Raw genomic sequence first — 115,343 nt, forward strand, 5'->3', positions numbered from 1 at the left:
GGCCTGTTGGGCGCGGGTGGTGCGGCGGCCGCCGCCGCCCCCACTTCCGCCGGCAGCGGCCGCCGCACCACCCGCGCCCAACAGGCCAAGCCCGGCAATCGCCCATGCCGGCGTCGCGCCATCCACCACTCCGACGCCAGCGATCAGCTCGTCCAGCGAATTGATTTCGTCAAAGGTAAAGCCATTGAACGGCTCGGCGCTGTAGCGCGCCTGCCACAGCGTCGCGTCGTCACCCTGAAAGACAATGTCATTGGGCACGCCGTCAGGGCTGGTGACGAAGAAATTGGAGATTTTGATTTGCTCGCCAGACTTCAGATTGACGATCAAATCCTGACCGCTGCGACTGGTCGACGCCAATTGATCGGGCCGAACCGGCATTTGTACAACTGAAGGCTGACTGAGCTGAACATTGCCCCAGTTCTGGGCAGTGAGCTGAGAATTGGCTTTGTCGGCAATGACGATGTTGTCCATTACTACTCCCTGTAAATGGGTGGGGCGGACGTCCACGGATGGTTTTAAAACCATAGATAGGGAGTGTCAGATGAGGCTGCCTGATTTTTGACGAGCGCATGGATGGGCGATTTGCCCGCGTTTATCTATTTGAAAATAGGGTCTATTTATGTCGTTACCATTTGTCGGGTCGTTGGATCCAAGCGGTTTTTGGGTGCAACAAAATGTGTCGTTTTCGACATTGTGCAACAGAACGCTGGAAAAGGTCCGGGCGGAATCGCCGAGGGTGATGGCTAAGCGATATTGAATTTCTCAAAGCGCAGGCCACACTCCGCAGTTGCCTGTCTGCGAAGGTATTAATCAATAAGCGTGGGAGGGGGGAAAGGCTTTGTATAAGAAATCCCGTTGTACCGTTTCAGCTGTTCTTTCTATCCCTCAGCAGTTAATGCGCTAGCTATCGATCGCCGAAGTGATCGGACGATATCCAGCGCAGACTGATCGCTAACACTGCCGGGGCACTGATCAAACATATGCGGCGCCCCAGGGTAGACATGCAGTTCGACGGCAACCCCGGCGCGGGACAGACGCAGGGCAAATGCCACGTCCTCTTCCAGAAACAGATCCAGCGCGCCGACGGCCAGAAACGTCGGTGGCAAGTCACGCAGATCGTCTTGCAGGGCCGGCGAAAACCAGCCAATTGGCAGATCATCCAGCGCTTGGTCAGCGCGCAGGCAATCCCAGCAGAACTGGTTGGCTTGCGCTGGCCAGCCAATCACGCCGGTCGTGCTGTTCTGCTGAGGCGAGGCTGCGCTGCCCGAACGGTGATCGAGCATCGGATAAACCAGCACCTGACTGGCGATGGAATACTCGCCGCGATCCCGCGCCACAATGGCCAGCGCTGCTGCCAGCCCGGCGCCGGCACTGTGGCCCATGACGATTACTTTGTCGGCGTCGATGTTGAGCGTTTGCCGGTGGGCGAAAACCCAGCCGAGGGCCGTGTAGCAGTCCTCCAGAGGGACAGGGAAGGGGTGCTCTGGCGCGAGACGGTAATCGACGGCGACGATGATCGCCTTGAGTGCTTCGGCGAGGTCAGCCAGATAGTCATCGGCCATTTCGGGGCAACCGAGGACGAAACCTCCACCGTGGATGTACAGGATCACCGCTAAATTACCGTCCGCTGCTGCGGCGGTGGGCCGGTAAAGACACAGGCGCAAATCCTCACCGTCGTGGGCCTTGGTCCATAGGTTTTCTCCGAGCGCTTGTTCTCGGGATTTGAATGTCGCGTGAACACGCTCCCTGATCGCGGGCAGCGTTTCCAACGTCCAGTCTTCAGCGCCGGGGGTTAAAAAGCTTTTGAAGTCGGGATCCAGCAGTTCATGTGCTTTCACGTTCTGCCTCCTGTTTTCGAATGAACGAGCGCCTCGGATGGAGGCGCCGCTCACGGTGGAGTTACAGCCAGGCTTTGATCTGCGCACACACAGCCGGCGTCGAGATGCCGTAGCGATCATGCAGCGTCGGCAGGGCGCCGGCGTCAAGGAACGCGTCGGGCAACGCGATCTGTCTGAAGGTGGGCGTCACGCCATTGCGCAACAACAACCCGGCAACCGCCTCACCCAAACCGCCGATGATCGAGCTGTTCTCGGCTGTGACCACCAGACGCCCGGATTTGCGTGCTTCGGCGAGAATGGTTTGCTCATCCAGCGGCTTGATGGTCGGCACGTGCAGCACGGCCACATCAATGCCGTCGGCCTGCAATTGCTTGGCCGCTTCCAGCGAGCGCATGGTCATCAGCCCGGTGGAGATGATCAGCACGTCGTTGCCCGTGCGCAGTGTCTTGGCCTTGCCGATCTCGAATTTATAACCGTACTCGTCCAGCACCAACGGCACATTGCCGCGCAGCAAACGCATGTAGACCGGGCCTTGGTGAGCGGCGATGGCGGGCACGGCCTGTTCGATTTCCAGCGCATCGCACGGGTCGACAATCATCAGATTGGGCATGGCGCGGAAAATAGCCAGATCATCGGTGGCCTGGTGGCTCGGCCCGTAACCCGTGGTGAGGCCGGGCAGGCCGCAGACGATTTTGACGTTGAGGTTTTCCTCGGCGATGGCCATGCAGATGAAGTCGTAAGCACGCCGCGAGGCGAACACCGCGTAGGTGGTGGCGAAGGGTACGAAACCCTCACGCGCCATTCCCGCCGCAGCGCTCATCAGCAACTGTTCGGCCATGCCCATCTGATAGAAACGCTCCGGATGCGCCTTGGCGAAAATGTGCAGGTCGGTGTACTTGGACAGGTCCGCAGAGAGACCGACGATGTCCGCGCGCTGATCTGCCAGCGCTGCGAGCGCATGGCCGAACGGTGCCGAGCGGGTCGCCTGGCCCTCGGAAGCAATCGAGGCAATCATCGCCGAGGTGGTCAGGCGCTTTTTCACCGGCGCGCCAGTAGCAGTCGAAGGCGCAGTGTTGGCGGCGTTGCTCATTGGTCTTTTCCTTCTTCAAGGTTGCTCAGTGCCAGGTCCCATTCGTGCTCTTCGACGCGAATGAAGTGGGTCTTTTCCCGGTTCTCCAGAAACGGCACGCCTTTGCCCATTTTCGTGTCGCAGATGATCACGCGCGGTTGCCCGCCGGGGTGATTGCGCGCGGCATCGAATGCAGCGACCAGGGCGTCGAGGTCATTGCCGTCGACGCGCTGGGTGAACCAGCCAAAGGCTTGCCAGCGATCAACGATGGGTTCGAACGAGAGAATCTCGCTGGAGTAACCGTCGGCCTGCTGGTTATTCACGTCGACGATGGCGATTAGATTGTCGAGCTGCCAGTGCGAAGCCGACATCACCGCTTCCCAGGTCGAGCCTTCATTGAGTTCGCCATCGGACAGCAGGTTGTAAACGAACGAGGTCGAGCCTTTGCGCTTGAGGCCCAGGCAGGCACCGACCGCGATACCCAGGCCCTGACCCAGCGAGCCGCCGGTGATTTCCATCCCCGGCGTGTAGGCGGCCATGCCCGACATCGGCAGGCGGCTGTCATCCGAACCGTAGGTTTCCAGCTCGTCGAGCGGAATGATCTCGGCTTCGATCAGCGCTGCGTACAGCGCGATGGCGTAGTGGCCGATGGAGAGATAGAAGCGATCGCGCTGCTCCCATTCGGGATCTGTCGGGCGATGGTTCAGCGCATGAAAGTAAGACACCGCCAGCAGGTCAGCCGCGCCGAGGGCCTGGCCCACATAGCCCTGGCCCTGAACCTGGCCCATGCGCAGTGCATGGCGGCGAATGTTGTGCGCGCGCTGGGTCAGGCTCAGCGATGCAGCGTGTGCAAGATTAGTCGTCATGATGAAACTCCGTTGACTCAACGATTGACCAAAGCGGCAGGAATACGCAGGACCAGGCTCGCGCCGAGGAACAGCACGCCGGTAATCAGGTACATGCCGATGGCACTGGAACCGGTCAGGGTGGTGATCCAGCCGATCAGATAAGGCGAGCAGAACCCGGCGAGGTTGGCGAAGCTGTTGACCGCGGCGATGCCGGCCGCCGCAGACACCCCGCCGAGCAGCGTGGTGGGCAGCATCCAGAACAACGAGGTGGCGGACAGAATGCCGGAGGCGGCCAGGCACAGGCTGAGGATCGACAAGGTCGGATTGCCGCCCATCATTGCTGCCAGGCTCAAGCCGATCGCACCGGCGATCATCGGCACGATCAGGTGCCAGCGGCGCTCGCGATGTTTGTCGCCACTGCGGCCGACCAAGAGCATGGCGGCGATGGCGCACAGATAGGGCAGGCTAGTCAGGAAACCGATGTGCAGCGGGTCGGAAACCCCTGCATTACGTACCAGTGTCGGCAGCCAGAAGGTGATCGCATATTGGCCCATGACCACACAGAAGTAGATCGCCGCCAGCAGCCACAAGCGCCGGTCGCGAATGAACTCGCCGACCGAGGCGTGGGTGACCTTTTGCTGGTCGTCTTCGGCCAGCTCACGAGTGATCAAGGCTTTTTCCTCGTCATTGAGCCAGGTCGCCTGATGCACGCCGTCCTTCAGATAACTCAGCACCAGCAGGCCGACGACCACGGTGGGCACCGCCTCGAGAACGAACATCCATTGCCAGCCGGCCCAGCCGTGCACACCGGCAAAGTGGTTCATGATCCAGCCCGACAGCGGGCCTCCGACCATGCCTGACAGCGGAATGGCGATAAACCACAACACGGTCATGCGCGCTCGCCGATAGGACGGAAACCAGTAGGTGAGGTAGAGCAGCAGGCCCGGCGCCAGGCCGGCTTCAGCAATCCCCAGCAGAAAGCGTAGGGCATAGAACTGCCAGGCGGTTTCGACGAAGGCGAACAGCGCCGAGACGATGCCCCAGGTGATCATGATCCGCGCAATCCACACTCGCGCGCCGACCTTGTGCAGGATAATGTTGCTGGGCACTTCGCAGAGGAAATAGCCGATGAAAAACACCCCCGCGCCCAGTCCGTAGACCGTTTCGCTGAGGGCCAGATCGTTCATCATTTGCAGCTTGGCGAAACCGACGTTGACCCGGTCCAGATAGGCGCACAGGTAGCACAGCATCAGGAACGGCATCAGCCGCCATGCCGTTTTGCGATAGGCAGAAGAACGCACGGTCGAAACCGCTTCGAGCGACAGGGTAGTCATGGTCTGATCTCTTGTTTTTATTGACCGCCAGGCCATCAGGCCCGGCTGCGTCATCGATCCAGAACCGCACGGGTCACGCAGGCCCGCCCAGAGTTACTCAGTGAATCAGCATGCCGCCGTTCACATCGAGGGTGATGCCGGTCAGATAAGCGGACAGGTCGCTGGCCAGAAACAGCGCGGCGTTGGCGACGTCCTGCGCTTGACCCAGGCGCCCGAGCGGAATGCCTTCGATGATGGCGTGGCGGCGTTCATCCTGCATCAGGCCGCCGGTGATGTCGGTGTGAATAAGGCCGGGAGCGATGGAGTTGACGCGGATATTGTCCGGCCCCAATTCCCGCGCCATGGCCTTGCCCAGCCCCAGCACACCGGCCTTGGCCGCGCTGTAATGCGGGCCGCCGAAGATGCCGCCGCCGCGCTGGGCCGACACCGACGACATGCAGACGATGCTGCCGGAAGACTGTTGGCGCATCAGCGGAATCACCGCCTGGGACATGAGCAAAGTGCCGCGCAGGCTGACGTCCAGCACCTTGTCGTAGTCCGAAGGGCGAATATCCAGAGTCTTCAGTGGCTGGGTGATGCCGGCGTTGTTGACGAGAATATCGATGCGCCCGAAGTGCTCGATGATGGTGGCGACGGCTTGCTGAACCTGCGCTTCGTCGGCCACGTTGGCCGCCAGGCCCAGATGACCTTCGCCCAGTGCTGCGGCGGCGTCACGTGCTGCGGATGCATCCAGATCGAGGATGACCACGCGAGCGCCGTGTTGCGCAAATGTGCTGGCGGTAGCGCGGCCAATGCCACGGGCAGATGCGGCACCGGTAATGATTGCGACTTTGCCTTGAAGAAGCATGGAGGATTCCCTCGAATTGTTTTTATTGGGTCGGTGTGTAAGTAACCGATGACTCAGCTTGTCCTCCGGGGCGAGCGTGAGCAATAACGCGGAAGTCACTCAATGCTGAAAAAAATTCAGCACTCGTCAGGCCGTTTCGCAAATGCTTGAATGAAACCGGTCCGTACATCACAAGAAATCACCACGGAGTCCCCATGCGCTCTGACACTGAGGCATCGATCATCCTGCCACCGCTGAAAGCAATTCAGGCCTTCGAACAAACCGCGCGCTTCGGCAACGTCGCCAGGGCAGCAGAAGTGCTGGACCTGACACCCTCGGCAGTCAGCCATCAACTGGCGAAACTGGAAGGGATGATCGGCCGGCAATTATTCGTTCGCGCTGCTCGGGGCGTCTCGCTGACGCCGGTCGGCGAGCAGTACCTCAAGGAAGTCTCCGGGATTCTGCACAGCCTCGCCGTTGCCACCGAGCGTGCGGCCAGCGATGTCAGCCTCGATTGCCTGCGCTTGCACTCATCGCCAAGCTTCGGCCTGCTCTGGCTGATGCCGCGCCTGGAAGCGTTTCGCGCCAGTCATCCGGACATTCAGATCAACCTGTCGTGCTCCTATGAATCGCTGCACTTCAGTCGCGACAAGATCGACGTCGATATCCGCCATGGTCTGCCGAACTGGCCAAGCTATGAGGTGCGCACGGTCAGGAACGAGACGTTCGCGGTGCTGACCTCACCGAAACTGCTCGCGCAACGCCCGGTACGCGGCGCGTCGGATCTGCTGGAGTGCGATCTGATTCTGTCGGAAGCCACTCTGCTCAAATGGCCGCAATGGTTTGCCCAGCATGGTCTGGCGCGTCCGGAACGGCCTTACGCATTGAGCTTCGATCGTTCATACATGTCGCTGGAAGCCGCGAGTCATGGCTTGGGTTTCGCACTGGAAAGCACATTGCTGGCGCAAAAGTATCTGGCCGCGGGCACGCTGGTTGAAGTAGCGCCTGAATCTCTGAGTGCTGCGGTGGCTGCGCACCATCTGGTATTCCCCAAAGCGCATTCGAGCTTTCCACGGGTCAGGCGCTTTCTGGCGTGGATGGAGAGCGAATTGGGGCACGAATTCGCGTATTGAGTCGGGCTCAATTCTTTCAAACTCTCTGAACCGGCCAAGGTCAATCCATTACCGGTCACATATTCACGTCAGAGGCGAAGGAATGGATAACTACCACATCAACAAAAACCAGCAGCGCTGGGAACTGGTCAAAGAGGGCGCGCAGCGTGCGTCGAAAACGGCTGCAACCAAAGCCGAGATCACCCAGATCGCCAGCGACTACCTCCAAGACAAAACCGCCTCGCTGAAAATCCATAAAGAAGACGGGACGATCCAGGAAGAACGCACCTTTCCGCGCGCAGCCGACCCGCGAAAAACCAAAGGCTGAGCAGGCTGTTCTTTTCTGTGTTCATCGTTTCTTCAGAAGGGTCTGATTTATGGTCATTGCATGTCTGGGATGGGGCTCGCTGATCTGGAAGTCGGACGGCTTGCCGCTGGCCAGCGAGTGGTTTGCCGACGGGCCGCAGGTACCGATCGACTTCGTTCGCGTCAGTGACACTGGCGAGTTGACTACAGCCATAAGCGCGAACGCGCCGCCGTGCAAAGTGCTGTGGTCGGTCCTCGACGTGACCGATCTCGATCAGGCCCGTGAACTCCTGCGTATTCGAGAAGGCGTGCCGGAGGGCAGGGAGGATGGCATCGGCAGCTTCACCGTCGGTCCCTCGGCGATGGGCGTGCTTGCTGAATGGGCAATTCCTCGGCAACTCGATGCGGTGATCTGGACGGCGCTGCCCGGCAGATTCAAGAACATCGAAGGCCTGGTGCCGAATGTCGACGACGCAGTTTCTTATCTGGCCGGGTTGAGCGGCGCAGCGCACGAACAAGCGCGCGACTATATCGAACAGGTGCCGGCGCAGATCGACACGCCGTATCGCCGTGAAATCATTGCCAGGCTTGGGTGGAAATGATGAGTACCCGCAGCCAGGCGCAGATTGTCGCGATCTTCGATCAGCTGTTGGCACTGCGAGAGAGTGTCGACATTCTCCAGCACGTGGAGAGCGCTAGCGTCGAGTCGCTGCGTGGCCATCAGACCGTGGACGCTCCCGAGTCGTTGGATCTGGTGTTTCAAAAGCTGCAAGAAGACATCGCCAGCATGGAGGAAACCTTGGCGACGATTGCCGAGGCGACCGGGGACGTGTCGAAGTTGTGAGGGGGGCGCGGGGCTGGCATGCAGAGATGATGTGCCTGGTCTGGCGCTTTCGCGAGCAGGCTCGCTCCCACAGGGATTTGCGTCACATCCCGGAAATCAATCGATTCACAAATCCCATGTGGGAGCGAGCCTGCTCGCGAAAGCGCTGGATCTGGCACTTACTCTGTTGGATGTGCCGACGCTATCGCGAGCAGGCCCGCTCCTACAATGGGGCTGGATCCACGCGCAACGCATCCACCACCAGAGAAAACGCCGGCGACGGTTGGCGGCGGCTGGGGTAGTAGAGGTGGAAGCCACCGAACGGTTCGCACCAGTCTTCCAGCACTCTGACCAAACGCCCTTCGGCCAGATGCGCACCGAACTCGTCTTCAGGCAGGTAGGCAATCCCTAACCCGTTCACAGCGGCGTCGGCGATGTGCACGGTGGAGTTGAACACCAGTTGGCCGTCGACCCGCACTTTCAGCTTTTTGCCCTGCCGCTCGAATTCCCAGGCATCGACACCGTCGTAGGTCGGGAAGCGAATGTCGATGCAGCGGTGCGCCGCCAGCTCGCGCGGATGTTGCGGGGCGGGGTGCCGGGCAAAGTAGTCGGGCGAGGCGACGACGGCCATGCGCAGCGGCGGGCCGATCGGTACGGCGATCATGTCCTGGGCGACGGTATCGCTGAAACGCACGCCGGCATCGAAGCGGTCGGCAACGATGTCGCGGAAACCGTAGTTGATATCGAACTCGACCTTGATGTCCGGGTATTGCAGCAATAGTGGCGTCAGCTTGGGCAGCAGAGTGGTCTTGATGATGTTGTCGCCGCAGGTGATGCGCACCGTACCGGCAGGCTTGTCGCGCAACTCGGTGAGAGCGTCCAGCTCGGCTTCGATCTCATCGAAACGATGACCCACGGTGTGCAGCAAACGTTCGCCGGCCGCCGTCAGTGACACGCTGCGCGTGGTGCGGGTCAACAGGCGAATTTTCAGACGCGCTTCCAGCGCCGAGACTACCTGGCTCACCGCCGATTGCGTCACGCCCAGTTGCACCGCCGCGCGGGTGAAGCTGCCGCTGCGGGCAACGGTGACGAAGGCGAGCAGGTCGTTGAAATTGGGTTTGGCCATGGCGCAATGCTCAGGTTTATTGATTAGCAGTGTTTATAACCGCATTAAGCACTCATTAGCTAATCAAAGCCTCGAGCCTGCGCAACAATACCTTCATCCCGGCCACGCCTGGCTTCTCGATCAAGGACGCCCCCATGAAACGACTGTTCATACTGCTCGGGTTTCTCCTGAGTTCATTTACTGCATTCGGAGCTGACATGTCCCACGGTGCCGACAATTTCTTCAAAAGCGATAAGGTGACCGTGCAGAAGGTCAGCTTCAAAAATCAATATCAACTCACCGTGGTCGGCAACCTGTTTGTCCCTAAAGGACTCGACCCGGCAGCGCGCAGCGCGGCGATTATCGTTGGCCATCCGATGGGCGCGGTGAAGGAGCAGAGCTCCAATCTGTACGCACAGAAACTGGCGGAGCAGGGTTTTGTCACCTTGTCGCTGGATCTGTCGTTCTGGGGCGAAAGCGAAGGCGCGCCGCGCAACGCGGTGCTGCCGGACATGTATGCCGAAGACTTCAGCGCGGCCGTCGATTACCTCGGCACACGGCCATTCATCGACCGCGAGCGCATCGGCGTGTTGGGCATCTGCGGTAGCGGCAGCTTCGTGATCAGCGCGGCGAAAATCGACCCACGCATGAAAGCCATCGCCACGGTCAGCATGTACGACATGGGCGCGGCCAACCGTGATGGCCTCAAGCACTCGCAAAGCCTTGCGCAGCGCAAGCAGATCATTGCGCAAGCGGCCGAGCAGCGTTACGCCGAGTTCACTGGCGGCAAGGTCGCATACACCGGCGGCACGGTGCTGGAACTGAAGGCCGACACCCATCCTATCCAGCGTGAATTCTTCGATTTCTACCGCACCCCGCGCGGCGAATTCACCCCGGCCAGCTCGACGCCGCAACAGACCACGCGGCCGACGCTGAGCAGCAACACCAAGTTCATGAACTTCTATCCATTCGTCGATATCGAGAGCATCTCGCCGCGCCCGATGTTGTTTATTGCCGGTGCCAACGCGCACTCCCGTGAGTTCAGCGAAGAGGCCTTTCGCTTGGCAGGGCAGCCTAAAGAACTGGTGATTGTGCCGAATGCCGGCCATGTCGATCTGTACGACCGGGTCGAGCTGATTCCTTTTGCCAAGCTGACGCAGTTCTTCAAGAGCAACCTTAAGTAACTTTCAACGCGACGGAGCAAAGCGATGCGGTTTTTTGCCAACGGCTGGAAGGGATTCGTACTGATGGCATGGCTGCCCGTTGCTCTGTCTGCACCGACCGCTATGGAGGCCAGCACGATGTGGATGACCGTCGGAGAACAGCGTTTTGCCATTGCTCTGGATGACAACCCGAGTACGCGGCAATTGCGCACGCGATTGCCGCTGAGCCTGGAGATGACCGACCTGCACGGCAATGAAAAATACGCCACCGTGCAGCCGCCATTGCCCACCCAACCCTACCGGCCGGGCACGATCCACAGCGGCGATTTCCTTCTGTATGGCGACGATACGTTGGTGGTCTTCTACAAAACCTTCGATTCGTCCTACCGCTATTCGCGTCTTGGCCGCATCGAACGCCCGCAGGACTCGGCCGAAGTCTTGGGGCGCGGCGATGTGCGGGTGACGTTCACTCTGGAGTAGTGAGGAGACACATTGATGAACCTGAAAGCCCTGCATCATCAGCGCCTTCTTCGCATCGTCGCCCTCGGCTGCGCGGTCCTCGCCAGTGCAGCCTGCGTGAATCCCCTCTGCGCCAATCCTTCCCGATCACCGGAGAAACCGATCATGAAAGAACAGCCTCTGACGCCTAAACAACTGGCGATCGCCCCGATTGCCGCCAACGCTGCAATCGGCGACATGCCGCGTTTGCACGACGCACTCAATCGTGGTCTTGATGCCGGGCTGAGCATCAGCGAGACCAAGGAAATTCTGGTGCAGCTGTACGCTTACGCCGGTTTTCCGCGCAGCCTCAACGCTTTGTCATTGCTGATGAAGGTTTTGCAGGAACGCGCCGCGCGGGGCATCGAAGACGTGCCGGGACGCGAGCCGGGTCCGGTTCCGTCGGGATATGCGCTCACCGAACTGGGCACCGACAATCAGACCCGCCTGGTCGGCGCGCCAGTGTCCGGCCCACTGTTCGAATTCGCCCCGGCGATCGATCAGTTCCTGAAAGTGCACTTGTTCGGCGACATCTTCGCCCGCGACAACCTGGCATGGACGGATCGGGAACTGGCGACGGTTGGCGCGCTGGCGGCAATGGCTGGGGTGGAGTCGCAACTGGAGTCGCATTTGAAGATCAGTCTGAATGTGGGATTGACGGTTGAGCAGTTGCTGCAAGTAGCGCAGGAGTTGGAGGCGCGTGGGGATTTGCAGGCTGCTGAGCGGGTGGGCGCGGGGCTGGACAAAATCCAGCGGTGAGGGCGGCTCGGATTCATTGCCGCTCTGTTAATGCAATTCTTATAGTGCGCGCTGGCGCCGACTCGCTCCCGGTGAGCTTCCTGTTATCCGCTTGAACGCACGACTGAACGCCGCTTGGGAGGTGTAGCCCAAGCGCTGCGCCACTTCTTCGATTGGCAGTCTTTCCAGCGTCAGCCACTGACTGGCCAGGCGCATGCGCAGTTCGGTGGCGTAGCGCAGCGGCGGGGTGCCGAGGGTGGTCTGGAAGCGTTCGGCGAAGACCGAGCGTGAGGTGTTGCACAGCGTTGCGAGTTCGGCGACGCTCCAGTCGCGCCCCGGTTGTTGGTGCAGGGCCAGCAAGGCCTGCGCCAAGCGTGGGTCGCGCAGGGCGGCGACGAGACCGGAGGCATTGCCGCAAGCGCATTCGACCCAGCCGCGAACAATCATTGCCGCCACTACGTCGGCAAGGCGCGCGAGAATGCCGGCGAAGCCAATGCGCGCTGCGCTGACTTCGCGTTCCATGGTCGCAAGGATTGGCATAAGTCCCGGATAACGCTGGCCGCCAGCGTCGATCAGCATAAGACCCGGCATCAGCCGACCGAGGCCTTGCAGGCTGCCGAGTTCGAACTCCATACAGCCACTAAAGAGCAGGGCGCTATCGGGCGAATCGGCGCTGTGACCGACCTGCAAAGCGCAGACCGTATCGCCGAGTGGCGCGGCGACGGCGTTGTCAATGTCCTGCACCTCGGCGTTTGGGTGTGACAGCAACTGGTGCGCGGCACCGTGGGCGATGAACACTGCATTGCCCGCCGACAATTCGTACAGGCTGCCGTCCTCCAGTCGCAATACCGTCGATCCAGCGGCGACGAAGTGGAAATACGCATGGCCGGACTTGTCGCTAAAACCCAGACCATACGGCGGACCAGCGTGGATCCGACGATATTGCACGCCACGCAAACGCATGCTGCGCAGCAATTCAGTGATCAGGTCTGATGACAGTGAAAAGGGATCGGTGCTGCTCATGTTCGGGGTTTCGATCAAAAGTTCAAGACTATGCATCATAGATCATCCGGTTTGCCGCCAATAGACTGCCCTCTCGAAATGTCCGAGGGAGTCTTGAAATGAATGAACGTGTAGGTGATGGGCGAACTGACGGGGAGCCGCTGGTGCCTGCGTGGATGGCGGTGTTTTCACTGGCGATGGGCGTGTTTGGTCTGCTCACGGCGGAGTATCTGCCGGCCAGCCTGCTGACGCCGATGGCGCTCGATCTCGGCGTCAGCGAAGCGCTGGCCGGGCAAGCGGTGACGGTGACTGCGGTGGTCGCGCTGTTTGCCGGATTACTGGTGCCCGGGTTGACGCGCAGCCTTGATCGGCGCCTGGTCTTGCTCGGTTTCTCGGCACTGATGATCGCATCGAATCTGCTGGTCGCGTTGTCGTCCAGCCTCGCAGTATTGCTGATCATGCGCATCCTTTTGGGCATAGCTCTGGGCGGATTCTGGAGCATGGCGGCGGCTGTGGCGATGCGCCTGGTGCCGGCGGCACTGCTGCCCCGCGCGTTGTCGATCATCTTCAGCGGGATCGCCGTGGGTACCGTGGTGGCGGTGCCATTGGGCAGTTATCTCGGCGGTCAGTTTGGCTGGCGCAGTGCGTTTTTCGCAGCTGCGGCGGTTGGCGTGGTGACGCTGGTCTTTCAAATGTTCACGCTACCCAGTCTGGCGCCGCATCGTCCGTCACGCCTGCGCACGGTGCTTGAGGTGTTGCTGCGACCGGGCATTGCTATTGGCATGTTTGGCTGTGTATTGGTGCACACCGGTCACTTTGCGTTGTTCACCTACATCAGGCCATTTCTGGAAAGCACCACCGGCGTCGGCCCGCAGACGCTGGCACTGATGCTCCTTGGTTTCGGCGTGGCGAACTTTGCCGGCACGCTGTTCGCCGGCTGGCTGTTGCAGCGCAATCCACGCGCAACACTGGTGCTGATGCCGGTGTTGGTGGGTGTTGCCGCTCTGGCGTTGGTCGGGTTACCGGCGTCGGTCACCGGGCAGGCGTTGCTCTTGGCGCTGTGGGGGATGGCCTTCGGTGGCGTGCCGGTCGCATGGTCGAACTGGGTGGCGCGCTCGATACCCGATCAGGCCGAAAGCGCAGGCGGCATGGTTGTGGCGTCCGTGCAGTCGGCGATTGCCGCAGGCGCCGCCGCCGGCGGTTCGGTGTTCAGTTTCAGCGGTATCCATGGTGTGTTTGTAGCGGCTGGAATTCTGATGTTGCTGGCCGCGCTGCTGATTGCACTGAAGGTCAATGTCGATGTGCCGGAGCCGGGTTCGGCGCCGGTGGCACCGGTGCATTTGTGATTTGATCAATCCGCCTTACGCGTGACGGCAATGTCCCAGGTTTGCATGACCTGAGTGATAGCAGCATCAATGTTATCCAGCGCGGTGTTGTCTCTGGCGAGGATGGATATGCCCTGCAGGAAACTGTCGAATACCGTCGCCATCGCCGCCGCACTTGTGCCGCTGGCCAGCTCGTCGGCATTCACAGCGCGTTCGACGCAGGCTTGAATGCCGGCACGGGTGCGCTGCCTTGAGTGGGTCAGGGCTTGCGCCACATGGGCGGTTTCCGGGCTCGGTGCGCTCATGACGCCGAGGGTAACCATGCAGCCCTTGGGGTGTGTGTCGTCGCACTGCATGCGTGCCGACTGGCGCAAAGCGGTCTCGATCGCCTGGCGTGGTGGCAGGCTGTCGTCCCACAGGCACTCGGTGACTTGCGCATAGGTGGTTAAATAACGCTGCACGCATTCATCGAACAACGCTTCCTTGGAACCGAACGCGGCGTAGAAGCTAGGTGCAGAGATACCGCCACCCAGGCCTGCCTTCAATTGGGCCAGCGATGTCGCGTCGTAGCCGTGTTGCCAGAACAGTTGCAAAGCCTGATCGACGGCGTCGTCGCGATCAAACTGACGGGGGCGACCGGTTCTCGCCATGACCTGACTCCTCATTGATTTAATATAAAGACTAGTCGATACAGAAATTGTTGACAACGCTGCGCATGCACCCTCAGGATCTAGATCGATCGGTATTTAAATCTGAGTCGGTTTTTCGAGGAGCTTCCAGTGACACCTTCAATCACGTTAACGGCTACGCCAAAAGGTCTGCCCATCGGCGCTTTGCTGGCGCTGGCCATGACTGGCTTCATCTGCATCGTCACCGAAACCCTGCCGGCGGGCCTGTTGCCGTTGATCAGTGAAGGCCTGGCGATTTCGCCGTCCATGGCCGGGCAAATGGTTACCGCGTACGCATTGGGTTCCGTACTGGCGGTGATCCCGATGACCATCGCCACCCGGGGCTGGCGGCGCCGCAACGTGCTGCTGCTGACGATTGTCGGTTTCCTGCTGTTCAATTCGATTACCGCGCTGTCGTCGCACTACGGCGTTACGCTGGTCGCGCGGTTCTTCGCCGGGGTTGCAGCGGGTTTGGCATGGAGTCTGTTGGCCGGCTATGCGCGACGCATGGTTGAGCCCGAACAGCAGGGCAAGGCGTTGGCACTGGCGATGGTCGGCACACCGATTGCGCTGTCGCTGGGCGTGCCTCTGGGTACGTGGCTCGGTGGGCTGGTCGGTTGGCGCACTACATTCGGCCTGATGTCGGCGCTGACCTTGGTACTGATCGTCTGGGTGCTGGTGAAAGTGCCCGACTACCCGCCGCAGCCGGCCCATCAACGCCTATCGCTGAGCAAAGTCTTGACTACCCCGGGCGTGCGTCCTGTGCTTGCAGTGGTGATCAGCTGGATGCTGGCGCACAACATTCTCTACACCTATATCGCTCCGTTCGTGGCGCCGGCGGGCATGGCCGAGCGGGTGGATGTGGTGTTGTTGATCTTCGGCATCGCCGCGCTGGTCGGGATATGGCTGACGGCGAAGCTGGTCGAGCCGCTGCTGCGCTCGACTGTTCTGCTGAGTTTGGCGACCTTTGCCGCGGTCTGCGTGGCGCTGGGTTTTGGCGGACGCAACCCAGAGGTGATTTATCTCGGCGTGGCGGTATGGGGTTTGACGTTCGGCGGCGCGGCGACGCTGTTGCAAACGGCGCTGGCTGACGCGGCGGGCAACGGAGCGGATGTCGCCTTGTCGTTGAATGTAGTGGCGTGGAACAGCGCGATCGCTGGCAGCGGTGTCGTCGGCGGCGTGCTGCTCGATCAGTGGGGCGTTGCCTCATTTCCGTGGGCCATGCTGGCACTGGTCGCTATCGCCTTCGCCATTGCCTGGGGTGCCCGGGCCCACGGTTTCAAGTCGGGCCCGCGCTCTGTAGAAGCTTCGGTGGTGGCGGGGCATTGAACCCCGCCAGCAGTTTCTTCAACCGCGCTTCGGCAGTTTCCAGTTAGGCCGGATGAAATGGCAAGTGTAGCCATTCGGAATCCGCTCCAGGTAATCCTGATGCTCGGGTTCCGCTTCCCAGAACGGCCCGGCCGGTTCGATTTCGGTTACCACACGGCCCGGCCACAGCTTCGAGGCGTCGACATCGGCAGCGGTGTCTTCGGCGACGGCACGCTGCTCGTCGTTGAGGTAGTAGATCGCCGACCGGTAGCTCGGGCCAAGATCGTTGCCTTGACGGTTGGGCGTGCTCGGGTCGTGGATCTGGAAGAAGAACTCGAGGATCTGCCGGTAGCTGATTACCGCCGGATCGAATTCAATCTCGATGGCTTCGGCGTGGTTGCCGTGGTTGCGATAGGTCGCATTCGGCACATCGCCGCCGGTATAGCCGACGCGGGTTTTCAGCACACCCGGATAGCGGCGCAACAGATCCTGCATGCCCCAGAAGCAGCCGCCGGCGAGAATGGCAGTTTCGGTTTGAGTGGTCATGGTGTGTGCTTCCTCTCGAGACGATGTGGGGATACCCACTGTTATGAGGGCGGGTTGAGAGAATCCAAGGTTACGCTCATCAGAATCGACCGCTGGCCTGCTGATCAAGCGGCATGCAGGCGTGTCAACCAAAGCCAAATAACGAACGCAGCCTGCTCGGTGACTTGCGTTCGTAGAACGGTTTGGTCTCCCTGAGGAAGTAATCACTCAGCCCGGCTTGTCTCGTCAGCACGCGGCAAAAATCAACTGGTCCGCCATCGGGGGCTGTGTCCGCAGCGACATTGCCGGCTTCGCGCATGACCTGTTCGATATCGCCATCCGCTTCGATGCCGACGATCAAGTGCGGTTTTTCATCAATCGAGGGGTCGTGCATCAGCGCCAGGAATGCGCGTTTCACATTGGCGTGTTTGGCCAGCAATTGCGAGAGCGAATGGACCATCGTCGATGGGTAGTCCGAAGGCTGTCCAAGCAAGACGTTGGTTTCTTTTTCGACGGTACGCTGCGTGGCGGGCCGGCCGATTTCGCCTGAGAGCAGGCGTTGCACTTCATCCGGAAGGAATTCCTTGCCGTACGGCGACTTAGGATTCAGAAAGAGCAGCGCGCCCAGCGTGATTTCGAACAATGATCGGGCAGGGATTTCTACATAGCTCTGCTCGCTGTCGATGGATTGTTGCAGCGTTGGCAGTGAGGAGAAGAACGGAATGACTGGCGTGCCATCGGGCTTCTGCCAATGGGCGATGCTGATGTTGCTGCCGGCTTCGAGATTGACATGACCTTGCGCCGCACCGGCGGTGCCGAGGATGTAGAGGGTCGAGTCCAGAAGGGTGCGATAGAACTCAGGGCGATGCGCGGGTTCGTCCGCGGCCAGCCGGAGCGATGTTTCCAGAGGGTTTTCTTGGGAAGTATCCATGAGGTCAGTCCGTTATTTTCAATGGAGAACGATGATTACCTGGTCGGTCCGAGGAGACGTGCTGTCACGATGATACTCGTCCAGAGATTCGAACCCTGCGTTGTTCTAACCAACACCACAAAGCCAACTGTGGGAGCGAGCCTGCTCGCGAAGGCGTCGTGTCAGTTGAAATAACTCACGGCTGATACACCGCTTTCGCGAGCAGGCTCGCTCCCACATTTGAATTTCGCGTTGGGTCTTATAGCAAACTCCACGAAACCCCAACATAAACCCCCATCCCTTCACCCGGGGTCGACCGCGCGGCATCCAGACCTTTGTCGTCATACCCCGGCGTGACCGTTGCCGCATAACGCTTGCCGGTCAGGTTGCGCATGTCGACCCAGCCTTGCCAGTCGCCCTTCGGCGCGTTGTAGCCCAGCGTGGCGCCGAACAGGGCGTACGGGTCGGCGTAGTAGCTGTTGGCGTAGTCCACGGCAACTTTGGACACCAGTTGCGTATTCACGGCGGCGAAGAAGCCCTGCGGCCAGTCGTAACGCAGTTCGCCCTGGTAATAATGCATCGGCAGGCCCGGCAGGCGGTTGTCGCCGAAGCGTTCGTCGTCGCGGTAGTGGAAGTCGCTGAAGGTGTAGGCCTGGCGCAAGCTCAACTGGCGGCCGTCGGCGGCGGTCCAGAGTTGGCTGTTGAGGCTGGCTTCGATGCCTTGGTGCACGGTCGGGCTGGCGTTGAGTTCGTATGGCGTGACGGCGTTGGCGTCCGGCAGTACCGAAAGCAGTTCGTGACGAACTTGCGCGTAGTACCAGGCCAGGCTCCATTCGCCCAAATGGCTGTCGCCCCGGCCACCGAGTTCCAGAGTGGTTGCAGTCTGGTTTTGCAGTTCGACCGGGTCGCGCTGGGTGCCGGTGGCGGCGCCATTGCCGGCAGGGAAGCGCACGTTGGAGCTGTAGATCAGCGACCACGGGTGCGGTGCTTCGACGGAGCGGCTGAGGTTGCCGAACACTTGCACGTCCGGGGTGATCTGGTAGCGCAGGCCGATGCGCGGTGCATAGTCCCAGTCGCTGAGACTGGTTTTGCCGCCGCCCTGCGGATAGGTCACGGCGCTTTCGCGGCGGGTGTAAATGGCGGCGAGGCCGGTGGTCAGCCAGAGGTCGTCGGCAATTTCCAGGTCATTGCCGAAATGCAGCACGGTGTCCGAACCCTGATAAGTGAAGTTGCGCATCCGCGTGCCCGGGGCATAGCTGGCGGTGTTGCCACTCGGGATGCGCACGAACTCGCTGGCGCCATCGTTGGGCAGGTGCTTGGTCACGCGCAGGCCGACATTGCTGCGGCTTTCCATGCCGAACAGCGTGTCGCGGCGCTTGTAGTCGAAGGTGCCGCTGACGTCGGTATAAGCCACTTTCAACCGGTTCGGGCCTTCGCGCAGATCCATCGGGTAGTCGTGGTAGGCGAGGCCGGTATGGATGCTCGAATCGTCGTCGAGGTAGAACGTGGTTTTGTTGCCGATGAAGGTACTGCCGGGCTGCTTGCGGCTGTCATCGCGGGCCACATACGCCGGATTGGCTGCCCGTGGGCTGTGTTCGATGGAATGCTTGGTCACGCGACCGGCGAGGTCGTTGTCGGTTTCGCGATAGCGAAAGTAGAAGCGGGTTTCCAGATTCGGGTTGAAGCGATAGCCGAAGTTGGCGATCATGCCTTTGCTCTCGCTGGCGGTGTGGTCCTGATAGCCGTCGGCGTTGGCATCGGTCAGGGACACGTAATAATCGAAATCGCCCAGCACTTGCCCGGAGCTGACCTGGCGCTGCTGATAGCCATGGCTGCCGGTGGCGTAACGCACTTGCAGTTTCGGCGCGGTGTAACCGGTGTGGCTGACGTAATCGATAGCGCCGCCCAGCGCCAGCGCACCGCGATCGAAGCCATTGGCGCCGCGCAGAACTTCGACATGCTCGACCCACAGTGGCTCGAGCAATTCATACGGTGTGCCGCCGGGGCCGGTGAGGGGCAAGCCATCCAGCATCGTGTACAGCCCCGAGGCGTGGGCGCCGGGCGCGCGGTTGATGCCTGAACCACGGATGGAAATTTTCACGCCTTCGTTGCCCGCCGACTGCGCATACACCCCCGGCTGATAGGCGAGCACATCCTGATTGCTGGCAACGCGGCCCTGCAACGGCTGGCGCATGTCGACCACGTTGGTGCCGCCGGGAACCTGCTCAAGGCGTTGCCGCGCTTCTTCGACCGCTGCATCGCTGCTACTGCGCTGATCCGCCGAAATCAGCACTTGCCCCAGCTCCAGACCTTGGGTCTCGGCCATCGCCGGGCAGGCCAGGGCCAGACCGAGCAGGGCAGTGGGCAATGATTTGGACGACGGCATCGAAAAAACTCCAGCAAACAGGGGATCGGGCAATGAACAGTGCGACGTCGGAACAATCTCAGGAAACACATGGCGACAAGGCTTTTTTGCCCGGCAATGGCAAACAACCGGGCGTGAACTAACCTCACGGATCAGGCCCTTCGGGTCAATAAACAAATTCAGCGGGCTGTTGAAGCGCGAGGACAGGTTCATGGCGAAAGACAAGAAGAAACCTGCAAAGGCAATCGAACGTCCACGCTTGAAAAACAAGGACTATCTGGAACAGCTGCGCAAGCTGCACATTGAACTGGTCAAGCTGCAGGAGTGGGTCATCGCCAAAGGTGTCAAGGTGTGTATTGTTTTCGAAGGGCGCGACGGTGCAGGCAAGGGCGGGGTGATCAAGGCGATCACCGAACGCGTCAGCCCACGGGTGTTCCGCGTGATGGCATTACCGGCGCCAACCGATCGCGAAAAGAGCCAGATGCATGTGCAGCGCTACCTGCCGCATCTGCCGGCGGGCGGCGAGGTGGTGATTTTCGACCGCAGTTGGTACAACCGCGCCGGTGTCGAACGGGTCATGGGCTTTTGCACCGAGGAGCAGGCCGACAAGTTTCTCAAGTCGATTCCTTGGGTGGAGAACGCCATCGTTGATTCGGGGGTGATCCTGCTCAAGTACTGGCTTGAGGTCAGTCCGGAGGAACAGACCCGCCGGCTCGAAGCGCGAATCAATGACGGGCGCAAGACCTGGAAATTGACACCAATGGATCTGAAATCCTACAGCCGCTGGTATGACTACTCACGGGCGCGGGACGAGATGTTCAAGCATACCGATACCGATTGGGCGCCGTGGAGGGTTGCCGATTCCAACGACAAACGTCGTGCACGGCTGAACATCATCACTGATCTGCTCAGTCGCATCCCCTATGAGGAGGTTGAGCGCGACAAGGTCGAGTTGCCGAAACGGCAGAAGCCGGGCAAGTATCGGGAGCCGGATTATCCGTACAAGCGGGTGGCGGAGCGGTTTTGACATTTGCGGTTTTTTTGGGGCTTGGCGGCCTTTGGGCCGACCAGGCTTTGGTTGGTTTGGGTGAATATCCGTTTTTTGCGGTGTGGCGGTTGGCGGTTTCGCCCTTACGGCGAGTCACCTTTTTCAGACGCCAAAAAGGTAACCGAAAAGGCTTGCTCCTACGTTCGGCCCTCGCAGGCTCGGGTTCCTTCGCTACGGGACTGATCCGGGCGCAGCGGCTACGGTTTGCTTCGCTGCACCTCCTTCCGCTGTGTTCGACTTCGTCGAACGGTCGCTGCGCTCCCACGCCCGGATCAATCCCTCCACTCAGCCTTCCGACGTCGCCGGTGGATCAAGATCAAGAGCACTCGAGCTTGCGCTCATTGTTGAGTGGGGCGGCTTCGCCGCGGGCAGCTGCGCTGCTTTGCTTTTGTGGGAGCGAGCCTGCTCGCGAAGGCGGCCTGACAGCCGACCTGTTCTTGAGGTGGTACGCGATCCAACAAGGAGCTGCCGAAGGCTGCGATCTTTGGATTTTGCTTTTCTGTGGGAGTGAGCCTGCTCGCGATGACGGAGGAGCATTCAAATTTAATTTGACCGATATACCGCTATCGCGAGCAGGCTCACTCCGACAAGGTTTTGCGTATCAACCGTCCATCCGTCGTCTGCCCTGAACCTCTGTCGCGCTGTTTTTTCTACCGGGTAAGTCCCTCAGGAGATACCCGTATGTTCGATCAGCAAAAGAAGGCATCACTGGCGGCATGGCGCAGGATGGCGGAGCAGGCCGAGGGCGATCTGGATCCGGAACAGCAATATGACGAGTTGCTCAAGGCTGCGGATCAGATGGAGGAGCAAGGCCTGATCACCAGTGCCGAATGGCGCCAATTGGTGCGTGACGCCGGCAATGTTTTTACCCTGAACGAGGAACAGCCACAGCGCTGACAGCTGCCATCGGAGGAGATCCCATGCTCAGTTATCTGTTTATCGGCGCCAACGATGTCGAGCGTTCGGCGGCTTTTTACAAGGCGATCCTGACGCCGCTTGGCTACCGGCATGACCGTGAAGAACACTACTGTTTCTACTTGCCCGATTGCGCCGACAAGTCCAACGGGCCCGGCAGTGTGCACATCTCGAAACCGTTCAATGGTGAGCCGGCGACCCCGGGCAACGGCATGATGCCGGCATTTCGCGCCGACTCGCGGCACCAGGTCGATCAGGTGCACAAGGCCGGGCTCGACAGTGGCGGCAGCAATGAAGGACCGCCGGGCACGCGCGAAGCCTATACGCCGGACTTTTACGTGGCCTATCTGCGCGATCCCGAAGGCAACAAGCTTGCTGTGTTCTACAGCGGCTGATGGATGGAGCCTGTTGATTCGGCCCTGATGGCCGCCCGCGCTCAGTTCGCGATCACGATCAGTTTCCACATCGTGCTGGCGGCGTTCAGCATCGGTCTGGCGAATTTCCTCATGGTGCTGGAAGCGTTGTGGTTGAGGACCGGGCGCCAGGTTTATCTGGATGTCTATCGCTACTGGCTCAAAGTGTTTGCGCTGAATGTCGCAGTGGGCACCGCGTCGGGATTGATTCTGGAATATCAGTTCGGCCTCAATTGGTCGCGGCTGTCGGTGCAGGCCGGCGATGTCCTCGGTCCGCTGATGTTCTATGAAGTGATGGCGGCATTTTTCATCGAAGCGGGATTTCTCGGCATCATGCTGTTCGGCCTGAAGAAGGTCGGTCCGCGTCTGCACTTTTTTGCCACGTGTGCGGTGGCGGTGGGCTCGCTGATCAGCGCGTTCTGGATTCTTTCCGCCAACTCATGGATGCAAACCCCTGCCGGCTATTCGATTGGCGCGGACGGGCGTTTCCTCGCCGAGGACTGGTGGGCAATCATCTTCAATCCTTCGTTTCCCTATCGCTTGGCGCACATGCTGCTCGCCGTGTTCATCGGCAGCGCGACGCTGATTGCCGGGATCAGCGCCTGGCAATTGCGCAAGGCCCCAGAAAATCCGCGTGCTCGCCTGCAATTCTCCATGGCGCTGTGGGTGATTGCGCTGCTGATGCCGGTGCAGATCGTTGTCGGGGACCTGCATGGCCGGCACAGTTTGCAAGCCCAGCCGCAGAAAGTGGCGGCGATAGAAGGTTCATGGACGCGCCCGGCTCAAGGGGCAGGGGAGCCACTGCGCCTGTTCGCATGGCCGGATATGCAAGAGCGCCGCAACCACTGGGAGGTGGCGATTCCGCGCATTGGTTCCCTGTACCTGCAGCATGACCTGACCAGCACCATCGCCGCGCTTGATGAGTTCCCGGCTGAGGACATCCCGCCCGTGGCGCCGGTGTTTTTCGCGTTCCGGCTGATGGTCGGGCTGGGGCTGTTGATGCTTGGGCAGGGTGTGGTCAGCCTGATCCTGCGTCGACGTAATCGCCTGTACACGGCGCGGCGCTGGCTGGGCGCGTGCGTGCTGCTGGCGCCGGCCGGATTTCTGGCGATGCTCAGCGGCTGGGTCGTCACCGAAGTGGGGCGACAGCCGTTTACCGTTTACGGATTAATGCGCACGGCGGACAGTCTGTCGTCGGTGTCGAGGGCTCAAGTCGTCGGGTCGACCTGGTTGATTCTGCTGTTTTATCTGCTGATCTTCGGCATCGGTCTGTGGGTGTTGCTGCGCCTGTTGCGCGAGCCGCCGCAGGAGGATCAACCCGGGCCGCAGCCCACGCTTGCCGACGAAACCGGGCACTGAGGAGTCGCAGACATGGACACCGACTGGCTGACGCTGTTGTGCGCTGCCGCATTGGCGTTCTCGGTGATGAACTACGTGCTGCTCGACGGCACCGATCTGGGCGTCGGCATGCTCATGGGGCTCACGGCTTGCAGCAAGCAGCGCAGGGTGATGGCGGTGTCGATTCTGCCGGTGTGGGACGCCAACGAAACCTGGCTAGTGCTCGGCGGCGGCGGGCTGCTGGCGCTGTTTCCGCTGGCGTACGCGATCTTGCTGCCGGCCTTGTACGTGCCGTTTATCGTGATGTTCCTCGCCTTGATCGCGCGGGCCATGGCGCTGGAGTTTCGCGATTACGCACCGAACGAGCGACGCAAGCGCATCGTCGACGGCGTATTGGCCCTGGCTTCGCTGCTGACCGGGTTTGTCCAGGGCATGGTGCTCGGCACCCTCGTGCAAGGCGTTGCCCATCAGGGCGGTCAGTACCACGGCGATGGCCGCGACTGGCTGAATCCATTCCCGGTGTTTTGCGGTTTGGTGCTGGTGCTCGGTTACGTCTGGCTGGGGACGTGCTGGCTGTACTGGCGCACCATGGATGAATTGCAGCAGCGCTCGGCCCGCCAGGCCCGCGTGCTGTCGCTGGTCGTTGTGGCGTTATTGCTGGTGCTGATCGCATGGACGGCGACATTGCAGCCGCAATATGCCCGGAGGCTCGCCGATATTCGGCTGTGGTTGCCGGCAGGGCTGATCGTCAGCGCTCTAGGATGGGTGTTCAGCAAAGGTTTTCACGAGCGCTTTGACTGTGTGCCGTTGTTCGCCGCATTGGGCGTTTTCGTGCTGGCTTTCGCGGTGATGCTGGTCGCGCTGTATCCCTTCATCATTCCGCCGGATCTGACTTTGAGCGAAGCAGCCTCAAGCCCCACCAGCCAGATCTTCATGTTGGTCGGATTCGCCGTGCTGATTCCCATCACCCTGGCCTACAACACCTTCGGTTTCCGCGTGTTCAGCGGCAAGGTGCGCGTTGCCAACGATGGTTGAGATTCACGTCACCCGACCTTTTTTGCTCACCAGCGACAGTCGCGAAGCTCGTAGCAGATCAGCAAAAGCCGCCTTGTCGATCGGCCGACTCATGAAATAACCCTGCACCTCGTTGCATTGATCCTTGCCGAGAATCGCCAGTTGCTCCTCGGTCTCGACGCCTTCGGCCGTCACCGTCAGCCCCATGGCTTTGCCCAGACCGATGATCGCTTGCACCACGGCACGGTCGTTGGTGCCGCTGCTGATCGAGGCGATAAAGCGTTTGTCGATCTTGATCCCGTCGAATGGATAGGCGCGTAGGTAACCGAGCGACGAATAACCGGTGCCGAAGTCGTCCATGTTCAGACGCACGCCGAGCTCCTTCAGCTGATTCATGGTGGTCAGCGCGCCGTCGGTGTCGTTGAGCATCACGTTTTCGGTGATCTCCAGCTCCAGACGGCTGGCCGGGAAACGCGTTTCCACCAGCACTTCACGAACATCTTCGACGACATCGCTGAGGGCGAACTGCGCAGGCGATAGGTTGACCGACAGCAGAATGTCATGGGGCCATTCCAGCGCGGTTTCGCAGGCTTCGCGCAACACCCAGCGGCCCAGCGGTACGATCAGGTCGGTCTGCTCGGCCAGCGGAATGAACACGTCCGGCCCGAGCAAGCCCTGGGTCGGATGCTGCCAGCGCACCAGCGCCTCCACCGAAACGATGTGCTTGCCGTCGACCTTGTAGCGCGGCTGGTAGTGCAGGACGAATTCGTTGTGCTTGAGCGCATGGCGCAGGTCATCTTCCATTTGCCGGCGCGTCTGGATCTGGTCGCTCATGTGCGCTTCGAAATAGCACCAGGTGTTCTTGCCGTCGGATTTGGCCTGATACAGCGCGATGTCGGCGTAGCGGATCAGATCGCTGGCGACGAAACCGTGCCGGCGACTCAGGGCGATGCCGACACTGGCGCCGATATGCAGCGGATGCTGTTCGTAGAGGATCGGCTGATGCAGGCTGCCGATCAGCCGTGTGCAGAATTTGTCGATCTCGTTATGGCTGTCCATGCCATTGAGCACCACGACGAATTCATCACCACCGAGGCGGGCGACGAGGTCGTGCTCGCGGGTGCATTCGCGCAGACGCGTGGCGACTTCCTGGAGTACCGCGTCACCGGCAGGATGGCCGAGGGAATCGTTGATCGGTTTGAAGTTGTCCAGATCGATCATCAGCAGCGACAGCGGTGGCGAGTGTTCTTTCAATATCAGCACTTCATCCAGATAACGCGCCAGTTTGTTGCGGTTGGGCAGACCGGTCAGGGCGTCATGCATCGACAGGTGCTGGATCTGCGCATGGGCGGCGACTTCGTCGGTGATATCGCTGGCAGTACCGCGATAGCCGACGACGCTGTCCTTGTCGAAAATCGGCCGCGCCGAGAGCCGGCAGTGGCGTGGCTGCCCGGAGTGATCGCGATAAGTGCAGCGCAAATCGCCGGCGCTGTTTTCTTCGCTGAGTTTGCGCAGCCACAGCTCCAGTGGCGTGGTGTCGCAAGTCAGTAATTCGCCGATGTCCTGGCCCAGCCACAGGGCTTGCGGGTAGCCGGTGACTTCGCTGAAGCGCGCCGACAGATAGGTCAGCGCCAACTGATCATCAACTTCCCAGATCCAGTCCGACGCCGCTTCGGCCACGGCGCGGAAGCGTTCTTCACTGGCTTCGAGCGCATGATTGGCGGCTTCCAGGGCCTGATTCGAGGCCTGCATGGCATGGATACTGTTGTCGACGTATTGCGATGAGCGCAGGGCGTGGCGGAAGAAGTATGCCGTCAGCAGCATCAGCACCAGAAACGTCGCGCCGAGCGGTGGCACCAGCGTCCATAGCAATTGCTGACCGGGTCGTTGCAGGTCGGCGACCAGGCTGTAGCCGGTGCTGTCGAGCGGCACGCTTGGATGGCCTTTTTCAATGGTGTCGTCCGGGACCAGGGTCAGGTTCGTCAGGCCATAACCGCTGCCGATCTTGCGCAGTTTGGTCGGGGTCAGCTTGTCGACGAACACCAGCACCGAGGTGTTTCTCAGTTCATCCAGCGGGCGCTCGTCGTTGGGAATGATCGCGGCAGCGGTGATCAACGCCGGCCAGCCTTCGAACAATGAATAGCGGCTGATCGGCTTGGTCAGATCAGGCTGGCTCAGCACCTGCTCGACCAACGCCGAGGCGGGCGCTTGCAGTACGCTGGATACGTCGGTTTCAACCATCTGCCCGCGAATCACCGCGTACTTGGTGCGATTGCGATCAAGGACGAACACGCCGTCGTAGCCGTCGCTGGTGAACAGGGTCTTGCCCATGTTCTGTTCGGTGTAGGCCCAGTTGACGTCGATCGGCCCGCTCAAGGCCTCATAGGCGCGGGTCCAGTAGGCATAACTGGTGATGTAGTTTTTCGACGCGGTGATGCGGTTTTCCACGGCGCGCACGGAATAGAACTGGTTCTGTTCCAGATCCTTCGCGTCAAGGGTATTGGCGATGCCAAGCAGGGTGCTGATCGCGGCGATGACACCCGCAACGAACAGTGCGCCAACGGCGATGGCCAGGCGCCGGGTCACGGCGCGTTGCGGGGTGGGGATTGGCTGCGCAGGGAGAGTAACGGCCATGTGCTCGTCCTTGATCCGGTGTCTTCTGAATCTAGAACAATGGCGAGCGCACAATGTTCAGATTGTTGTTATTGGTATCGCCTGGATTTTTTCAAAGTGTAGCGAATCCGTTGGAATTTCCAGCAGCGCCGGCCAGCGGCGAATCCCGAAAGGGCGAGACTTCCCGCACAAAAACCGGATAATGGCCGCCATTCGTTTAGCCGTATTCTGGTAATCCCGCATGGAAATCAAGGTCAACTTTCTCGACAACCTTCGACTTGAAGCCAAGTTCGACGACTTCACGGTGATCGCCGATCAGCCCATTCGCTACAAGGGCGATGGCTCGGCACCGGGGCCGTTCGACTACTTCCTGGCGTCGTCGGCCTTGTGCGCGGCTTACTTCGTCAAGCTGTACTGCGACACGCGCAACATCCCGACAGAGAACATTCGCCTGTCGCAGAACAACATCGTCGACCCGGAAAACCGCTACAACCAGATCTTCAAGATCCAGGTCGAATTGCCCGCCGACATCTCGGACAAGGATCGCCAGGGCATCCTCCGTTCCATCGACCGCTGCACCGTGAAGAAGGTGGTGCAGACCGGCCCCGAGTTCATCATCGAAGAAGTCGACAACCTCGACGCCGATGCCCAGGCCTTGTTGATGCCGCAGTCCGATTCCCAGGCAGGCACCTACATCGCCGGCAAGGACCTGCCGCTGGAACAGACCATCGCCAACATGTCGAAGATTCTTGCCGACCTCGGCATGAAGATCGAAATCGCCTCGTGGCGCAACATCGTGCCCAACGTCTGGTCGCTGCACATTCGCGATGCGCATTCGCCGATGTGCTTCACCAACGGCAAGGGCGCGACCAAGGAAGGCGCACTGGCGTCGGCGCTGGGCGAGTTCATCGAGCGCCTCAATTGCAACTTCTTCTATAACGACCAGTTCTGGGGCGAAGACATCGCCAACGCCGAATTCGTCCATTATCCGGACGAGAAATGGTTCAAGCCGGGTCCGAAAGACGAATTGCCCAGCGAAATTCTCGACGACTACACCCTCGGCATTTACAACCGCGACGGCGAACTGCGTGGCTCGCACCTGTACGACACCAACTCCGGCAACACCCAGCGCGGCATCTGCTCGCTGCCGTTCGTGCGCCAGTCGGACGGTGAAGTGGTGTACTTCCCGTCCAACCTGATCGAAAACCTCTACCTGAGCAACGGCATGAGCGCCGGCAACACCCTGGCCGAAGCGCAGGTGCAGTGCCTGTCGGAAATTTTCGAGCGCGCAGTCAAACGCGAAATCCTCGAAGGCGAAATGGCCCTGCCGGACGTACCGCAAGAGGTACTGGAGAAATACCCGAGCATCCTCGCCGGCATCAAAGGCCTGGAAGAGCAGGGCTTCCCGGTGCTGGTCAAGGACGCCTCGCTGGGCGGTGAATTCCCGGTGATGTGCGTGACCCTGATGAACCCGCGCACTGGCGGCGTCTTCGCTTCCTTCGGCGCGCACCCGAGCCTGGAAGTTGCGCTGGAACGCAGCCTGACCGAACTGCTTCAGGGCCGCAGCTTTGAAGGCCTCAACGACTTGCCGCAGCCGACGTTCTCGGGGCAGGCAGTCACCGAACCGAACAACTTCGTCGAGCACTTCATCGATTCCAGCGGTGTGGTGTCGTGGCGCTTCTTCAGTGCCAAGCCAGACTTCGAATTCGTCGAGTGGGACTTCTCAGGCCAAGGCGAAAACTCCAACGCCGAAGAAGCCGCGACCCTGTTCGGCATCCTCGAAGACATGGGCAAGGAAGTCTACATGGCGGTCTACGAGCACATCGGCGCCAAGGCCTGCCGCATCCTCGTGCCGGATTACTCGGAGATCTACCCGATCGAAGACCTGATCTGGGACAACACCAACAAAGCCCTGCAATTCCGCGCCGACATCCTCAACCTGCACAATCTCAGCAAAGTCGGCCTGCGCAACCTCGTTCAGGGGCTGGAGCGCAGCGAGCAGGACGATTACACCGATATCACCACACTGATCGGCATCGAGTTCGATGACAACACACCGTGGGGCAAGTTGACGATTCTGGAACTGCGCCTGCTGATCTACCTCGCGCTGCAGAAGTTTGACGAGGCCAAGGATCTGGTCGAGGCATTCCTGCAATACAACGACAACACCGTTGAGCGTGGCTTGTTCTATCAAGCGGTCAATGTGGTGCTGGAGATGGAGCTGGACGAGGATCTCGAGCTGGAAGACTACGAGGCCAACTTCCGCCGGATGTTTGGTGACGAGCGTATGGATGCGGCGATTGGTTCGGTCAATGGCAGCGTACGGTTCTATGGCCTGACACCGACGAGCATGAAGCTGGAAGGGTTGGATCGGCATTTGCGCTTGATCGAGAGCTATAAAAAGCTGCATGCGGCGCGGGCGGGTGTGGCGGCTTTGTCGCGTTGAAGAGCTGGCTCACGTTTCGCTTTCGGCTTGAGTGTGGCTGCGTGGCTTGAACCGCAGCCCCTCACCCCAGCCCTCTCCCGAGGGAGAGGGAGCCGATTTTCAAGCTTTTCAGAATTTGTGTTCGACTCGGTTTCCCAGGTCGGCCTATTTCCACCAGACACTGCGGTCAGTTCCCTCTCCCTTTGGGAGAGGGCTAGGGTGAGGGGCTTTGGCTTTAGCGGCCATGCGCTGCATCCGCCAACTGCCCCGTATCCACCCGCACAAACACCGAATCACCCACTGCCGTCAGCACTTCCCCTGCATACACCTCGCAAATCACCCGGGTCTTGCGCCCGACTTCACCTTCGACCCGTGCACGCAAGAGCAGCGGTACGCCCATCGGCGTTGGCTTGATGAACTTGATCCCGAGGTTGCCGGTGACGCAGTCGATGCGCGGCAGGCTGCCGGCTTCGCGGTTTTCTGCGCGGTAGTGCCAGGCCATGGCGGTCCAGTTGGAGTGACAGTCGACGAGCATGGCGATCAGCCCGCCGTAAACCAGATCCGGCCAGCCGCAGTATTGGGCGTCGGGCAGATGCTCGGCGATGACGTGGCTGCCGTCCTCATCCCAACGACTTTTCACGTGCAGGCCTTGGGGATTGCGGCCGCCGCAGCCGTAACAAACGCCTTCGGGGGCGGCGAGGTCTTGCAGCGGGGTGGCGTGGCTGGACATGGCTGGGGTCATCCTGGAGTGGCGAGGCCGGACAGGCGCAAGCGGTTGCGGCCGCCGCGTTTGGACTCATAGAGCGCGGCGTCGCCAAGTTCGATCAGCGCCGCGAGACTGGCCGGCGGTTTGTCGAACAGTGTGGCGCCGATGCTCAAAGTCACCGCAGCGGACGTGGGATAGGTGTGCGACGCCAAGGCCAGAAACTGTTCGCGCAAGGCGTTGCCCAGTTCAAGGATAGCTTCGGCTGAGGCATTGTTGAGCAGCATCAGAAACTCGTCGCCACCCAGCCGCGCCGTCAGCGCATGGGGCGGCAGCTGGGCGCGGATCATCTCGCTCAGGGCAATCAGCAAGCGATCACCGGCAATATGCCCGTACTGGTCGTTGACCAGTTTGAAGTTGTCGATATCGATCAACAGCAGCGCACCCGGTCTTTGCGCGGAGACACCAGCCAACAGGCGTGGCGTGCGTTTTTCCAGGGCGCGGCGGTTGTAGAGGGCCGTGAGTGGATCGCGCTCGGCGAGGCGGGCGATCTGCTTTTCCCGGCGATAACGCTCGGTGCCGGTCATCGACAGGGCGATCAACATGATCGCCATCGCGCCTTCGACCAGCGAGATCTGAATGATCTCGCCACGAAACGCCGCCAGATCGATCAGCGTGCCGGGGATCACCACGGTCAGGGCCTTGGCCACATAAAAGATGCCGTGGCCGAGCAGCACATAGCGCAGTTGCACCGCGCCAACGCTCAACGACTTGCCGTGTGGACGCAGCAGCGAACTGGCCTTGAGTGTCGGGATCGCCACCAGCAGCGAGTTGGCCACCAGCATGGCCTTGGACCACAGCGGGCCGTCCGGCAACATCAACATGATCAGCCACGTCGCGAAAATCAGGTACCACGCCGGCGACAGTCGGGTCTGGGTGAAGCGCGCCACGCCGAGGAGGAAGAAGAAGTGCGCGGTCACCAGCAGGCCGTTGGCGAACCAGATGCCCAGCAGCAGAAAACCGCTGCTGCGCAGCAGAGCGAGGGTGGAACCGATGGTGATGGTGGCGAAACCGGCGCTCCAGAACAGTAGCGAAGGCTCACGGATGCTGCGCCACTCGACCGCCAGGTACAGCGCGGCAGCGGCTGCGAGGGCGATCGTGATGGTCAGCATCGTTGGCGGGTCGAGCGGCATTTCCGGGCAGGCCTGTCTGTATGGCAATAGGCCTGCGATTGTAAGCGTTTGGTCAGGTTTTTCGCAGGGGGCGCGTTGCCGGGCAGACCACTGGCGCTCCAGCGGTCACTCTTGCGGGCTTAGCCAGGTGTCTACCACGCGGCGATCGAGCTCTTCCCAATAGGCCATGCCCAGCACCCGCGTGGTGTTGAGCCCGCGCAGATAACCGCGCAGTTGCTGGGCAGTGTCGCGGATCAATTGTGCATCGCGGGCGTTTTTGTCCAGCAGGACGCTTTCGTACTGCATCAGGTATTCGGCTACGCGATCGCGATATTCGGGCAGCACGGCGTCACGGATCAGATCAAACGTTCTCAAGGCGAGACCCTCATCATTTTTCTTGAATGTGCTCAGTGTGCATCAGTCTGCGCGACGCGCAACTATTGCTGGAAGTAATAGTGACCATCAAGAAACGCAAGTTCTGCTTTGCCGGCGATCGGCGGAAAATCGCCTCCATCGAAGACGCAGCTCAAGGAAATTGCGCGATGAACATTCTGACTCGACTGGCAATGATCGCCCTGCTGATGGGCGGGGTGGTTACTGCACCGGCTTACGCAGACGACGCCCGGTCGTGTCACCTGCAACCCATCGCCGCCAGCGCCTCGGCGTTGCAGCACACGCAGACCGTGGGTGTGTTGTTGAGCGAAAACACGTTGCAGAACCTGCAATACCTGGAGCGCTACCACGACATGGCGCTGAACGGTGCGAAAGACGCACTGGACTCGCGAATCCGCGACGCCTTTGTCGGCAGCTCCGACCCGGAACTGGCCCTCGACTGGCTGGTGAGTTCGCTGCAACAGCAGTTCGTCTCGGTGACCGTCTACGACAACCTCGATGCGCTGGTTCAGGCCCATCCGGACGTGGTGGTCAAGCTCGACACGTTCAACCGCTTGCTGACTCAGCGTAACAGTTTGGTCGAGGCGCGCTTCTCTGCACGGTTCTACGACGCCGATCTGCAGTACATCGGCAAGGCCGAGGGGGCGATCGAGCAAGAATTGCCTTCGGTCTGGGTGCACAACCAGGCGGCGCCGCAGATCGCCGCGCAGATCAATCAGCAGCGTGACCTGCAACTCAATGCGCTGAAGCAATTCGATGTGTCGCTCAAGGCCCTGGTGGCGTCGAGCTGATTCTTAAAACGTAAATGGCAACGGCGGCGCCGTGAAGTCGAACCGTTGCCGGTTGAACCGAACCTTTATTTTCAGGATTTACTCCATGCGTCCTTTATTCGTGCCAGCCATGGCTTTTGTTTCCCTGTTGCTCGCCGGTTGCGCTTCGGCGCCGAACGATCCGACCCTGACCTTGCAGACCAGCAAGACGCCGGCGCAGTACGCCGATTGCGTGGTGCCGAAATTGCAGGGCAGTGCCTTGAATCCGACGGTTTCGCAGAGTCAGCGCAGTTATCGGATTGTGGTGCCGAGCAAGGTGTCGGCGGATAACGTGCTGGAGGCGTACAAGGCGGGGAAGGGCGGCAAGGTGTTCATTTATGAGCGGCATTTGCTGGCGTCGAATTTGTTGCCTTCGAGTTTTGAGCGGGCGGCTCAGGAGTGTATTTGATCTGAGCGCTTGAATGGTTTTGACAGAGCTCCTTTGGTTGGCCGCAACCAACCAATTTTTTGGCCCCACACTGGTTTTCGGTTGTGGGGTTTTTTTTGGGGGACTTGGCGGCCTTTGGGCCGACCATGCTTCGGGGTTTTTGGGTGTATATCCTTTTTTGGTGGTGTTGCGGCTGGCGGTTTCGCCCTTACGGCGAGGCACTTTTTCCAGACGCCGAAAAAGTACCCAAAAAGGCTTCGCCCTGACGTTCGGCCCGCTCGCTGGGGCTCGGGGTTCCTTCGCTCCGGGATCGATCCGGGCGCAGCGGCTACGGTTTGCTTCGCTGCACCTCCTTCCGCTGTGTCTGGCTGCGCCAGACGGTCGCTGCGCTCCCACACCCGGATCAATCCCTCCACTCAGCCTGCCGACGGGCTCCAGGATCAAAAGCTACTCGAGCTTGCGCTCATCGTGTTGGGTGGCGGGACGGCCTGCTTGGTTTGCTTTTGCTTTTCTGTGGGAGCGAGCTTGCTCGCGAAGGCGGCCTGACAGCCGACCTGTTCTTGAGCGGAACGCGATCCAACTGTAGGAGCTGCCGAAGGCTGCGATCTTTTGATCTGGCCTTTGCTTTTGCTTTTCTGTTGAGAGCAAGCCTGCATTGGACGTTGGGTGTTGACCAGTTCCTGTCTACGCCACAAAAACCTGTGGGAGCTGGCTTGCCAGCGAAGGCGGCCTGACAGACGCCCCATTTCTCACTGAATGTACGCAATCAAACCTGTGGGAGTGAGCCCGCTCACGAAGGCGGTGTATGCCGCAATCGTGAACGGCGCTGCATTACGCGTTCACCCCGTCACACACCCAACCGGCACTTTCCCCGCAAACGTATCAACCAGACTCGCCACCACCATTTCCCCCATCCGCGTGCGTGTCTGCAATGTTGCGCTGGCCCGATGCGGTTGCAGCACCACTTGTTCATTAGCAAACAACGCTTCAGGCACAGTCGGCTCATCAACAAACACATCCAGCCCCGCCCCGGCGATTTCCCCAGCCGAAAGCGCGGCAACCAGATCCGTCTCATTCACCAGTTTGCCCCGGGCGACGTTGATCAGATAACCGTCCTTGCCCAGCGCTTGCAGCACTGGCGCGTCGATGATCGCTTCGCCCTTGTCCGCTGCGGCGGCGAGGATCAGGGCGTCGCTGTCGCCGGCCAGTTGTTTGAGGTCGGCGACGAAGGTGTGGGGGACGTCGCTCATCGGTTGCAGGTCGGTGTAGCTGATCGGGCAGCCGAAGGCGGCGGCGCGGGTGGCGATGGCGCGGCCGACGCGGCCCATGCCGACGATGCCGATGCGCATGCCGGAGACTTGTCGGGCCAAGGGCAGCGGGGCGAGTGGGGTCGGGCTTTGTGGCCATTGGCCGGAGCGCACGTAGCGGTCGCTGGTGCACAGGCCGCGACAGACCGAGATGAGCAGGCCGATGGCGAGGTCGGCGACGTCTTCGGTGAGGGCGCCGATGGTGGCGGTGACGCGGATGCCGCGGTCGCGGGCGTAGGCCAGATCGACGGCGTCGGTGCCGACGCCGTTGACCGCGACGACTTCCAGGTTCGGCAGTTGCGCCATCAGCGCCTGGCTGATGCCGGTGTGGCCGCCGGTGATCACGCCACGGATGTTGGCGCCGTGTTCGTTTATGTAGGCGGGTTTGTCCGCTTGCTGGTAGTAGCGGCGTACGGTGAACAGTTCGTCCAGACGCGCGTTGATTGCCGGGATCAGGATCGGGCTCAGTTGCAGGATTTCTGGCTTCATGGCTACCTCGTTACGCAATAAAAAGGCCGGCTCAACCGCGGCCGGCAAACGGCATGGCGCTGGCCATGACGGTCATGTTCAGGACGTTGGCTGACAGCGGCAGGCCGGCGATGTAGCGCACTGCATCGGCGACGTGTTTGACGTCGACCATCGGCTCGACGGCGATGCTGCCATTGGCCTGGCGCACGCCTTTGGTCATGCGCACCGACATTTCCGTCAGGGCATTGCCGATGTCGATCTGGCTGCAGGCAATGTTGAATTCGCGGCCGTCCAGCGCCAGCGATTTGGTCAGGCCGAGCACGGCGTGTTTGCTCGCGGTGTAGGCGCTGCTGAACGGGCGCGGTGTGTGTGCGGAAATCGAACCGTTGTTGATGATTCGTCCGCCCTGCGGCTGTTGTTTGCGCATCAGCCCGAAGGCGCCGCGAGCGCAGAGAAAGACACCGTTGAGGTTGGTGTCGATCACGTTGCGCCACTGCTCGAAGGTCAGCTCGTCCAGCGGCACGGCGGGGGCGTTGACGCCGGCGTTGTTGAAGACCACATCGAGGCGCCCGTAGACCTCGGCAATGGTCGCGAACAGCACGTCGACACTGGCCGGGTCACGCACGTCGGTGGGCACCGCCAAGGCTTGATAACCTTGGCTCTGCGCCAGTTCGGCCAACGCTTGCAAGGGCTCGGGCCGGCGTCCGGCGAGCACGAGGGTGAAACCGTCAGCCATCAGGCCCAGCGCCACGGCGCGGCCGATGCCACTGCCGGCGCCGGTGACCAGCGCAACTTTCAAAGAGGTCGTCATATTGTTGTTCTCCTTTTTTCTCAATCCGCTGGAATCAGGGCCGTGGGCCGACGCGCATTTGCAATTGGCCTATGCCGTCAATGCCAGCGTTGATCACATCGCCCGGTTGCAGGCTGTCAACGCCGGCGGGGCTGCCGGTCATGATCAGGTCGCCGGCGCGCAGGGCCACGGATTGCGAGATGCGGGCGATTACTTCACTGACCGACCAGATCTGGCTGTCGAGGTTGTCGCGTTGGCGTTCTTCGCCGTTGACGTTCAGCCACAACTCACCCTCGGGATGGCCGCTGCGGCTCACCGGGACAACGGCAGTCATCGGCGCGGCGCCGTCGAACACCTTGGCGCCTTCCCACGGCAAGCCGTTGCTCTTGGCCGCGCGTTGCACATCGCGGCGGGTCAGGTCGAGGCCGGCGGCGTAGCCCCACACGTAGGCGAGCGCTTGATCCTCGGGGATATTGGCGCCGCCTTCACCGATGGCGACGACCAGTTCGATTTCGTGAACGAAGTCCTCGCACACTGTCGGGAAGGCGATGTCGCCGACAGCATCGACCACGCAGCTTGCCGGTTTCATGAAAAACACTGGCGGCTGGCGCGACTGGCCTTGAGTGTCCGGCCATGGGTAGTTGCGGCCGACACAGAACACCCGGCCAACGGGGAAGCGCTGCTCGGTGCCGAGTACCGGCAAGGTCACGGGCAGATCCGGGGTAAAGACGTATTCAGTCATGTTCATCCTGCGGGTCATCCTGTTTGAAAGGGCAGCGTACGGCGGCTGGCGTCGGTGAAGTTGGACGAAAGCCGCCTGCGTTTGGACAAATCCGGGTTCTTGCCTCAGCGCACCTTAAGCTCGATGCGATACAGGCGTCCGAGCAGTAACGAATAGGAGAGGGTGCCGATCAGCGCGACGCCGCCAATAAACCAGAAGGCATAGGCGAAGGTGCCGGTGGCGTGGACGATGGCGCCGATCACGATCGGCGTGACGATGCCGCCGATGTTCGCCGCCAGGCTGGTAATGCCGCCGGTGAGGCCGATCAGCTCTTTCGGCGCCACTTCCGATACCGCCGCCCACGACGAGGACGCGATGCCTTGGGCGAAGAAGGCGATGGTCAGCACGGCAATACAGATCAGGTTGGAGTCAGTGAAATTCACCAGCACGATCGACATGCCCAGCATCGAACCGACCACCAGCGGCAACTTGCGCGCAAACGACATCGAGTAACCGCGACGGATCAGCAAGTCGGAAACGATGCCGGCCAGCAGAATCCCCACCGTGGCACCCACGAACGGCAGCACGGCGAAGATCCCGGCCTTGATCATGGTCAGTTTGCGTTCTTCGATCAGGTAGGTCGGGAACCAGGTGAGGAAGAAGTACAGCGCCGAGGTGCTGGCGAATTTGCCGATGCAGATCGCCCAGATCTGCCGGTAGCTGAACAGCTCGGCAATTTGCCGCCAGTTGAAGCGGGTGCGCTCCTGGCTGCTCTTGACCAGGCCGCCGCCGGTTTCGATGTACTTCAATTCTTCCTGACTGACCTTCTTGCAGTTCAGCGGATCGCGATACAGGTACAGCCACAGCACACCGAAGACGATGCCGAGTGCGCCGGTGCTGTAGAACACGTGGCGCCAGTCAAAAGTGGTCGCCAGCCACAGCAGCGCGCCGGTGAACAGCGCTGTGCCTAGGTACTGACCGCACACGTAAATGCTGCTGGCCATCCCGCGTTCCCGCGCCGGGAACCACACCGTCACCGCGCGGCTGTTGGCCGGAAAAGCCGGGGCTTCCATGGCGCCGACCGCCAGGCGCAGGCCGAACAGCGAGGCAAACCCCGTGGCGAAACCCTGGCAAACGGTGACGGTCGACCAACTGATCAGCGAAACGCCGTAGGTGAAGCGCGAGCCAAACCGGTCAGCGATGAAGCCGGCCGGCACCAGCGCCAAGGCATAGGTCCAGGCGAACGCGGAAAAGATCAGGCCCATCTCGATCTTGTCCAGGCCCAGGTCCTTGGCCATGAACGGCGCGGCGATCGAGATGTTCACCCGGTCGATGTAATTGATGATCGTCGCGATCAGCAGCAACGACAGCATGAACCAGCGCCGCCGGGTAGGCAGGCGCTGCGCCGAAACGGCATCGCGTGCACCGGCTATCACCGGCGGCACCGTGGCACTGGAAGAATGGGAGTTGGACATGCGGAGACCTCGTTATTGTTAGAAGAGTCGAGATTTTTCGAGCAGCCGATGCCGTTGCCCGCAACGTGTGGGGCAAGGCAATCGAACGGGTTGCAGCGCGGCTTTCAGACGTTCAGGAACGTCTTTGTGCAATTGATTTCAAGGGGAGGTCGGGCGGGGCGGCGAGGGGAAATAGCAGGATCATGACGTGCGCACCTTTGATTGTTTTTGAAAGAGGTTGGGCTGCGTTGGTCATTACAGTGGTCGTACAACGGTTCTAAATCAACCGATGGGTTAGAACGTTTTTTCTTGAAAAAAGTGGGTTTGGCGAACGTGTCCAAAAAGATAAATACAATTTGTCTTGAGAATAAAGATCAGGTTCATATCCCAAAATACTGAAAAATAACGACTATCTTGATTTTTGTAGTAATGCGGTTTTTGGACAGGCTCATCGCGAGGCTTCTTTCAAAAAAAACAACGTCATCGTATGACTCATTGCCGCCCACCTCCCAACCCTGCAAGATGACAGGCGTCACCTCACTGCCCGGAGGACCTTCTGCCCATGTCTTCACCCAGCCGTATCCCGACCTACGTCATGCAGCAACGCAGCGAATTGACCGATTTCTACATTCGCGACAAAAAGGGGCGGCGCGCCGAAACCGCGCCTCACCGGCACGAGTACTTCCAGATTCAGATCAATCTCGGTGGCGACACCGTGCAGCACATCGGCAGCGTCCAGCGGCCATTCCCGCGCAACACCCTGGCGTTCATCCTGCCGCACCGCGTGCATGTGATTCCGCATCCCGCGGACAGCAATTTCATCGTCATCAATTTTTCCCAGACGTTTCTCTTGCCGCATCTGCAATGCGACCCGATGGATCTGGAAGAGGTGTCGATCCTGCTCGCGCCGGAGCTGTCGCCGTTCCGCTTTCAGGAACATCTGGATTTCATTTTGGGCGATGAGGATTTCGCTCAGGTCTGCGGCCTGATCGAACAGATGCGCGCACTCGATGAGAACCGTCAGTTCGGCACGCGGGAAATGCTCAAGGGCTTGTTGCTGCAGATGATCGGTAGCGTGTGTTTTCTCTACGCCGAGCCGCTCAAGCGTCTGGCGGAAGAGAATGCTGCCGAGAACAGTCGTCGCGACGCCTTGAGCCGCATGTTCGAGTATTTGCGGAAGAACATCGCCGATCCTGATCTCAACCTGATCAAAGTCGCCGCTGCGACCTATCTGTCACCGACCTACCTGACGCACTGGCTGCGCAAAGAGATCGGCAAGACCTTCACCGAGCTGGTGCTGGAGCGGCGCATGCACGCGGCGCGCAACTTCCTCCTCAACAGCACGCGCTCGGTGGGCGAGGTGGCGCGGTTGTGCGGGTTCGCCGATGAGGCCTATTTCTCCCGGCGGTTTCGCCAGATTCATGGCCAGCCACCGGGGCAGTTCCGCCGCCGCCAGCTCAACCCGGACACGCCGCAGACGCCACTGAATACTTAGAGCGGCGCTCAGACCCACTTGAAGCGGGCAGGGAAGCGCGCGACAAAACAGGTGCCCGTTTCACGGTCGGATGTCACGCTCAAGGTGCCGTTGTGCGCATTGGCAATCTGCCCGGCGATGTACAAGCCCAGTCCCAACCCTTCATGACGCTGGCCTGCTTCGGAACGGGAAAACGGTTCGAACAGCAGCGGCATCAGCGCAGGCGGGATCGGCGTGCCCTGATTGGTCAACGAAATAACGATTTCGTCGCCCTCGGCAAAGGCTTTGAGCACGATCGGTTCGGCGGTGGAGCCGTGGGTCACGGCGTTGCCCAGCAGATTCGACAACAACTGGCTGATCCGCAGCGGGTCGCAATAGACCCCGGCCGGCACCTCCAGCGAATCGATAAACTTCGCCTGCGGGTAGGCCACCTGGATTTCTTCCAGGGTCTGGCGCAGCGTTTGCTGCAAGTCATCGACCAGTTTGCGCTGTACCGGGATGCCACTGCCGAGCCGACCCCGAGCGAAGTCGAGGATGTTTTCGATCAGCACGCCCATGCGCACCGAGCTGGTGCGAATCGCCGACAGCAGAGTGCGCGAGCGCTTGTCCTCGACTTTGCTGTCCAGCAGATCGGCACTCATGCGGATGGCACTGAGTGGCGTGCGCAAGTCATGGCCCAGCACCGCGATGAACTGCTCGCGCAGACGGCCCATTTCGTTGGCATCGGCCAGCGCGGTTTTGGTCGCGTGCAAATGGCCTTGGGTATCCAGGCTCATCGCAATCAGTTGGGCGAAGAGGGTGAGGGTCTTTTCGATGGCCGGGTCGTCAAGGTTCGCCGGCACCGAATCAATGGCGCACAGCGTGCCGAAGAATTCGCCATCGGCCTTGATGATCGGAATGGAGATGTAGCTTTCCAGACCGTAGGTTTTCGGCGTGTGGTGCGTGGAGAACAGCGGGTGCTGGCTGGCATGGCCGAAGATCACCGGCTGATGGTGCTGACGGATCTCATGACAAATCGTCGATTCCAGCACCAGTTCGCCGCCGGGCAACAGGCCGAAGTCAATCGAATCATCCACGGCGCAGGCGATCCACTTGCTCTCGGTGACCCGCGCTACGGCGGCGAAGCGCATACCGGTGATGTGCTTGACCATGCTCAGGATCACCGGCACAGCGTCAATGCTGCCGATGGCCTGGAGGTCGGAGGAGAAATCTGTCTGGGGCATGGCCGGTGCTTCGCGAAAGTGTCGCCAGAGACTATCGGTAATTGCCGGCCTTGCCTAATGAACCTGCAAAAAAGGGCACCGGGAAAACTCCCGGCGCCCTGTGTGGTGCTTGCTGAGCGCTATCGCCTCAGAACTTGTACTTGGCCGTCATCATGTAGCTGCGCGGGGTGCCGTAGTTATCGGTCGAGCCCCAGGTCACGTCGGTGCCGATGGAGGAATAGTACTTGCGGTCGAAAATGTTGTTGGCGTTGACCTGCAGGTCGAGGTGCTTGTTGACCTCGTAACCAGCCATCAGGTCGGTGACCGCGTAGCCGCCCTGTTCGAGGCGATAGCTGCCGCCGTTGGCCAGAGCGATGTCGTTGTACATGCGGCTCTGCCAGTACACGTTGCCGCCCACGCGCAGTTTTTCCAGCGGGCCTTTGAAGCGGTACACGGTGGAGACCTTGAACAGGTGCTCGGGCATGTCGGTGTCGAATTTCTGGTTATTGTTGGCCGGGTTTTCGTCCTTGATGTAGTGGGCGCGGGTGTAGGTGTAGCCGGCGCCGACTTGCCATTGCTCGGTCAGCGCACCTTGCAGTTCCATGTCCACGCCTTGGGCGCGAACCTTGCCAGAGGTTTCGTAGCAGGTCAGTTCCGGGCAGCCTAGCTGGGTCGCTGCCTGAGTGGCGCGGTTGGTCTGGTCCATCTGGAACACTGCCACGCTGCCGTTCAGCGCGCCGTCGAAATATTCGCCCTTGATACCGACTTCGTAGTTTTCACCGACGATCGGCTCAAGCACTTTGCCGCCGAGGTCCTTCTGGGTTTGCGGGGTGAAGATGTCGGTGTAGCTGGCGTAGACCGAGTGATGGTCATCGAGTTTGTAGATCAGGCCGGCGTAACGGGTCAGGTTGCGGGTGACTTTGAAGTCGCCGTCGGCGCTGCGATCGTCGTAGTCATACCAGTCCAGACGACTGCCGAGGATCAACGTCAGCGGGTCGGCCAGGCTCAAGCGCGTGGTCAGGTAAACCGCGTCCTGAGTGGTGACGTTGCGCGATTTGCCGCTACGCACGAAGTCAGGTTTTGGCGCGGCGATCGGCAGGCCGGTGTCGTAGGGCGAGTATTCCTTGGTGGTGGCGTCGTACACCCGATTGCTGGCGCCGACTACCAGTTCGTGGGTACGGCCGAACGCTTCGAACGGGCCGCTGGCGAAACCATCGAAGGCGCGTTGCTTGTCGGTGTGGTGCGATTGGTAGGCGGTGGTTTCCAGCGGGCCGTCGTAGCGCGACAAATACGTGCCGGAGAATTCGCCTTCGGTTGTCGAAGTGGAACCGCCGAGGTGCAGTTTCCAGTCGTTGTCGAAACGGTGTTCGACTTCACCGAATACGGTGTCGACTTGCAGCTTGCGGTTTTCCCAGTCGGTGCCCGGGTAAGTGGAGCGGGGCAGGTCGAGGTGGTGGCCGTCTTCGCCGATCGGCAGGCCGCCCCAGAAATAATTGGTCTGATCGTTCTGCCGGGAGAAACCGAGGGTCGCCGTGGTGCTGTCGCTCAGGTCGGCTTCACCGATGGCGTAGAACAGGCCGTGATCGTTTTCTTCCTTGTCGCGAAAACTGTCGGCGCCCTGATACGACGTCACCACCCGGCCACGCAGGGTGCCGCTGTCGTTCAGCGGACTGGAGGCGTCGACCTCGCCACGGTAGTCATCCCAGCTGCCGGCGGCGCCGGTGAGGGTCACGCGCTGATCGGCGGTCGGGCGTTTGCGCACCATGTTGATCGCCGCCGACGGGTTGCCGGCACCGGTGACCAGGCCGGTCGCGCCACGGACGATTTCCACGCGATCAAACATCGCCAGGTTCGGTTGCACCGCCAGGGTGTACGGCGAATACGAGCTGGGCAGGCCGTCGTACATGATGTTGTCGATGTCGAAACCACGCGCCTTGTAAGTCTGCCGCCCCGGGCCGCTGGCCTCGCTGAGAAACAGCCCCGGCGTGCCACGCACCACGTCGTTGACGCTGGTCATGTTCTGGTCGTCCATGCGCTGGCGAGTGATCACCGTCACCGCCTGCGGCGTTTCGCGCATGGTCAGCGACAGCTTGGTCGCGGTCTGCATCGGGCCGGTGGTGTAGGACTGCGTGTCTTCGGTGGTGCTGCTCATCTGCGTAGCGCCGATTTCGGTCGCTTGCAGTTCCAGCGGGCCATTGGTGGGCGCAGTGGCTGCGGTTTCTTCAGCCAACGCAGGAGCGATGCTGGCCATGCCGATGGCGATTGCGAGGAGGTTAGGTGAAAGGTTCGAGCGGCGGTGAATGGTGTGAAACGACATCTATCTGCTTCCCCAAGATTTACCCAAACGAAACTAATGCGAGTGCATGTAAGAATTATTCGCATTAGTATGTCGGAAGTTTCCGGGGGAATAAACCCGTACGAGTCAGTTAGTTAATGATTTTTTCACAATTGGATTTGAGCGGTTGCGCAAACAAATGTGGGAGCGAGCCTGCTCGCGAAGGCGGTGTGTCATTCAACAGATGCGTTGTCTGATACTCCGCTTTCGCGAGCAGGCTCGCTCCCACAGGGTGATGCGATTTTTCTGAAATCAGTCCAGATCCTTCGCCTCATGCCGCTCCGGCACCTGACTGTCTTCATCACCCCAGGTGCGATTCACTCGCTGCCCACGCATGACCGCTGGCCGCTTGGCGATTTCTTCGGCCCAGCGCTGCACATGGGTGTACTCGTGCGCCGCGAGAAACTCCGCCGCCGAGTAAACGTTGTTGCGCACCAGTTGCCCGTACCAGGGCCACACGGCGATGTCGGCGATGGTGTAATCGTCGCCGGCCAGATAGGTGTTGTCGGCGAGACGGCGGTTGAGCACATCCAGTTGCCGTTTGGCTTCCATGGTGAAGCGGTTGATCGGGTATTCGAGCTTCTCCGGCGCATACGCGTAGAAGTGCCCGAAGCCCCCGCCCAGATACGGCGCCGAGCCCATTTGCCAGAACAGCCAGTTGAGGGTTTCGGTACGACCGGCCGGATCCTTGGGCAACAAGGCGCCAAACTTTTCCGCGAGATACAGCAGGATCGAGCCGGACTCGAACACCCGGATCGGCGGCTCGACGCTGCGATCCAGCAGCGCCGGGATTTTCGAGTTCGGGTTGACCTCGACAAAACCGCTCGAGAACTGATCGCCCTCGCCAATGCGGATCAGCCACGCATCGTACTCGGCCTCGCTGTGGCCAAGTGCGAGCAACTCTTCGAGCATGATGGTGACCTTGACGCCGTTGGGCGTGGCCAGCGAATACAGTTGCAGCGGATGCTTGCCGACCGGCAGTTCCTTATCGTGGGTCGGCCCGGCGATCGGCCGGTTGATGCTGGCGAAATGGCCGCCGGAAGGAGCTTCGTGTTTCCAGACCTTGGGCGGAACGTAAGACGCATTGCTCATGAAACGGACCTCGTCGATGCTGGGAGAGAACAGGTAGACACCGTAGGGAAAATTTCCGGCGGGTGCCAGCGGTGAGTGCGGTTATTCATATTGAATGATGCAAACCGATCTGCCGCCTTCGCGAGCAGGCTCGCTCCCACAGGGGTATGTATTGGACAGAGAAACAGGGTTCACCCGTATTCATTGTGGGAGCGAGCCTGCTCGCGAAGCGTCGGCAGTGTCGCCGCGCCTAATGGCTCCAATACCGCCCAACCGCACCCCCGATTCCCTGCACCGGATCTGTCTCAGGAAACGCCAGCCCCGCAATCCGCGCCAACTGCGCATCACTCGGCGCGGCCCGGCAAATATCCGCCTGCTGACCCGGCGGATAAGCACCGACCACCAGAAAATCCTCGCTCGAGCCCAGATTGCAGTGCCCGGTCCCGGCCGGCAGCAACAACACATCCCCAGCACCGACGTCGACGACTTGCCCGTCAGGCCCGCCCAACATCAACCGCGCCTGACCGGCCGCCACGCCAAGCACTTCGTGGCCTTCAGTGTGGTAGTGGTGATAGTCATATATGCCGTAGCGCCACTGCGCCGGCCAGCCATTGGCGCCGAAGGTCTGCTCGAAGCGCGCCGCCGGATCGTCGCCTTCGATGGCCAACGCGCGGCGGTAGATCAGCACTGGCAGACGCGGATTGTTCGGCACCCAGCCATTGCGTTCCAGCAGCAGGGTTTGCACTTCAGTCATGGTCAATCCTCCTTCGCTCGATTTATCAGTCGACCGCAGCGCAGGGCAATCGCCTCAAAAAATCATTGCCGCGCAAACACGGTGCCTGAGCCCATGCCCGTGCAATCCAGCGAAACTTCATCGCGCAGCGGGCTGTCCAGACCCTTACATGTCCATGCAGCGGTAAATGGCGAGGGTCAAGATGACGATGACAGTTGGTGATTTTCTGGTTGAGCGGCTCAGCGAATGGGGCGTCACGCGGATTTTTGGTTATCCGGGGGATGGCATCAACGGCGTGTTCGGCGCCATGAGCCGGGCCAAAGGCAAGATCGAATTCGTTCAGGCACGGCACGAGGAAATGGCCGCGTTCATGGCCTCGGCCCACGCCAAGTTCACCGGCGAACTGGGCGTGTGCATCGCTACTTCCGGCCCCGGCGCTTCGCACCTGATAACCGGCCTCTACGATGCGCGCATGGACCACATGCCGGTGCTGGCCATCGTCGGCCAGCAGGCGCGCACGGCGCTGGGCAGTCACTACCAGCAGGAGCTGGACCTGGTGTCGATGTTCAAGGATGTCGCCGGTGCGTTTGTGCAGCAAGCCTCGGCGCCATCGCAAGTGCGCCATCTGCTTGATCGCGCGGTGCGTACCGCTGTCGGCGAGCGCCGCGTCACCGCGCTGATTCTGCCCAATGACTTGCAGGATCTGCCTTACGAACAACCGGCGCGCGCCCATGGCACCGCGCATTCCGGCGTCGGCTACAGCAAGCCTAAAGTCGTTCCTTATGCCGCCGATCTGCAACGCGCCGCCGAGGTACTGAACAGCGGCGAGAAAGTCGCGATTCTGGTCGGTGCCGGCGCGCTGGAGGCGACCGATCTGGTCATCGCCGTGGCGGAAAAACTCGGTGCTGGTGTCGCTAAAGCCTTGCTGGGAAAAGCGGCATTGCCTGACGATTTGCAGTGGGTCACCGGCAGCATCGGCCTGCTCGGCACCGAGCCCAGCTACAAGCTGATGAGCGAGTGCGACACCTTGCTGATGATCGGTTCAGGCTTCCCGTATTCCGAGTTTCTGCCCAAGGAAGGCCAGGCGCGCGGCGTGCAGATCGACTTGCAGCCGGACATGCTCAGCCTGCGTTATCCGATGGAGGTCAATCTGGTCGGCGATTCAGTGGAAACCCTCGCCGCGTTGCTGCCCTTGCTGGAACAGAAAACCTCGAACAAATGGCGCAAGAAGATCGAAGGCTGGCGCAGCAGCTGGGAGAAAACCCTGGAAAAACGCGCCATGGCCAAAGCCGATCCGGTCAATCCGCAACGAGTGGTCTACGAGTTGTCACCGCGCTTGCCTGAGAAGGCAATCATCACCAGCGACTCCGGCTCCTGCGCCAACTGGTTCGCCCGTGACCTGAAAATCCGTCGCGGCATGAAATGCTCGTTGTCCGGTGGCCTGGCCTCGATGGGCGCGGCGGTACCCTATGCGATCGCGGCGAAGTTTGCTTACCCGGAACGCCCGGTCATTGCCTTGGTCGGCGACGGCGCGATGCAGATGAACAACATGGCCGAGCTGATCACCGTCGCCAAATACTGGCGGCAATGGCAGAGCCCGAAATGGATCTGCGCGGTGTTCAACAATGAAGACCTCAATCAGGTCACCTGGGAGCAGCGGGTGATGGAGGGCGATCCGAAGTTCGAAGCGTCGCAGAGCATCCCGGACGTGCCGTATCACCTGTTCGCGATTTCCATCGGCCTCAAGGGCATTTTCGTTGATCGTGAAGAAGAGGTCGCCGCTGCGTGGGAACAGGCGCTCGCCTCGGAAGTGCCGGTGCTGATCGAGTTCAAGACCGACCCGAACGTGCCGCCGCTGCCACCGCACATCAAGCTTGAGCAAGCGAAGAAATTCGCCACGACCCTGCTCAAGGGCGATCCGGACGAAGCCGGGGTGATCGTGCAGACCGCCAAGCAGGTGTTGGGCGCCGTGTTGCCCGGGAAGAAATGACGGTGTGCGCTTGAACGAGTCAACCATCTACATCGGTTGCGCCGGCTGGAGTCTCGGGCGCGAGCACTGGCCGGCATTCCCCGCCGAAGGCACGCACCTGCAACGCTACGCCGCGCGCTTCAACTGTGTGGAAATCAATAGCTCGTTCTATCGCCCGCATCGGCGTCAGACCTACGAACGCTGGGCCGACTCGGTAGCGCCGCACTTTCGCTTCGCAGTGAAAGTGCCGAAGCTCATCAGCCATGAACAGCGGCTGGCGGACAGCGCGGCCGCGCTCGATGAGTTTCTCGGCCAGTGCCAGGGCTTGGGTGATCGACTCGGCTGCCTGCTGGTGCAACTGCCACCAAAACTTGCCTTCGATGCGCCGGTGGCCGAGGCGTTTTTTCATGCCCTGCGCGAGCGGTTCACGGGCAGTGTAGTGCTGGAGCCGCGACACGAATCGTGGATTGAGGCTGAGGCAATGCTGGTGGATTTGCAGATTGCCCAGGCGGTGGTCGATCCCTCGCGGATCAGCACCGACACCGCACCGGGTGGCTGGCAAGGCCTGCAGATTGGCGCCTGCACGGCTCGCCACGGATTTATCACAGCGCTTATGAAGCGGCCTATCTGCAACAGCTTGCTCAGAACCTGCGGCGCGCGAAGGCCGACGGCAGAGACATCTGGTGCATCTTCGACAACACCGCCAGCGGTGCCGCCACCGCCGATGCGCTGGCTTTGAAGGCGTTGATCGAAGGCGTTGAACGCTGAACGACGACGCTCTCGCCACCCACACAAACGATCCGGCTACAGGTAAACTCCGCGCACTTTTTCAAGGAGTTCACATGAGTTACTACCAGCCGGGCATTCTCGCTACCCCTGTTCCTGCGCAAGCACGTCATCTGTTTTTCGCCCTGGCGTCGGTTGAAGCCTTGCCGCAAGCGATCGACAGCCTGCTGATGCTGGTGGATGGCAAGTCGGCGGTGGTTGGCTTTGGTGAGTCGTTGACCAAGGCGCTGAATGTCGAAATCGCCGGCCTGCGCAGCTTCCCGGCGCTGACCGGCGTTGGCGTGAACAACCCGTCGACCCAGCATGCCCTGTGGATCTGGCTGCACGGTGTCGACCGTGGTGAACTGCTCAACCGCTGCAACGCTATCGAAGCCGCGCTGGCCCCGGCCTTGCGTCTGGTCGAGATGCAGGAAGCCTTCCGCCACATGGAGGGCCACGACCTCACCGGTTACGAAGACGGCACGGAAAACCCCCACGATGACGCCGCTGTCGCCGCCGCACTGCTAAGCAGTGGCGCGGACGGGCTGGTCGGTGGCAGCTTCGCCGCGATCCAGCAGTGGCAGCACGACCTCAAGGGTTTTCATCGCCTGTCTGCCGGCGCCAAGGACGACATCATGGGACGGCGCTTGAGCGATAACGAAGAAATCGACGACGCGCCGATCTCCGCCCACGTCAAACGCACCGCGCAAGAGAGCTTCGCCCCGGAAGCGTTCGTCGTGCGCCGTTCGATGCCGTGGATCGAAGGCGATCGTGCCGGTTTGATGTTCCTCGCTTTCGGTTTCTCCCTCGATGCCTTCGAAGCGCAGCTGCGCCGTATGAGCGGTCTGGAAGACGGTATTGCCGATGGCTTGTACCAGATCAGCCGGCCAATCACCGGCGGCTACTACTGGTGCCCGCCGCTCAAGGATGGACGCCTTGATCTGCGCGCGTTGCGCATCGGCTGAGGACTGCACATGAACGTGGTGCGCTGGGGCATGATCGGTTGCGGCAGTGTCGCTGAACGCAAGAGCGGACCGGCCTTTTACAAGGCGCCCGGTTCGGCACTGGTCGCAGTGATGGGCCGACGTCTCGAAGCGGTGACCGACTACGCCGCGCGCCACGGCATCAGCCGCGTCTACACCGATGTCGATGCGCTGATCAACGATCCCGAAGTGGACGCGGTGTACATCGCCACACCGCCCGACAGCCACCACGCCTACAGCCTGAAAGTCGCCGCCGCCGGCAAGCATTGCTGCGTGGAAAAGCCCATGGCGCTCAACGCCGGGCAAAGCCGCGAGATGCAGCAAGCGTTTGCTGCTGCCGGTCTGCACTTGTTCGTCTCCTATTACCGCCGCTCGCTGCCGCGCTTCGCTCAGGTGCGGCAATGGCTGGAGGAGGGTCGCATCGGCGATGTCCGCCATCTGAGCTGGACGCTGACCAAAGCGCCGTCGCCGGCTGATCTTGAGGGTCGCGATAATTGGCGCACCGACCCGGCGGTGGCTGGCGGCGGCTACTTTGCCGACCTGGCCAGCCATGGCTTGGACTTGTTCCAGTATCTGCTTGGCGACATCGTTGAAGTCGCCGGTTTCACCGCGCGTCAGGCGGGTCTGTACGCGGCGGAAGATGCGGTCAGCGCCACCTGGCGGTTCGCCTCCGGAGCGCTGGGCATGGGCTGCTGGAACTTTGTTGCGGACCGGCGTGAAGATCGGGTCGAGATCATCGGCAGCAAAGGGCGCATCGGGTTTTCGGTGTTTGACGAGCATCCGGTGCAGCTGGATGCCGATGAGCAGATCAGCCTGGAGATCGCTCATCACCAGCATATTCAGTGGCATCACGTGCTGGGGATGAATGCGCATATTCGGGGTGATTCACAGCATCCCGCCGTGGCCGAGCAAGCCGTCAAGACCGATTGGGTAATGGACGAGATCCTCAAACGCTGAATAGCTCACGATCCCCTGTGGGAGCGAGCCTGCTCGCGAAAGCGGTGTGTCAGTCACGGAGGTATTGACTGACAGAATGCTTTCGCGAGCAGGCTCGCTCCCACAGGTCTTCCGGCGCAACGCGCATCTAAGGTTATGCCCAAACAATATTTCTCAACCTCGTCATAACCTCTCTAAGATCACGTCATAACTCGTTATGACAAGTGATCCGACGATGACCGATAACGTTCTCTCCCTCAGTAGCGTTCCGCTGCATACCCAACTGCGCGATGTCCTGCGTGCGCGGATTCTCGACGGTGAATACCCGCAAGACAGCCAGATGCCTTCCGAAAGCGAACTCGGTGCACTGTTCAAAGTCAGCCGCATCACCGTGCGCCAGGCGCTGGGTGATCTGCAAAAGGAAGGCCTGATCTTCAAGATCCATGGCAAGGGCACCTTCGTCGCCAAGCCGAAAACCTTTCAGAACGTCAGCAGCCTGCAAGGCCTCGCCGAGTCGATGACCGGGCGCGGCTACGAGGTGATCAACCGCCTGCGCAGTTTCAAATTCATTCCGGCCGACAAGCGTGTCGCCGAGCGTCTGCAGGTGGCCGAAGGTGAGATCGTCGCGCAGATCAAACGCGTGCGCCTGATCAACCGCGAGCCGATTTCGCTGGAAATTACCTACCTGCCCAAAGCGGTCGGCGAACGGCTGGAGAAGGCCGACCTGGTCACTCGCGACATCTTTCTGATTCTGGAAAACGACTGCGGCATCGCCCTCGGCCACGCCGATCTGGCCATCGACGCAGTGCTGGCTGACAGCGACCTGACCCAGGCGCTCAACGTCGAAGCCGGTTCGCCAATCATGCGCATCGAACGTCTGACCCACGACGCACAGGGCCAGCCGCTGGACTTCGAACACCTTTACTACCGTGGCGATGCATTCCAGTACCGCCTGCGGATCGACCGGCAAAAAGGGGAGCAGGCATGACCCGCAACGTTCTAGAACAGGAATACGACATCGTCGTGATTGGCGGCGGTACGGCCGGGCCGATGGCGGCGATCAAGGCCAAGGAGAAGAACCGCGATTTGCGCGTGTTGCTGGTCGACAAGGCCAATGTCAAGCGCAGCGGCGCGATCAGCATGGGCATGGATGGCCTGAACAACGCGATCATTCCCGGCCACTCGACACCGGAGCAGTACACCAAGGAAATCACCATCGCCAATGACGGCATCGTCAATCAGGCGGCGGTCTACGCCTATGCGACGCACAGTTTTGAAACCATCGAACAACTCGACCGCTGGGGCGTGAAGTTCGAGAAGGACGAAACCGGTGACTACGCGGTGAAAAAGGTCCACCACATGGGCGCCTATGTGCTGCCGATGCCAGAAGGGCACGACATCAAGAAAGTCCTGTATCGGCAGTTGAAACGTGCGCGGGTGAGCATCACCAATCGCCTGGTCTGCACGCGTTTGCTGACCGACGAGGAGGGCGCGGTCAACGGTGTGATGGGCTTCGATTGCCGCACCGCCGACTTCCATGTGATCAAGGCCAAAGCGGTGATTCTCGCCTGCGGCGCGGCCGGACGCCTTGGTCTGCCGTCGTCGGGCTACCTGATGGGCACCTACGAAAACCCGACCAATGCCGGTGACGGCTACGCGATGGCCTATCACGCCGGCGCCGAACTGGCCAATCTCGAGTGCTTCCAGATCAACCCGTTGATCAAGGATTACAACGGCCCGGCCTGCGCGTACGTCACCGGCCCGCTGGGTGGCTACACCGCCAACAACAAGGGCGAACGCTTCATCGAGTGCGACTACTGGAGCGGGCAGATGATGTGGGAATTTCACCAGGAACTGGAAAGCGGCAACGGTCCGGTGTTCCTCAAACTCGATCACTTGGCCGAGGAAACCATCCAGAACATCGAGGAAATCCTGCACAGCAACGAGCGCCCGAGCCGTGGCCAGTTCCACGCCAACCGTGGCACCGACTACCGCACGCAGATGGTCGAAATGCACATTTCGGAAATCGGTTTTTGCAGCGGCCACTCGGCGTCCGGCGTGTGGGTCAACGAGCGTGCCGAGACTTCGGTCAAGGGCTTGTACTCGGCGGGAGACATGGCTGCGGTGCCGCACAATTACATGCTCGGCGCGTTCACTTACGGCTGGTTCGCCGGGCACAACGCCGCGGACTTTGTTGCCGGCCGCGAGTTTTCCGCACTGGACAGCGAGCAGATCGCCAAGGAGAAAGCCCGGGTCTACGCGCCGCTCGATCGCCAGGACGGTCTGCCGCCGGCGCAGGTCGAATACAAGCTGCGGCGCTTCGTCAACGACTACCTGCAACCGCCGAAAGTGACCAAAAAAATGCAGATCGGCCTGCAACGCTTCAGCGACATCGAGCGCGATCTCGAGCAGATGAAAGCCAACAACGCTCACGAACTGATGCGAGCGATGGAAACCAGCGTGATCCGCGATTGCGCCGAAATGGCCGCCCGCGCTTCGTTGTTCCGCGCCGAAAGCCGCTGGGGCCTGTACCACTATCGCGTCGATCATCCGCAGCGCAACGACGCCGAGTGGTTCTGCCACTGCCATCTGAAGAAGGGCGAGGACGGCCAGATGACCAGTTTCAAGAAGGCCGTCGAGCCTTACATCATCCCGCTCGACGCCGAGGAAATGCAGGCCTACGACCGCCTGCGCGTCGGCGCTTTCGCCGCTTGAGACATCATTTTTCAGAGAGTCCGAACCATGGCTTACCAAGCTCAGGAAATCTTCTTCCGCTCCAACGCCCCGGTCACCGTCGACGAGGACAAATGCATCGCGGAAAAGGGCTGCACGGTGTGCGTCGACGTATGCCCGATGGACCTGCTGGCGATCAACCCGGCCACTCAAAAGGCCTACATGGCGTTCGATGAATGCTGGTACTGCATGCCGTGCGAGAAGGATTGCCCGACGGGGGCGGTGAAAGTCGAGATCCCCTATTTATTGCGTTGACCCCAAATCCATTGTGGGAGCGAGCCTGCTCGCGAAAGCAATCGTTCATTCAACAATGATGGTGACTGACCCGCCGCCTTCGCGAGCAGGCTCGCTCCCACGTTGCAATTGTGATTATCCAATAGCCATCCGGTGAACCCCGGACGCTGAATGCAAAACACCCCTCGTTTCCCACCGCGCCCTGATCGCGGCGGAGACGAACTTCAAACCAATGATTCGAGGGGAAACACTCATGTTGCGTGCAGCACTCGCCGGTCTGGTACTGGCTTCATTCACCTTGTCGGCCTCGGCCGAAACCATCCGCATCGCCATCGGCACTCAGGACACCACTATCAACTGCGCCGCCGGCGGCCTGTTGATCCGTGAACTCGGTCTGCTGGAAAAATACCTGCCCCACGATGGAGCCTACAAAGACGCGAAGTACGACGTGCAGTGGAAGAATTTCACCAGTGGCGCGCCGCTGACCAATGAGATGGTCGCCGGCAAACTCGATTTCGGTGCCATGGCCGATTTCCCCGGTGCGTTCAATGGCGTGGCATTCGAAACGGCGGGCAAGCACAGCCTGTTCATCAGCGTGCTGTCGGGCAGCATTAAGGGCAGCGGCAATGGCATCGTCGTGCCGAGCGCTTCGTCGGTGCAGAGCTTGAGCGAACTCAAGGGCAAGACCATTTCGGTGCCGTTCGCCTCGACGGCTCACGGCATGTTGCTGCGCGCCGTGGCAGAGCAGGGCTGGGACCCGCTCAAGGATGTCAACATCATCGCCCAGCCACCGGAAGTCGCCGGCTCGGCATTGCAGGCCGGCAAGATCGACGCCCACGCCGACTTTGTGCCTTTCGCCGAGCTGTTCCCGAGCCGTGGTTTCGCCCGCAAGATCTATGACGGCGCTCAGGCCAACGCACCGACTTTCCATGGCGCACTGGTGGATCAGGCCTACGCCAAAAAGTACCCGGAAATCGTCGTCGCCTACCTGCGTGCGAGCATCGAAGCCAACCAACTGCTCGCCACCGAACCGGAGAAGTACAGCGAACTGATCGCCAAAGTCACCGGCGTCGATGCCGAGGTCAACTACCTGTTCCATGGCCCGCTCGGCGTACAGACCCGCGACCTGAGCTGGAAGCCTGAATATCGCCAGGCCGTCGGTACCGCCATCGATACCCTGAAGCTGCTGAAGAAAGCTGATCGCGGGCTCGACCTGAACAGCTTCATCGACGACCAGTACATCCGCGCCGCGTTCAAGGCTGCGAACCTCGATTACACCGCGCAACTGGCCAACTACGCGCAGACGCCGTTGCCGGGTGTGGATGCGGCGACGGGCAAAGCCATCACCGACGTCAGCCATGTCGCGGAAATCTGGGTGCGTGGCGAGGAAAAAGTCCGCCGTTACGGCTCGGCTGAAGCGGCGTTCACCGCGTTGGCAGGGTTGAAGCAGGAGGGCAAGAACATTCGTGCGGTGTATGCGCAGGCCAGTGACAGCGGGATCAAGTTGCTCGCTGAACAGGCGTGGTTTGCCAGCGACGACAAGGGCCGCCTCAGCGCATTTCTGCTCAAGGGCCAGGCCCAGCAATACGCTGCGGGGCAGGGTGGCAAGGTGTTCGACTTCAGCGATGCCACTGCGCAGGTTGTTGCCAATCGTTAACTCAAACGTAGATCGTTCCCACGCGCAGCAAAGGAATGCCTCAATGGGCGCTCTGCGTCCGCTTTGGATGTGACGCGGAGCGTCACGGGATGCATTCCCACGCAGAGCGTGGGAACGATCAGAGGTGATATATGTTTCCACGCTGGATCCCCCGGGCCGCCTCACTGCTGCTCTGCCTGCTCTTCTGGCAACTCGCCGCCAGCCACCACTGGAACCTCGGCCTGGTCACCTTTGCCAACGTGCCGACGCCACTGGCGGTGATCGAAGCTGCGCTGGGCCTGGGCGACTCGGGCAAACTCTGGCAGCACTTGAGCAGCAGCCTCGGCCGGGTCTTCGCCGGTTACTTGGCGGCGTTGATCATCGGCATCGCCCTGGGCCTGGCCATCGGCCGGTCGAAATGGGCCGAAGACATTCTGCTGCCACCACTGGAGGTCCTGCGCCCGATCCCCGCCGTGGCGTGGATTCCGCTGGCGATCCTGATGTTTCCATCCTCGGAATTGTCGATGGTCTTTATCACCTTCACCGGCGCGCTGTTCCCGATCCTGCTCAACACCGTGCACGGCGTCGAAGGTGTCGATCCACGCCTGATCGCCTCGGCAAAAAGCCTCGGAGCAGGGCGTCGGGCGATTCTGCTGGAGGTGATTCTGCCAGGCGCTGCGCCGAGCATCATTACCGGTCTGGCGATCGGCATGGGCACTTCGTGGTTCTGCCTGGTGACGGCGGAAATGATCTCCGGGCAGTTCGGTATCGGTTACTACACATGGGAGTCCTACACCATTCAGAACTACGCCGACATTGTCGTCGGCATGCTCCTGATCGGCGTGTTGGGCATGGGCAGCAGTTGGCTGATCAAACGCCTGGGCAGCTTGTTCACGCCTTGGCATCGACCACGAGGCAAAGCCTGATGAGCGTCATGCAAACCCCGGAAGGGCGGATCGACATTCGCCAGTTGTCCATCGTCCTCGGCCAGGGCCGCGAAGCTTTCGAAGCGGTGCAGGGTCTCGATTGCCAGATCGAACCCGGCCAGTTCGTGTGCATTCTCGGCCCGTCCGGATGCGGCAAGTCGACCTTGCTCGGCGCTCTGGCCGGGCACTTGAATGGGAGTACCGGCAGCTTGAAAGTCGACGGCAGCGCGGTGACCGGCCCGTCGCCGCAGCGCGGCATGGTGTTTCAGCACCACACGCTGTTCCCCTGGCGTACGGTGCGCGACAACGTCGCCTTCGGCCTGAAGATGCGCGGCGTCGGCAAGACTGAGCGCCGTCTCGCCGCTGACGACATCCTCAAACTGGTCGGCCTCGAAGGCTTTGCCGAGCGCTGGCCCGATCAGCTTTCCGGTGGCATGCAGCAGCGGGTGGAGATTGCCCGGGTGCTGGTCAATCGCCCGCGCCTGTTGCTGATGGACGAGCCGTTCGGCGCGCTCGATGCGCTGACCCGCTTGAACATGCAGGAACTGCTGCTGGACATCTGGACGCGCATCCGCACCACCGTGGTTTTCGTCACCCATGACATCGAAGAGGCGCTGTTTCTAGCCGATCGCTTGCTGGTAATGAGCGCGCGACCAGGGCGAATCATCGAAGACCTGCGTCTGGACTTTCCACGCCCGCGCACCAGCGAACTGGTGACCAGCCCCGAGTTCGCTCGCCTGAAACGCCATTGCCTCGACCTGCTGCGCCACGACAACGACCGACCGCTGCCGCGCCTCAATCCGCTCGGCCTGCCTCCTGAAAACCCTTTGCCGCGATTTGCCCTATGACCTCTATTTTTGCTGTGACCGACAACGAAGACATCCTCGCCCTGCAACCGCGCCTGACGGCTGAAGACGCTGGCGTGCGGCGCATTGCCCTGATTGATCTGGCTGATCTGGAGGAATCGGATGGTTTGCTCTGGCTGGTTGATCGACTCCGGCAGGATCCCGCCGAGGACGTCCGCGCTGAAGCCGCACGATTGCTTGAAGCGTGGGAGGATGAAGCGGTCGTGCAAGCCTTGTGCGAAGCGCTGACGGATTCGGCGCCCGCCGTGCAATCGGCGGCGGCGCAAAGTCTGAGCCTGCTCAAGACTGCGGCGGCGGGGCGGGTCATTCTGCCGTGGACCGCACATGCCGATGTCAGTGTGCGCATCGCCGCCTTTCGGGCGTTACGCGAATTGCGCTTCGCCGAGGCCGCGCCGGCTGCCGTCGCAGCGTTGGAGGACACCGATGCCAATGTCCGTCGCGAAGCGGTCGGTGTGCTCGGCTGGCTCAAACAGCTCGAGGCGCTGCCAGCCCTGGCGCAACTGGCCAGCGACGACCCGGACACCGAAGTGCGCCGCGCCGCGACGGGTGCGCTGGGTCTGGCCAGTGGCGCCGAAGTATTGCCAGCGTTGCGCCAGGCTTTCCGCGACCCTGCCTGGCAAGTGCGCGAAGAAGCTGCGACCACGCTGGGCAAGGTTGGCCACAGCGACGCCGGCCCGGCCTTGGTCGAAGCGCTGAGCGATGATTACTGGCAAGTGCGCCTGCGCGCCACCCGAAGCCTCGGTCGCTTGCGCTTCGTCCCGGCGCTGGACGCGCTGATCGACACCCTCGGCCACCGCATCAGCAATCTGCGCAAGGAAGCCGCGCTGGCCCTCGGTGAATTGAACGATCGCGGCGCCGTGGCCGCGTTGCAGGCGGCGCAGGACGACGGCGACCCGGAAGTGCGCAAAGCCGTGCGCATCGCTCTGAGTCAATTGCAATGAGTCCGCTGGCGGTGGGCAACTCGCAGAGTGCACGCACGTTGCGCCTGAGCTGGCCGGACGGGCGCGAATCGTTGCTCAGGCATGCCGATCTGCGCCGGCAATGCCCATGCTCGCAATGCCGCGCATTTCGCCTGCGCGGCGTCACGCCGCTGGTTGATGATCGCGTGCGCCTGATCGAGGTAAATCCACAGGGTTATGGTGTGCAACTGGTGTTCAGCGATGGCCATCAACGCGGGATTTACCCGTGGGAGTACCTGGCGCAACTGGGTTCCTGACCTTATCCGATGATCGTTCCCACGCTCCGCGTGGGAATGCAGCCCGTGACGCTCCGCGTCACTGGACGCGGAGCGTCCCTTGAGTCATTCCCAAGCAGAGCGTGGGAACGATCAGATCGCAGCCTTCGGCAGCTGCCTGCGTCGGCTTGCGCCGACTGGCGGTTCTTGTCAGGCATTTCCCACAGGAGTACAAATGTACTCCATGACAAACCTCACTCCCCGCCGTACCGCCATTCTGACCTTTATCCGCGATCGCATCGCCGAGCACGGTCAGCCCCCAAGCCTCGCTGAAATCAGCGAGGCTTTTGGTTTTGCCTCGCGCAGCGTGGCGCGCAAGCATGTACTGGCGCTCACCGAAGCCGGTTTCATTGAGGTCAATCCGCATCAGGCTCGGGGCATTCGCCTGCTAGGTCAGCCACCGCGTCCGGAATTGCTGGAGATCCCCGTACTCGGTCGCGTGGCTGCCGGCGCACCGATTGGCGCCGATGCCGATATCCATAACCGTTTGCTGCTCGACCCGGCGCTGTTCTCCCGCACCCCGGATTACATGCTGCGGGTGCAGGGCGACTCGATGATCGAAGACGGCATTCTCGATGGCGATCTGGTCGGTGTGCGGCGCAATCCCGAGGCGCTGAACGGCCAGATCGTCGTTGCGCGTCTGGACGGTGAAGTCACCATCAAACGCTTCGAACGGGTCGGGGATGAAGTGCGCCTGCTGCCGCGCAACCCGGCCTATCAGCCCATCGTTGTGCGTAACGATCAGGATCTGGCCATCGAAGGCGTGTTCTGTGGTCTGGTGAGGCAAGGCTGATGGGCGCCGTCGTTGCGTTGGATACGCTGTTCAATGGCGGCCAGGTGTGGCGCGGCAGGCCTGCGCCACCGGCGGCGAGTCCGCAGCCTACCGGGCATGCGGGACTGGACGCAGCTCTGCCCAGCGGCGGCTGGCCGGAAGCGGCGCTGAGCGAAATCCTCCTCGCCGGCCCCGGTGTCGGCGAGCTGCAGCTGGTCTGGCCAACCCTGGCGCGATTGTCCGCGGCCGGTGAGCGCATCGTGCTGGTGGCGCCGCCGTTCGTGCCGTACCCGCAGGGTTGGGCCAATGCCGGAGTCGATCTGCGCCAGTTGTCGGTGATTCAGGCCAGCGAGCGCGATGCCTTGTGGGCGGCGGAGCAATGCCTGCGCTCGGGCAGTTGCGGCGCGGTGCTGTGCTGGCCGAACAAGGCCGATGACCGAGCCTTGCGGCGTTTGCAGGTAGCGGCGGAAACCGGCCAGACCCTGGCCTTTGCCTGGCGCCCGTTGAGCGAAGCGGTCAACCCGTCACCGGCAGCGTTACGCATAGCCATCGATGCCAAACCGGCGCAGCTACGTGTGCTCAAGTGCCGTGGCGGCCTGGCGCGTGCGACTCCGATTGCCTTTGCCGTGGGGCACTGATTGTCATGCGCTGGGTATGTATCCTGTTTCCGCAATTGGCCCTCGACGCCGTGCTGCGTCAGCGGCCCGACCCTGAAGAGCCGCTGGTCCTGCTCAGCGGCCCGGCCCAGCGGCGGGTGCTGCAAGCGGTAAATCCGGCGGCACGCAAACTCGGCCTGCGCCCTGGCATGTCGATGACCGCCGCGCAAGCCATGAGCAAAGGCTTTGCCACCGCCGATTATGAGGTGGCCGAGGTCGAGCACTGGCAGCAGTTTCTCGCCGCGTGGGCCTATCGCTTCAGCGCGCAGGTCAGCGTGCATTACCCGCGTACCGTGGTCTTCGAGATCGAATCCAGCCTCGGACTGTTCGGTACCTGGCCGCAATTTGAAGCTCGCCTGCGCCAGGAGTTGAAAGACCTGGGCTTTCGTCATCGCATCGTCGCCGCGCCGAACCCGGTGGCTGCGCGAGTGCTGGCCAATGCCTACGATGGCTTGGTGGTGCCGGACGGTGAGGCTTTGCAGCATCATCTCGGGCAATTGCCTGTTGATCGTGTGGGGCTGGAGCCGAATGTCGCCACGGCGTTGTCGCGCATGGGCCTGCGCAATCTCAGTCAGGTGCAAAGCCTGCCACGCCAGGCACTGGCCCGGCGTTTCGAAGCGCAGATGCTCAAGCACCTCGACACGCTGTTCGGCGCACGCCCTCTGGCGCTGGCGTTCTATCTGCCGCCCGACCGTTTCGATATCCGCATCGAACTGAATTTCGACGTGCAATCCCATCAGGCCTTGCTGTTCCCGTTACGGCGCTTGACCGGCGATTTGTCGGCGTTCCTCTGCGGGCGCGACAGCGGTGTGCAGCGCTTCGATTTGCTTCTGGAACACGCCGGGCTGCCGGACACAGTGATCAAGGTCGGCCTGCTCAGCGCCGAGCGTGACGCGGCGATGCTCTTCGAACTGGCCCGTGGCCGGCTGGAACAAGTCCAGGTGGAGGCACCGGTGCGTGGTTTTCGCTTGCGCGCCGAAGACCTGCCGAGTTTCGTTCCGCAGTATCAGGAGCTGTTCGACGACCGCCCGCAGCAGACCTTGCCCTGGGAGCAATTGCGCGAACGTCTGCGCGCACGGCTGGGTGATGACGCGGTGCAGGGGCTGCGCTTTCAGGCCGATCATCGCCCTGAGTGCGCGTGGCAGAACGCTGCCGATAAACACCTTTGCACGGGGTTGCCCAGCGTGCAGCGTCCGGGCTGGCTGCTCAACGAACCGCAAAGCGTGCCAGAAGGTTCGGCGCGGATTCTCATGGGGCCGGAGCGCATCGAATCCGGTTGGTGGGACGGTGGCGACGTGCGGCGTGATTACTACCTGATCCAGAACCGCGCCGGTCAGCAGGGTTGGGCCTGGCGGGCGGTGGGTGAGGGCGGTCCGCTGTGGCTGCAAGGCTGGTTCGCATGAAGGCCGATTACGCCGAACTGCATTGCCTGTCGAACTTCAGTTTCCAGCGCGGAGCCTCGAGCGCGCTGGAACTGTTTCAGCGGGCGAAAAAGCACGGCTATCAGGCGCTGGCGATCACCGACGAATGTACCCTGGCCGGCATCGTTCGTGCGTGGCAAGCGGCGAAGTCCGTTGAGTTGCCGCTAATCATCGGCAGCGAGATACGCATCGACAACGGCCCGAAACTGGTGCTGCTGGTGGAAAACCTTGCCGGTTATCAGGCCTTGTGCGGCTTGATTACCCAGGCCCGGCGGCGTACGCAGAAAGGCCAGTATCAGGTGCTGCGCGAAGACTTCGCCGAAGCGCTGCCGGGTTTGCTGGTGTTGTGGGTGCCGGATTCAGTGGATGACCGGGAAGAAGGGCGCTGGCTGAAACAAACCTTCGGCGACCGCCTGTGGCTCACGGTGCAACTGCATCGCGGGCAGAACGATCAGCAGCGACTATCGGCATTGTTGGCTCTGGCGGCTGAGTTGCAGATTCCAGCCGTGGCCAGCGGCGATGTGCACATGCACGCCCGGGGGCGCCGTGCCTTGCAGGACACCATGACCGCGATCCGTCATCACGTCCCCGTGGCCGAAGCGGGTCTGCGCCTGCACCCCAATGGCGAGCGGCATTTGCGTTGCCTCGATGAGCTGCGCGCCCTGTATCCGCCGGACTTGCTCGAAGCGTCGCTAAAACTGGCCAGACGCTGCACTTTCGATCTGAGCGAGCTGCGCTATCAGTACCCGAAAGAGCTGGTGCCCGAGGGCCACAGTGCCAGTTCCTGGTTGCGCCATCTGACCGAGGAGGGCATTGCCTGGCGCTGGCCGAAAGGGCCTCAGGCCAAGGTGCTCAAGCAGATCGATGACGAGCTGCAATTGATCGCCGAGCTCGGCTACGAAAGCTATTTCCTCACCGTGCACGACGTGGTGCGCTTTGCCCGCACACAGAAAATCCTCTGTCAGGGCCGTGGTTCGGCAGCCAACTCGGCGGTGTGTTATGCCTTGGGCATCACCGAAATCGACCCGGAGCGCACCACGCTATTGTTCGAACGTTTCATGTCCAAAGAGCGCAACGAGCCGCCGGACATCGATGTCGATTTCGAGCACGAGCGCCGCGAAGAAGTCCTGCAATACGTGTTCAACCGTTACGGCCGGCGACGTGCGGCGTTGACGGCGGTGGTCAGCACCTATCACGCCACCGGTGCCGTGCGCGATGTGGCCAAGGCCCTCGGCCTGCCGCCGGATCAGATCAACGCGCTGGCCGACTGCTGCGGGCGCTGGAGCGATGAGACGCCGCCGCTGGAACGTTTGCGTGAAGGCGGCTTCGACCCGGACAGTCCGGTGCTGCGCCGGGTGCTGAGCCTGACCGGGCAACTGATCGGCTTCCCCCGGCATCTGTCGCAGCATCCTGGCGGTTTTGTGATTTCCGAGCAGCCGCTGGACACCTTGGTGCCGGTCGAAAACGCAGCGATGGCCGACCGCACCATCATTCAGTGGGACAAGGACGACCTCGATGCGGTCGGCCTGCTCAAGGTGGATATTCTCGCCTTGGGTATGCTCAGTGCGATTCGCCGCTGCTTCGATCTGCTGCGCCGGCATCGCGATCTGGACCTGACCCTTGCGACGATCCCCGCCGAAGACAAACCGACCTACGCAATGATCAGCCGCGCCGATACCGTCGGTGTATTTCAGATCGAGTCGCGGGCGCAGATGTCGATGCTGCCGCGCCTGAAGCCTAAGACCTTCTACGATCTGGTGATTGAAGTGGCGATCGTCCGGCCCGGGCCGATTCAGGGCGGCATGGTTCATCCGTATCTGCGCCGACGTAATAACGAAGAGGCGGAAACCTATCCATCGCCGGCGCTCGAAGTCGTACTCAAAAGAACCCTGGGCGTGCCGTTGTTCCAGGAACAGGTCATGCAGATCGCCATCGTCGCTGCCGACTATAGCCCCGGCGAGGCCGATCAGTTGCGCCGCTCAATGGCAGCTTGGAAACGCCATGGCGGACTGGAGCCGCACAAGGAACGCCTCGCCGCCGGCATGAAAAAGAACGGCTACACACCCGAATTCGCTGCGCAGATCTTCGAGCAGATCAAGGGCTTCGGCAGTTACGGCTTCCCCGAATCCCACGCCGCCAGTTTCGCCTTGCTGACCTACGCCAGTTGCTGGCTCAAGTGTCACGAACCGGCGGCGTTCGCCTGCGCATTGATCAACAGTTGGCCGATGGGCTTTTACAGCCCGGACCAGATTCTGCAGGATGCGCGTCGGCACCAATTGCAGATCCGTCCGGTGGACGTGCGCGCCAGTGACTGGGATTGCAGCCTCGAGCCGCTGAGTGCCGGGCAACCGGCGATTCGCATGGGCCTGCGCATGATCAAGGGGTTTCGCGAAGAAGATGCCCGGCGCATCGAAGCCGCGCGCCGCCACGGGGCGTTTGCCGATGTTGCCGATTTGGGCGAGCGCGCCGCCCTCGACAGTCGTGCGCAGGCCTTGCTGGCAGACTCCGGGGCCTTGCGCGGTCTGGCCGGGCATCGCCATCGTGCGCGTTGGGAAGTGGCCGGTGTGCAGAAACAACTCGGCCTGTTCGCCGGCCTGCCCAACGAAGAAGAAGTCAAAATCGTCCTGCCCAAACCCAGCGTTGGCGAAGACTTGCATGCTGATTACGCCACGGTGGGGACGACGCTGGGGCCGCACCCGTTGGCATTGCTGCGTGGCGAGTTGCAGGCCCGGCGCTGCCGCAGCTCGCGCGAGTTGATGGATATCGAACATGGCCGGCCGGTCAGCGTGGCCGGTCTGGTCACCGGCCGACAGCGCCCCGGTACGGCCAGCGGCGTGACGTTCGTGACCCTGGAAGACGAGTTCGGCAACGTCAACGTGGTGGTCTGGCGTGACCTGGCCGAGCGTCAGCGCCAAGTGCTGGTGGGGTCGCAATTGCTCAAGGTCGACGGCCGCTGGGAACGCGAAGGCGATGTGCGCCACCTGATCGCCGGGCGCATGAGCGACCTGAGCCCGCTGCTCAATGGCATTCACGTGCAGAGCCGCGATTTCCACTGACCTTTGTGGCAGCGAGCCTGCTCGCGAAAGCGCAGTCTCAGGCGATGACGATATTGACTGTGCCGCCGCCTTCGCGAGCAGCCTCGCTCCCACAGAGATTTTGGTTGCGATGAAGATGGTTGATCGGCCCCGGGATCATTGTGGGAGCGAGCTTGCTCGCGAAAGCGCAGTCTCAGGCGATGACGATGTTGACTGTGCCGCCGCCTTCGCGAGCAGGCTCGCTCCCACAGGGATTTTGGTTGCGATGAAGATGGTCGATCTGCCCCGTATCAGTGTGGGAGCGAGCTTGCTCGCGAAAGCGGACTGTCAGGCGATGACGATGTTGACTGTGCCGACGCCTTCGCGAGCAAACTCGCTCCCACAGGGGTTTTGGTTGCGATGAAGATGGTTGATCGGCCCCGGATCAGTGTGGGAGCAAGCTTGCTCGCGAAAGCGGACTGTCAGGCGATGACGATGTTGACTGTGCCGCCGCCTTCGCGAGCAGGCTCGCTCCCATTTTGGTTGCGATGAAGATGGTCGATCTGCCCCGGATCAGTGTGGGAGCGAGCTTGCTCGCGAAAGCGGACTGTCAGGCGATGACGATGTTGGATGTGCCACCGCCTTCGCGAGCAAGCTCGCTCCCACAGGGGTTTTGGTTGCGATGAAGATGGTTGATCGGGCCCGGATCAGTGTGGGAGCGAGCTTGCTCGCGAAAGCGCAGTGTCAGGCAATGACGATGTTGAATGTACCGCCGCCTTCGCGAGCAAGCTCGCTCCCACAGGGATTTTGGTTGCGATGAAGATGGTCGATCTGCCCCGTATCAGTGTGGCAGCGAGCCTGCTCGCGAAAGCGCAGTCTCAGGCAATGACAATGTTGACTGTGCCGCCGCCTTCGCGAGCAGGCTCGCTCCCACAGGGATTTTGGTTGCGATGAAGATGGTCGATCGGCCCCGTATCAGTGTGGGAGCGAGCCTGCTCGCGAAAGCGCAGTGTCAGGCAATGACGATGTTGACTGTGCCGCCGCCTTCGCGAGCAGCCTCGCTCCCACAGGGGTTTTGGTTGCGATGAAGATGGTTGATCGGCCCCGGATCAGTGTGGGAGCGAGCTTTCTCGCGAAAGCGGACTGTCAGGCGATGACGATGTCGAACGTGCCGACGCCTTCGCGAGCAAGCTCGCTCCCACAGGGATTTTGGTTGCGATGAAGATGGTCGATCTGCCCCGTATCAGTGTGGCAGCGAGCCTGCTCGCGAAAGCGCAGTGTCAGGCGATGACGATGTTGAATGTACCGCCGCCTTCGCGAGCAGGCTCGCTCCCACAGGGATTTTGGTTGCGATGAAGATGGTTGATCGGCCCCGGATCAGTGTGGGAGCGAGCTTGCTCGCGAAATCGCAGTGTCAGGCGATGACGATGTTGACTGTGCCGCCGCCTTCGCGAGCAAGCTCGCTCCCACAGGGGTTTTGGTTGCGATGAAGATGGTTGATCGGCCCCGGATCAGTGTGGGAGCGAGCCTGCTCGCGAAAGCGCAGTGTCAGGCAATGACGATGTTGAATGTGCCGCCGCCTTCGCGAGCAGGCCCGCTCCCACAGATTTTGGCTGTTTATTCAAAATCGAGATAAATCAAAAGGCTGCACCTTTGGGCCGAAGGCAGATATTCTGCGCTTCACACCGGTACGGGAACCCGATCAACTCCATGGCCAGCCACTGCCAGGATGAATTGCCCGACGCCAAAGGAGTGTTCGAATGAGCGAAAAGAAGCTGGAAACCACGGTCGATCGCGTCTACCAAGGGGTTTATGCGGCGATCAGCAAGCGTTCGTTGCGCCCGGGCATGAAGCTGGGTGAGGCCTCGCTGGCCGAGCTGTTCAATGTCAGCCGCACCTCGGTGCGGGCTGCGCTCAAGCAATTGGAAGCCGATGGTCTGGTCACCACTGAGCCCAACAAAGGTGCATCGGTGTCGCTGCCCAGTGACGCAGAGCTGCGTTCGTTGTTCGAAACCCGGCGGCTGATCGAGATCGGCATCGTCACCGAACTGTGCCGGCGTAGAGACAGCGTTGCCATGCAGGACCTGCGCGAGCACTTGTTACTGGAAGATGCCGCGCATGCTGCCGGCGACCATGAACGACTGATCCATCTGCTCGGCGAGTTCCACCTCAAACTGGCGCGCAGCCTGAACAATCCGGTATTGCTCGACTGGTTCCAGAAGCTGATCTCGCGGGCCTCGCTGTATGCCGCCGCGCTCGATGATGACAGTCATCAAGCCTGCCGCGACGATGAACACCTGCGTTTGCTCGAGTACATCGAAGCCGGCGATCAGAGCGCCGCGATCGAACTGACCTGTACGCACCTCAACGGAATCGAGAAGGCGATCCTCGACGTCGCGGCGAAAATGAAAACCGGCTATCACCCACTCAAGCACTTGATTGGCGTCTGAATGGCTCTGCGTCGCAAATCGGCTATACCTGCGATGAAACCAATGCGTTTTCACAGCCTCGAAACACACGGGCGTCGCGTCGTTGTAGCGTTGCGATAGATCGGAAAACCGCAAAAAAGGACACTGAGTCAGGCGATGCAGTTTTTATCCGAAAGCCACGGCTGTGAAGGCTGGAAAGGCGAAATGGCCGAGCGCATCCGTGCGTTCGACTGGAGCCACACGGAACTTGGCGCGCTCGCCGAATGGCCGGCCAGCCTGTGCAACACCGTGCAACTGATGCTGGCTTCGCCGTTGCCCATGGTGATGCTGTGGGGCCACGCCGGCTACATGATCTACAACGACGCTTATTCCGAATTCGCCGGCGGCCGCCACCCCTATCTGCTTGGCGTCCCGGTTGAGCTGGGCTGGCCGGAAGTCGCCGAATTCAACCGCCACGTCGTTGACACCTGCCTGGCCGGTGGCACCTTGTCCTATCGCAACAAAGAGTTGGTACTGCTGCGCGACGGCGTGCCCGAAGACGTCTGGATGGATTTGTATTACAGCCCGGTGGCCAACGACGAAGGCGTGCCCGGCGGCGTCATGGCGATGGTGGTCGAAACCACCGAACTGGTGCATTCCGAGCGCCTGCGCCAGGCGGCCGAAGATGCCTATCGCGCCGACAACGAGCGCGTGCGTCTGGCGCTGAATGCCGGCGCACTGCTTGGCTCGTTTGTTTGGGACATCAAGAACAATCGCTTCTCCGCTGACGAACGTTTCGCCCGCACCTTTTCCTATCCGCCGGATCAGGACTTGAGCGATCTGCAACAAGAGATCGCCGAATCGCGCATTCATCCCGACGACCACCCATGGGTCCAGGAGCGGGTCGCCCATTGTGTGCGCACTGGCGAGCCCTACAACGCCGAGTACCGTGTACAGCGCGGCGATGGCCAATATCTGTGGGTGCTGGCCAGTGGTGCCTGCGAGTTCGATGAAGACGGAAGGCCGTTTCGCTTCCCCGGTGTGCTGATCGACATCCATGAGCGCAAGAATGCCGAAGAATCACTGCTCAAATTCACCCGCAACCTCGAACAGCGCGTGGCCGCCGAAGTGGATGCGCGACTGGCGGCCGAGGAACAGCTTCGCCAGTCGCAGAAACTCGAAGCCATCGGCGGCCTGACCGGTGGCGTTGCCCATGACTTCAACAATCTGCTGCAAGTCATCGCCGGCAACCTGCATCTGCTCGCTCGGCATGAGCCCAACAATGCCAACGTGCAGCGCCGGGTCGGGGCTTCGCTGGCGGCGGTCGAGCGCGGGGCCAAACTGTCTTCACAATTGCTCGCGTTTGCCCGGCGGCAACCGCTTTCACCCGCCGTGTGCAACCCAGAACAGATTTTCGAAGGCGTTGGCGAGTTGCTGCAACGCGCCTTGGGCGAAACCATTCAGATCGACGTGCAACTGCCGCCGCAGCCGTGGCATATCAACGTAGACCGCAATCAACTGGAAAACGCGATTCTCAATCTGGCCATCAACGCCCGCGACGCGATGAAAGGCGAGGGCGTCATCGGCCTCAGTGCCGCCAATGTCTGCCTGGACAGCGAATACTGCGCCGGCAAGGGCATAGCGGCCGGTGAGTATGTTCGCGTGGCGGTCACCGACACCGGCGTGGGTATTGCCCCACAAATGCTGGAACAGGTCTTCGAACCGTTCTTCACCACCAAGGCCGACGGCCAGGGCACCGGGCTCGGTTTGAGCATGGTGTTCGGCTTCGTCAAACAGAGTGGCGGCCACGTCGAGATCGACAGCAAGCTCGGCGAAGGCACGCGGGTGCAGTTGTATTTCCCGCGCAGTCTGCGTCCGGTTCGCGAAGAGACCGCCAGTGTCGGCGAACGCAAGAGCGGCGGCCACGAAACCATTCTGGTGGTGGAAGACAATGACGCGGTGCGCGCTTCGGCGGTGGAGTTGCTGCGCGAGGAAGGCTATCGGGTGATGACCGCGTGCAATGGCGACGTGGCCATGCAGATGTTGCTGGAAGGCATCGAGATCGATCTGATCTTTACCGACGTGGTCATGCCCGGCCTGATCAAGAGCTCCGATCTCGCTGCTTGGGCCAAGGTGCAGACGCCGCCAGTGCCGGTGCTGTTCACTTCCGGGCATACCCGCGACATCATTTCCCGCGACCACCAGCTCAGCCCCGATACGCATCTGCTCGGCAAACCCTACAGCCCGCAAGCGTTACTGCAGATGATTTGCGAGGTGCTCGGCACCTGATGCCGAGCGCTGCCCAGTTTTTCAATCAAGGCAGGCCGATGATTTCCAAGCGCAATTCCAAAGCACCCGCCGGCATGGTTCGTGTGCGCGGCGCCCGCGAACATAACCTGAAGAACGTTGATGTCGATATTCCACGCGATGCGCTGGTGGTGTTCACCGGCGTCTCCGGTTCGGGCAAGTCGTCGCTGGCGTTTTCCACGCTGTACGCGGAGGCCCAGCGGCGTTATTTCGAATCGGTGGCGCCGTACGCGCGGCGGCTGATCGATCAGGTCGGCGTGCCGGATGTCGATTCCATCGAAGGACTGCCGCCCGCCGTCGCTTTGCAACAGCAGCGCGGCACGCCGAGCGCGCGTTCGTCGGTGGGCAGCGTGACGACGTTGTCGAGCCTGATCCGCATGCTCTATTCCCGCGCCGGCAGTTACCCGCCGGGGCAGCCGATGTTGTATGCCGAAGACTTTTCACCGAACACGCCGCAGGGCGCCTGTGCGGAGTGTCATGGACTTGGTCGCGTCTATGAAGTGACCGAAGCGCTGATGGTGCCGGACCCGAACCTGACCATCCGCCAGCGCGCCGTGGCGTCTTGGCCCTTGGCCTGGCAAGGGCAGAACTTGCGCGACATCCTGGTGACCATGGGCATCGATGTCGACATTCCGTGGAAGAAACTGCCGAAAAAGCAGCGCGACTGGATTCTCTTCACTGAAGAGACGCCGACGGTGCCGGTGTACGCCGGGCTGACCCCGGAAGAAACCCGCGTCGCGCTCAAACGCAAAATGGAACCGAGTTATCAGGGCACCTTCACCGGCGCGCGGCGCTACATCCTGCACACCTTCACTCACTCGCAAAGTGCGCTGATGAAGAAGCGTGTTTCACAGTTCATGCGCGGCAGTCCCTGCCCGTTGTGCGAGGGCAAACGGCTCAAGCGCGAGGCGTTGTCGGTGACCTTCGCCGGTTACGACATCGGTGAGTTGTCGCAGATGCCGTTGTTGCAAGTGGCCGAAGTGCTGCGGCCTGTAGCAGCGGCGAATTATCTGGAACAGGCCGAGGAGAGCGGCGATATCCTCAGCCATGCGCAAACCCGCGAGGCGCGTCAGCAGCGTGTCGCCCATGGCGCGAGTGGTCATGCCAGCGCACCGGACGTGCGCCACACGCCGAATCTGTCGCTGGAGAAACGCTTGGCGGCGCAACGCATCGCTGAGGATTTGCTGGAGCGGGTCAGCACCCTGACCGATCTCGGCCTGGGGTATCTGGCGCTGGAACGCAGTACGCCGACCTTATCGTCGGGCGAGTTGCAGCGTTTGCGCCTGGCCACGCAATTGGGTTCGCAGCTGTTCGGGGTGATTTATGTCCTGGACGAACCGTCTGCCGGTCTGCATCCGGCGGATGGCGAGGCGTTGTTCGAGGCGTTGCAGCGCTTGAAGGCCGACGGCAACACGCTGTTTGTGGTCGAACACGATGTCGAAACCATGCGCCGGGCCGACTGGCTGATCGACGTCGGCCCGGCGGCGGGCGAAAAGGGCGGGCGCGTGCTGTACAGCGGTCCGCCTGCGGGACTTGCGGATATTGCAGCTTCGCAGACCCGCGCCTATCTGTTCGCGGAAAACCAGCGCCCTGAGCGCGCCGCACGCAAGCCGAGCGGCTGGCTGAAGCTCGACGGCGTGACGCGCAATAACCTGAATAATCTCAGCGCCGAATTCCCCTTGGGCTGTTTCACCTCGGTGACCGGCGTATCGGGTTCTGGCAAATCGAGTCTGGTCAGTCAGGCCTTGCTGGAACTGGTCGGCGCGCAGTTGGGCCGTCCAGTGGCCGAGGCCGAGTCGGACGAACCGAGTCTGGAAGATGATACGCCGCCGCCCAGCACCGGGCAGATCAGCGCCGGCCTGGAGTCGATCAAACGCCTGGTGCAGGTTGATCAGAAACCCATCGGACGCACGCCGCGCTCCAATCTGGCGACCTACACCGGGCTGTTCGACAACGTGCGCAAGCTGTTCGCCGCGACACCTGAGGCACAAGCGGCGGGCTATGACGCCGGGCAGTTTTCCTTCAACGTCGCCAAGGGCCGTTGCGCTACTTGCGAGGGTGAGGGGTTCGTCAGTGTGGAATTGCTGTTCATGCCCAGCGTGTATGCGCCGTGCCCAACTTGCCACGGCGCGCGATATAACCCGCAGACGCTGGCGGTTCTTTGGCAAGGCTTGAGCATCGCTCAGGTGCTGCAACTGACTGTCGATGAGGCGGTGTCCGTGTTTGCCGAGCAGGCAGGGATTCGTCGTTCGCTGGAAGTGCTGCGCGATATCGGCCTGGGTTATCTGCGCCTGGGACAACCGGCCACGGAGCTCTCCGGCGGTGAGGCGCAGCGGATCAAACTGGCAACCGAATTGCAGCGCAACCAGCGTGGCGCGACCTTGTATGTGTTGGATGAACCGACTACTGGATTGCATCCGCGAGATGTCGATCGACTGCTCGAGCAGCTGGATACGCTGGTGACGGCGGGGCACACGGTGATTGTGGTCGAACACGAAATGCGTGTCGTCGCGCAGAGCGACTGGGTGATCGACATCGGCCCAGGAGCCGGCGATCAGGGCGGCAGGATTGTCGCCGCCGGCACACCACAGAAAGTCGCCGCGAGCAAGAAAAGCAAGACTGCGCCGTTTCTGGCTCGGGCTTTGAGCCGATAACTGCAGCGCCTTGCTGGCCGCCATCGCTGGCAAGCCAGCTCCCACAGGAATTCAAGTTGTTGCCGAAAGTGTGCGCACACTGATGCCCCCTGTGGGAGCTGGCTTGCCAGCGATGACGCCAGTTCAGGCGCCATCCAGCGTGCGGCGGACCTTGTCGAGCAGTTCGCTGATCTGGAACGGTTTGACCAGCATGTCCATGCCGGTGCCGAGGAAGACCTGGCGGTTGAGCGCGGTTTCGGCGTAGCCGGTCATGAACAGGATCGGCAGCCCTTCGTGCCAGCCACGGGCAACATCCGCCAGTTCACGGCCGCTCATGCGCGGCAAGCCGACGTCGGTCAGCAGCAGGTCGATCGACGGGTCGTTCTGCAAGCGCTCCAGCGCCGATTCGATATCCGCCGCTTGCGTGCAGCGATAGCCGGCGTCTTCCAGCACTTCGGTAACGAACAAGCGCACCGTGGCCATGTCCTCGACGATCAGCACGTGCTCACCACTGCCTTTGGCATCAGGCACGGGCACAGGCGCGTCGGCGCCGGTCGGGTCGTTGGTGCCGGGCAGCATGATCGTCACTTCGGTGCCACGGCGGGCAACGCTGCGAATGTGCGCGTCACCGCCGGACTGGCGGGCGAAGCCGTAAATCGTCGACAGACCGAGCCCGGTGCCCTGGCCCAGCGGCTTGGTAGTGAAGAACGGCTCGAACACCTTGTCGATCACGTTGTGTTCGATGCCGGTGCCGTCGTCGCGTACCGACAATGCCACGTACGCGCCATCGGCCAGATTCGGATCGCCGTGGGAATAAGCGGCGTAAGTATTGACCCAGATATTGCCGCCGGAGGGCAGGGCATCGCGGGCGTTGATCACCAGGTTGAGCACCGCGCTTTCCAGCTGCACCGGGTCGACCAGCGCAATCGCCGGTTTGTTGGTCAATTCCAGCTTGAGGGTGATGCGCTCACCGATGGTGCGCACCAGCAATTCTTCCAGCGAGCGGACATGCTCGTTGATGTCCACCGGCCGTGTATCCAGTGGCTGCTGACGGGCAAATGCCAGCAGACGATGGGTCAGCGAGGCCGCGCTCATCGCTGAGTTCAGCGCCGCTTCGGTATAGAACTGCACCTTGTCCAGACGCTCATCGGCCACGCGTTTCTGGATCAGTTCCAGACTGGTGATGATCCCGGTGAGCAGGTTGTTGAAGTCGTGAGCGATACCGCCGGTGAGCTTGCCCAGCGCATCCATTTTCTGCACTTGCAGCAATTGCGCTTCGGCGTGCACGCGCTCGGCGACTTCCTTGGCCAGCTGCGTGGTGGTGTCATCCAGCCGCGCCAGATGCGAGCGCTCGCGGTGGCGGTGTTCGGTGACGTCCTCGACGAACACCAGGCTCAGCTCTGGCGTGCGATACGGCGAAATCTGCCATTGGGTCTCGCGAATCTCGCCCTGCACGCGCATGTTCAGCGTGCCTTTCCAGCGCTCGCCGTCGACCAGACGCAGACGCAGTTCATCGAGGATCGAGCATTGATCTTCGGCGAAGCATTCACGCAGCGCCTGCGGATCGCGGTTATCGACGATCAGCTGGGCAAAGGCGTGATTGCATTCATGCACTTTCAGATTGGCATCGAGCACGGCGATCGGCGCCGAGACGTTGGCGAAGATCTCGCGGAAACGCGCCTCGCTTTCGCGCAGGGCATTTTCCGTGTCGCGCACCCGCAGCAGGGTACGCAGCGTCGCCAAGAGCACATCGGGGTCGACCGGGTGAATCAGATAGGCATCGGCGCCCGCGTTGAGGCCGGTGATGATGTCGCCGGTCTGGATCGACGCCGCTGACACATGAATCACCGGCAGCAGCGCAGTGCGCGGGTCGGCGCGCAACAGGCGGACAATGTCGAAACCGCTCATGTCCGGCAGGTTGACGTCGAGGATCAACGCATCGAGGGCTTCGCTCTCGATCAGGGCCAGGCCGTCGCTGCCGGTGCCGGCTTCGAGCACCGTGTAGCCGTGGCGCTCCAGGCGTCGGCGCAGGGCGTAACGGGTGGCGACGTTGTCATCGACGATCAACAGGCGGATGTCACGATTCATCGACGTTCTCCAGAGCGATTGCCAGCGGGATGATGACAAAGAACGTCGAGCCCACGCCCGGCGTACTGTCTACCCCGACTTCACCGCCGAGCAGGGCGGCAAAACGCTTGCATAGTGACAGACCCAGACCGGTGCCGCGCAGACGTTTCTGCAATGGCGAATCGACTTGGGAGAAGTCCTCGAACAGCGTGTCATGCAGCTCGGCCGCGATGCCGATGCCGGTGTCGCTGACGGCAAAGCGCACCTTGTCTTCACCTTCCAGTCGCGCCGACACGCGCACTTCGCCACGGGTGGTGAATTTCAGCGAGTTAGAAATGAAGTTGCGCAGGATCTGCCCGAGCTTCTTGTCATCGGTATACAGGCGCGGCAGGCCCAGCGGCTCTTCGAAGATCAGATCCACCGCCGAAGCATCGACGATTGGCCGGAACATCCCGCGCAGGGCCGAAAACAGGTCGAACATGTCGAACCAGGCCGGCGAGATGCTGATTCGCCCGGCTTCGATCTTCGCCAGATCGAGCAGGTCATCAACCATGTCGCTGAGCTCGCGGGCAGCGGTGCTGACGAAGGCTACCTGCTTGTGCTGTTCAGGGCTGAGCGGGCCGTCCAGTTCGTCAGCGAGCAGACTGTTGATGCTCAGGATCGAGCCCAATGGCGTACGAAATTCGTGGCTCATGTACGACAGGAAGCGGCTCTTGAGATCCGATGCCTGACGCAGTTCTTCGGCCTGATTGTCGAGCTCGGCGTATAGCGCCAGAACACCCTGGTTGGTTTCATCGAGTTCTTCGCGCAGGGCAGTGGTTTCGCGCTGCAACTGAGCGATGAGCGCCGCCTGTTCGGCATGGCTCAAGGTAGTCGATTCAGCCATGGGCGACCTCCAGAGCAACGACCAGTACCGTCACGTCATCGCGACCACGACAGAAGTCGCGGTGCAGGACGCTGGCTATCACGGACGGATGGCGATGCACCAGGCCGGGGTAGTCTTTGAGATTCCAACGGGACTGTAAGCCGTCGCTGTACATGATCAATAAATGTCCGTTCACGTGAGCATAGTCAAAGGGTTTGGCTTTACGGTACTGGCCGCCAACGATGCCGGGGTGCGAGGCCAGGCCACGGGATTTGCCAGCCTCGAGCAGACTGGCGCCAATGTTACCGACACCGGCGAACGTCAGACCATCGCGCTGGCTGTCGAACTGCGCGAAAGCGACGGCGCCGCCACGGGTGCCGAGCATTTCCTGATGCAGGTCTTCCATCAATACCACTGGATCGGCAAACGGTGCCCGGGCGAATGCCTGGGCCCCGGCCAGGCCTGCGCGCTCGGCGTCTTCGCCATGACCGAGGCCATCGACCACCAGCGCGCTGATCCGCGAGCCTTCATACGTCAGATGCCAGACATCGCCGCAGGCTGGATCGGCATGCAGCGAATGCTGGCTGACGCCGAAGCGGATATCGGCCTGACGATCGCTGCGCGGAAAAATTCGCGCCAGCAACACCGCGCCACGGTGGTCTGCGTAGACATCGAAGACATTGGTCTGCCGCGACACCGCGCCAAGGCCGATGCCCTGCGTACCGCCAGTGGAAAAGCCATCCGCCAGACAGGCATCCAGGTCAAAGCCCTGGGCCCGATCCACGGTCTGCATTTCGATGCCGAAACCGTTATCCGGACGAGTCAGCACACGCAGATGAAACTCGCCGCGCTGGGCATGCTTGAGCACGTTGCTTGCCAGTTCCGTCGCGACCAGTGCCACGCGGCCGGCATCGTTTTCGTCGAAGCCATGCTGCTCGGCGAGTTTCTGCGCGGTGCGTCGGGCGTGGCCGATCTGGCTGCTGTCCTCGATCGGCAGAACCTGGGTCAACGACCCGGTGATATTCATGTCCATCGTGTGATCGTAATGCGCGTGCCTTTGCCGGGCTCAGTGTCGAGTTCGAATTCGTTGACCAGTCGTTTGGCGCCGGTCAGGCCGAGGCCTAGTCCGCTGCCGGAAGTCCAGCCGTCGGTCATCGCCAGTTTGATATCGGGGATGCCCGGGCCTTCGTCGCGGAACGTGATGCGCAAACCGACCCGGCCGTTTTCCTCGAGGATCTGCCAATCCATGTCGCCGCCGCCGCCATAGACCATGGTGTTACGCGCCAGCTCGCTGACGGCGGTGACCAGTTTGGTCAGGTCGATCAGGCGCATGCCGCATTCGGTGGCGAGCTTGCGCGTGGTCTGGCGGGCCAGTACCACGTCCTGTTCGATCAGGATGGGTTGAGTACCACTGCTGCGTACGGTCATTGCAGGCGTACTCGATCCTGCAGCAGTTTCATTCCGCGTTCGACGTTGAGGGCGGTGCTGACGCCCGGCAAGGTCATGCCCAGCTCAACGAGCGTGATCGCCACGGCCGGCTGCATGCCGACCAGCACGGTTTCGGCGTCCATGATTTTCGACAACCCCGAGATGGTGCCGATCATGCGTCCGATGAACGAGTCGACCATGTCCAGCGCCGAGATGTCGATCAGCACGCCACGGGCCGAGGTCCGGCTGATGCGCTCGGACAGATCGTCCTGCAGGGTCATGGCGAGCTGGTCGTGCATGTCGACCTGAATGGTCACCAGCAGCAAATCGCCCATTTGAAGAATCGGAATACGTTCCATCGGCTCAGACCGCTTTGCCGAGGCTGATGCCCAGGCGAGTCAGGGCCAGTTTCAAGGCGTCGGCCAGGTTGGCCTTGGTCACAACGCCTTGCAGATCCAGACCCAGGTGAACGATGGTTTGGGCGATCTGCGGACGCACGCCGCTGATGATGCAATCAGCGCCCATCAGGCGAATGGCGGTCACGGTTTTCAGCAGGTGCTGGGCGACCAGGGTGTCGACGGTCGGCACGCCGGTGATGTCGATGATGGCGATCTCGGAACCGGTGTCGACGATGCGTTGCAGCAGCGATTCCATGACTACCTGGGTGCGTTGCGAATCGAGGGTGCCGATCATTGGCAGGGCGAGGACGCCATCCCACAGCTTGACCACCGGCGTCGACAGTTCCAGCAGCTCTTCCTGCTGACGCTTGATCACCGCTTCACGGGATTTCTGGAAGGTGCCGATGGTGTGCATGCCGACCGTGTCGAGCAGTTCGGAAACTTCCAGCAGTTGCTCGGCGAGCAGTGCCGGCTGGTCCTGATAATGGTTTTGCAGCAGGGCGAACAGCGGACCTTTCAAGGCGAAGATGAAGTTGGCGGTTTGCTGGGAATCCTGGCCGAGCAGGGCGCGGCTCTGCGACAGCTTTTCAAGGAACTGACGGGTGTCTTCCCAGCCTGCGGCGGCAATCTTGCTGCCGTTGCCGTTTTCCAGACCGGCCAGCAGCAGGCTGAGGAAGTCGCGGGTTTGCTGCGCGAGGTCGTGTTCTTTGAGATTGCGCGTGGCGCCGCTGGCTTCGAGGCGTTTGGTCCATTCGCTCAGCAGTTGAGCCTGGTTGTTCCTGATTGCTTCAACTGTGCTGTTCTGCAGTGCTGCCATGTGCGTGTCGCTCCGTTACGTAATGGTGCCGGCTCAGCGAAATGACCGGCGCGAATTGACTGACATTTGCCGCTTGAAATAGTTGTTCATTAAGAGGCGAATTTTTCTGCCTGCCGCGTCGAAGGCCCCGGTAACTCTAGTCGGCGTGGCAACAGGCAGCGATCTTTTGAACGAATCTGCGGCGTCAGGCTTCGAATCTGCATGCCCGACGTTTTCCAGTCGTGCTGGAAGAAGGAGGCAGGACTATGAATGAGGTGGATATGAACGAGCAAGCGCCGCAACAGCAAAATCAGTCCTCAGAGTCAATTAACCGCAACGACCCGGCCATCGACCCGCAGACACCGGGACAAAATACCCCTGCGCCGGCTGAACAAGGACAGGCGGACAGCGCGGCTGCCGAGGTCGATCAGAAGCAGCATCACAGTGACAACAGCAACGACTTCAGCCCCGGTTTCAAGCCTGACCCGGACCGTCCTGAACCCGGCGAGAGCACCGACGCCGATATCGACACCGATGGCGGTTGATCGCTGAAACGCAAAAAGGCCGCATCGAAGGATGCGGCCTTTTTATTGCCGGGCGGTTACTTGCTCGGATGTTTGGCTTGCAGCTCTTTGGCGTGGGCCAGGTGTTTTTCCAGCGCTGGCAGCATCTTCTGCGCGAACGCTTTCAGTTCAGTGGCGCCTTTGGCCTTGTCATCGGTCACGGTGTTTGCCTGTTTCTTGAACAGCTCGATGGTTTCTTCGTGAGCCTTGACCTGGTTGTTGGCGTAGGCCGCATCGAAGGATTCATCGCGCATGTCGAGAATCTTTTCCTTGGCCTGTTTGACCAGGGTGGTGGTGTCCGGGACTTCGATGTCGTTGGCCTTGGCAATTGCTGCCAGCTCATCGTTGGCTTTGCTGTGATCGGTGATCATCTGATTGGCAAAGGCTTTGATGTCAGCTGACTGGCTTTTTTCCAGAGCCAGGCGGCTGGTTTCGATTTCAGCGATGCCACCGGCGGCGGCGTTATCGACAAAGTCATTGTCGGTCGCGGCAAAGGCGCTGCCCATGCCGACAGACAGTGCAACAGCCAGAGCGAGATGACGCAGGTTGAATCCGTCCATTGGGTATCTCCACGCAGGTTTTTGTGAGCGTTATCCAATGGAGCGAAGGCACAAGCCAAAGGTTTTATCGCATTTACGACAGGGCGACGAACGGCAACCGCTGGTCTGACAGGGTGTCGACAGAAGCCATTGCGCAAGGCCATGCTGATAACGAGTCAGCGCATCGGTCGCGCTGGTTGTCGATCAATTTGATGGAGGTGTTTCATGCCGGTTTCACATGATCTGTATCAGGACCTGGGCTGCAAAAAGGAAGAGATCGAGCAAAAACGCTCCGAGGATGCGAAGCTGGATTCGCTGCTCAACAAGTATTTCGAGGTGGATGCTGAAGTGGTCGAGGCCGAGAACGCCCAGTCAGACGCCCCTAGTGACGACGAATTGAAGAAGCTCAAAGAGAAGCGGGTGATCGTCAAGGAGCAGATCGTCGCCCGGTTGGCCGGACAGCCGCTGACCGGTCAGTAATTACCTGACCCGTGGTCGCCATCCGAAGGGAACGGCGACCACCCACGGCACCTCCAATGTGCAGAGTCTGCAAACCATCGACTCGTTGCGAGGTGCCTCATGAACGATCCGAAATTCCCCAGTGAAGAGCAGGGCGGCTTCGACCCGATTCCGACCCGCCCTGAACCCAACAGCCCGGCGCATACCACAGCGCATCCGGAAAAAACCGTGAAAGAACTGCCGGAGGATGAAGATCCGGAGAAGTTCGACCGGTCCGGCAACTGACAGGCCGCCTTCGCGAGCAGGCTCGCTCCCACATTTGGAATTCGTTTCCCCTGTGGGAGCGAGCCTGCTCGCGAAGGCGCAAGTCCATTCCCCCGCAAATCCCGCAGGCTCACTTCAGCGCCGCATCCAGCCCCATCCGCCCCATATGCCTCGCCTTCAACGATCCGAAATACAACCACTGCCCATATTCGCGCACCGTGGTAATCGGCGAATAATTGCCTTCGCTCGCGTCCTGCAGATTGGCTATCACCTTGCCGTCCAGATCCAGCCCCAGCACAAACCCACGCTTTTCGACAGGCTTGGGCAAAACCGTCAACGCCCGCACGATCATCTTGCGTACGAACGGGTGCTGCGCGGTGCCATCGAGTAACGCGTTGCGGGGCGCGTACAACGCTACCCAAAAGCGATTGCTGCCATTGAACGAGAGGTTGTCCGGAAGCCCCGGCAAGTTGTCGATGAACACATCATGGGTACCGGCCTTCGGCCCGCTCAGCCAGTAGCGGCTGATGCGATAAGCACCGGTTTCATTGACCAGCACATAGGCTTCGTCGGGGCCAAGGGTGACGCCGTTGGCGAACTGCAACTTGTCGAGCAAGACGCTGGTCTTGCCGCTCTGAAAGTCGTAACGCAGCAAACGGCCGTCGGCGCCGTGCTCGATGATCGCCTCACCGTCATGGCCATAGCCCCAGCGGCTCGAGGCATCGCTGAAGTAGGCGTAGTGGCCTGACTTGTCGACCGCCACATCATCGGTAAATCCAAATGGCACGCCGTTGGCCTCGGTGGTCAAGGGGATCACGCGGCCTTGTGCATCCAGCGACAGCAAACCCTTGATCGCATCGGCGATCACCAGCATGCCGTTCGGATGACGGGCCAGGCCCAAGGGACGGCCACCGGTGTCGGCGAGGACCTTGCGCTGCGTGCCGTCGAGGCTGCTGCGGATCAGCCGGCCGTCATGCAATCCGGTGATGAGAAATTCGTCTTCCAGCAGCAGCGCCTCAGGCCCTTCGATGTCGCTCGGCCCGACCTTCACCACAGCTTTGAGGCGCTGGTTGTCCGCGTAGATGCCTTCCTTCAGCGAGGGCGCCGGTGGCGGTGTCCAGGCCACTGGTTCGACCTTGGTCGGCAGCAACAACAAGAAGGCGATGACCAGAGCGATCAGCAGGCACAGCACATAACGTAATTTCACGCGCTGGCCCTCGCCGCGCCGATGTACTGCGCGGTCGTGTCGCGCAGGGCAAGCATGGACGCGGCAGACTCGCGCTCGATGCGCCGCTTGAGCAACAGGCGATTAGCCAGACGCATGAGCAAACCGTCAAAGCGATATTCCAGCGTACGCACGAATCGCGTGCCACCAGCCTCCGCCGAGCACTCGTAAGTCAAACGCAGGGACAGGCCCTGATCACTTTGCGCGCGTGCGCACCAGCGCCGGCCCGGCAGATATTCAGTGACTTCCCAGCGCAAGTGACCGGCACGTCCGCCGGCATGGATGTCCTCTTCGAAGCACGCACCGGCATGCAGTGGACCTTGCGGACCGTCAATCTTCAATGAGGAGGGATGCCAGTCCGGCCAGTGACTGACGCTGGCGGCATAGGCCAGCACAGCGACCGGCTCGCCGGCGATATCGATCTGGTGCTGCATGCGCGTCATGGGCATTTGCGAATTACTCAAAGGGGCGGGTTCCGGCTCGCGGTACAGCGTGCCGAACAGGTAGTCCATCAAGGGCAGAACGATGTTGAAATTGCGCTCCTGCATGCGCTCGCGGCGGTGATGCAGTTCGTGCAGACGGCGCATCTGGCGGATCCACGGCAAACGAGTCAACGGATTCTGCGGCGGCAGATGCTCACAGGCATGGAACACCTCATACAGCAGATAACCGAGCACCATGCACCCGGCGAAAAGCCCGGCGACATTGGCGTTGACCTGCGCGAGCAGCCACCACAGGGGCAGCGTGATCACCAGCGTATGAATGACGATCAGCCAGGCTGGAAACAGGATCACCCGCCAGTCCCGCGCGCTGTCGTAGGTCATGTGCCCGGGGGTGAAAAAACTGTGATGGTCGCCGGCATGCCGCGCGTAGAACATCTTTGCGAAGGCTTTTTTGTGATGGCCCAGATGGCGATGGACCATGTATACGCCGAAGTTGAACAACAACAGGCTCAGCGGCACCGTCAGCCACTCCAGCCAGTTCACTGAATGCACCGTGCGCCAGAACGCAGCGACGGCGAAAATCCCGAACAGCAGCACGAACGCGCCATGCAGCCACGGGTTGTACAAAGGATGAATGGCCGCCCGGTAGCGGCTGCGAAATGCCTCGGTGGTCTGCCTCAACGCGTTTCACCTGCGGGTATTGTTGTTATACCCGGCAGATTAGCCGATCCGCTGACTTGTGCAGGACGAACCTTGCGGCCTTAAGCGCCATGCTCTGGACTGAGGCTGTCCGTCAGCTCAACGGATTCCAGCGCTGCGACCAGTCGTCATCGGTGCGGATCACTTCGCGCAACAGATCGAAGGCCTGTTGCAGCACTGCCGAGTCGCGATCACGGGAATACACCAGATAGGTCGGATAGCCGAATTCCGGCGCTTTGGTGACGGCTTCCAGGGCGCCGGTCTCCAGGTAAGTGCGCACAACGCGAGTGCGGAAATAGCCGCTGCCGCCATGTTCGAGGATGTATTGCAGGGCCAGCGGGCCAAGGTTGAAGCTCAGCGCGGCTTTGGCTTTTTCCGGCAGGGCGGCGTCGTGCTGGCGGCGGAAATCCGGGCCCCAGTCGATGTAGACGTAAGGCTCCGGACGCTCGGGCGCGCGCACCAGAATCAGTTTTTCCTCCAGCACTTGCTCGACCTGCAGACCCGGCCAGTATTCCGGCTGATAAACCAGCGCGGCATCGAGCACACCGAGTTCGAGCTGACGCAGCAGATTCTCGCCATCGCGGATTTCCATGCGCAGTGCGTGGCCGGGGATTTTCTCCCGAAGTTCCGCCGCCCAACTGAGCATCAACGGGTTGCACAGGCTGACCTCGCCACCGATGTGCAGAACGTTGTGATAACCCTCGGGCAGCGGCAAGTCGCGGCGCGCGGCTTCCCAGGTCTGCACCAGTTGATTGGCGTAGATCACGAACGCTTCGCCATTGGCCGTCAACTTCGCCCCGGCGCGATTGCGCACGAACAGCGTACTGCCCAACTGGCTTTCGAGTTTCTGCACCCGCGCGGTGATGGCGGTCTGCGTGACGAACAGCTTCTGCGCAGCGGCGGCGAGACTGCCGTGACGGACGATTTCGAGGAAAGTGCGAGCGAGGTCGATGTCCATGGGGCAGGGCCGGTGTCTGGAGGTGGAGCGCATTGTAAGTCAAAAGGCTCTCTCCCCAACCTGAAAGCAACAACGGATTGAACCGCTGAAAATTGCGTTTGAGTCCTACGGAAACAGGAGCGTTTTGATCAGATTTGGGGATATTTCTGACGACTTTTTCAGGTTGGTCGTCGGACGCCGGGTCTATAGGATCAGTCCTGACATTGAAGTCATCGAGCGCACAGATCGCTCTGGACCCGGACAAAGGATGGACTATGCGAATCCCACTGATTGAAAGCCATACGCCTGCTTACTCGCCTCGCCATTACTGGCGCGACGATCGCGCCAGGTGTCCCTCGGAGGACGTTGCCATGCCGAGCGCCAAAGTGCCCCGGCTCACGGGCTTGAAGAAGCTCGAGGGCAAACCTCTGGAGTTGCTGTTGCGTGGGCAGGATATCGGCGACGATCCGATGCTCATCCTGCGCTGCACAAGCGAAGGATTTGAGCTGCTTGATGTAGTGAACATGATCGCAACCTCCGAGCTGTACCAACAGGGAGAGATGGTCAAACGTATCACCGGCAAATCCGTGAGAACCGTGCGACGCCTGCTCAAGGAAGGCGCGTCGGTGCGCCTGGACACGCCGCAGAGCGTGATCGCCTACCAATATGCCGCTGCGCTGGAACTGGCCATCGAAGTATTCGGGCGTCAGGCCAAGGCCGAATCATGGCTGGAGCAACGCGCTACTTACTTCTACGGTTATGTGCCGCTCGATCTGGTTGGACATGCGCTGGGCTTCAGGATGGTGGAGGAGTATCTGAACCAGATCAAATACGGGGTTTATCAATGAACCCCTTGCCCTGGGATGATCGCTGGTACGCCTGGCGGCTGGATCGCGAGGTGTACAGCGAGACCTGGGACAGCGGCCTTGGATCGAAACGGGACGGCGGCCGCTGGAATACGCCCGGCCGCAGAGTCGTTTATGCGTCGGTCGACCCCTCCACGGCGATACTGGAGGTGGCCGCCCATGGCAGCTTCGATGCGCTTGATCAGGAACCCTATGTGTTGACCTGTTTTGAAATCACCCACGACGCCAGCGTCAGAATCGTGCAACCGGAAGATGTGCCTAATCCGCATTGGCTCACCCCGATCAAAACCTCACCCAACCAGCGAAAGTTTGCCGATGCACTGTTGGCTGAACATCCATTTGTTCTGGTGCCTTCGGTAGCCACCCGGCACTCGTGGAATTTGCTGGTGAGTTGCGATCTGGCGGAGGGTCAGTTCAGGATGGTTTCGCAAGAGCGGTTTGGGCTGGATACGCGGTTGTTGCAGGAGGGTTGATCGTATTTGTGTGGGCCTGCGAATCCGACACGACAATTTCCAGGTTCCGGGAGCGATCAAGGGCCGATGAGTCGCTGCCAGCTACATTCGCGGCGGCTCGCATTCTACGTCTGGATTCAGGCTTTCAACCAATATAAAGATCCGGTACATTTCGCGCCCACGCTTACTACAAGGAAGTTAAAGATGGCAAAGCCTGCCGCTCGACTTAGCGATCTTAATGCATGCCCGATCACAGGCCATGGCACCAATCCCGGTAACAGCGGTTCCGGTGATGTAAACATCAATGGAATGCCAGTTTTGCGTGTCGGAGACACCACAGCGTGCGGAGACACTGTCACCGAAGGCATCAGCAATATTTTGATCAATGGCAAGCCTATGCTTTCTTGGGCAGTGCGACGGCCCACGGAGGCATGATAATCACGGGCTCTGGCGACGTTTTTGTCGGCACCCAGCTCGGTTCCGCACCTTTCTCCCCGATTATCACTGTTCCTAAACACAGCGAGCGCTTCCAACTGGTTGATGAGGCCACTGGCGAAGCTATTCCCGACATGCTCTATTGCATCGAAACGGGTGACGGTCAGCGTCTCGTAGGCCATACCGATAGTCATGGTAACGCCGCGCGAGTGTTTACGGCCAACCCGACTTCGATAGTTGTGCAGTGGGGTAAGGAAGCTGCCGCCCATCTCGACGCGCTCGGCCTAGATTACTAAGGGAGGTGGCAGGTGGCAGCCCCCAAAAAGAATCAAGCTCGAACAAGCGATCAACATACAACGACCCAAGTGAAAGGTACGCTGGCACAGGATTACGTAACGGTTGTGGGTGCGTCTTACATGTCCCTTTATGAAAAGGTTCGTGGCCAGAAGGGCAACAAGATGCGCTTTATCAATCAGGGTATCCGCCAACTCACAAAGTATCCAACCGGCACTCCAAACTTCACGATCCAGCGTGTATTTCTGATTTTCAAAAATGACTATCCGGAGAACTTGCTGACGGCTTTGAAGGACGTTGTCGAAAATCAGCACGGGGCCCAGTACCGAGAGATGGACTCGATATCCGGTCTTGTGGATTTCATCGCAGCTCGGCAACGCCGCGGGCGCGAGATCAAACAGCTCGACTTTTTTTCCCATGGTGTGGTGGGCAGTATCGAGTTGGGCTACGAGCTGGTTAAAAACGATAGCTACCGTCTGCGTGATGCACAGGCGAATATGTTCAAACCCGAAGCGTTTGCCTATGGTGCGAAAATTCACTCCACCGTGTGGGCATTTCCAAGACGCAGCAACTACGACACAACTTATGGTACTGCCGCAGAACGGGGATCTGTGCCGGGAATTCGTGAAAGAGAAGCAGCTGATGGGCGAGCGATGCGGAATTATTTGAGTCGAAAAACCGCTTATGAACGAAAGCTGATCGAACATCGCAAGACCCTCAAAGACCCAACGGCGCAATTACCTGATGAACAGGCGCCGCAGGCGCCAACGCCAACAGTCTCTGAAGAAGAGCGCAATTTGCTGGCGCACGATGACAGCCGAGCATTGTATGAACGGAAGATTGGATTTCCGCTGGATGCCTTAGGCGCACATCGTGACGTTCGATCAGGTGATACACCGGACGGCGTACCCAAACACCTGCTTGCCTATAAACCGCTATGACGCTCCTGAAGCTTATAGGCAAACGTCACGTCTTATGTGTCTTGTTGATTGCTGTCAGCTTTGCAGGACTATTTATTTACGCCAAGGAAGCCCAGATGCCAGCCAAAGTAATGATGTATTACGGCCCGTGGAGTCCGGAAGAAAACCGTTTCGACGCCAGCCGGTGGTTCAGTTCAGGTATGTATCGCCCGCGTCTCATGGGTACTCCGCCTGAAGAGAGCCCAGTGACCATGCTGCGCAATAGGCCTGAAAGTTTGCGACATATTGAGAATGATGTTCTCTTGACAGAAGCGTTATTCGCTGTAGGGCGACAGTTTCCGAGGTTGGACACCGAAGATCTCATTCTGAATACGCCGGACCTGCACCGCCAGATACGGTATGCCTATAGTTCATTTGCCGAGCCTGACAAGCCCGTGGATTCCTATTGGCTTTTCATCACGTTTGCAAACAAGACTGTGGTCGTTACGATCGATTGGGACGTGACAGAAAAGAAACTCTTGCCCCGCTCGATGGCTTCGAATCTGATCGAAAAAAGTGATGAAGAGGCGGCATACCTTCAGGTAAAAAAAGAGCTTGATGGGACGGCTTCAGCCAAGCGTTAACTCACGTTGCCATGTCTTCAATGGTTGAAACGACAAATCCCGCCAATAAGCGGGATTTGTGTTTTACCAAGAAGCTTCTTACGAAGGGAACAGCTCGGACAGTTTCATCGACAGCATCATGTCGCCTTCAACGCGCAGCTTGCCGCCCATGAAGGCCTGCATGCCGTCGGTTTCGCCGCTGACGATGTCTTTCAGGGTCTGGCTGTCCAGCACCAGCGTGCAGTTGGCGTCCGGGTTTTCACCTTCCTGAATTTCGCAGGTGCCGTCTTTGACGATCAGTGCGTATTGCTTGTCTTCGTCGGTGATGTTGAAACCGAAGACCAGGTCCAGACCGGCAGCGGCGGCTGGGTTGAACTTGGCTTGCATTGCTTTTACGGCATCAGCTACGGAGGTCATGGTTCGATCCTTTCTTGGTCATGGGAGCTGGGTGGTTACAGCCAGGGTCACAGTAAGCCGGACTCAGCGAAAAGTGATGAGTTCCGGGGCCTTCAGCAGTTGCAGGTGTGCGTGACTGTTGAAGGAAGCCAGAGCCACCTCGCGACCACGAAACTTCAATTGGTTGAGCGAGGTGTTGACGATTTGCCAGTTCAATTCAAAGGCCTGTCTGGCAGGCATTTGCGTAATCAGGTGGAGCAGGGCAGTGATGGTACCGCCGGAGGTAAACACGGCGATTTTCTGGTTTTTTTCCGCCAGGTCGAGGATGCGGTGCAGCCCGGCTTGAACCCGTTCGACGAAACCCAGCCAGCTTTCCAGTCCGGGTGTGTCGTAGGTACCGGCAAGCCAGCGCTCGACGATCAGGGCGAAGATGCGCTGGAATTCACCGCGGTTCTGCGCGGCGTTGCGCAGGATGTCGAGGGCTTCCGGCTCTTCCGGCAACATGGCCGGGAGCAGAGCGCGGATCACCGCATCGGCATCGAATTCGTTGAAGGCGGAATCGGTCTCGAGGACTGGAACCGGCAGGCCTCTGGCGCTGAATTGCTCCAGTGCACTGGTGGCCGTGTGCTGTTGGCGACGCAGGTCACCGGCAAGGCAACGATCGAAGCTGATACCGAGGTCGGCGAGGTGCTGGCCGAGGATTTCTGCCTGACGCACACCGGTCGGCGACAGCACGTCGTAATCGTCTGCACCAAAGGAGGCCTGGCCATGTCGTATCAAGTAGATGCTGCCCACGTCCGCGTCGTCCCGGTACGTTGAAGGTCAGGCGAGGTTATGAGGATGGCGTAAGGCTGTCAATGAAAAAACATACGCTTGTTTGAAATGCCCGTTACAGGCGTGTTGCCAGAGGTTTCACGGCTGGCCGATGAGCCAGCGCATGGGTATGCTGGAGCCATTCCGCGTGTAATACACCGTCACGCATTGCTTTGAGGAGTCTCTGTGGATTTTTTCACCGAATACGCCAGCTTCCTGGCCAAGACCGTCACGCTGGTGATCGCCATTCTGGTGGTGCTTGCCAGTTTTGCTGCATTGCGCAGCAAGGGCCGACGCAAATCGGCGGGCCAGTTGCAGGTCAGCAAACTCAACGATTTCTACAAGGGCCTGCGTGAACGCCTGGAGCAGACCCTGCTCGACAAGGATCAGCTCAAGGCATTGCGCAAGGGCGAAGCGAAAACAGAAAAAAGCGTGAAGAAACAGAAGAACAAGCCTGAGACCAAATCCCGGGTGTTCGTGCTCGACTTCGACGGCGATATCAAGGCTTCCGCCACGGAAAGCCTGCGCCACGAGATCACCGCGCTGCTGACCCTGGCCACGCCGAAAGACGAAGTGGTTCTGCGTCTGGAAAGTGGCGGCGGCATGGTGCACAGCTACGGTCTGGCGTCGTCACAATTGGCGCGCATTCGCGACGCGGGGGTGCCACTAACCGTGTGCATCGACAAGGTCGCGGCCAGCGGCGGTTACATGATGGCGTGCATCGGCGACAAGATCATCAGCGCTCCGTTCGCCATCCTCGGTTCGATCGGCGTGGTTGCGCAATTGCCCAACGTCAATCGCCTTTTGAAGAAGCACGATATCGATTTCGAAGTGCTGACCGCCGGTGAGTACAAGCGCACCCTGACCGTGTTTGGCGAAAACACCGAAAAGGGCCGCGAGAAGTTTCAGGAAGACCTCGACATCACCCATCGCTTGTTCAAAAACTTCGTCGCCCGTTATCGCCCGCAACTGGCGATCGATGAGGTGGCTACCGGTGAGGTGTGGCTCGGTATCGCTGCGCTGGAAAACCAACTGGTGGATGAGCTCAAGACCAGCGATGAATACCTGGCACAGAAGGCCAAACAGGCCGAGGTCTATCACCTGCACTACGCCGAGCGCAAAAGCCTGCAGGAACGCATCGGCATGGCCGCCAGCGGTTCGGTGGACCGCGTGTTGTTGAGCTGGTGGAGCCGTCTTACCCAGCAACGCTTCTGGTAAACCGCAGGCATAAAAAAACGCCGGTCACATGACCGGCGTTTTTGTGTCTGCGACAAACGTCCGACGCTTAGCGGCGACGGAACAGCGGCAGTGGTTCGTCAGCGGCAGCCTGGTAAGTCACCGAGAAGTCCTTGAGGCCTTCCAGTGCTTCGTACGGGTCTTTATCCGCGCGAATGGCAAAGGCGTCGAAACCGCAGCGATGCATGTAGAACAATTGGTCCCGTAGTACATCGCCAATCGCACGCAGCTCGCCTTTGAAACCATAACGGTCACGCAGCAGACGGGCATTGGAGTAGTTACGGCCGTCGGTAAACGCCGGGAAGTTCAAGGCGATCACCTGAAACTTGGCGACGTCCTCACCGATTTCCTCGGCCTCTTCATCAGCATCCAGCCACACACCCAGGCCACCGTCGCGGGCCAGGAGCATGCGGCTGTGTTCGCGCCACAGCTGCAGCGGCACGATCAGATCGTCGCAGTTGCTGATTTCATCGATGTTGAAATCCTTCGGCAACAGGTGCCAGGTTTCGTCGACGACTTCGTTGTTCTTAATGATTCGCTGCATAGACGCGTTCCTTGAAGAGGTCGATGCCAATACGCTGATAAGTGTCGATGAAGCGCTCGTCTTCGGTGCGTTGTTCAACGTACACGTCGATCAGCTTCGAGATCACGTCAGGCATGGCTTCCTGTGCGAAGGACGGGCCGAGGATCTTGCCCAGGCTAGCATCACGGCTGGCGCTGCCGCCGAGGGAGACCTGATAGAACTCTTCGCCTTTCTTGTCCACGCCGAGGATGCCGATATGGCCGACGTGGTGGTGACCACAGGCGTTCATGCACCCGGAGATGTTCAGGTCCAGTTCGCCGATGTCGAACAGGTAGTCCAGATCATCGAAGCGGCGCTGGATCGATTCGGCAATCGGGATCGACTTGGCGTTGGCCAGCGAGCAGAAGTCACCGCCTGGGCAGCAGATGATGTCGGTCAGCAGGCCGATGTTCGGCGTAGCGAAACCGCCTTCACGCAACTCGCCCCACAGGGTGAACAACTGGCTCTGCTCGACGTCGGCAAGAATGATGTTCTGCTCGTGGGAAGTGCGCAGTTGCCCGAAACTGTAGCGCTCGGCCAGATCGGCGACGGCGTCGAGTTGCTTGTCGGTGATGTCGCCAGGGGCAACGCCGGTCGGCTTCAACGACAGCGTCACAGCCACATAGCCGGGTTTCTTGTGCGCCAGGGTGTTGCGGCTGCGCCAGCGGGCGAAACCCGGATGCTCTTGGTCCAGATCGGCCAGTTGCGCAGTCTGGTTGTCGAGGGTTTTGTAGTCCGGGTCGACGAAATGCTTGGCGACGCGATGCAGCTCGGCTTCGGTCAGCGTGGTCTGGCCACCGCGCAGGTGCTCCATTTCCGCATCGACTTTCTGCGCGAACACTTCAGGCGTGAGCGCCTTGACGAGGATCTTTATCCGCGCCTTGTATTTGTTGTCGCGACGGCCGTAGCGGTTGTACACACGCAGGATGGCGTCGAGATAGCTCAGCAGGTCTTGCCAAGGCAGGAATTCATTGATGAATGCGCCCACCACCGGCGTACGACCGAGGCCGCCACCAACCAGCACGCGGAAACCCAGCTCGCCAGCAGCGTTGTAGACAGGTTCCAGGCCGATGTCGTGGACTTCAATGGCAGCACGGTCGCTGGTCGAGCCGTTGACAGCGATCTTGAATTTGCGCGGCAGGTAGGCGAATTCCGGGTGGAACGTGGTCCACTGGCGGACGATCTCGCACCATGGACGCGGGTCGATCACTTCGTCGGCAGCGACACCGGCAAACTGGTCGGTAGTGACGTTGCGCAGGCAGTTGCCGCTGGTCTGGATCGCGTGCATCTGCACGGTCGCGAGTTCAGCGAGGATGTCCGGGATGTCTTCCACCGCAGGCCAGTTGAACTGCACGTTCTGCCGCGTACTGATGTGGGCATAGCCCTTGTCGTAGTCGCGGGCGATTTTGGCCATCATGCGCACCTGGCGCGAAGTGAGCTGGCCGTAAGGCACCGCCACGCGCAACATCGGCGCGAAACGCTGGATGTACAGGCCATTTTGCAGGCGCAGGGGGCGGAATTCTTCTTCGCTCAGCTCACCTGCCAGATAGCGTCGGGTCTGATCACGGAACTGCTTGACGCGGTCCTCGATGATCCGCTGATCGTACTCGTCGTATACGTACATATAAGTCCTGTTCTCAGGCTTGGGCTACTCGGAAAACGCTGCGTTTTCGCTTGCTGGAGTCCGATGTTGCCTCTGCAATTCTGCGCGCACGGCCGCGCACTCCGTCACGGAGCCGGGGCAATATACCCGTTTGCAGTTATGCGCAAAAGTGATGTTTGAGTATATGTAAAGAACCAAATCGCCTAACGCGAATGCCGGTCATCTAATCCACATTTGTCGTGCGGACAATCATCGTCTTAACTGTGATCGAGTCTTTGTGCAATCACCGATAAAACCGACAAGAGGCGATGCAATGAGCAACCCGACCAAAGCCAGGAAAAGCGACAGTAGCGTCGACGCATGGGCCATTTTGTTCCTGATCATTCTCGTTGTAGGAACAGCGGTCTTCTGGGTCAGCCATCAGTAAATCAGCGTTCCGGGCCTTTCTTCCAGGGCCCGGATAGCTCGAGTCGGTGCCCGGCCTGGCACCATCACACCCCGGCCAGATACAACACCAGTTTGACGATGGCAAACAGCGTCAGGCCAAACACGGCTGTAAACAAAACGCCGAGAATCACGAAGTGGCTGGGTTTGCCGTGGGTAAAGTCCCTTTCCCGGTTCTTGCCGCTTTGCACGCCGAACGCCGCTGCCATGACGCTGTGCAGCATCTGCCAGAAACTCGGCGGTTTGTTGTCGACTGGATCGTCCATAAATCCCTCTGCGAAAAATCGTCCCCCGAAGCATAGTCAATCGCTGTGGTCACGGATGCCGCGTTACAACTTTTGCGCACGGGATATAGCCATGTACCGCCGGACAGCGCGGCGTCAGTGATGTGCTGTCGCTCCATTTACAGGAGCGATGTATGTCCACCGATTCAGACGTTTCGACCGTAACCGAGCGCCCCCTCAAACCTGCGGCGTCCGAGAGCATCCACGCACCCTGGCTCGAATCCGTGATGCCGCATTGGCTGATTCAGGCGCCGGTGCACAGGAAAACCGAGCTCAAGCAGGCGCAGACAGTGTTTCCACGCTGGTACACGCAGGCGACGCCGGCCCAGCGACAGGTGGTCAATACCAGCTACAGGATGAGTTTTATTGCTCAGACGAGGCTGGACCGCTCCATGTCCACCTTCAAAGACATCGAAACCTTCGCCCGGCCGCTCCTGGCGCAGGCGCTGAAACACCGCTATCAGGTCGCCGTGGATCTGGATAACACGCTGTTGTGCCTCAGGCGGCCAATACGCGCTGGCATTCTCGGCGAGGAAATCGGTTCATTCGAGGCATTGACGCTGCCGATGCTCCAGGCCGCTTTGCACAACTTCGAAAGTGATGAGTGTGCTTACGGCGCCTTTCACAGCAGCTCTGGCTTCGCAACCGCAACCGCCGTAAAAGGTGCCCTCAAGGCTGTTCCGGTGAATGTGTCGGTCAGGAACTACCTGAACCTGTGCCGCGAACTGGATATCGGTGCCCGGTACCAGGCTTATCTGACAAGGTTTTTCCATCCGGTCGATCCGGCCGCGGAAGCGAAGTTGCGCCGGCACTTCATCGCCAGTCAGAAAACGGCCATGCGCGCGGCAGCCGAACGCGCACTGTTGACCAAGGATATTCAACCTGAAGATCACGCGATGATTCTCGCGGTGATCCACGGCGAAAGGCACCCGCGAATCGGCGACAAGCAGGTGTGGTTTCAAGACCTGGGCTTGATGCGGCACCGGCTGGTCGGATGTGTAGTGTTCAAGATCGCGCAAAAGTATGGCCCGGTGGACGCGGTAATTCTGTACGTCCCCAACGATCCGGAACACCCGCTAAAGCGCTATACCGGCACGCAAATGCAGGACACCTTCAAGCGCCTGCTGAGTGCTCGCGATGCGCAACAGGCGGACAGCACGGCCCCTACGTCCTATCAACGATTCTTCAGTCAGTTCTTCCCATATGAGAAGCGTGCGTATTACTTCAGCCAATTCGTAAAGTCTGCAGACGGCGCATCGGATTGGCTGTCGTCACCGTGGCGCAAGATTCTGCAGACAACGTTGATTTTTGTAGAGATCTGGAAGACATCACCGAAATATCAAAAAATGATCCCGGATGCCGATCCTTACGTGGCAGTTTCGTTGATGCCGCACCTTCAGGTATATCCGTGGGCGAGGAATAGCGACCTCTGGGCGTACTTGTACGAAAAACATCGTGACAAGGTCATCAACGACGCTCGTGGTCACGCGGTGCCTACCGCCGACGTCGACGCCAAGGCGCGCGATGCCAAGCTGTCCGGGCTGCTGCAATTCGGTCTGCTGGCGCTGAACATGGCGTCCATGTTCGTTCCGGTACTGGGCGAAATCATGCTGGTTGTCATGACGGCCCAGTTGCTCTATGAAACTGTCGAAGGCGTGATCGAGTGGAGCGAGGGGGACAAACACGCCGCCAGGGCGCATCTTGTCGACGTTGCTGAAAACCTTGCGCAGATCGGCGCGATGGCCGCCGCAGGAGCAACATTCAATCGGGTGACAGCCGTTAAACCGGAGCCGGTGATCGAAGATCTGCACCCGGTGACGCTGCCTGATGGCAAGAGGCGCCTGTGGCGGCCGACCTTGCGCGGCTATGAACAAGCGCTCAGCCCCGGCAAGTTGTCGCGGCCCGACGCGGCGGGGCAGTACCGCGTCGCCGGCACAACCTGGATGCGCCAGGGCGGCAGGCTCTATGAGCAGACGTTCGACCGCTCCAGCGGGCACTGGCGGTTGAAACATCCCACCGACTCTCTGGCTTACCAACCGTTGCTCAGCCATAACGGCCACGGTGCCTGGCGCCTGAGCCTGGAACAGCCCATGGCGTGGGATCGCTTGACCCTGCTGCGACGCATCGGGCACCTCACCGATGGTTACTCCGATGACACCTTGCTGGCGCTGGCCGATATCAGCGGTATCAGCGATGGCGCCCTGCGCAAGATGCATCTGAATCAGTTGCCCCCGCCCCCTGAATTGCGAGACGCCATGCGCCTGTTCGATGCCGATGCACAGGCGAGGCAAATGGTCGAGCAATTGCGCGGAGCCAGGCCCATCGACGAGCACTACCTGTATGCAGTCCCGCTGGTCACCGAGATGCCCCGTTGGCCTGCCGATCGGGTTCTGGAGATGACAGCTGATCCGCACGGAGCAGGGCCGTCCATTTGCTATGGTGCGCAGAATACGCTGCCCGGTTTGGGCCACAAGCCCGCTATCCGCCTGACACGTACGCAAGTGTTGAACGGGGAAATGCCGGCGCGGATTCTGGCTGCGTTGGAAGAGCAGGAAATCAACCATCTGCTGGGACGAACGGCTGCCCAATTTCGCCCGGCACGGCCCGATGAGTTCGGCAAACAACTCGCCGAGTACGCCTATACGCGTCAACCGGCGATTTTTGACAGTCTTTATCGCGGTACCGAATCGTCGAGTGCGCCCGTGCGCCTGTTGCAGCGTGAATGTCCCGGTCTCAGCGACGTGGCGGCCCAGGATGTGATCGAGCATGCTTCGACGCACGAGCTGGCCCGAATGGATGCGACCGGGCGTTCCCCTTTGAGAATGCTGGAAGAGGCTCGCTGGCATGTCCGCCATTGCCGCCAGGCCCGCGCATTTGCCGGTTTGCACAGCGAAAACCTCGCGTCGGCGGACAGTCGGCGACTGGCTTTGCACGCGCTGGAACAATTGTCTGGCTGGCCGCACTCGCTGCGTGTGGAAATTCGCGAGGGGAGCGTGACTGGCACCTTGCTCGACAGCATCGGCGAGCCGATGGCGCCGGTTAGACGCTATCTAGTGAAAAACGGACCTTTCTATCAAGCGTTCAATGATCACGCCCAGGCATTGAACAGAGTCTCGAGGGTCCAGGACAGCTTTTACAGTTCGCTCATGCATGCGTTGCCTGAGGACACACGTTCATCAATCGGATTGTCCGTCGGCAACGCCCATGGTGAGCTGCAACAGAAAATCATCGAATCGGCCCACCTTCATCGAGCCGAAGCTGCGCGATTGCTGTCACCGGCTGCAAAGTGGTTCAAACCGCCGGTACGCGTGGGCGCGCGACTGCTGGGTTATTACGCCAGTGGCCGTGGTACAGGCCTCAATCCGTCCCTCGAATCACGCATTGCGCATCTATACCCCGAGTCGCGCCAGGCACGGGCATTTCTCGCCCGGCAACACGGCCAGAGTGAAACGCAGATTCAGCTCGAACTGGAATCTCGCCGCCAGGATTGGGACGCGTTGAACGTTGCACTTGAGCGATGGCAGGCAGCGCCGAGTGATAGCCGCACTGCAACGCACAGGGCGCAACTGGCACAGACACTGCGAGAGACATGGCGTAATGGTCCGCTGGCCGGGCAGGCGGCGGAGGCGGCCCGCCTGACAATCCATTGCGACACGCCATTGCCCGAGCTGAGTACAGGCTTTCCCCACGTGCGTGAACTGGCCATCACCGGCATCGGCATAACCGACGCCAATGCGGACGGGTTTCTGACGGCGTTCCCGAATGTCACCGATTTATGGCTCGGTGAATTGAGGCGCTATGGCCAGACACCTGTCACCCGACCGCTTAGCACATTGCCAAAGGCGGTTGAGCAGCTGCCCGGGCTGAGACGTCTGCGTTTCTCTACCGATGCGCCATTGCTCGCGGAAAGCTTTGCGCGAAGGCTGGGTGGACTGACTTCGCTGGAGCAACTGCGCATCGACTATCACGGATTCGATTCCACCACCTTGCATGGTCTTGACCTGCAATCGCTGACACGACTGCGCAGATTACGCATCGATGCGCCTCACGCGTTATGGCGGTGGCCAGCATACGTTGAACGACTTGAGCAGCTCAGACGCCTTGACCTCACGCACACCTTGATCGAAACCTTGCCCGACTCGCTCTACAGCGGCCATGACAGACTCTGGGCCGGGTTATCGCTGGATTGGTCACGTGTCACCCCAGCGACGTTCCGTCGGGCCTATGAGTTTGTCAGCCGCCACTCCGGCCCGCGCGGCCACCTGCTCGATGTGCATCAGATGGTCAGTGACTATTGCCGCGCCGAACTCGATAGCATGGCCGTCGCGCCGGATAGCGCCGACCCTTTGCCGCAGGCATTCAATGCGGCCTGGTCAACACCGTCGGCAAGGGTGGCGGCGATCGAGCAGCTTCGGGCCGAACATGAGGCCATCTTCGCCGCGTTTTATCCGCCATCCCCGCGCCAGGGATCACGCTATGCAGCGCCCGCGCGGCGCTGGTCGACAGGGGGCAGCGCGGACCTGTTGCATACGCTGAAAAGCAGCTGGCACGGTGCGATTCGCCAGCGCTATGGCCTGGCAGCCGACGTTGAGCGCTTTAGCTTCGTCGAGCTGCCCGGTGCCACCACCGGTGTCGAGCTTCCTTCGTTGCCGGCCGGCAGTTTCGCCCATGTGCGCACGCTGCGTCTGGGAGGGCTGAACGTGCCCTCCGGCCAGGCGCGGGATTTTATTCGCGCCTTCAGTCATATCGAAACCCTTGAACTGGGGGGAAGTACGTTCACCGAGCTCCCTTTTGCAGCCCAGGAATTGCCCGCGCTGCGTCGGCTCGACGTGTCCGGTAACAGAATCACGGTGACTGCAATGGTCCAGCGCCAACTCAATGCGCTGCCACAACTGGTACGACTGAACCTGAGTCATAACCCGCTGGGACGACTCGATGCCACGGCTTTGAGCGGGCTCGAGGCCTTGAATCTGAGATCGACGGATTTGCTGGCCTGGCCCACCGGGGCGGAAAATCTGCCACGGCTGTCATGGCTCGATTTACGAGACAACCGGATCGCGTCCCTGTCGCCGCAAGCGCTGGCGCATCCTGACGCATTGATGAGGACGAATCTGTCGGGCAACGCCTTCAGTGCCGACGGTGAGGCAGCTTTTCACGCGGCGCTGCAGCGCATCGAGCAGCAGCGGGGGTTGGGCCAGGGCACGTTGTCTCGCTTCGCCGCAGAGCCGGTGCCTGAGCATTTTCCGCCTTTGGAAACCGGCGGTTCGTTCAGTGATCTGCTGCTGCCGCTCCCGCAGCCGGCGCCTGTCAGTTCAGGCGCTTCGGGGCATTTGCAGCGGTTGGCGGTGATCCTCAATCGCGAACGGGCGCAACGCAGTCTGCTGGTGCTGCGAACACGGCCCTTGAATGACGCTCAGATCGATGCGCAGATCAGCCAATGGCATCTGAGCTGCGAAGCGCTGACCCGTCAGTTGAACGATTGGCTCTATACCAGGGAAGTACGAACGAACACTGTCCTGGTCAGTGCGCAAGTGCGTTCGCTGGTGGCCCGGCGAATCAGCGAGACGTGGCGCGACACCCTGACCCGACACCCCGGCGGCGACGGTCTGGAGCTCGAATTGGCAGGATTGCAGACCGGAGAACTGCCGGCGCTTGTGGTGCAGTTTCCGGGCGTGACGACGCTCGATCTGAGCGGTGCAGGGATCACGGCGCGGGGGAGCGCGGGTTTTCTCGACGGTTTTCCCGACCTCGAGACCTTGTATCTGAGTGGTAACGAATTGGGCGCGGTGCCTGCGCCGGTGCTGCACATGCGTCATCTCACGCGCCTGGACATGCAGTATTGCAGCTTGCGCAGTGCGACGAGTGTTTACCCTTTGCTGGGCAACGCGCGGCTGCGCACGCTGGATTTGAGTTACAACGAACTTCGTGTTTTCAATCCGCCCGATTATGGCGTGATCGAGTCTCTGGATCTGCGTTACAACCAACTGAGCGAATGGCCTGACGGTGTGTTGCGGGCGCCCGGGTTGCAGGCCCTGAACCTCAGCGGTAACGCAATCGCGGAAATCCCCGCGGCGCTTTTCGATGGCGATCATTCGGGTCTGATCGCAGGCTCGGATCTGTCAGAAAATCGCAATTTGTCGCTTTCTGCATTGCAAGACCTCAGGCGTTACAGCCGCGAGCGCGCCATACCGCATGTGCTGGGTATGACGCGCGCGCAGGTTGAGACGATGATCAACCGTCAGGTGTTCGGTGATCTGTTCGGGATTCCTGAAGACGGTGCTCCAACCGATAACGCTGGCGGCGTTGTCGACGATCCCCAGGCGCAGGTATTTCCTGCCGAGAAAGTCTTTGATCCAGCCAACGATGTCGCGCCACGCTCACGCGATCCGTGGCTTGTGGACAGCGATCCGCAGTGGGTTGCGCGCAGAACCGAGCTCTGGGCGCAATTGGCGCAAGAGCCGAATCACGAGCGGTTTTTCCAGTTGCTGCGCTTGTTGCTCGATACGCAGGACTACAGGCTGCTGCGAGGCGATCTGACGCAAAGAGTCTGGCGTGTCATGGAGGCCGCTGAGGAAAATACCGAACTGCGGCAACTGTTGTTTCAGGGCGCCGAGACCCACGGCACCTGTCCGGACGGGCGGATTCTGACATTCAGTGATTTGGAAGTGCGGGTCGCGGTCTATCACCAGTTGCGTGACCTACCGTTGAATCGAATGGCGTCCAGAGGTCGGGCGCTGCTGCGTCTGTCGCGGCAACTGTTTCGCCTGGATCGCGTCGAGACGCTGGCTGAAGCTGCCGGTCTGGGTATGGATCGTGCTGAAGTGCGCCTTAAATATCGTATCGGTTTGACGGGCGGCTGGGGCGACGGTGTCGATTTACCGGGCCAGCCCGCGTCGATGATTTATGACGTTCCGCTGAGTGAGGAACTGCTGGAGTACACCCGCGCCTCGATTCTTGAGGCAGAGGGCACCGATGCGCTGTCCGTAAGCATGGCAGAGCGCGACTACTGGATCTCTTACCTGCAAGATCTTCACCCACAAGAGATGGCCGCGCTGGACGTTGCGGTTGACGAGCGACGCCAGCAACTGTGGGACCAGCTCAATCAGCGTCTCGCCCGCAATGAACTGAGTTCCGAGGAATACGACCTTGAGCTGAACAGGTTGGGCAAGGCCATGGACGTGCTGCGCACACAGAAACGCGCCGAGCTGACACGCCGGGTGATCAGCGAGCTGAACAGCTTCGCCGCGGAATCTGAACAACCCGGCCGCCTGCCACCAACATCCGGTTCCTGAGGGCACCTTGCTGAGGCGGTCCGAGGCAGGCCAAGTCACATCCGCTTACCACTGCTGGTTGCGCAATACCCGGATAACGCAGAAGCGATAACGCGACATGGTTTGCTGGGCGCTCCATCAACAAGGAGTGACCATGATCGCTATTTCCCTAAAACCCGTGTCGACGCAGCCTGCGTCGACCGATCAGCCGGCAGACGCCAGTCGGTCAGTAAAGCTCGTTGCCACGCAAAGCCTGCACGGCGAGTTTCTCGAAGCTTCGATCCCGCAATGGTTGACCGACGCTTCGCCGCAACGGCGCGAAGCCTTCAAGGCGGTTGCGACAGCATTGCCAGCCTGGTATCAGGATGCGACGCCGGCCCAGCGCAAAATCGTTGACGATACGTTCAAGGCCAGTGTCATCGCCCAGAACAGTCTCGACAAGCGCATGGCGAAACTTCAGGACGTAGAGACGTTTGCCCGGCCATTAGTCATCAAAGCGCTGAAAGACAAACATTCGCTGGATATCGATGTCGACAAAACGCTGCTGTGTCTGCGCCGCCCGGTGGAGATGGGTATCCAGCAAATCGAACTGGCCTCATTCGAGGTGCTCAAGCTAACGCTGCTGGAAGCCGCACTGCACAACTTCGAAGCTGGCGAATGCGAAGGGACCTACCATTCGAGCTCAGGTTTTGTGGTGGCAGGATCCACGGCGAAGACGTTCGACCATGTGAGCATCGGTATTTCGGTCAGCCAGTTTCTGCACCTTTGCCGCGATCTGGATGTCGGCCAGCAATACCAGACTTACCTGCAAGGATTCTTTCATCCTGAGGAAGCGGTGGCAGAGGCAGTGCTTGCCGAACGCTTCATTGCCGCGCAGAAGGCGACGCTGCGCGCTGCGGCCGAGCAGGCGCTGTTGCAAAAGGATATCGAGGCGGCGGATCACGCGATGATCGTCTCGGTGATTGACGGCGAGATGCATCCCTGGATGGGGAAAAAACAGGTCTGGTTCAAGGACCTGGGGTTGATGAAAAAAAGACTCACCGGCTGCGTCGCGTTCGTCATCTGCGAGAAATACCGCTATACCGACGAACTGATTCTTTACATCCCGCACGATCCTGAACATCCGCTCAAGCGCTACACGTTCCAGCAGATGCGCGACGAACTCAAACGCTTGCTTACTGCACGCGACGCTCCGCAACAGACGGGCGCGGAGCCCACCGCCTACCAGCGCTTTCTCAGCCAGTTTCTGCCTTATGACCAGCGTCCCGAGTATTTCAGCCAGTTCAGGCAGAAGGCGGCTGACTCACCCGGCGATGGCTGGGATCTGCTGCGCTCGCCATGGCTGTCGGTGCTGCAAGGCTTCACCGCCGGCTCGGCGTTCACCCGCATTCAGCAGGTACCGCCTGAGCGCCAAGTCAAATGGGAGCCAGTGGCGGACCCTTACATCGCACCGTCCACCCTGGGACGCAAGGGGCAGGGACTTTGGGCTCCCAACGAGGATCTATGGCAATACCTCTATAGCCAGAACCGCACCAAGCTGATCGATGATGCCCGAAGCCATGCGGTACCGACTGCCGAGGTAGACGCGCGAGCAAGGGACGCCAAACTGGCGCATCTGATGCAACTTGGCATGCTCGGTCTGAACATGGTCTCGATGTTCGTGCCTGTGTTGGGCGAAGTGATGATGGTGGTGATGGCCGGGCAACTGCTCTATGAAACGCTTGAGGGCGCAATCGAATGGGCCGAGGGCGATCGGCGTGCGGCCAAGGATCATTTGATCGATGTGGCGGAAAACCTTGCGCAGATTGCGCTGATGGCCGGTGTGGGCGCCGCAGTAAGGAAAATCTCAAGCGCCAAAGCCGTGCCGGTCATTGAAAGTCTGCATCCGGTGAAGTTGCCCAACGGCGAAACCCGGCTGTGGAAACCCGACCTGAGCGCTTACGAGTCGACTGTTGCACTGCCTGTCAGTCCCGGGCCAAACAGTGCCGGCCAGCACGTGCTTGAGGGTAAAACCTATATTCGCCAGAGCGGCAAGGTCTATGAGCAGTTTTTCGATGAATCGATCGGCAAATGGCGGATCAGCCATCCGACCGACATCAACGCCTGGCAGCCGGTGCTCCACAGCAATGGAAGCGGTGCCTGGCGGCATACTCTGGAACGTCCGCAGGATTGGGATCGTCTGACCCTGTTGCGGCGCATCGGCCATGCAACCGAAGCGTTTTCCGATGCACAGCTGATCAAGGCTGCCGATATCAGCGGTGTCAGTGAAGCCGCGCTGCGCAAGATGCACATTGATTCTTCGCTGCCACCACCGGAACTGACCCAGGCCATGCGCATGATGCAAGCAGATGGCAACGCAGCACTGGTTGTCGAGCAGTTGCGCGGTACAAAACCGATCGATGAACTGTACCTCTACGCGCTGCCGCTGATCACCGAAATGCCGCGCTGGCCGGAGAACCGGGTGCTGGAAGTCTTCGACGGCGAGCAATTGTCCGGCAAGTTCGTCAGGTATGGCTCCGCGCGGCGGTTTCGCGATGTCGGCGTCAAGCCACCCATTCAGATATCGCGGGCCGATATCTTCAGCGGTGAACTGCCAGCACGTATTCTCGCAGGGCTGGACGAGTCAGAAATCACTCGGCTCCTCGGCGAGCAAGGGGCACGCGTGCGCAATGGCCGACCGGCAGAGTTTGGCAAGCAGATCGCCGACTACGCCAACACCCGCCAGCCGGCGATTTACGACAGCATTCATTCGGGCACCGACCCCGTCGATCCGCAGGTTGCGCGCTTGCAAAAGGCCTGCCCGGGACTCAGTGAACCGGCGGCGCAAACGGTGCTGGCGCATGGTCGACCCGATGATCTTCAGCGACTCGGCTCAGGGCAACGAGTACCGCTGCGCCTGTTGGAGGAGGCCCGCTGGTACGCGCGGCAAAGTCGACAGGTAGCGGCATATGCCGGTCTGCGCAGCGAAAACGTCGCGTCTGCGGACAGCCGGCGCCTGGCGTTGCACACGCTGGAGCAATTGGCGGGTTGGCCCGACAGCCTTCGCATTGAAGTACGCGAAGGCCACGACGCTGGCATGCTGCTCGACAGCATCGGCAGTGAAACCGCCAGCGAGAAAAAATACCTGATCAAAACAGGCGTTCAGTTTCAGGCATACAACGAGCGCGGTGAGGCACTCAACAGCCTGCCTCGCAACGGCGACAATTTTTACTCCTCGATCATGCATGCCCTGCCTGATGATGCGCGCCGCAGCCTCGGTGTCCCTGAGGTCGGGCAGTCCGCAGAGTTGCAAGCAAAGATCATCGATCACGCCGACCAGCACCAGGCCGATGCACCCGCGTTGCTGGCACCTCAGGTCAAGTGGATAAAACCGCCGGTGCGGGTGAACGCTACCTTGATCGGTTATCCCGCCAGTGGACGCGGCGCCGGATTGGCACCGAACCTGCTGGCTCACGTGCAGGATATCTACCCGCAATTGAGCGACGAACAGGCTCGCGGCTTCCTCCTTGACCAATATCGGGCAGGAAAGAACGACCGGGCCATTTTCGAGCTGTTGCAATCACGTCGGCGTGAGTGGGAACAGCTCAATGCGACGCTGGATGAATGGGCGGGGACAGCGACGGCGGCGCCCTGGGAACGCTCCGGAACAAATTACAAGTTTCGCACCGCGCAAGCGCTGAAAACCTGCTGGCGCAACGCTTTGTCCACTGGGGTCGCGGGTGCCGATCAACTGTCGATTCTCACCTACGATCCTCTGCCAGAGATGACCGTCGACTTTGCTCACGTGCGTGAACTGTCGATTGGCGGCGGAGGTTTGACCGACGCCAATGCCGATGCCTTCCTGACGCGATTTGCCAATATCGAAAAGTTGTCGCTGGGGGAGCGGGGCAGTCTGTTCGGCACCTACATGGAGCACGAGCAGTCACTGACGACCTTGCCCCTGAGCGTGACTCGCATGTCCGCATTGAAAAAGCTCAAGTTCCGAACGCCAGCGCGGGTGATGGCTGCCGATCTGTCGACAAGATTGCGTAGCCTGACCGCGGTTGAGGAGCTTCATCTCGATTTTCCCGGCGGCGCAGGCAGCCCGCCCGAGCTGGACCTGGCTCCCCTTGAACGACTGAAGAAACTCAAGATTGAAGCGCCGGGCCTGACGCAGTGGCCGGCTTATGTGGAACAACTGCCTGAACTGGAGCGTCTGGATCTGACGCAGACCGCCATCGCATCCCTTCCACAGACCCTCTATGTCGGGCACGAGAGACTCTGGGCCGGTTTGTCCCTGGACTGGTCGAGGTTCTCCCACGGAGCGTTCAAACCGGCTTACGACTATGTGAAAAACTACATGGGGGAATGGGGGCATCTGGTTGATCTGGACTTGATGGTCCGCCGCTACTGCGCCGGGGAACTGCAGTTTCTGACGGGTGAGGCCGGCCGTCTCAACCCGTTACCTCAGCGCATCATGAGTCTGTGGAACACACCGGAGACCCGACTTGGAGCCGTGGAGATTCTGCGCGTGGAGCACAGCGCAATTTTCCGGCAGTTCTACGAGGCCAGCGCATCCGCAGAGTTGCGTACGGCGACGCCGGCAGCGCGCTGGCAAGCGCCGCCCAATGCCCGGGTGGTTCGTGCACTGGAAAAAAACTGGCGCGCGGCCATACGCCGGCGTTATCGCTTGAACGATGACGTTCGTCCCTTCAATGCTGAGGACTGGATATCCGCCAGCGATCTGGACGACGCCAGCATGTTTGAACTGGTTGACACCGCCTGGGCGCTGGGCGCGGAGTCGGTGAGTGAGCTGCCGCAATTGCCGGCCGGTACGTTTGCTCATGTACAGCGGGTTCGGCTGGACCGCTTGACTGTGCCGGTCGAACAAATCCGCGGCTTTCTCCAGGCGTTCAGTGGCGCCACAAGCCTGGAGGTCACCGCCTGCGGATTGACCGAAGTGCCGGTGCGGCCAGCCGATTTGCCCCGGCTCACACAGCTGGACCTGTCTTTCAACCGAATCGCCGTGACCCCTGAGGTGCAAGGTCAATTCGACGCGCTGAGCAATCTCGAACATCTCAATGCCCGCCTCAATCGGCTGGACACACTGGACGTTTCTCGCCTGACCGGCCTCAGGACGCTCAACCTCAGCTCAAACGGGCTCAATGTGTGGCCGAAGGGGGCGGAGAACCTGGCACATTTGCAAGCAATGGATTTGCGGCATAACACCATCGGTTCGCTCCCCGATCACGTGCTTGCCGACAACGCTGTGCTGCTCAAGACCAGGCTGCTGAACAACCGCTTCAGTGTCGGCGGCGAAGCGAGCCTAAAGGCGGCGCAGCGACGTATCGAAATGACCTTGGGTTTGCCCGAAGGGGCGCTGCAACGGTTTGAATCGCAAGCGCCATCGATACCCGCCGGTTCCAGCGGTGCCACGCCTGACACGGCACTCAATCGCGCCGCTCATCTCTTGCCACTGCCATCTGTCTCGGTCATTCAGCAAGGCACCGAGATGCATCGCGCAGTGCTGGAAATCTTTTCGTCACTGTCGCTTGAAAAGGCCCAGGCCAGCGTTGAGCGTTTACGCACTGAAGGCCTGTCCCCTGAGCAAATGGTCGGCAGACTGAATCAGTGGCGAGCAAGTAACGAGGCGTTGACGCGTGAGTTGAACGGCTGGATCTTCAACCCGGCGCAAGGGGCTGGTGAAGGGGCGTCGTCAACAAGATTCTTTGATGCCTCCAGGATCCGCGCTTGCTGGCGGGACGGGCTCACCGGCCATACCGAGTCCGCCGGACGCACGCTGAGCCTGTCAGCGGGCGGCTTGGGTGATTTGCCTGCGCTATCGAACGTGTTTTCCCATGTGCGGACGCTCGACCTCACCGGGGCCAAATTTTCCGTCGAGAGTTTCAACCTCTTCTGCCCGGCGTTTCCTGAGTTGACCACGCTGATGCTCAATGGCACGGGCCTGGCACGCCTGCCGGACGCTGTCGGCAGTCTCAGCCGGCTCGAACGGCTGGAATTGAGCGGCAATCGCCTGGCCGTGGCGCAATCGGTGTATCAGCACGCGAGCGGGGCGCGGCTGCGCTGGCTCGACCTCAGTCACAATCAGCTGGAAGAATTCAACGCCGCAACCTTCAGCAGTCTGCAAACCCTCAACCTCGGCCAGAACGGCCTGGATTTCTGGCCTCAAGGCGTGCTTGAACTGGCGCATCTGCAAAGGCTGGACCTGTCGGGCAACAACATCATGGTTTTCCCGGACCGGCTGTTGGGCGGCAATCATGAGGCGCTCGTGGCAGGCACCGATCTGTCGGAGAACTCGCTGTCGCTTAACGCATTGGAGCAGATCAGGGACTACAGCGTCGCGCATGGCGGCAGTGACGTGCTGGGCTACACGCCGGAGTCCTTGCAGCGCTTGATCGCCGAGCGTATGAGCGACTCGGAAAGCGATAGCGGATCCGAATCGGATTCGGATCGGGGTTCGGACCCCGACTCCGATAGCGACGATGGTGATGATCGGCGTGGCGGAGGCGGTGGCGGTAGCAGTAGCAGGCCCGTGGATATGCATGCCGGTGTGGAGGCCGCGGAGGTGATTGCCAATCCGGCGCAGGACGTGGCGGCGCCGGCGATGGACATATGGATGACCTATACGCATGCAGATGCGCGTGCAGCGCGGCAAGCACTATGGCTGCAATTGGCTCGACAGGCCAACCATGAGGCGTTCTTTCATTTGCTCTCGACCTTGCCCGACACCCTGGAATTCAGGTTTGCCGGTGCCGATCTGACCCACCGGGTCTGGCAAGTGATCCAGGCTGCCACGGAAAGCGCTGAACTGCGCGAGCTGTTGTTTTTCAACGCCGAAACCCACGGCACGTGCCCCGATGGCCGGATCCTGTCGTTCAGCGAACTGGAGACCCGCGTCTACGAATACAACGCTCTGCGCGACATTCCGCGGCATCGTCAGCTGCAACGCGGCAGAGCGCTGCTTGATCTGACTCGACGGTTGTTTCGCCTGGAAAGGGTGGATCGACTGGCCGAAGCCGCCGCCAGGAACAAGGATCGCGCGGAAGTCCGCCTGCAATACCGCATCGCCATGACACGCGGCTGGCCGGACGACCTGGAGTTGCCGGCGCAACCCGAACACATGTTGTACGCCTCACCGATTCGCGGGCGACGATTGCTCAATGCGCGTGCCTCGGTTCTCGCGGACGAGGCATCACCCATGTTTCTGGAGGATCTGATTGCGCGGGACTACTGGATCCGCTATCTGCAGGATCGCCACGCCGAGGCGTTCGAGGCACTTGAACGCGACGCTACCAGGCGGCACGAAGCGGTCGAGGATGCCTACCCGGACAGAGAAAACAGCGATTATCTGGACGCGATGAGGGTGCTTGAAATCGAACTGGCGGATGCGCGCATCGAGAAACTCAAGGATTTGACTCGCACAGAGCTGGAGAGCCTGGCGTCGCAGGATGCGGGAGCGTCGCCATCGGCCCCGTCTTCACCGAAACCCGGGCCTTCGTGGCGCCGTGACTGACTGATCGAGCAGACCTGGGAGCAGGGCGCTCCCAGGTCAGGTCGACTCAGCTGTCGTAACCCAGATTTGGCGCCAGCCAACGCTCGGTCACGCTCAGGTCCTGGCCTTTGCGCGCGGTGTAGCTCTGCACTTGATCCTTGTCGATCTTGCCCACGGCAAAGTACTGCGCCTGCGGATGGGCGAAGTACCAGCCGCTGACCGCTGCCGCGGGGAACATTGCGTAGTGTTCGGTGAGGAACACGCCACTGCGCCCGGCGCGCATTTCCGCAGCCTCTGGATCGAGCAGGGTGAACAGCGCGGCTTTCTCGGTGTGATCCGGGCAGGCCGGGTAGCCGGGAGCAGGGCGGATGCCACGGTATTGCTCTTTGATCAGCGCATCGTTATCCAGGGTCTCGTCCTTGGCGTAACCCCAGTGTTCTTTACGCACTTGCTGGTGCAGCCATTCGGCGCAGGCTTCGGCCAAGCGGTCGGCGAGGGCCTTGACCATGATCGAGTTATAGTCGTCGCCCGCGTCCTGATAGGCCTTGGCCACTTCTTCGGCGCCGATGCCGGCGGTGGTGATAAAGCCGCCGACGTAGTCGGTGACTTCGCTGTCCTTCGGCGCCACGAAGTCGGCGAGGCAGAAGTTCGGCTTGCCGTCGGTCTTGATGATCTGCTGACGCAAGTGATGCAGCTTGGCCAGCGGCTTGCCGTTGTCGTCGTACAGCTCGATGTCGTCTTCGTTGACCTGATTGGCCGGCCAGAAACCGAACACCGCACGGGCGCTGATGAGTTTTTCGTCGATGAGCTTAGCGAGCATTTCCTGCGCGTCCTTGTACAGCGCAGTCGCGGCTTCACCGACCACTTCGTCTTCGAGGATGCGCGGGAACTTGCCGGCCAGATCCCAGGAAATGAAGAACGGTGTCCAATCGATGTACTCGGCCAGTACCTTCAAATCGATGTTGTCGAGCACCTTGCTGCCGGTGAAGGTCGGTTTCACTGGCTGATAATTGGCCCAGTCGAATTGCGGCTTCTTCGCGATCGCGGCGGCGTAGCTCAGGCGTTCGGTACGGGCGCTGCGATTGGACGTACGCTCGCGCACGTCGATGTATTCCAGACGGGTCTTCTCGACGAAACCGGCCTTGAGTTCCTTGGACAACAACTGTGTCGCCACGCCGACGGCGCGCGAGGCGTCGGTCACGTAGACCACGGCATCGTTGCTGTACTTCGGCTCGATCTTCACCGCGGTGTGCGCTTTCGACGTGGTCGCGCCACCGATCATCAGTGGCAGATGGAAATCCTGACGCTGCATTTCACGGGCAACGTGGACCATCTCGTCCAGCGACGGCGTGATCAGGCCGGAAAGGCCGATGATGTCGCACTTTTCTTCTTTGGCGACCTGCAGGATCTTCTCGGCCGGAACCATCACGCCTAAGTCGACAATGTCATAGCCGTTGCAACCAAGCACCACGCCGACGATGTTTTTGCCGATGTCGTGGACGTCGCCTTTGACCGTGGCCATGAGGATCTTGCCCTTGGCTTCCGGCTTGTCGCCTTTCTCCAGTTCGATGAACGGGATCAAGTGCGCCACGGCCTGCTTCATCACGCGCGCGGATTTCACCACCTGCGGGAGGAACATTTTGCCAGCGCCGAACAGGTCGCCGACGATGTTCATGCCGGACATCAATGGGCCTTCGATCACTTCGATCGGCCGCGCAAACGACTGGCGGGATTCTTCGGTGTCTTCGACGATGTGCGTGGTGATGCCCTTGACCAGCGCGTGTTCCAGACGTTTGTTGACGTCCCAGTTACGCCACTCTTCGGTCTCGGCTTCCTTGACGCTACCGTCGCCCTTGTACTTGTCGGCGATGGCGAGGAGGGCGTCGGTGCCGTCCGGAGTGCGGTTGAGGATCACGTCTTCGACCGCGTCGCGCAGCTCGACCGGGATCTGATCATAGATCTCCAGTTGACCGGCGTTGACGATGCCCATGGTCAGCCCGGCGCGGATCGCGTAGAGCAGGAACACCGAGTGAATCGCCTCACGCACCGGGTTGTTGCCACGGAACGAGAACGACACGTTGGACACGCCGCCGGAGCTCAGCGCGTACGGCAGCTCATCGCGGATGTAGGCGCAGGCATTGATGAAGTCGACGGCGTAGTTGTTGTGCTCTTCGATGCCGGTGGCGACGGCGAAGATGTTCGGGTCGAAGATGATGTCTTCCGGCGGGAAGCCGACTTCATTGACCAGAATGTCGTAGGAGCGTTTGCAGATCTCTTTCTTGCGCGCTTCGGTGTCGGCCTGACCGGCTTCGTCGAAGGCCATCACCACCACCGCAGCGCCGTAGCGCTTGCACAGCTTGGCGTGATGGATGAACTGCTCGACGCCTTCTTTCATGCTGATCGAGTTGACGATGCCCTTGCCCTGAATGCACTTGAGGCCGGCTTCGATGACTTCCCATTTCGACGAGTCGATCATGATCGGCACGCGCGAGATATCCGGTTCGCCGGCGATCAGATTGAGGAAGGTGACCATGGCCTTCTTCGAATCGAGCATGCCCTCGTCCATGTTGATGTCGATGATCTGCGCGCCGGCCTCGACCTGCTGCAGCGCGACTTCGAGGGCTTCGGTGTAATTGTCTTCACGGATCAGGCGGGCGAATTTTGCTGAACCGGTGATGTTGGTGCGCTCGCCGACGTTGACGAACAGCGAGCTGCGATCGATGGTGAACGGCTCCAGACCGGAGAGGCGGCAGGCCTTGGGAATGTCCGGAATCTGACGTGGCGCGTAACCGGCCACGGCTTTGGCGATGGCTTCGATGTGGCCCGGCGTGGTGCCGCAGCAGCCGCCGACGATGTTGAGGAAACCGCTCTGGGCGAATTCCTCGATGACTTTCGCGGTTTGCGACGGCAGTTCGTCGTACTCGCCGAATTCGTTCGGCAGGCCGGCGTTCGGGTGCGCGGATACGTGGGTGCTGGCCTTGTTCGACAGCTCTTCCAGGTACGGGCGCAGTTCGCTGGCGCCGAGGGCGCAGTTCAAACCCACGGAGATCGGCTTGGCGTGGGCCACGGAGTTCCAGAACGCTTCGGTGGTCTGGCCGGACAAGGTACGGCCGGAGGCGTCGGTGATGGTCCCGGAAATCATGATCGGCAATTCGAGGTGCAGCTCTTCGAACACACCTTGCACGGCAAAGATCGCCGCTTTGGCGTTGAGGGTGTCGAAAATGGTTTCGATCAGAATCAGGTCGGCGCCGCCCTCGATCAGGCCTTTGGTGGCTTCGGTGTAGTTTTCCACCAGCTCATCGAAGGTCACGTTGCGGTAGCCGGGGTTGTTGACGTCGGGCGACAGCGAGCAGGTGCGGCTGGTCGGGCCGAGCACGCCGGCAACGAAGCGCGGCTTGGCCGGGTTTTCGGCGGTCTTGGCGTCGGCAATCTTGCGCGCCAGACGTGCGCCTTCTACGTTTAACTCGTACGCCAGCTCTTCCATGCCGTAATCGGCCATGGAAATGCGCGTGGCGTTGAAAGTGTTGGTTTCGAGAATGTCGGCGCCGGCGTCCAGGTAGGCTTTTTCGATGCCGCCGATCACGTCCGGACGGGTGATCACCAGCAGGTCGTTGTTGCCCTTGACGTCACTCGGCCAGTCCGCGAAGCGTTTGCCGCGATAGTCCTGCTCTTCGAGCTTGTAGCTCTGGATCATCGTGCCCATCCCGCCGTCGAGGATCAGGATGCGCTCTTTGAGGGCTTGCTTGAGAGCTTGAAGGCGGACGCTGCGATCGGACATGTGGACTACTCGGAAAGACCATTACGAAGGAGCGGGATCATAGCAAACCTGTGCGCTTTTGGAGCATGTGCAGCTTTTGCATGAATATCTCTCATGTTGGTACGAGCGTCATAACGGTAGAATCGCAGCCTTTTTTTACCATCGAGATCAGCAGCATGCCGCACCGCTTCATCAGTTTATGGTTGCTGGTCCTGAGCGGGAGCGTTGCGGCGCAAGATCCTGCTATTTCTTCTTCCATCTCCTACACCCGAGATATCCAACCGATCTTCACCGAGAAGTGCGTGGCCTGCCATGCCTGCTATGACTCGGCCTGTCAGCTCAATCTGGGCAGTGGCGAAGGCGCTGCTCGTGGCGCGAGCAAGATGCCGGTATATGACGGCGAACGCACCCAGGCGGCACCGACCACGCGCTTGTTTTACGACGCCTTCGGCAAGCGCGCCTGGCAGCAGAAAGACTTCTATTCAGTACTCGACGCCCAGGGCAGTCAGGCCGCGCTGATGGCGCGGATGCTTGAACTCGGCCACAAGACGCCGCTGACGCCGAACGCCAAACTGCCGGAAGAGATTGTTCTTGGGCTCAATCGCAACAATCTATGCGCAATGCCTGCGGAGTTCGACGGATATGCAGGCGCGCACCCGAAAGAGGGTATGCCGCTGGCGGTCACTGGCCTGACCGACCAGCAATACCAGACCTTGCAGCGCTGGCTGGCGTCTGGCGCGCCGATTGACGAGCAGAGCCTGGCGCCGAGTGCCAAAGAGGCCATGCAAATCCTGCAGTGGGAAAACCTGCTCAACGCCCCCGGCGCCCGGCAGAGTCTGGTCGGTCGCTGGCTGTTCGAGCACTGGTATCTGGCGCACATCTATTTCAAGGAGGGTGAGCCGGGGCATTATTTCCAGTGGGTACGTTCGCGTACGCCGAGCGGCCAGCCGATCGACCTGATCGCCACGCGCCGCCCCAACGACGACCCGGGCACGCAGGTGTATTACCGCTTGTGGCCGGTGCAGGGGGTGATCGTGCACAAGACGCACATCACTTATCCGCTGAGCGCGGCGAAAATGGCCCGGATCAAGAGCCTGTTCTACAACGGCAACTGGCAGGTCAATGCGCTGCCGGGTTACGGCCCGCAGAGCCGTGCCAATCCGTTTGCCACTTTCGAGGCGATTCCGGCGCAGGCGCGCTATCAGTTCATGCTCGATAACGCTGAATACTTCGTCCGCACCTTCATTCGCGGCCCGGTGTGCCGTGGGCAGATCGCGACCGACGTGATCCGCGACAACTTCTGGGCGCTGTTCCAGGCCCCGGAGCATGACCTCTACATCACCGACCCGAACTACCGCGGCCAGGCCACGCCGCTGCTGGCGATGCCGGGGCAGAACGACGATGTCGGCAGCGTGCTCAGCCTGTGGCGCAACTACCGCGACAAGCGCAACGAATACGAGGCACTGCGCCGTGACAGCTACGCCGATCTGCCGGCGCCGAGCTGGTCGACGCTGTGGGCCGGCAACGACAACGCCTTGCTGAGCATTTTCCGCCACTTCGACAGCGCTTCGGTGACCAAGGGGCTGATCGGTGAGGTGCCGCAAACCATGTGGCTGTTCGACTATCCACTGCTCGAGCGCACCTATTATCAGCTCGCGGTCAACTTCGACGTGTTCGGCAACGTCTCCCATCAAGCGCAGACTCGCCTGTATTTCGACCTGATCCGTAATGGCGCGGAGCAGAACTTCCTGCGCCTGATGCCCGCCGGCTCACGTGAGGATTACCTCAACTATTGGTACCAGGACGGCGGCCAATTCAAGATGTGGCTCGATTACGAGGCCATCGATGACGACAAACCGACCGCATTGACGCTCGACGAGAAAGACCCGAAACACGATTTCGCCATGCAGTTGCTGGCGCGCTACGGTGATCTGAACGCGCGGCCAGACCCGATCAATCGCTGCGACGGCGCTTATTGCTCGCGACCGAATATAGATCCGGCGTTGCAGAACGCCGAGCAGGCCCTGAGCCGTCTGGCCTCGCGACCGGCCGCAGGGTTGAAAGTCATCGACCAGATGCCCGAAGCGACCTTGCTGCGCGTCGAAACCGCCAGCGGCAAGCGCGAGGTCTACAGCGTGCTGCGCAACCGCGCGCACAGCAACGTGGCGTTTTTGCTCGGTGAGTCGCTGCGCTATCAACCGGGCCTCGACACATTGACGATCTATCCGGGCGTACTCACCAGTTACCCGAACTTCATCTTCAACGTACCGGCCGAGCAGGTGCCGGCGTTCGTCGATGCGATGGAGAATGCCAAGGATGCCAATCGGTTCGACAAGATCGTCGAACGCTGGGGCATTCGTCGCAGTCATCCGCAGTTCTGGCTGTATTTCCACGATCTGAGCCAGTACATCCATGAAACCGATCCGGTGGAAGAGGGTGTGCTGGATATGAACCGGTACGAGAACCTTTGAGCATTCGCAGGCATATGCCGGGTTTCTTTCCCGACAAAAATACTAGGACTTTGTCAGCCGCGCCGATTGGCGTAAACTGCGCCCAAGCCTGCGAGGAGTTTTTATGACCGCTATTACCATTACCGACGCCGCCCATGATTACCTGGCTGATCTGCTCTCCAAGCAGAACACCCCGGGCATCGGCATCCGCGTTTTCATTACCCAGCCTGGTACCCAGTACGCCGAAACCTGCATTGCCTACTGCAAGCCGGGCGAAGAGAAACCTGAAGATACCGCGCTGGGGCTGAAAAGCTTCACCGCCTACATCGATTCCTTCAGCGAAGCGTTTCTTGGCGACGCCGTTGTCGACTATGCCACCGACCGTATGGGCGGCCAGCTGACCATCAAGGCGCCAAATGCCAAGGTGCCGATGGTCAATGCCGACAGCCCGGTCAACGAGCGCATCAATTATTACCTGCAAACCGAGATCAACCCGGGGCTGGCCAGCCACGGCGGTCAGGTCAGCCTGATCGATGTGGTCGAGGACGGCATTGCCGTGTTGCAGTTCGGTGGCGGTTGCCAGGGCTGCGGCCAGGCTGACGTGACCTTGAAGGAAGGCATCGAGCGCACTCTGCTCGAGCGCATCCCGGAGCTCAAGGGCGTTCGCGACGTGACCGACCACACGCAGAAAGAAAACGCCTACTACTAAGGCGTTCGCTGCGACCATGAAAAACGGCGCCCCGTGAGCGCCGTTTTTTTATGCCTGTGGCTTGATCATGCCCACGCTCCGCGTGGGCATGCAGCCCGGGACGCTCCGCGTTCCACTCACGGTCGGTACAAATGCGCATGCCCGGCGCGATACAACGACGACTCGCTGAACACCTCGCTGCCCAGTACCCGCCCGACCAGAATCAGCGCCGTACGCCGAAACCCTTTGGCCTCGACCTTTGCTGCAATGTCCGCCAATGTCCCGACGACCCAATCCTGATCTGGCCATGTCGCCCGGTGAATCACCGCAATCGGGCAGTCCGCGCCGTAATGCGGCAGCAATTCAACCAAAATCTTTTCCAGATGATTGACCCCCAAATGAATGGCCATGGTCGCGCCATGCTGCGCCAGGCTGGCCAGCTCCTCGCCGACGGGCATCGCGGTCTTGTCGGCGTAACGGGTCAGAATCACGCTTTGCGAGATATCCGGCAGAGTGAGCTCGGCGCCCAGCAGCGCTGCGCATGCCGCCGTCGCGGTTACGCCCGGAATGATCTCGAAAGGAATGCCCAGCTCACGCAAGTAGCGGATCTGCTCACCAATCGCGCCGTACAGACCTGGATCCCCCGAATGCACGCGGGCAACATCCTGGCCTTTGGCATGGGCCGTCCTGATCAGGTCGATGATCTGTTCCAGATGCAGTTCAGCGCTGTTGACCACGGTTTCGGCCTGATGACCTTCCAGCACCGCTGCGGGTACCAGCGAGCCGGCATAAATGATCACCGGGCAGCTGCGAATCAGCCGTTGGCCTTTGACGGTGATGAGTTCCGGGTCGCCGGGGCCGGCGCCGATGAAGTAGACAGTCATCGTTGAATCCTTGTGAAGAGGCGCAGCCCCACTGCAGATGAAGCGTGCTCATGATCAATGGCGGGGATTATCGGGATTTTATGCAGCGCCGGCCAATGCCAGCGTGGCCTGCGCATATTTCTGGCGGTGGATCAGCAGTTTCGCCGGCGCCTGAATCAGTTGCTCGGCCAGCGCCAGCGCGGCGCTTTCCGCCACGCCGTAGCAGCCGGTGCGTTCAAAGGCGATCTGCGATTGATGGCTGAGGCGCTGTTGATAGGGCGCCAGCTCGGCACTGTTGAAATACTGCAGCGGCAGGTTCAATTGTGTGGCCAGTTCCAGCAACCCCGGTTCGTCGCGCTTGAGGTCGATACTCGCCAAAGCCTTGACCGCTCGCAGCTCGATGCGGTGCGCCTGCAACGCTTGATCGAGTAGTGCACGCAGCGTACTGGCCGGGCAGCCACGCTGGCAGCCGAGGCCGACCACGAAGGTCGGCACTGCGCGGTCATCGGTCATGCCTGATATGGGCCTGCGCTTTTGCGGCGGAACAACCATGCACTGATCAAGCCCAAGGCCAGCCAGAACGCGACGTTGGTCAGCTGCGAAGCGATTTTGAATTGGGTTTCCAGTGCCTCTGGGGCAAGCATCGAATGCACCTGCGGTTGCGGCGCGCCGATCACATGCGGCACGGCGAGAATCGCCACACCGAGAAGCTTCATCAGCCAGTGGCGGCTGAAGGCGATCAGTGCCAGGCCGACGGCGGTCGAAGCGGCAGTGCCGATCCACCAGATCTGCCGCGATGCCAGATCGGCAGCCGCAGTGCCCGGCAATTCAGGTGGCAGGCCCAAGGTCGGCGCGAGAACGAACGTCGCGTAACCGGCCAGACCCCAGAGCAGCCCTTGCGAGGTTTTGGTTGGCGCGCGCAAGGTGTACAGGCCGGCGAGCATCAGGGCGAAACCCACCGCCACCACCAGATTGCCGCCAGTGGTCGAGACCACGCGCTGCCAGCCGTCTTCCGGCTCCCAGGCTTCGCCATCATGGCTGTGGGCGGCGGTGCCGGCGGCGTGTTCGTGAACTTGCGCGACCGGTTCGGATTTCTCGAAGGATTCGGCCTGCAGAATCAGTGGCGATACCCAGAAACTCTGCAGCAGGGTCAGCAGCAGGGCGGCGAGCAAGCCGGTGAAGCCTGCGGTTTGCGCAATACGCTTGATCATCTCGGCAAGCCTCAGTGGCACGGGAACGCGGCGCTGTGGCGGGTATCGTGGGCGGCGTTGTGCACCGCTTCGATGTGCGAGAAACCGGCGAACCAGACCAGGCTGGCACCGAGGATCGAGGCGAAGAGGGCGGCGGCGACGCGTTGGCCGAGTGTGGTGCTGCTGGAAATGTGGTCAGTGTGGCTGACGGTATTGCTGATGATCGACATAGCGCTTCCCTCTGAAATGTCAGCGGGTAAACAGAGCGCATGAAAATCCCTGCGAGCCGGGCACGCAGGGATTTCGAACAGCGCCCGCCCACCGCGGGTTTGTTTGTGGTCAGCGACGCTTGCGCGTGCTGGGTGTTGCGGGCCGGTCTCCGGGCTTGCGAGGGGTTGGCACGAGGCCGACCTGCAAGCATCACCTTCCCATGCCGGGGCACAGTGGATCTGACGCTTCGCTCGCTTACCGTTGCGGGGGCAGCACCGGACTGACATGGCTTTGAGTAAAGCACATGATTCACCGGTTTCCCGTTTCACCCTGTGAAGGGCACCCGTAACAAGGTGGGCAGGAGAACATGGGTTTGGGTTTTTAGTCAATTTCCGGGGAGTTTTCGGTGCTGCGGTGGGGGTGTTTTTCTGATGTTTTTGTGTGTATATCCGTTGCTGCGGGTGTTGCTGATTACGGTTTCGCCCTTACGGCGAGGCACTTTTTCCAAGCGCCGAAAAAGTACCCAAAAAGGCTTGCTCCTACGTTCGGCCCTCGCAGGCTCGGGTTCCTTCGCTGCGGGACTGATCCGGGCGCAGCGGCTCCGGTTTGCTTCGCTGCACCTCCTTCCGCTGTGTACGACTGCGTCGTACGGTCGCTGCGCTCCCACCCCCGGATCAATCCCTCCACTCAGCCTTCCGACGTCGCCTGTGGATCAAGATCAAGAGCACTCGAGCTTGCGCTCATTGTTGAGTGGTGCGGCTTCGCCGCGGGCAGTTGCGCTGCTTTGCTTTTGCTTTTGTGGGAGCGAGCCTGCTCGCGAAGGCGGCCTGACAGCCGACCTGTTGTTGAAGTGGTACCCAATCCAACTGTAGGAGCCGCCGAAGGCTGCGATCTTTTGATCTGGCTTTTGCTTTTGATCTTTTGCCCCTTCGGCAGGCTTCGTTACGGGATCGATCCGGGGATGGGAGCGCAGCTACCGTACGACGCAGTCGTACATCTGGAAAAGGGAGTCGCTGGAGCGAAACCGCACGCCGCTGCAGCCGTAGCAACGGATATGCCCCGGTTCCGAGGCTCAACGCCCATTGACCCATCCCCACACCATGCGTAGCCTTGCGCTCTCGAGGTTCTTCGGCACTCGCCGAAGCTAAGAAGGGAACGCGGTCAAAGCCGCGGCTGCCCCCGCAACTGTGAACGGTGATGTTCGTTGCCACGCCACTGCCAGCTCAACCGATGAGCCAGCGGGAAGGCGCAATGAACGCCAGGTCTCGCGCCTGAACGCCGTCAGCCAGGAGACCTGCCTCGTCACAGATTCTCACTACAACCGGGCGGGGTGATCCGGTGGCGAATGCTTCCGGCGTGCATGCGCGCTGCCGGTTCTCGTCCCGTATGCCCGCCGCTTGCCAAAGGGCATACCGATGAAAACACTGGCCAAACTCCCCGTCACCATCGTCACCGGTTTCCTCGGTTCGGGCAAAACCACGCTGCTGCGGCACATGCTCGACAACGCTCAGGGCCGGCGCATCGCGGTGATCGTCAACGAGTTTGGCGAGCTCGGCATCGACGGTGAAATCCTCAAGCAATGCACCATCGGCTGCACCGAAGAAGAGGCCAGCGGCCGCGTATATGAGCTGGCCAACGGCTGCCTGTGCTGCACGGTGCAGGAAGAATTCTTTCCGGTGATGCGCGAGCTGGTCGCCCGTCGCGGTGACCTTGATCACATTCTTATCGAAACCTCCGGCCTGGCCCTGCCAAAGCCGTTGGTGCAGGCCTTCCAGTGGCCGGAAATCCGT

General features: G+C 60.7%; 95 protein-coding genes, 6 pseudogenes and 2 riboswitches (1 of these 103 running past the window's edge). Of the genes and pseudogenes, 52 read left to right on the forward strand and 49 right to left on the reverse strand.

Annotated features, from left to right (window positions below; all coding sequences use genetic code 11):
- The 6 genes from J5M66_RS08520 to J5M66_RS08545 all read right to left on the reverse strand — a co-directional run.
- Positions 1 to 471 (reverse strand): BapA prefix-like domain-containing protein (locus tag J5M66_RS08520; RefSeq protein ID WP_207817486.1); only part of this gene is annotated, 471 nt, incomplete at its 3' end.
- Between the two features lie 407 nt (positions 472 to 878).
- Positions 879 to 1,838 (reverse strand): alpha/beta hydrolase, encoded by a 960-nt coding sequence (locus J5M66_RS08525; protein ID WP_207807903.1) that lies wholly within the window; start codon positions 1,836 to 1,838, stop codon positions 879 to 881.
- Between the two features lie 61 nt (positions 1,839 to 1,899).
- A complete protein-coding gene (locus J5M66_RS08530) occupies positions 1,900 to 2,928 on the reverse strand; it encodes a transketolase family protein (protein ID WP_071171997.1) in 1,029 nt (342 codons plus the stop codon).
- Complete coding sequence (locus J5M66_RS08535) at positions 2,925 to 3,773, reverse strand: transketolase (RefSeq protein ID WP_207807902.1); 849 nt, start codon at positions 3,771 to 3,773, stop codon at positions 2,925 to 2,927. Before J5M66_RS08535 ends, J5M66_RS08530 begins: the two co-directional genes overlap by 4 nt.
- Before the next feature lie 17 nt (positions 3,774 to 3,790).
- Positions 3,791 to 5,089, reverse strand: a complete 1,299-nt coding sequence (locus J5M66_RS08540) for an MFS transporter (protein ID WP_123442684.1) — start codon at positions 5,087 to 5,089, stop codon at positions 3,791 to 3,793.
- Between the two features lie 97 nt (positions 5,090 to 5,186).
- Positions 5,187 to 5,936, reverse strand: a complete 750-nt coding sequence (locus J5M66_RS08545) for an SDR family NAD(P)-dependent oxidoreductase (RefSeq protein ID WP_122610062.1) — start codon at positions 5,934 to 5,936, stop codon at positions 5,187 to 5,189.
- Positions 5,937 to 6,130: 194 nt separating this feature from the next.
- Between J5M66_RS08545 and J5M66_RS08550 the strand changes: the two genes are divergently transcribed.
- The 4 genes from J5M66_RS08550 to J5M66_RS08565 all read left to right on the forward strand — a co-directional run bounded on the left by J5M66_RS08550 (position 6,131) and on the right by J5M66_RS08565 (position 8,177).
- Entirely contained in the window at positions 6,131 to 7,048 is a 918-nt protein-coding gene (locus J5M66_RS08550; protein WP_122610061.1) for a LysR substrate-binding domain-containing protein, read from the forward strand.
- An 82-nt stretch (positions 7,049 to 7,130) separates the two neighbouring features.
- Positions 7,131 to 7,355, forward strand: coding sequence for a DUF2188 domain-containing protein (locus tag J5M66_RS08555; protein WP_016774410.1), 225 nt, complete (start codon positions 7,131 to 7,133; stop codon positions 7,353 to 7,355).
- A gap of 49 nt (positions 7,356 to 7,404) precedes the next feature.
- Positions 7,405 to 7,935, forward strand: coding sequence for a hypothetical protein (locus J5M66_RS08560; protein ID WP_123442682.1), 531 nt, complete (start codon positions 7,405 to 7,407; stop codon positions 7,933 to 7,935).
- Complete coding sequence (locus J5M66_RS08565; RefSeq protein WP_123442793.1) at positions 7,935 to 8,177, forward strand: hypothetical protein; 243 nt, start codon at positions 7,935 to 7,937, stop codon at positions 8,175 to 8,177. Before J5M66_RS08560 ends, J5M66_RS08565 begins: the two co-directional genes overlap by 1 nt.
- Positions 8,178 to 8,379: 202 nt before the next feature.
- On the opposite strand, the gene J5M66_RS08570 is transcribed toward J5M66_RS08565, so the two are convergent.
- Positions 8,380 to 9,282, reverse strand: a complete 903-nt coding sequence (locus J5M66_RS08570) for a LysR family transcriptional regulator (RefSeq protein ID WP_206420472.1) — start codon at positions 9,280 to 9,282, stop codon at positions 8,380 to 8,382.
- A gap of 134 nt (positions 9,283 to 9,416) precedes the next feature.
- On the opposite strand from J5M66_RS08570, the gene J5M66_RS08575 reads away from it, so the two are divergent.
- From J5M66_RS08575 to J5M66_RS08585, 3 genes are all read left to right on the forward strand, one after another.
- Positions 9,417 to 10,445, forward strand: a complete 1,029-nt coding sequence (locus tag J5M66_RS08575; RefSeq protein ID WP_206420471.1) for an alpha/beta hydrolase — start codon at positions 9,417 to 9,419, stop codon at positions 10,443 to 10,445.
- Between the two features lie 24 nt (positions 10,446 to 10,469).
- Positions 10,470 to 10,904: a cyclophilin-like fold protein gene (locus J5M66_RS08580; protein WP_243432863.1), complete on the forward strand. Its 435-nt coding sequence runs from the start codon at positions 10,470 to 10,472 to the stop codon at positions 10,902 to 10,904.
- Positions 10,905 to 11,048: 144 nt separating this feature from the next.
- A complete protein-coding gene (locus tag J5M66_RS08585) occupies positions 11,049 to 11,681 on the forward strand; it encodes a carboxymuconolactone decarboxylase family protein (RefSeq protein WP_225914442.1) in 633 nt (210 codons plus the stop codon).
- A 39-nt stretch (positions 11,682 to 11,720) separates the two neighbouring features.
- On the opposite strand, the gene J5M66_RS08590 is transcribed toward J5M66_RS08585, so the two are convergent.
- Positions 11,721 to 12,719, reverse strand: coding sequence for an AraC family transcriptional regulator (locus J5M66_RS08590; protein ID WP_207807900.1), 999 nt, complete (start codon positions 12,717 to 12,719; stop codon positions 11,721 to 11,723).
- Positions 12,720 to 12,781: 62 nt separating this feature from the next.
- Here J5M66_RS08590 and J5M66_RS08595 point away from each other — a divergent pair, with 62 nt between their 5' ends.
- On the forward strand, positions 12,782 to 14,008 hold the full coding sequence (locus J5M66_RS08595; RefSeq protein ID WP_122692094.1) for an MFS transporter: 1,227 nt from the start codon (positions 12,782 to 12,784) through the stop codon (positions 14,006 to 14,008).
- 5 nt (positions 14,009 to 14,013) lie between these two features.
- On the opposite strand, the gene J5M66_RS08600 is transcribed toward J5M66_RS08595, so the two are convergent.
- Complete coding sequence (locus tag J5M66_RS08600) at positions 14,014 to 14,637, reverse strand: TetR/AcrR family transcriptional regulator (RefSeq protein WP_016774418.1); 624 nt, start codon at positions 14,635 to 14,637, stop codon at positions 14,014 to 14,016.
- Between the two features lie 129 nt (positions 14,638 to 14,766).
- On the opposite strand from J5M66_RS08600, the gene J5M66_RS08605 reads away from it, so the two are divergent.
- Complete coding sequence (locus J5M66_RS08605) at positions 14,767 to 15,984, forward strand: MFS transporter (RefSeq protein ID WP_016774419.1); 1,218 nt, start codon at positions 14,767 to 14,769, stop codon at positions 15,982 to 15,984.
- An 18-nt stretch (positions 15,985 to 16,002) separates the two neighbouring features.
- Here the strand turns inward: J5M66_RS08605 and msrA are convergent, their stop codons facing one another.
- From msrA to J5M66_RS08620, 3 genes are all read right to left on the reverse strand, one after another.
- Positions 16,003 to 16,509, reverse strand: coding sequence for a peptide-methionine (S)-S-oxide reductase MsrA (msrA, locus tag J5M66_RS08610; RefSeq protein ID WP_016774420.1), 507 nt, complete (start codon positions 16,507 to 16,509; stop codon positions 16,003 to 16,005).
- A gap of 124 nt (positions 16,510 to 16,633) precedes the next feature.
- Positions 16,634 to 17,419 carry an enhanced serine sensitivity protein SseB gene (sseB, locus tag J5M66_RS08615; protein ID WP_207807899.1) on the reverse strand — a complete coding sequence of 262 codons (786 nt, stop codon included), beginning with the start codon at positions 17,417 to 17,419 and terminating at the stop codon, positions 16,634 to 16,636.
- Positions 17,420 to 17,657: 238 nt separating this feature from the next.
- Positions 17,658 to 19,784 carry a TonB-dependent receptor gene (locus J5M66_RS08620; RefSeq protein ID WP_207807898.1) on the reverse strand — a complete coding sequence of 709 codons (2,127 nt, stop codon included), beginning with the start codon at positions 19,782 to 19,784 and terminating at the stop codon, positions 17,658 to 17,660.
- Between the two features lie 190 nt (positions 19,785 to 19,974).
- Here J5M66_RS08620 and ppk2 point away from each other — a divergent pair, with 190 nt between their 5' ends.
- From ppk2 to cydB, 5 genes are all read left to right on the forward strand, one after another.
- Entirely contained in the window at positions 19,975 to 20,790 is an 816-nt protein-coding gene (gene ppk2, locus J5M66_RS08625) for a polyphosphate kinase 2 (protein ID WP_130888068.1), read from the forward strand.
- 702 nt (positions 20,791 to 21,492) lie between these two features.
- Positions 21,493 to 21,708 (forward strand): hypothetical protein, encoded by a 216-nt coding sequence (locus J5M66_RS08630; protein WP_016774424.1) that lies wholly within the window; start codon positions 21,493 to 21,495, stop codon positions 21,706 to 21,708.
- 23 nt (positions 21,709 to 21,731) lie between these two features.
- Complete coding sequence (locus J5M66_RS08635; RefSeq protein WP_123442675.1) at positions 21,732 to 22,121, forward strand: VOC family protein; 390 nt, start codon at positions 21,732 to 21,734, stop codon at positions 22,119 to 22,121.
- A gap of 27 nt (positions 22,122 to 22,148) precedes the next feature.
- Entirely contained in the window at positions 22,149 to 23,498 is a 1,350-nt protein-coding gene (locus tag J5M66_RS08640) for a cytochrome ubiquinol oxidase subunit I (protein ID WP_243432864.1), read from the forward strand.
- 12 nt (positions 23,499 to 23,510) lie between these two features.
- The gene (cydB, locus tag J5M66_RS08645) at positions 23,511 to 24,512 is read left to right on the forward strand and encodes a cytochrome d ubiquinol oxidase subunit II (protein ID WP_136493534.1); all 1,002 of its coding nucleotides are present in this window, start codon (positions 23,511 to 23,513) and stop codon (positions 24,510 to 24,512) included.
- Positions 24,513 to 24,515: 3 nt separating this feature from the next.
- On the opposite strand, the gene J5M66_RS08650 is transcribed toward cydB, so the two are convergent.
- Positions 24,516 to 27,125: an EAL domain-containing protein gene (locus J5M66_RS08650; RefSeq protein WP_122746437.1), complete on the reverse strand. Its 2,610-nt coding sequence runs from the start codon at positions 27,123 to 27,125 to the stop codon at positions 24,516 to 24,518.
- A gap of 220 nt (positions 27,126 to 27,345) precedes the next feature.
- Here J5M66_RS08650 and J5M66_RS08655 point away from each other — a divergent pair, with 220 nt between their 5' ends.
- A complete protein-coding gene (locus J5M66_RS08655) occupies positions 27,346 to 29,550 on the forward strand; it encodes an OsmC domain/YcaO domain-containing protein (RefSeq protein ID WP_110599287.1) in 2,205 nt (734 codons plus the stop codon).
- Positions 29,551 to 29,764: 214 nt separating this feature from the next.
- On the opposite strand, the gene J5M66_RS08660 is transcribed toward J5M66_RS08655, so the two are convergent.
- The 3 genes from J5M66_RS08660 to J5M66_RS08670 form a co-directional block, all read right to left on the reverse strand.
- A complete protein-coding gene (locus J5M66_RS08660) occupies positions 29,765 to 30,259 on the reverse strand; it encodes a thioesterase (protein WP_024012687.1) in 495 nt (164 codons plus the stop codon).
- An 8-nt stretch (positions 30,260 to 30,267) separates the two neighbouring features.
- Positions 30,268 to 31,425: a GGDEF domain-containing protein gene (locus J5M66_RS08665; protein ID WP_073474876.1), complete on the reverse strand. Its 1,158-nt coding sequence runs from the start codon at positions 31,423 to 31,425 to the stop codon at positions 30,268 to 30,270.
- Positions 31,426 to 31,530: 105 nt separating this feature from the next.
- On the reverse strand, positions 31,531 to 31,779 hold the full coding sequence (locus J5M66_RS08670; protein ID WP_123442669.1) for a hypothetical protein: 249 nt from the start codon (positions 31,777 to 31,779) through the stop codon (positions 31,531 to 31,533).
- 167 nt (positions 31,780 to 31,946) lie between these two features.
- Between J5M66_RS08670 and J5M66_RS08675 the strand changes: the two genes are divergently transcribed.
- On the forward strand, positions 31,947 to 32,588 hold the full coding sequence (locus J5M66_RS08675) for a class II glutamine amidotransferase (protein WP_051600691.1): 642 nt from the start codon (positions 31,947 to 31,949) through the stop codon (positions 32,586 to 32,588).
- Between the two features lie 85 nt (positions 32,589 to 32,673).
- Positions 32,674 to 33,015 (forward strand): hypothetical protein, encoded by a 342-nt coding sequence (locus J5M66_RS08680; RefSeq protein ID WP_071172017.1) that lies wholly within the window; start codon positions 32,674 to 32,676, stop codon positions 33,013 to 33,015.
- Positions 33,016 to 33,833: 818 nt separating this feature from the next.
- Here the strand turns inward: J5M66_RS08680 and J5M66_RS08685 are convergent.
- The 4 genes from J5M66_RS08685 to J5M66_RS08700 form a co-directional block, all read right to left on the reverse strand.
- Entirely contained in the window at positions 33,834 to 34,790 is a 957-nt protein-coding gene (locus J5M66_RS08685) for a 2-hydroxyacid dehydrogenase (protein WP_207807896.1), read from the reverse strand.
- A gap of 31 nt (positions 34,791 to 34,821) precedes the next feature.
- A complete protein-coding gene (locus J5M66_RS08690) occupies positions 34,822 to 35,580 on the reverse strand; it encodes an SDR family oxidoreductase (RefSeq protein ID WP_122880747.1) in 759 nt (252 codons plus the stop codon).
- A 34-nt stretch (positions 35,581 to 35,614) separates the two neighbouring features.
- Entirely contained in the window at positions 35,615 to 36,307 is a 693-nt protein-coding gene (locus tag J5M66_RS08695) for a fumarylacetoacetate hydrolase family protein (protein WP_207807895.1), read from the reverse strand.
- A gap of 98 nt (positions 36,308 to 36,405) precedes the next feature.
- Complete coding sequence (locus J5M66_RS08700; RefSeq protein WP_056785134.1) at positions 36,406 to 37,755, reverse strand: MFS transporter; 1,350 nt, start codon at positions 37,753 to 37,755, stop codon at positions 36,406 to 36,408.
- 541 nt (positions 37,756 to 38,296) lie between these two features.
- On the opposite strand from J5M66_RS08700, the gene J5M66_RS08705 reads away from it, so the two are divergent.
- Positions 38,297 to 39,229, forward strand: a complete 933-nt coding sequence (locus J5M66_RS08705; protein WP_024012697.1) for an AraC family transcriptional regulator — start codon at positions 38,297 to 38,299, stop codon at positions 39,227 to 39,229.
- Between the two features lie 8 nt (positions 39,230 to 39,237).
- Here J5M66_RS08705 and J5M66_RS08710 read toward each other — a convergent pair whose 3' ends face one another.
- The 5 genes and pseudogenes from J5M66_RS08710 to J5M66_RS08725 form a co-directional block, all read right to left on the reverse strand.
- Complete coding sequence (locus tag J5M66_RS08710; protein WP_016774442.1) at positions 39,238 to 40,431, reverse strand: GAF domain-containing sensor histidine kinase; 1,194 nt, start codon at positions 40,429 to 40,431, stop codon at positions 39,238 to 39,240.
- A gap of 127 nt (positions 40,432 to 40,558) precedes the next feature.
- On the reverse strand, positions 40,559 to 42,727 hold the full coding sequence (locus J5M66_RS08715; RefSeq protein WP_136493529.1) for a TonB-dependent siderophore receptor: 2,169 nt from the start codon (positions 42,725 to 42,727) through the stop codon (positions 40,559 to 40,561).
- A 160-nt stretch (positions 42,728 to 42,887) separates the two neighbouring features.
- Positions 42,888 to 43,001, reverse strand: a pseudogene (locus J5M66_RS26910) (metal ABC transporter ATP-binding protein); the annotation flags it as partial.
- Entirely contained in the window at positions 42,998 to 43,837 is an 840-nt protein-coding gene (gene yghU, locus J5M66_RS08720; protein WP_123442661.1) for a glutathione-dependent disulfide-bond oxidoreductase, read from the reverse strand. The pseudogene J5M66_RS26910 and the gene yghU, both read right to left, overlap by 4 nt.
- A 229-nt stretch (positions 43,838 to 44,066) precedes the next feature.
- On the reverse strand, positions 44,067 to 44,570 hold the full coding sequence (locus J5M66_RS08725; protein WP_207807894.1) for a cupin: 504 nt from the start codon (positions 44,568 to 44,570) through the stop codon (positions 44,067 to 44,069).
- A 181-nt stretch (positions 44,571 to 44,751) separates the two neighbouring features.
- On the opposite strand from J5M66_RS08725, the gene J5M66_RS08730 reads away from it, so the two are divergent.
- The 16 genes and pseudogenes from J5M66_RS08730 to J5M66_RS08805 all read left to right on the forward strand — a co-directional run bounded on the left by J5M66_RS08730 (position 44,752) and on the right by J5M66_RS08805 (position 62,736).
- Complete coding sequence (locus J5M66_RS08730; protein ID WP_206420460.1) at positions 44,752 to 46,539, forward strand: thiamine pyrophosphate-requiring protein; 1,788 nt, start codon at positions 44,752 to 44,754, stop codon at positions 46,537 to 46,539.
- Between the two features lie 10 nt (positions 46,540 to 46,549).
- Positions 46,550 to 47,286, forward strand: a pseudogene (locus J5M66_RS08735) (DUF72 domain-containing protein).
- 74 nt (positions 47,287 to 47,360) lie between these two features.
- Positions 47,361 to 48,248 carry a Dyp-type peroxidase gene (locus tag J5M66_RS08740; RefSeq protein WP_076563227.1) on the forward strand — a complete coding sequence of 296 codons (888 nt, stop codon included), beginning with the start codon at positions 47,361 to 47,363 and terminating at the stop codon, positions 48,246 to 48,248.
- Between the two features lie 9 nt (positions 48,249 to 48,257).
- Positions 48,258 to 49,223 (forward strand): Gfo/Idh/MocA family oxidoreductase, encoded by a 966-nt coding sequence (locus tag J5M66_RS08745; protein ID WP_207807893.1) that lies wholly within the window; start codon positions 48,258 to 48,260, stop codon positions 49,221 to 49,223.
- Between the two features lie 214 nt (positions 49,224 to 49,437).
- Positions 49,438 to 50,190: a GntR family transcriptional regulator gene (locus J5M66_RS08750; RefSeq protein ID WP_016774450.1), complete on the forward strand. Its 753-nt coding sequence runs from the start codon at positions 49,438 to 49,440 to the stop codon at positions 50,188 to 50,190.
- On the forward strand, positions 50,187 to 51,917 hold the full coding sequence (locus tag J5M66_RS08755; RefSeq protein WP_016774451.1) for a fumarate reductase/succinate dehydrogenase flavoprotein subunit: 1,731 nt from the start codon (positions 50,187 to 50,189) through the stop codon (positions 51,915 to 51,917). The genes J5M66_RS08750 and J5M66_RS08755 overlap by 4 nt, the downstream gene beginning before the upstream one ends.
- Positions 51,918 to 51,944: 27 nt before the next feature.
- Entirely contained in the window at positions 51,945 to 52,190 is a 246-nt protein-coding gene (locus tag J5M66_RS08760; protein WP_007959413.1) for a ferredoxin family protein, read from the forward strand.
- A 211-nt stretch (positions 52,191 to 52,401) separates the two neighbouring features.
- Positions 52,402 to 53,826, forward strand: coding sequence for an ABC transporter substrate-binding protein (locus J5M66_RS08765; RefSeq protein WP_185015365.1), 1,425 nt, complete (start codon positions 52,402 to 52,404; stop codon positions 53,824 to 53,826).
- A 131-nt stretch (positions 53,827 to 53,957) separates the two neighbouring features.
- Positions 53,958 to 54,731, forward strand: coding sequence for an ABC transporter permease (locus tag J5M66_RS08770; RefSeq protein ID WP_123442657.1), 774 nt, complete (start codon positions 53,958 to 53,960; stop codon positions 54,729 to 54,731).
- Positions 54,731 to 55,579, forward strand: a complete 849-nt coding sequence (locus tag J5M66_RS08775; RefSeq protein WP_123442656.1) for an ABC transporter ATP-binding protein — start codon at positions 54,731 to 54,733, stop codon at positions 55,577 to 55,579. The genes J5M66_RS08770 and J5M66_RS08775 overlap by 1 nt, the downstream gene beginning before the upstream one ends.
- Positions 55,576 to 56,538, forward strand: coding sequence for a HEAT repeat domain-containing protein (locus J5M66_RS08780; RefSeq protein ID WP_207807892.1), 963 nt, complete (start codon positions 55,576 to 55,578; stop codon positions 56,536 to 56,538). Before J5M66_RS08775 ends, J5M66_RS08780 begins: the two co-directional genes overlap by 4 nt.
- A complete protein-coding gene (locus J5M66_RS08785) occupies positions 56,535 to 56,813 on the forward strand; it encodes a DUF971 domain-containing protein (protein ID WP_136493522.1) in 279 nt (92 codons plus the stop codon). The genes J5M66_RS08780 and J5M66_RS08785 overlap by 4 nt, the downstream gene beginning before the upstream one ends.
- Positions 56,814 to 57,006: 193 nt before the next feature.
- Positions 57,007 to 57,624 (forward strand): transcriptional repressor LexA, encoded by a 618-nt coding sequence (lexA, locus tag J5M66_RS08790; RefSeq protein WP_076563218.1) that lies wholly within the window; start codon positions 57,007 to 57,009, stop codon positions 57,622 to 57,624.
- Complete coding sequence (gene imuA / locus J5M66_RS08795) at positions 57,624 to 58,241, forward strand: translesion DNA synthesis-associated protein ImuA (protein ID WP_207807891.1); 618 nt, start codon at positions 57,624 to 57,626, stop codon at positions 58,239 to 58,241. The genes lexA and imuA overlap by 1 nt, the downstream gene beginning before the upstream one ends.
- Before the next feature lie 5 nt (positions 58,242 to 58,246).
- Positions 58,247 to 59,662 carry a DNA polymerase Y family protein gene (locus J5M66_RS08800; protein WP_123442653.1) on the forward strand — a complete coding sequence of 472 codons (1,416 nt, stop codon included), beginning with the start codon at positions 58,247 to 58,249 and terminating at the stop codon, positions 59,660 to 59,662.
- Positions 59,659 to 62,736, forward strand: coding sequence for an error-prone DNA polymerase (locus tag J5M66_RS08805; protein ID WP_207807890.1), 3,078 nt, complete (start codon positions 59,659 to 59,661; stop codon positions 62,734 to 62,736). The genes J5M66_RS08800 and J5M66_RS08805 overlap by 4 nt, the downstream gene beginning before the upstream one ends.
- A gap of 138 nt (positions 62,737 to 62,874) precedes the next feature.
- Here J5M66_RS08805 and J5M66_RS26915 read toward each other — a convergent pair.
- The 4 pseudogenes from J5M66_RS26915 to J5M66_RS26930 all read right to left on the reverse strand — a co-directional run.
- A pseudogene (locus J5M66_RS26915) lies at positions 62,875 to 63,006 on the reverse strand (metal ABC transporter ATP-binding protein); the annotation flags it as partial.
- A gap of 5 nt (positions 63,007 to 63,011) precedes the next feature.
- Positions 63,012 to 63,140, reverse strand: a pseudogene (locus J5M66_RS26920) (metal ABC transporter ATP-binding protein); the annotation flags it as partial.
- 672 nt (positions 63,141 to 63,812) lie between these two features.
- A pseudogene (locus J5M66_RS26925) lies at positions 63,813 to 63,938 on the reverse strand (metal ABC transporter ATP-binding protein); the annotation flags it as partial.
- 142 nt (positions 63,939 to 64,080) lie between these two features.
- Positions 64,081 to 64,206: pseudogene (locus J5M66_RS26930) on the reverse strand (metal ABC transporter ATP-binding protein); the annotation flags it as partial.
- A 248-nt stretch (positions 64,207 to 64,454) separates the two neighbouring features.
- On the opposite strand from J5M66_RS26930, the gene J5M66_RS08810 reads away from it, so the two are divergent.
- From J5M66_RS08810 to J5M66_RS08820, 3 genes are all read left to right on the forward strand, one after another.
- The gene (locus J5M66_RS08810; protein ID WP_122707997.1) at positions 64,455 to 65,144 is read left to right on the forward strand and encodes a GntR family transcriptional regulator; all 690 of its coding nucleotides are present in this window, start codon (positions 64,455 to 64,457) and stop codon (positions 65,142 to 65,144) included.
- Between the two features lie 135 nt (positions 65,145 to 65,279).
- A complete protein-coding gene (locus J5M66_RS08815; RefSeq protein WP_125927460.1) occupies positions 65,280 to 67,391 on the forward strand; it encodes a PAS domain-containing hybrid sensor histidine kinase/response regulator in 2,112 nt (703 codons plus the stop codon).
- Positions 67,392 to 67,429: 38 nt separating this feature from the next.
- The gene (locus J5M66_RS08820; protein ID WP_207807905.1) at positions 67,430 to 70,063 is read left to right on the forward strand and encodes an excinuclease ABC subunit UvrA; all 2,634 of its coding nucleotides are present in this window, start codon (positions 67,430 to 67,432) and stop codon (positions 70,061 to 70,063) included.
- A gap of 123 nt (positions 70,064 to 70,186) precedes the next feature.
- On the opposite strand, the gene J5M66_RS08825 is transcribed toward J5M66_RS08820, so the two are convergent.
- From J5M66_RS08825 to J5M66_RS08850, 6 genes are read right to left on the reverse strand one after another with little or no spacing between them, the layout of a single operon-like run.
- On the reverse strand, positions 70,187 to 72,130 hold the full coding sequence (locus J5M66_RS08825) for a response regulator (RefSeq protein ID WP_073474818.1): 1,944 nt from the start codon (positions 72,128 to 72,130) through the stop codon (positions 70,187 to 70,189).
- A complete protein-coding gene (locus tag J5M66_RS08830; RefSeq protein WP_016774463.1) occupies positions 72,120 to 72,995 on the reverse strand; it encodes an ATP-binding protein in 876 nt (291 codons plus the stop codon). The genes J5M66_RS08825 and J5M66_RS08830 overlap by 11 nt, the downstream gene beginning before the upstream one ends.
- The gene (locus J5M66_RS08835) at positions 72,988 to 74,001 is read right to left on the reverse strand and encodes an ATP-binding protein (RefSeq protein ID WP_110599571.1); all 1,014 of its coding nucleotides are present in this window, start codon (positions 73,999 to 74,001) and stop codon (positions 72,988 to 72,990) included. The genes J5M66_RS08830 and J5M66_RS08835 overlap by 8 nt, the downstream gene beginning before the upstream one ends.
- The gene (locus J5M66_RS08840) at positions 73,998 to 74,402 is read right to left on the reverse strand and encodes an anti-sigma regulatory factor (RefSeq protein WP_016774465.1); all 405 of its coding nucleotides are present in this window, start codon (positions 74,400 to 74,402) and stop codon (positions 73,998 to 74,000) included. The genes J5M66_RS08835 and J5M66_RS08840 overlap by 4 nt, the downstream gene beginning before the upstream one ends.
- Positions 74,399 to 74,761 (reverse strand): STAS domain-containing protein, encoded by a 363-nt coding sequence (locus tag J5M66_RS08845; RefSeq protein WP_016774466.1) that lies wholly within the window; start codon positions 74,759 to 74,761, stop codon positions 74,399 to 74,401. The genes J5M66_RS08840 and J5M66_RS08845 overlap by 4 nt, the downstream gene beginning before the upstream one ends.
- Positions 74,762 to 74,765: 4 nt before the next feature.
- Complete coding sequence (locus tag J5M66_RS08850) at positions 74,766 to 75,617, reverse strand: STAS domain-containing protein (protein WP_071172063.1); 852 nt, start codon at positions 75,615 to 75,617, stop codon at positions 74,766 to 74,768.
- A gap of 260 nt (positions 75,618 to 75,877) precedes the next feature.
- Between J5M66_RS08850 and J5M66_RS08855 the strand changes: the two genes are divergently transcribed.
- Positions 75,878 to 76,141: a hypothetical protein gene (locus J5M66_RS08855; RefSeq protein WP_051600699.1), complete on the forward strand. Its 264-nt coding sequence runs from the start codon at positions 75,878 to 75,880 to the stop codon at positions 76,139 to 76,141.
- A gap of 56 nt (positions 76,142 to 76,197) precedes the next feature.
- On the opposite strand, the gene J5M66_RS08860 is transcribed toward J5M66_RS08855, so the two are convergent.
- Complete coding sequence (locus J5M66_RS08860; RefSeq protein ID WP_024012721.1) at positions 76,198 to 76,719, reverse strand: DUF4142 domain-containing protein; 522 nt, start codon at positions 76,717 to 76,719, stop codon at positions 76,198 to 76,200.
- Positions 76,720 to 76,923: 204 nt separating this feature from the next.
- Here J5M66_RS08860 and J5M66_RS08865 point away from each other — a divergent pair, with 204 nt between their 5' ends.
- Together J5M66_RS08865 and J5M66_RS08870 are read left to right on the forward strand one after the other, a co-directional pair.
- The gene (locus J5M66_RS08865) at positions 76,924 to 77,178 is read left to right on the forward strand and encodes a DUF465 domain-containing protein (protein ID WP_016774470.1); all 255 of its coding nucleotides are present in this window, start codon (positions 76,924 to 76,926) and stop codon (positions 77,176 to 77,178) included.
- A 99-nt stretch (positions 77,179 to 77,277) separates the two neighbouring features.
- Positions 77,278 to 77,442: a hypothetical protein gene (locus J5M66_RS08870; protein WP_016774471.1), complete on the forward strand. Its 165-nt coding sequence runs from the start codon at positions 77,278 to 77,280 to the stop codon at positions 77,440 to 77,442.
- A gap of 109 nt (positions 77,443 to 77,551) precedes the next feature.
- On the opposite strand, the gene J5M66_RS08875 is transcribed toward J5M66_RS08870, so the two are convergent.
- The 3 genes from J5M66_RS08875 to J5M66_RS08885 form a co-directional block, all read right to left on the reverse strand.
- A complete protein-coding gene (locus tag J5M66_RS08875) occupies positions 77,552 to 78,628 on the reverse strand; it encodes an SMP-30/gluconolactonase/LRE family protein (protein WP_136493515.1) in 1,077 nt (358 codons plus the stop codon).
- Positions 78,625 to 79,770, reverse strand: a complete 1,146-nt coding sequence (locus J5M66_RS08880; RefSeq protein WP_123442648.1) for an SRPBCC family protein — start codon at positions 79,768 to 79,770, stop codon at positions 78,625 to 78,627. The genes J5M66_RS08875 and J5M66_RS08880 overlap by 4 nt, the downstream gene beginning before the upstream one ends.
- A gap of 112 nt (positions 79,771 to 79,882) precedes the next feature.
- Positions 79,883 to 80,746: a LysR family transcriptional regulator gene (locus tag J5M66_RS08885; RefSeq protein WP_024012724.1), complete on the reverse strand. Its 864-nt coding sequence runs from the start codon at positions 80,744 to 80,746 to the stop codon at positions 79,883 to 79,885.
- A 350-nt stretch (positions 80,747 to 81,096) separates the two neighbouring features.
- Here J5M66_RS08885 and J5M66_RS08890 point away from each other — a divergent pair, with 350 nt between their 5' ends.
- The 6 genes from J5M66_RS08890 (at position 81,097) to J5M66_RS08910 (ending at position 84,315) form a co-directional block, all read left to right on the forward strand.
- The gene (locus J5M66_RS08890) at positions 81,097 to 81,573 is read left to right on the forward strand and encodes an MbcA/ParS/Xre antitoxin family protein (RefSeq protein ID WP_123442647.1); all 477 of its coding nucleotides are present in this window, start codon (positions 81,097 to 81,099) and stop codon (positions 81,571 to 81,573) included.
- Positions 81,570 to 82,064 carry an RES domain-containing protein gene (locus J5M66_RS08895; protein ID WP_016774476.1) on the forward strand — a complete coding sequence of 165 codons (495 nt, stop codon included), beginning with the start codon at positions 81,570 to 81,572 and terminating at the stop codon, positions 82,062 to 82,064. The genes J5M66_RS08890 and J5M66_RS08895 overlap by 4 nt, the downstream gene beginning before the upstream one ends.
- Positions 82,065 to 82,247: 183 nt before the next feature.
- On the forward strand, positions 82,248 to 82,478 hold the full coding sequence (locus J5M66_RS26935; protein WP_241663605.1) for a PAAR domain-containing protein: 231 nt from the start codon (positions 82,248 to 82,250) through the stop codon (positions 82,476 to 82,478).
- On the forward strand, positions 82,475 to 82,774 hold the full coding sequence (locus tag J5M66_RS26940) for a hypothetical protein (protein WP_243432865.1): 300 nt from the start codon (positions 82,475 to 82,477) through the stop codon (positions 82,772 to 82,774). Before J5M66_RS26935 ends, J5M66_RS26940 begins: the two co-directional genes overlap by 4 nt.
- A 12-nt stretch (positions 82,775 to 82,786) precedes the next feature.
- Entirely contained in the window at positions 82,787 to 83,713 is a 927-nt protein-coding gene (locus J5M66_RS08905) for a hypothetical protein (RefSeq protein WP_148046978.1), read from the forward strand.
- Between the two features lie 95 nt (positions 83,714 to 83,808).
- A complete protein-coding gene (locus tag J5M66_RS08910; RefSeq protein ID WP_148046977.1) occupies positions 83,809 to 84,315 on the forward strand; it encodes a hypothetical protein in 507 nt (168 codons plus the stop codon).
- A gap of 78 nt (positions 84,316 to 84,393) precedes the next feature.
- Here J5M66_RS08910 and J5M66_RS08915 read toward each other — a convergent pair whose 3' ends face one another.
- Positions 84,394 to 84,711 carry an SCP2 sterol-binding domain-containing protein gene (locus J5M66_RS08915; RefSeq protein ID WP_024012726.1) on the reverse strand — a complete coding sequence of 106 codons (318 nt, stop codon included), beginning with the start codon at positions 84,709 to 84,711 and terminating at the stop codon, positions 84,394 to 84,396.
- Between the two features lie 63 nt (positions 84,712 to 84,774).
- On the reverse strand, positions 84,775 to 85,485 hold the full coding sequence (locus J5M66_RS08920) for a histidine phosphatase family protein (RefSeq protein WP_016774478.1): 711 nt from the start codon (positions 85,483 to 85,485) through the stop codon (positions 84,775 to 84,777).
- Positions 85,486 to 85,689: 204 nt separating this feature from the next.
- On the opposite strand from J5M66_RS08920, the gene sohB reads away from it, so the two are divergent.
- The gene (sohB, locus tag J5M66_RS08925) at positions 85,690 to 86,721 is read left to right on the forward strand and encodes a protease SohB (protein ID WP_123442644.1); all 1,032 of its coding nucleotides are present in this window, start codon (positions 85,690 to 85,692) and stop codon (positions 86,719 to 86,721) included.
- 67 nt (positions 86,722 to 86,788) lie between these two features.
- On the opposite strand, the gene J5M66_RS08930 is transcribed toward sohB, so the two are convergent.
- From J5M66_RS08930 to J5M66_RS08940, 3 genes are all read right to left on the reverse strand, one after another.
- Positions 86,789 to 87,283 (reverse strand): DUF934 domain-containing protein, encoded by a 495-nt coding sequence (locus J5M66_RS08930; RefSeq protein WP_016774480.1) that lies wholly within the window; start codon positions 87,281 to 87,283, stop codon positions 86,789 to 86,791.
- On the reverse strand, positions 87,267 to 88,925 hold the full coding sequence (locus J5M66_RS08935) for a nitrite/sulfite reductase (protein WP_024012729.1): 1,659 nt from the start codon (positions 88,923 to 88,925) through the stop codon (positions 87,267 to 87,269). The genes J5M66_RS08930 and J5M66_RS08935 overlap by 17 nt, the downstream gene beginning before the upstream one ends.
- A 470-nt stretch (positions 88,926 to 89,395) precedes the next feature.
- On the reverse strand, positions 89,396 to 89,614 hold the full coding sequence (locus J5M66_RS08940; protein ID WP_016774481.1) for a DUF2970 domain-containing protein: 219 nt from the start codon (positions 89,612 to 89,614) through the stop codon (positions 89,396 to 89,398).
- 152 nt (positions 89,615 to 89,766) lie between these two features.
- Between J5M66_RS08940 and J5M66_RS08945 the strand changes: the two genes are divergently transcribed.
- Entirely contained in the window at positions 89,767 to 96,924 is a 7,158-nt protein-coding gene (locus J5M66_RS08945; RefSeq protein ID WP_207807889.1) for a DUF6543 domain-containing protein, read from the forward strand.
- A gap of 133 nt (positions 96,925 to 97,057) precedes the next feature.
- Positions 97,058 to 104,416 carry a DUF6543 domain-containing protein gene (locus J5M66_RS08950; protein ID WP_207807888.1) on the forward strand — a complete coding sequence of 2,453 codons (7,359 nt, stop codon included), beginning with the start codon at positions 97,058 to 97,060 and terminating at the stop codon, positions 104,414 to 104,416.
- 46 nt (positions 104,417 to 104,462) lie between these two features.
- Here the strand turns inward: J5M66_RS08950 and metH are convergent, their stop codons facing one another.
- On the reverse strand, positions 104,463 to 108,173 hold the full coding sequence (metH, locus tag J5M66_RS08955) for a methionine synthase (RefSeq protein WP_122707977.1): 3,711 nt from the start codon (positions 108,171 to 108,173) through the stop codon (positions 104,463 to 104,465).
- A 155-nt stretch (positions 108,174 to 108,328) separates the two neighbouring features.
- On the opposite strand from metH, the gene J5M66_RS08960 reads away from it, so the two are divergent.
- The gene (locus J5M66_RS08960; RefSeq protein WP_207807887.1) at positions 108,329 to 110,623 is read left to right on the forward strand and encodes a fatty acid cis/trans isomerase; all 2,295 of its coding nucleotides are present in this window, start codon (positions 108,329 to 108,331) and stop codon (positions 110,621 to 110,623) included.
- A gap of 103 nt (positions 110,624 to 110,726) precedes the next feature.
- Positions 110,727 to 111,311: a Fe-S biogenesis protein NfuA gene (gene nfuA / locus J5M66_RS08965; RefSeq protein ID WP_150368406.1), complete on the forward strand. Its 585-nt coding sequence runs from the start codon at positions 110,727 to 110,729 to the stop codon at positions 111,309 to 111,311.
- Between the two features lie 116 nt (positions 111,312 to 111,427).
- Here nfuA and cobM read toward each other — a convergent pair whose 3' ends face one another.
- From cobM to J5M66_RS08985, 4 genes are all read right to left on the reverse strand, one after another.
- On the reverse strand, positions 111,428 to 112,174 hold the full coding sequence (gene cobM, locus J5M66_RS08970) for a precorrin-4 C(11)-methyltransferase (RefSeq protein WP_207807886.1): 747 nt from the start codon (positions 112,172 to 112,174) through the stop codon (positions 111,428 to 111,430).
- A 78-nt stretch (positions 112,175 to 112,252) separates the two neighbouring features.
- Complete coding sequence (locus tag J5M66_RS08975) at positions 112,253 to 112,666, reverse strand: cobalamin biosynthesis protein (RefSeq protein WP_207807885.1); 414 nt, start codon at positions 112,664 to 112,666, stop codon at positions 112,253 to 112,255.
- Positions 112,663 to 113,364: a CbtA family protein gene (locus tag J5M66_RS08980; RefSeq protein ID WP_122751413.1), complete on the reverse strand. Its 702-nt coding sequence runs from the start codon at positions 113,362 to 113,364 to the stop codon at positions 112,663 to 112,665. The genes J5M66_RS08975 and J5M66_RS08980 overlap by 4 nt, the downstream gene beginning before the upstream one ends.
- 11 nt (positions 113,365 to 113,375) lie before the next feature.
- Positions 113,376 to 113,573 (reverse strand): CbtB domain-containing protein, encoded by a 198-nt coding sequence (locus J5M66_RS08985; RefSeq protein WP_016774486.1) that lies wholly within the window; start codon positions 113,571 to 113,573, stop codon positions 113,376 to 113,378.
- 122 nt (positions 113,574 to 113,695) lie between these two features.
- A riboswitch (cobalamin riboswitch) is annotated at positions 113,696 to 113,915 on the reverse strand.
- 742 nt (positions 113,916 to 114,657) lie between these two features.
- Positions 114,658 to 114,870, forward strand: a riboswitch (cobalamin riboswitch).
- Positions 114,871 to 114,968: 98 nt separating this feature from the next.
- Here J5M66_RS08985 and cobW point away from each other — a divergent pair.
- A protein-coding gene (gene cobW, locus J5M66_RS08990) for a cobalamin biosynthesis protein CobW (RefSeq protein ID WP_024012737.1) crosses the window boundary here: on the forward strand, positions 114,969 to 115,343 show its 5' end (the start). The gene runs 690 nt beyond the window's last position; the window shows 375 of its 1,065 coding nt (coding positions 1-375); it begins with the start codon at positions 114,969 to 114,971; the stop codon falls past the right edge of the window.

The sequence above is a fragment of the Pseudomonas sp. 67(2021) genome, from assembly GCF_017491835.1.
Classification (GTDB): domain Bacteria; phylum Pseudomonadota; class Gammaproteobacteria; order Pseudomonadales; family Pseudomonadaceae; genus Aquipseudomonas; species Aquipseudomonas atacamensis.

Coding starts and splice junctions, on each gene's coding strand:
- J5M66_RS08530 (WP_071171997.1), bottom strand. CDS start 2,928: ATGAGCAACGCCGCCAACACTGCGCCTTCGACTGCTACTGGCGCGCCG.
- J5M66_RS08535 (WP_207807902.1), bottom strand. CDS start 3,773: ATGACGACTAATCTTGCACACGCTGCATCGCTGAGCCTGACCCAGCGC.
- J5M66_RS08540 (WP_123442684.1), bottom strand. CDS start 5,089: ATGACTACCCTGTCGCTCGAAGCGGTTTCGACCGTGCGTTCTTCTGCC.
- J5M66_RS08545 (WP_122610062.1), bottom strand. CDS start 5,936: ATGCTTCTTCAAGGCAAAGTCGCAATCATTACCGGTGCCGCATCTGCC.
- J5M66_RS08550 (WP_122610061.1), top strand. CDS start 6,131: ATGCGCTCTGACACTGAGGCATCGATCATCCTGCCACCGCTGAAAGCA.
- J5M66_RS08555 (WP_016774410.1), top strand. CDS start 7,131: ATGGATAACTACCACATCAACAAAAACCAGCAGCGCTGGGAACTGGTC.
- J5M66_RS08560 (WP_123442682.1), top strand. CDS start 7,405: ATGGTCATTGCATGTCTGGGATGGGGCTCGCTGATCTGGAAGTCGGAC.
- J5M66_RS08565 (WP_123442793.1), top strand. CDS start 7,935: ATGAGTACCCGCAGCCAGGCGCAGATTGTCGCGATCTTCGATCAGCTG.
- J5M66_RS08570 (WP_206420472.1), bottom strand. CDS start 9,282: ATGGCCAAACCCAATTTCAACGACCTGCTCGCCTTCGTCACCGTTGCC.
- J5M66_RS08575 (WP_206420471.1), top strand. CDS start 9,417: ATGAAACGACTGTTCATACTGCTCGGGTTTCTCCTGAGTTCATTTACT.
- J5M66_RS08580 (WP_243432863.1), top strand. CDS start 10,470: ATGCGGTTTTTTGCCAACGGCTGGAAGGGATTCGTACTGATGGCATGG.
- J5M66_RS08585 (WP_225914442.1), top strand. CDS start 11,049: ATGAAAGAACAGCCTCTGACGCCTAAACAACTGGCGATCGCCCCGATT.
- J5M66_RS08590 (WP_207807900.1), bottom strand. CDS start 12,719: ATGCATAGTCTTGAACTTTTGATCGAAACCCCGAACATGAGCAGCACC.
- J5M66_RS08595 (WP_122692094.1), top strand. CDS start 12,782: ATGAATGAACGTGTAGGTGATGGGCGAACTGACGGGGAGCCGCTGGTG.
- J5M66_RS08600 (WP_016774418.1), bottom strand. CDS start 14,637: ATGGCGAGAACCGGTCGCCCCCGTCAGTTTGATCGCGACGACGCCGTC.
- msrA (WP_016774420.1), bottom strand. CDS start 16,509: ATGACCACTCAAACCGAAACTGCCATTCTCGCCGGCGGCTGCTTCTGG.
- sseB (WP_207807899.1), bottom strand. CDS start 17,419: ATGGATACTTCCCAAGAAAACCCTCTGGAAACATCGCTCCGGCTGGCC.
- J5M66_RS08620 (WP_207807898.1), bottom strand. CDS start 19,784: ATGCCGTCGTCCAAATCATTGCCCACTGCCCTGCTCGGTCTGGCCCTG.
- ppk2 (WP_130888068.1), top strand. CDS start 19,975: ATGGCGAAAGACAAGAAGAAACCTGCAAAGGCAATCGAACGTCCACGC.
- J5M66_RS08630 (WP_016774424.1), top strand. CDS start 21,493: ATGTTCGATCAGCAAAAGAAGGCATCACTGGCGGCATGGCGCAGGATG.
- J5M66_RS08635 (WP_123442675.1), top strand. CDS start 21,732: ATGCTCAGTTATCTGTTTATCGGCGCCAACGATGTCGAGCGTTCGGCG.
- J5M66_RS08640 (WP_243432864.1), top strand. CDS start 22,149: ATGGCCGCCCGCGCTCAGTTCGCGATCACGATCAGTTTCCACATCGTG.
- cydB (WP_136493534.1), top strand. CDS start 23,511: ATGGACACCGACTGGCTGACGCTGTTGTGCGCTGCCGCATTGGCGTTC.
- J5M66_RS08650 (WP_122746437.1), bottom strand. CDS start 27,125: ATGGCCGTTACTCTCCCTGCGCAGCCAATCCCCACCCCGCAACGCGCC.
- J5M66_RS08655 (WP_110599287.1), top strand. CDS start 27,346: ATGGAAATCAAGGTCAACTTTCTCGACAACCTTCGACTTGAAGCCAAG.
- J5M66_RS08660 (WP_024012687.1), bottom strand. CDS start 30,259: ATGTCCAGCCACGCCACCCCGCTGCAAGACCTCGCCGCCCCCGAAGGC.
- J5M66_RS08665 (WP_073474876.1), bottom strand. CDS start 31,425: ATGCCGCTCGACCCGCCAACGATGCTGACCATCACGATCGCCCTCGCA.
- J5M66_RS08675 (WP_051600691.1), top strand. CDS start 31,947: ATGAACATTCTGACTCGACTGGCAATGATCGCCCTGCTGATGGGCGGG.
- J5M66_RS08680 (WP_071172017.1), top strand. CDS start 32,674: ATGCGTCCTTTATTCGTGCCAGCCATGGCTTTTGTTTCCCTGTTGCTC.
- J5M66_RS08685 (WP_207807896.1), bottom strand. CDS start 34,790: ATGAAGCCAGAAATCCTGCAACTGAGCCCGATCCTGATCCCGGCAATC.
- J5M66_RS08690 (WP_122880747.1), bottom strand. CDS start 35,580: ATGACGACCTCTTTGAAAGTTGCGCTGGTCACCGGCGCCGGCAGTGGC.
- J5M66_RS08695 (WP_207807895.1), bottom strand. CDS start 36,307: ATGAACATGACTGAATACGTCTTTACCCCGGATCTGCCCGTGACCTTG.
- J5M66_RS08700 (WP_056785134.1), bottom strand. CDS start 37,755: ATGTCCAACTCCCATTCTTCCAGTGCCACGGTGCCGCCGGTGATAGCC.
- J5M66_RS08705 (WP_024012697.1), top strand. CDS start 38,297: ATGTCTTCACCCAGCCGTATCCCGACCTACGTCATGCAGCAACGCAGC.
- J5M66_RS08710 (WP_016774442.1), bottom strand. CDS start 40,431: ATGCCCCAGACAGATTTCTCCTCCGACCTCCAGGCCATCGGCAGCATT.
- J5M66_RS08715 (WP_136493529.1), bottom strand. CDS start 42,727: ATGTCGTTTCACACCATTCACCGCCGCTCGAACCTTTCACCTAACCTC.
- yghU (WP_123442661.1), bottom strand. CDS start 43,837: ATGAGCAATGCGTCTTACGTTCCGCCCAAGGTCTGGAAACACGAAGCT.
- J5M66_RS08725 (WP_207807894.1), bottom strand. CDS start 44,570: ATGACTGAAGTGCAAACCCTGCTGCTGGAACGCAATGGCTGGGTGCCG.
- J5M66_RS08730 (WP_206420460.1), top strand. CDS start 44,752: ATGACGATGACAGTTGGTGATTTTCTGGTTGAGCGGCTCAGCGAATGG.
- J5M66_RS08740 (WP_076563227.1), top strand. CDS start 47,361: ATGAGTTACTACCAGCCGGGCATTCTCGCTACCCCTGTTCCTGCGCAA.
- J5M66_RS08745 (WP_207807893.1), top strand. CDS start 48,258: ATGAACGTGGTGCGCTGGGGCATGATCGGTTGCGGCAGTGTCGCTGAA.
- J5M66_RS08750 (WP_016774450.1), top strand. CDS start 49,438: ATGACCGATAACGTTCTCTCCCTCAGTAGCGTTCCGCTGCATACCCAA.
- J5M66_RS08755 (WP_016774451.1), top strand. CDS start 50,187: ATGACCCGCAACGTTCTAGAACAGGAATACGACATCGTCGTGATTGGC.
- J5M66_RS08760 (WP_007959413.1), top strand. CDS start 51,945: ATGGCTTACCAAGCTCAGGAAATCTTCTTCCGCTCCAACGCCCCGGTC.
- J5M66_RS08765 (WP_185015365.1), top strand. CDS start 52,402: ATGATTCGAGGGGAAACACTCATGTTGCGTGCAGCACTCGCCGGTCTG.
- J5M66_RS08770 (WP_123442657.1), top strand. CDS start 53,958: ATGTTTCCACGCTGGATCCCCCGGGCCGCCTCACTGCTGCTCTGCCTG.
- J5M66_RS08775 (WP_123442656.1), top strand. CDS start 54,731: ATGAGCGTCATGCAAACCCCGGAAGGGCGGATCGACATTCGCCAGTTG.
- J5M66_RS08780 (WP_207807892.1), top strand. CDS start 55,576: ATGACCTCTATTTTTGCTGTGACCGACAACGAAGACATCCTCGCCCTG.
- J5M66_RS08785 (WP_136493522.1), top strand. CDS start 56,535: ATGAGTCCGCTGGCGGTGGGCAACTCGCAGAGTGCACGCACGTTGCGC.
- lexA (WP_076563218.1), top strand. CDS start 57,007: ATGTACTCCATGACAAACCTCACTCCCCGCCGTACCGCCATTCTGACC.
- imuA (WP_207807891.1), top strand. CDS start 57,624: ATGGGCGCCGTCGTTGCGTTGGATACGCTGTTCAATGGCGGCCAGGTG.
- J5M66_RS08800 (WP_123442653.1), top strand. CDS start 58,247: ATGCGCTGGGTATGTATCCTGTTTCCGCAATTGGCCCTCGACGCCGTG.
- J5M66_RS08805 (WP_207807890.1), top strand. CDS start 59,659: ATGAAGGCCGATTACGCCGAACTGCATTGCCTGTCGAACTTCAGTTTC.
- J5M66_RS08810 (WP_122707997.1), top strand. CDS start 64,455: ATGAGCGAAAAGAAGCTGGAAACCACGGTCGATCGCGTCTACCAAGGG.
- J5M66_RS08815 (WP_125927460.1), top strand. CDS start 65,280: ATGCAGTTTTTATCCGAAAGCCACGGCTGTGAAGGCTGGAAAGGCGAA.
- J5M66_RS08820 (WP_207807905.1), top strand. CDS start 67,430: ATGATTTCCAAGCGCAATTCCAAAGCACCCGCCGGCATGGTTCGTGTG.
- J5M66_RS08825 (WP_073474818.1), bottom strand. CDS start 72,130: ATGAATCGTGACATCCGCCTGTTGATCGTCGATGACAACGTCGCCACC.
- J5M66_RS08830 (WP_016774463.1), bottom strand. CDS start 72,995: ATGGCTGAATCGACTACCTTGAGCCATGCCGAACAGGCGGCGCTCATC.
- J5M66_RS08835 (WP_110599571.1), bottom strand. CDS start 74,001: ATGAATATCACCGGGTCGTTGACCCAGGTTCTGCCGATCGAGGACAGC.
- J5M66_RS08840 (WP_016774465.1), bottom strand. CDS start 74,402: ATGACCGTACGCAGCAGTGGTACTCAACCCATCCTGATCGAACAGGAC.
- J5M66_RS08845 (WP_016774466.1), bottom strand. CDS start 74,761: ATGGAACGTATTCCGATTCTTCAAATGGGCGATTTGCTGCTGGTGACC.
- J5M66_RS08850 (WP_071172063.1), bottom strand. CDS start 75,617: ATGGCAGCACTGCAGAACAGCACAGTTGAAGCAATCAGGAACAACCAG.
- J5M66_RS08855 (WP_051600699.1), top strand. CDS start 75,878: ATGAACGAGCAAGCGCCGCAACAGCAAAATCAGTCCTCAGAGTCAATT.
- J5M66_RS08860 (WP_024012721.1), bottom strand. CDS start 76,719: ATGGACGGATTCAACCTGCGTCATCTCGCTCTGGCTGTTGCACTGTCT.
- J5M66_RS08865 (WP_016774470.1), top strand. CDS start 76,924: ATGCCGGTTTCACATGATCTGTATCAGGACCTGGGCTGCAAAAAGGAA.
- J5M66_RS08870 (WP_016774471.1), top strand. CDS start 77,278: ATGAACGATCCGAAATTCCCCAGTGAAGAGCAGGGCGGCTTCGACCCG.
- J5M66_RS08885 (WP_024012724.1), bottom strand. CDS start 80,746: ATGGACATCGACCTCGCTCGCACTTTCCTCGAAATCGTCCGTCACGGC.
- J5M66_RS08890 (WP_123442647.1), top strand. CDS start 81,097: ATGCCGAGCGCCAAAGTGCCCCGGCTCACGGGCTTGAAGAAGCTCGAG.
- J5M66_RS08895 (WP_016774476.1), top strand. CDS start 81,570: ATGAACCCCTTGCCCTGGGATGATCGCTGGTACGCCTGGCGGCTGGAT.
- J5M66_RS26935 (WP_241663605.1), top strand. CDS start 82,248: ATGGCAAAGCCTGCCGCTCGACTTAGCGATCTTAATGCATGCCCGATC.
- J5M66_RS26940 (WP_243432865.1), top strand. CDS start 82,475: ATGATAATCACGGGCTCTGGCGACGTTTTTGTCGGCACCCAGCTCGGT.
- J5M66_RS08910 (WP_148046977.1), top strand. CDS start 83,809: ATGCCAGCCAAAGTAATGATGTATTACGGCCCGTGGAGTCCGGAAGAA.
- J5M66_RS08915 (WP_024012726.1), bottom strand. CDS start 84,711: ATGACCTCCGTAGCTGATGCCGTAAAAGCAATGCAAGCCAAGTTCAAC.
- J5M66_RS08930 (WP_016774480.1), bottom strand. CDS start 87,283: ATGCAGCGAATCATTAAGAACAACGAAGTCGTCGACGAAACCTGGCAC.
- J5M66_RS08935 (WP_024012729.1), bottom strand. CDS start 88,925: ATGTACGTATACGACGAGTACGATCAGCGGATCATCGAGGACCGCGTC.
- J5M66_RS08940 (WP_016774481.1), bottom strand. CDS start 89,614: ATGGACGATCCAGTCGACAACAAACCGCCGAGTTTCTGGCAGATGCTG.
- J5M66_RS08945 (WP_207807889.1), top strand. CDS start 89,767: ATGTCCACCGATTCAGACGTTTCGACCGTAACCGAGCGCCCCCTCAAA.
- J5M66_RS08950 (WP_207807888.1), top strand. CDS start 97,058: ATGATCGCTATTTCCCTAAAACCCGTGTCGACGCAGCCTGCGTCGACC.
- metH (WP_122707977.1), bottom strand. CDS start 108,173: ATGTCCGATCGCAGCGTCCGCCTTCAAGCTCTCAAGCAAGCCCTCAAA.
- J5M66_RS08960 (WP_207807887.1), top strand. CDS start 108,329: ATGCCGCACCGCTTCATCAGTTTATGGTTGCTGGTCCTGAGCGGGAGC.
- nfuA (WP_150368406.1), top strand. CDS start 110,727: ATGACCGCTATTACCATTACCGACGCCGCCCATGATTACCTGGCTGAT.
- cobM (WP_207807886.1), bottom strand. CDS start 112,174: ATGACTGTCTACTTCATCGGCGCCGGCCCCGGCGACCCGGAACTCATC.
- J5M66_RS08975 (WP_207807885.1), bottom strand. CDS start 112,666: ATGACCGATGACCGCGCAGTGCCGACCTTCGTGGTCGGCCTCGGCTGC.
- J5M66_RS08980 (WP_122751413.1), bottom strand. CDS start 113,364: ATGATCAAGCGTATTGCGCAAACCGCAGGCTTCACCGGCTTGCTCGCC.
- J5M66_RS08985 (WP_016774486.1), bottom strand. CDS start 113,573: ATGTCGATCATCAGCAATACCGTCAGCCACACTGACCACATTTCCAGC.